Raw genomic sequence first — 115,343 nt, forward strand, 5'->3', positions numbered from 1 at the left:
GGCCGGAGGGGGTGGGTGGTGGGATTGTGGCTTTACGGTGTTGATGGTCAGGGATATAAGGGGTCCGCGCCATGAGGTGAAACCGGCCTTGGCGGAGCGAGGGAGGAGCGATTTGAGATGAATCTCAAGGGGCTGGAACGTTGGTGCGAGCGCGGGCTTTTGGGGCTCGCGCTGGCGCTGTTGGTGTGGGGTCCGCTCGCCACCGGTTGTGTTCGGCCGCAGGATTTCCTCGTGTTGCAGGGGTTGACGGTGGGGTTGCTGGGTTTGTGGGGGATCCGGTTGTGGGTGGAGCGGCGGCCGGAGTTGTTGTGGCCGCCGATTTGCTGGCCGGTGCTGTTGTTTCTGTTGTATGCGCTGGTGCGGTACTGGACGGCGGACATTGAGTCGGTGGCGCGTCAGGAATGGTTGCGGGTGCTGGTGTACGGGTCGGTGTTTTTTGTGGTGTTGAACAATCTGCACGGGCAGGAGGAGACCCGGTGGATTGCGTTCACGATGATCGGGCTGGGGATGCTGATTTCGTTTTACGCGTTGTACCAGTTTGTGACGGATTCGAACCGGGTGTGGGGTTTTGTGTCGCCGTACCGGCACCGGGGGATGGGGACGTACATCAACCCGAACCATCTGGCGGGTTATCTGGAGCTGGTGACGCCGCTGGCCTTCACCTACGCGATTACGAGCCGGTTGTCGCCGGTGGTGAAGGTGGTGCTGGGGTATGCCGGGTTGGTGATGTTGGCGGGGCTGGTGGTGACGATGTCGCGGGCGGGTTGGGTCTCGGCGGGGGTGGTGTTGTTGGTGATGTTTGTGGTGTTGGCGTTGCGGAGTGCGCATCGGTGGGTGGCGTTGGGGTTGTTGGCGGTGGCGATTGCGGCGGGTTGGTACTTTTTGCCGAAGAGCTTTGTGTTGAAGAAGCGTTGGGAGCTGGTGCAGCGGGATCTGGCGGAGGGGGAGGTCTCGGACGTGCGTCCGGCGTTGTGGCGTGCGGCGGTGGAGCTGTGGCGGGAGAATCCGTGGTGGGGGATCGGGCCGGGACATTTTGATTACCGGTTTCGGCAGGTGCGTCCGGCGTCGATCCAGAACCGGCCGGACCGGGTGCACAACGATTATCTGAACACGCTGGTGGACTGGGGCGTGGTGGGTGCGTTTCTGGTGGGGGGCATGTTGGTGTGTTTGATTGTGGGGGTGGTCCAGACCTGGCCGTATGTGCGGGGGACGCCGGGGGATTTGGGCGGGCGTTCGAGCAACAAGTTTGCCTTTGTGTTCGGGGCGTCGTTGGGGTTGGTTGCGCTGGCGATTCATTCGCTGGCGGACTTCAACCTGCACATTCCGGCCAATGCGTTGATTGCGGTGACGTGGGCGGCATTGTTGAGTTCACATTTGCGGTTTTCCACGGACCGGTACTGGTTCCGCGCCCGGTTGGGGGTGAAGGTGGGTTTGACGGTGGTGTTGGCGTTGGTGGCGGTGTATCTGGTGCGGGAGGGGTGGCGCAGCGCGCGGGAGCAACGGATTCTGGCACGGGCGGAGGCGTTGGCGGATTGTTCGCCGGAGCAGGTGGCGGAGCTGGAGAAGGCGTGGGCAGTGGAGCCGCGCAATCCGCTCACGGCCTACAGGCTGGGGGAGGCCCTGCGAATCCAGAGTTTCGAGGGGGCGCCGAATTATCGTGACCTGGCCGAGCAGGCGATGCGCTGGTACGAGATTGCGATGCGGCTGAACCCGTACGATCCCTACCCGCTGTTGCGGTACGGGATGTGCCTGGACTGGCTGGATCGGAGCGAGGAGGCCCAGCCGTATTATGATCGGGCGCTGGCGCTGGATCCGAACAACCATTATCTGGTGGCGCACATGGGTTGGCATTACGTGCAGATGGGCCAGTGGGCGGCGGCCCGGGCCTGGTTCGAGCGATCGCGCAAACTGCATTGGAAGGACAACATCATGGCGGACCGGTACCTGGCGATTGTGCGGCAGCGATTGTTGGACGAAGCGCAGGGGCCGGCGGGAGGTACGGCTCCCGGCGGATCACGATGAGGTCCGCGCGGGTTTGTTCCGGTGTGTCGGGAGTGGGCGCGGTTTGAAGGGAAGGGGGACGATCCAACGGCGATGATACGCACCCTGTACAACGTGTTGTTCACGGCGGGGTTCTGGCTGCTGGCGCCGTACTATTTTGTCCGGATGCGCCGGCGCGGAAACTGGAGGGCGGGGTTCCGACAGCGCTTCGGGCGGTACGACACCAAGTTCAAGCAATCCATCACCAACCGGCATGTGGTGTGGATTCATGCGGTGAGCGTGGGGGAGGTGAACCTTGCGACGCAGTTGATCCGTGCCCTGGAACCGCGCCTGCCCAACGTGAAGATCGTGGTTTCGACCACGACGACGACCGGGATGGGGGAACTGCAGCGCAAGACGCCATCCCACATCGGCAAGATCTACTATCCGATCGACCGGAAGCGGTACGTGGCGCGGGCGCTGGGGGCCATCAAGCCGGTGGCCGTGCTTTTGATGGAGGCCGAGGTGTGGCCGAACTTTTTGTGGCGGGCGCGCAACCTGGACATTCCCGTCTTCCTGGTGAATGCGCGGCTTTCGGAGCGATCGTACCGGTGGTACCGGCGGTTGGGGTGGTTTTTCCGGCCGTTGTTCGAGTCGTTTGCCGGTGTGGGGGCCCAGAACGAGGCGGACGCCGCACGGTTGCGGGAGTTGGGGTGTCGTCCGGAAGTGATCCGGGTGGTGGGGAGTTTGAAGTTTGACGCGGCCCAGTTGGAAGAACGGACAACCCTGGATGTGCCGGCATTGTTGCGGCAGGTGGGTGTGGAACCGGATCGGCGCATTCTGTTGGGCGGGAGCACCCATGCCGGAGAGGAGGCCGTCCTGGCGGAGATGTTTCAGCGGCTGCGCACGCGGCATCCGGATTTGTTCCTGGTGCTGGTGCCGCGGCATTTTGAGCGCGGCCGTGAGGTGGGCGAAACGCTGGCGCGATTGGGGGTTCGATTTGTGTACCGGAGCGAGATCACCAGCCGCACATCGCTGGCACCGGGGCAGGTGGACTGTTTGCTGGTGAACACGACGGGTGAACTGCGGCACTTTTATCCGCACGCCACGGTGGTGTTTGTGGGCAAGAGCCTCACGGCGGAGGGCGGACAAAATCCCTTGGAACCGGCTGCGGTGGGGCGGCCGGTGGTTTTCGGGCCGCACATGGAAAACTTTGCCGAAATTGCGGGCAAACTGGTGTCCGGGGGCGGTGCCTGGCAGGTCACGAGCGCGGCGGAGCTGGAGACGGCCGTGGACCGGTTGCTGGGGGATCCGCAGTTGCGTGAGCAAATGGGCCGGCGTGCGGTGGAGGTGGTTCGGGAAAACCTCGGCGCGGTGGAACGGACCGTGGAGATGGTGTTGGAGGTTCTGCAACGGCGGCGGCCCGAGGTGCTGATTGTCCGCGAGTGACGCGACGTTGGACCCAGGTCGGGGGCTGCCTGCCGGGGCCGTTGATGGGTGCCGGTTGTCTTCTGCGCTTCCGTGAATTCTCATTCTTGCGCTTTCCCGATTATCCACGGTGAGGTGCAGGGGCGGTCTCCGGGCGCGGAGTGGAGGCGGTGGGGTTTGATGTAATGCGAGAGGGTTTTTGAGGCTGCGATGGCGTCCTGACGGGGTTTACGGCGTTTGGGCGGGTGCGCGCCGGTTCGCGAGGGGGTTTTATTCCTGCGGGGGTCGGGTTTGGGTCGGGTTTTGGGGATTCGCGGGTCCGTTTCCAAGTGAAATTTTCGGTGTAGGCGGGTGTCTGGTACGGAAGCTGTTTTCGGCTGTGAATAACTTCTGAACAAGTGCCGTGGAAAATTCGTTGACGGCTGGTGGGGCGAAGTGTTTAAAAGAGGGGCGTAGTGGTTGAAAGTGGGGCAGCAGAAGCGTGTGAATAAGTTGTGAGTGAGAAGGCCACAGGCGGGCGGATTTACTACACCTCGCGGTACCGGCACGGGGTGGACGAGAAGCGCCGGGTGCAGATTCCGGCGAAGTGGCGGCCGGCCGAGGGCGAGGTGGAGTTTACGCTGATTGTGTGGCGGAAGGGGCCGTATGGGCCGTGTTTGCGGGCGTTGCCTCCGGAGCAGATGGAACGGTTGATGCAGGCGATTGATGCGATGCCGAACGAGGATCCGCGGAAGACGGTGTTGAAGCGGGTGATTGGGAGTCATGCGGAGCAGGTGACGGTGGATCGTGCGGGTCGGATTGTGTTGCCGGAGGCGATGGCGCGGGAGGCGGGGATTGAAAAGGAGGCGCTTTTTGTTGGGCTTTTGGATCGGTTTGAGATCTGGAGTCCGGAACGGTACGCGGCTGTGGAGGCTGCGGACAAGGTGCTCCTGGCAGATGCGATGAACCTGTTGGAGTGAGCGTATGCTGTTGGGGCGACTGTTGGTAGCGACGGGGGTGGTGAAGCGGATCCCCGAGAAGGGCGGGTATCGGGTTCGCGAGGATTTGCCGTGGCCTGCGTTTAGTGCGGGTGCGGTCCTGCGGGTGCGTTCGGGAGTTTCCGGGTCCGGGACGGCCGCGGTGGCGGTAGGGGCGCGGTCGGGTGCGGTCGCGTGCGGGGGTGGAGAACGGGCGTCCTCGGGGGTTGGGGGGTTGATTGGCGGCACGAGGGCGGAAGCGGCGCCGGGTGCTGAGAGGACGGGACGGGTGCGGTCCGGTAGGGGTGGCCGGTGGGACTGGCGGTTTTGGCGACGGTGGCGGGGTCGGGGTGCGGCTGCGGCGGTCCGTCAGATGGAGCTGCCATTGTCACGGGAGGAGGCGCTGTCGCAGGTGCGGGTGGTGCGGAACGTTTTTCTTGATGGTGAGGGCGAGGGAAGGGTGCGGCGGGGCGGTTGGTTGCGGCGGGTGCGGCGGGTGCTGGACGGATTGGCGTTGCGGTTGGCGGGCGGTGGGTGAGGCAGGAGGGTCGGAGATGAGGCTTTGGCGTGAACGTGTTGCATCAACCGGTTTTGGTGGCGGAGGTGCTGTCGTGGATGGCGGTGCGTCCCGGGGGCCGGTACATCGATGCGACGGTGGGGACGGGCGGTCATGCGGCGGCGATTTTGGAGGCGAGCGCTCCGGATGGGCGGTTGTTGGGGATGGACCGGGATCCGGAGGCGTTGGCGCTGGCGGAGGAACGGTTGCGCCCTTTTGCGGGTCGGTACGTATTGTGGCGCGGGAACTACGCGGATTTGCTGGAGCGCGTGGAGGAGGGAGTTTGGGACGGGGTGCTGTTGGATTTGGGGGTGAGTTCGTTGCAATTGGATCGGCCGGAGCGAGGTTTCAGTTTTCAGGCCGATGGTCCGTTGGACATGCGGATGGATCCGGGCCAGGGGTTGACGGCGGCGGACCTGGTGAACGGGGCCTCGGAGGAGGAGCTGGCGCGGTGGTTTGCGGAGCTGGGCGGGGAACCGCGGGCGCGGGCGATTGCGCGGGCGGTGGTGCGGGCGCGGCCGTTGCGGCGGACGGTGGAGCTGGCGGAATTGGTGAGTCGTGTGTATGGGGGGCGGCACGGGTCGCGGCATCCTGCCACTCGAGTGTTTCAGGCGTTGCGGATGGTGGTGAACGACGAGCTGGGGTCGTTGCGGCGGGGGCTGGCTGCGGCGTGGCGGGCGTTGCGGTCCGGGGGGCGGTTGGCGGTGATCACGTTTCATTCCGGGGAGGCGCGGGAGGTGAAGGCTTTTGGTCGGGAGAAGGTGCGGCCGTACGAGTGTCCGGGTGGTGTGGACGTGCCGGAGCTGCGGCGACCGCGGTCGCCGGAGGGTCGGTGGGTGACCTCGGGTGCGGTGCAGGTGGGCGAGGAGGAGCAGCGGCGCAATCCGCGGAGTCGGAGTGCGCAACTGCGAGTGTTGGAGAAGTTGTGACATGAGCGGTGGGAGTCGCAAATCCGGTGGGGAAGCGTGGCTGTGGCCGGCGCTGTGGGTGGTGGTGTTGTGTTTGGGTTTGGGGGGCCTGGGTCTGGGCTATGTGTGGTTGAAGAATCAGGTGGACGAGCTGGGTCGGCAGATCAAGCAGCGGGAGCAGCGGTTGGCGGAGTTGCGGCTTTTGAATGAGCGGTTGCGGCGGCAGCTGGCGACGTTGCAATCGCCACGGTTTTTGGAGCAGCGGGTTCGGGAGTTGCAATTGGGGTTGGTGCCGGCGCATCCGGCGCAGGTGTGGCGGTTACCGGAACCGCAAGGTTGGCCGGAGCCACAGACGGCGTCGGGTCGGACGCCGGCGACCGGCCCGGGCCCGGGCTGATGGATTTGGGCCGCCGCCCGTGACGCGGTCGGAGGAGGAACCGATCGCCGCGGGCGGACGGCCCTGAAATTGTGGTTTACGGGCATCCGAGGATTGGGCCCGTGGGAAGCGGCGGGAACGGCGGGACGGGATCCGGCGGGGCGGAGCCGGGTCCCGTCCGGGCCGGAAGGCACGAATGGAGTGGCGATGGGCGAGGGCGCGTTGGGCAGCTTGCAGATGCGGCGGACCCTGATCGTGATGGCGGGGTTTTTGCTGCTGTATGCCGGTTTGATGTACCGGCTGGTGGATCTGCAGGTGTTGCAGCATCCGGAGCTGGAGGTGGAGGCGCGGCGGAATCGGGAACGGGAGATTCTGCGCACGCCACGGCGTGGGGACATTGTGGATGGGCGCGGGACATTGCTGGCGACGAGCATTCCGGCGCGGACGGTTTGTGCGGATCCGATGTTGATTGGGGGGTACGCGCCGGTGGTGGCGCGGGCGTTGGCGCCGGTGTTGGGGGTGTCGGAACTGGAGTTGCAGAGGCGGTTGTTGCCCCGGGTGCGTCAGGATCCGGCGACGGGGCGCTGGTTGACGAACCGGTATGTGGTGCTGGCGCGGCAGGTGCCGTTGGAGCAGTGGGAGCGGATCGAGACGGCGATGCGGGATCTGGATCTGGGTGTGGACGTGACCCGGCTGGGGGTGCGGGAGCGTCGGATGATCCAGCAGGTGCGACGCTACGGTGTGTTCACCGATCCGTTTGAGGATCCGGTGCGCTGGTATCCGAACGGCCCGTTGGCGGCCCATGTGCTGGGGTATACGCGGGTTTGGGACCGGGAGGAGGATGGGCGCGGAGTTCGGGAGCGTCGGGGTGCGGATGGGATCGAGCTGACATTGGACGGGGAACTGGCCGGGGTTCGGGGCTGGCGGGTGACGGAGACGGACGGGCGACGGCGGGAGGTGGTACGGTTGCGGGATCAGGATGTGGCTCCCCGGGATGGTTGGAACGTGGTGCTGACGTTGGATGCGGTGGTGCAGGACATTCTGGAGAGGGCGTTGGCGGAGGCGATGGAGCGGCATCAGCCCAGGAACATCACCGGGTTGGTGTTGCGGCCCCGGACGGGGGCGATCCTGGCGTGGGCGGTGTTGCCGAATTTTGATCCGAACCGGTTGGATGCGGCGCCGCTGGAGGCGCGGAGGAACGTGATGATCACGGACATCATGGAGCCGGGATCGACGTTCAAGGTGGTTGTGGTGGGCGGGGCGTTGAATGACGAAGTGGTGACCTTGGAGGATGTGTTTGATTGCGAGCGGGGCCGGTTTTTTTACGCGGGCCGGATTTTGCATGACCCTCATCCGTATGACCGGCTGACGGTGCGGGAGATCGTGGCCAAGTCGTCCAACATAGGTGCGGCGAAGATCGGGATGCGGCTGGGCGAGGCGCGTTTGTATGAGTACATCCGGGCGTTTGGGTTTGGGTCGCTGACGGGTGTGCCGTTACCGGGAGAGGTGCCCGGGACCGTGCCGGCGGTGAAGAACTGGTACAAAATTTCGATTGCACAAATCCCGATGGGGCACGGGGTGGCGGTGACGCGGTTGCAGATGGCGATGGCGATGGCGGCGGTGGCGAACGGGGGTGTGTTGATGGCGCCGAAGCTGGTGGAACGGTTGGAGGACGGGCGTGGAGGTGTGGTGGCTGCGTATGCGCCGGTGGCGGTGCGACGGGTATTGCGGGAGGAGGCGGCCCGGGCGCTGGTCGAGGCTCTGAAGACGGTTCCCACCCGGGAGGGGACGGCCCGGGCGGCGGCGGTGCCGGGTTACACGGTGGCGGGCAAGACGGGCACGGCACAGAAGGCCGAGCCGGGTCGTGGTTATGTGCCGGGGAAATATGTGTCGTCGTTTATTGGTTTTCTGCCGGCGGATCGGCCGGAGGTGTTGATTGCGATCACGCTGGACGAGCCGCAGCGGGGGTATTACGGGGGGCAGGTGGCGGCTCCGGTGTTTCGGCAGGTGGCCGAGCGGGTGATGCAGTATCTGGGGGTACCGCCGGATCGGCCGGAGGAGGCCGGGTCGGCTCTGGCGGCGGCCGGGGCGAAGGGGACCGCCCCGGTCCGTTCGGATCGGGATCAGTCTCGCGATGTGAACTGAGGGTTGGCGTATGAGGGTGCGTCCATCGCATCGGTTGTACATGGTGGCAGCCGGCAAGGATCGGGCCGGAAAGGAAGAGCAGGGGCTCAGTCGGGATCGTGCCCGTCACGTCGGAGCGGGTGCGGCCGACGGGGCCGGGTCGAGGGAAAGCGCGAAGGCAGCGCTTGAGCGTGTGGAGTTGTGGCCGTTGGCGACGGCGTTGCGGGAGGCGGAGGTCCGATGACGCAGGCTGAACTGGCGGGGCGGGGCTTGAGGCTGGCGCCGAATTCGCGCTCGTGCGAGGGGTTGCGCATGGAAGCAGAGGCGGGCTGGACGCTGGGATTTGTACGGGATGCAGCCGGGGCACGGTTGTTGCGGGGTGATCCCGGGTTGCGGGTGGCCGGGGTGTGCACGGATTCGCGTCAGGTCCGGCAGGGGGATTTGTTCGTGGCGTTGCGGGGGCCGCGGTTTGACGGGCATGAGTTTGTTTCGGCGGCGGTGGACGGGGGTGCGGTGGCGGTCCTGGTGGAGGCGGGGCGTGGTGGGGAGGTGCCTGCGGGGTGTGCGGTACTGGAGGTGGAGGACACGCGGGCGGCTTTGGCGCGCTGGGCGGTGGTGCATCGGGCGGGGTTTGGCGGGCGTGTGATTGCGGTGGCGGGTTCGAATGGCAAGACGAGTACGAAGGAACTGTTGGGGTCGGTGTTGGGTCGGGGTGGGCCGGTGGTGGCGAGCGCGGCAAGTTTCAACAATGAGCTGGGTGTGCCGTTGACGCTGTTGCGACTGGGGGGGCGGCATTGGGCGGCTGTGGTGGAGGTGGGGACGAACCATCCCGGGGAGCTAGGTCGGTTGCTGTCGTGGGTGCAACCGGACTGCGGCGTATTGACCGGGGTGGGTCGGGAGCATTTGGAGTTTTTCGGGGATCTGGCGGGTGTGGCGGCGGAGGAGGGGACGCTGGCGGAGGTGCTTCCGGCGGGGGGTGTGTTGGTGTTGTCCGGTGACGATACGTGGGCCGGGGCGATTGCGGCGCGGACGAGGGCGCGCGTGGTTCGGGTGGGTTTTGAGGAGGGGAATGACTGGCGTGCGCGGGAGGTGCGGCTGGACTGGCGGGGCACGCGATTTTGGGTGGAGGGACCGGAGGATGGCTGGAGTGGGGCGTATGAGATCCGGTTGTTGGGTCGGCATCAGGTGAGGAATGCGTTGCTGGCGGTGGCACTGGCGCGGGAGCTGGGTTTGGGGGTGGAGCAGGTGCGTGCGGGGCTGGCCGGCTGCCGACCGGCGCCGCATCGGATGGAGAGTTTCGAGGCGGGCGGTGTGCGTGTGTTGGATGACGCGTACAATGCGAATCCGGACTCGATGCGGGCGGCGTTGGAGACGTTTTGTGCGCTGCCGTGTGCGGGGCGGCGGGTGGCGGTGTTGGGGGAGATGGCGGAGCTGGGGTCCGCGAGCGAGCGCGCGCATGCGGAGGCGGGTCGTTGGGCTGCGGAGCTGGGGGTACAACAGTTGCTTGCGGTGGGTCCGTGGGCCGGGGTGATGGCCGGGGCGGCGCGGGAGGCGGGGCTGACGCGGGTTCTGGTGTTTGGGGGGGTGGAGCCCGTGTGGGGTGCGCTGCGACAGTTGTTGCGACCGGGGGATGCGTTGTTGTTGAAGGCATCGCGTCGGGCGGGTTTGGAGCGGTTGGCGGAGTGGTGGCGGAGTGAGATGGGAGATGCGGCATGATTTATTATCTGGCCGAGTGGTTGAACGGGGCGGTGCAGGGCACGCCGTGGGCGGAGCCCCTTTCGTTTTTGCGGTTGTTCCGGTACATCACGGTGCGGAGCGGCGGGGCGGCGTTGACGGCGCTGGTGTTGAGCTGGTGGTTGGGTCCGCGGGTCATCCGGTGGCTGAAGGAACTGAAGTTTGGTCAGGAATATCGGGACCGGGCGGAGGAGGCTGGGGATTTGCAGGCGCGGGTGTTGAGCAAGCGGGGGACGCCCACGATGGGTGGGTTGTTGCTGGTGCCGGTGATGACGGTGAGCACGTTGTTGTGGGCGATGTGGATTCCGCTGGTTTGTCTGACGCTGTTGTGTGTGCTGGTGTTGTGCGGGCTCGGGTTTTACGACGACTTTGCGAAGATCTCCCGGCAGAGCAGTCAGGGCACCTCGGAGGGGGTGAAACTGCTGGTGCAGACGGTGGTGGGGTTGGGGGTGGGTTTGTATCTCTGGTGGAATCCGGCCACGAGCCGGTTGGTTACGGAGATCATGGTGCCCTTTTACAAGTATCCGGTGCTGACGGGTGCGGGGCTGGTGGGTGTGTTGTTGACGGTGCTGGTGGTGGTGGGGAGTTCGAATGCGGTGAATTTGACGGATGGTCTGGACGGGCTGGCCATTGGATGCACGGTGATCACGGCGTTTGTGTTTCTGGTGTTCACGTATCTGGCGGGCAACGTGCGGACGGCGTCGTATTTGCAGATTACCTACGTGCCGGGGGCGGGGGAGCTGACGGTATTTTGTGCGGCGATGATCGGGGCGGGGCTGGGTTTTTTGTGGTACAACTGTCATCCGGCGCAGGTGTTCATGGGGGACACGGGTTCGCTGGCGCTGGGAGGCGGTTTGGGTGTGGTGGCGGTGTTGGTGCATCAGCCGTTCGTGCTGGTGATTGCGGGTGGAGTGTTTGTGTTGGAGGCGTTGTCGGTGCTGCTGCAGCGGGGGTATTTCCGGTACACGCGGCGGCGGACGGGCACGGGCCGACGGTTGTTTTTGATGGCGCCGTTGCATCATCACTTCGAGAAGCGGGGCTGGTACGAGAGCCAGGTGGTGACGCGGTTTTACATTTTGGGTGTGTTGTTTGCGGTGCTGGCGCTGGCGACGTTGAAGATTCGATGAATCCGCGGGTTGACTTGTGCGGTGCGGCGGGTGTGCGGCCGGGGCTGCGGCCGAAGGGCGCGGCGTCATGGTGGCGGGTTGTCGCTTGCGCCGGTGAGGAGCGGGTGTTAGAAGCAGTCGCGGGAGACCGATGTGGCCCGTCCGTGGACGGGTTGGCGGTTTGGCGCCGGCGGGTCGTGCCGGGTTGGGTTGAGGCCGGCACGGCCGGGCGGCGTGTTCTTTGGGACGGGCGTTGCGGTTGCCGGGAGTGGATCCCGGACCGCGGGTGCTCGAACGTCCGGCTACGTGAGGCGGGCACTTTGCACGGGGACGGTACGGGGGAGCGTGTCCGTGCAAGAAGAGGTACGATCCACCCCTCGATGATTCAGGTTGGGAGAGTTTTGGAGTTATGAGTGCTGACAATCCACTTCTTCCGCAGGGTTCACTGTGGGAACAGAAACAGCAGAGCCGGTCGCGGGTGCGGACGGCGTTTTTCTGTGTCCTGGCGGTGCATGTGCTGGCGATTGGGACGGTGTTGATCGTGCAGGGGTGCAAGCGCGAGGAGCCGCCGCCTGCGACGTATCCGGAGTTGTCGCCGGTGCTTCCGAGTTTTGACACGAACCTGCCGCCGGTGGTTTCGACAGAGACCCCGCCGCCGGTGGTTCAGCCCTCCACCGTGCCGGCGTTGCCCACCGTGCCGCAGCCGACGGTGAGTGCGCCGGCTCCGACGCCGGTGACGCCCTCGCCGATGGTGAGTGCGCCGGCTCCTGCTGCGCCCGCAGCGGGTGGGACGGAGTACACGGTGGTGGCGGGGGACACGTTGTATGGGATTGCGAAGAAGCATGGGGTTTCATTGCGTGCGTTGTTGGATGCGAATCCGGGGGTCGACCCGCGGCGGCTGCGTGTGGGGCAGAAGCTCGTGGTACCGGGCGGGGGCGGGTCCGGCCCGGCGGCCGTGGCTGCGCCGGCCGCGGCCGGCGGGGGCGCGTCGGCGGGTGGCGAGCAGGTGTATGTGGTGCAGTCGGGGGACAACCTGACGAAGATTGCGCGTCGGTTCGGGACGACGGTGCAGGCGTTGCGGGAGGCGAATCAGTTGCGGACCGACCGGATTCGAGTGGGTGACAGGTTGCGGATTCCCGCCGGTGCGACCAGGGCGGAGGCACCGGCGCAGGCGGAACCGCCGCCGTTCATACCGCCGGGGTTGCCTCCCGGCCAGGGACAACCCGGGCAACCGCCTTGGGGCGGCGGCGGGTATTAACGGGATTGGAAACCGGCGGCGGCGGTGATGCGGCGGATCACCGCCGCCCGTGACGAGGGACCGGCGCATGCGCGTGGCGGCCTTGGTGGTGGTGTTTTGCGTTGCCCTGCTGTTGGTGGCGGGGCTGGTGATGCTGTACAGCTCCAGCATGAGCCAGGTGGGATCTTACTACCTGGTGCGGCAATTGTGCTGGTGCGGGGCGGGTTTGTTGTTGGGCGGGTTTTTGGCGGGCGTGGATTATTTGCGGTGGCGGCGGTGGGTGTGGGTGCTGTACGGGTTGGTGGTTTTGTTGCTGGTGTTGGTGTTGGTGCCGGGGGTGGGGTTGAAGATCAACGGGGCGCGGCGCTGGCTGGGGTTGGGTGATTTTCGGTTGCAACCGTCGGAGTTGGCCAAGCCGGTGCTGGTGTTGACGCTGGCGTGGTTTGGGGATCAACGGGCGCGATGTCTGGCGTCGCTGCGCGGGATTTGGAAGCCCGGGTTGTGTGTGGGGTTGGTGGTGGGCCTGGTGTTTTTGGAACCGGACGTGGGGACGGCGGTGATGCTGGCGGTGCTGGCCGGGGTGATGCTGGTGGTGGCGGGGGCACCGTTGCGGTGGGTGATTCCGGCGGGGTTGTGTGGTGCGGTGGCGGCGGGGTTGTACGTGTGGCAGGATCCGGTGCGGGCGCGGCGTTTGGTGGCATGGTGGGCGCTGGAGGAGACGAAATTGGACAGCGGTTTTCAACCCTACCAGGCGATGCTGGCGCTGGGTTCCGGTGGTTGGACCGGTTTGGGGCTGGGCAACGGGCGTCAGAAGCTGGGATTTGTACCGGAACATTACACGGATTTCATCTTTGCCATCATCGGCGAGGAACTGGGCCTGGTGGGGACGCTGGCGGTGGTGGTGCTGTTTATGGCGCTGGTGGGCGTGGGGTTGTGGATTGCGCTGCGGGCCCGTGAACCGTTTGGGATGTTGGTGGCGGCGGGGGTGACGACATGGATTGGTTTGCAGGCGGCGATCAACATGGCGGTGGTGACGAGCTTGCTGCCGAACAAGGGTCTTCCGTTGCCCTTCATCAGTTATGGCGGCTCGAGTCTTTTGGCGGCGTTGGCGGGTGTGGGTTTGTTGTTGAGCGTGGCGCGGCGGGCAGCGCCGCAGGCATCCGCAAGGACATGGCTGCGGCGCAGGCGCAATCCGTTCCTGGAGGAGAAAGAGCCGCTGCCGGAGGCTTTGTAACGGTCATGGCGAGGTGCGCTCAACTGGAAGTGATGGGGACGCGGGAAACGGCGCCGGGGACGAGCCCGGGCAGACTGCGTGTGCCGGCGGGCATGCGTGTGGGGATTGCTTGTGGTGGGACGGGCGGGCACTTGTTTCCCGGGATGGCGGTGGCCGAACTGCTGTTGGAGGCGGGGGCTTGCGTGACGTTGTTTGTGTCGCCGAAGGAGGTGGATCGGCGCGGCGTGCGGGGGTTGCCGGGTGTGGAGGTGGTGACGTTGCCCGTGGCGGCGTGGCAGGCGGGGTCGCGCGTGGCGTGTTTGCTGGGGATGATGGGATCATGGGTTCGGGTGCGGCGGCATTTGAGGGGGGTGGCGGGGTGGGTGGTGCTGGGGATGGGCGGGTTTAGTTCGGTGCCGGTGGTGGCGGCGGCGTGGTGGTTGGGGTGTCCGGTGGTGTTGCATGAGGCGAATGCGGTTCCGGGCCGGGCCAATCGTCGGCTGGCGCGATGGGCGGAGCGGGTGTTGGTGGGGTTTGAGGAGGCGGGTCGGGGCTGGCGGGGCGTGGAGGTGCGGGTGACGGGGACGCCCGTGCGCCGGGAGATTGCGGAATTGGCAGCGTGGGACGCGGGCCGCCGGTTGGAGCGGCGTCGGGAGGTGTTGAGCGAGTTGGGGCTGGATGGGGCGAGGCCGACGGTGCTGGTTGTGGGGGGCAGTCAGGGGGCGCGGGGTTTGAACGAGCGTGTGACGGCGTGTGCCGTGAACTGGCAGGGAACGGGGCGCGGGGTACCGCAGTGGATTCATTTGACAGGTGTGCAGGATGAGGAGCGGATTCGGGGAGTGTACCGGTCGGCGGGGGTCCCTGCGGTGGTGATGGCTTTTTCGGATCGCATGGTGGATTTGCTGGTGGCGGCGGATGCGGTGGTGGCGCGGTCGGGCGCATCGTTTTTGGCGGAGCTGGCGGCGGCGCGCGTGCCCGCGGTGTTGATTCCGTTTCCGGCGGCGGTGGACGATCATCAGTGGCACAATGCGCGGTTGTATGCGGATACGGGGGCGGCGCGGCTGTTGGGCCAGTCGGAGGCCGTACCGGATCGGTTGCGACGGGAGTTGGAGTTGTTGTTGTGGGACGAGCGGGTGCGGTCGGGGATGGTGGAGGCTTTGGGGCGCTGGCATCGGCCGGGAGCTGCAGCGGCCGTGGTGGAGGAACTGGTGGTAGTGGCCGGGCGGAATCGGGGTACGGTGCGGGAGCCCCGGGCGGGCGGAAAGGCGGGCCGGGGTTGAAGGGGGTGCGTGAATGATGAAGGAGCACGAGCCAGAGGTGATGACGGGATCCGGCAACAGCGGCGCGAGCGCCGCGATGGACGCGCTGGTGGAACGGCTGCGGGCCGTGTTGTCCGCGGGGGCGCGCCTGTTGCGGGACGAGCCGATGTCGAAACGCACGACATGGCGTGTGGGAGGGCCCGTGGACGTGTGGGTGGAACCGGCGGACGAGGAGGACCTGGCCCGCGTGGTGCGGGAGTGTCGGGAGGCGCGGGTGCCGGTGCTGGTGGTGGGTCGGGGCTCGAATTTGCTGGTGACTGACTCGGGGTTTCGCGGGGTGGTGGTGGCGTTGCACGGGGAGGGTTGGCAACGGGTGGAGGTGGATGGGACGCGGTTGCGGTGTGGTGCGGGTGCGCGGTTGAAGGTGGTGGCGGGGGTGGCGCGGGACGCGGGTTTGGGCGGGCTCGAGTTCCTGGAGGGGATTCCGGGCAGTGTGGGGGGTGCGTTGCGAATGAACGCCGGGGCGATGGGGCGTTGTGTGTTTGAGGTGGTGGAGAGAGTTCGGTTGATGGACGGTGACGGGTCGGTGAAGGAGGTGGAGGGGAGTCGGCTGCCGGTGCGGTACCGGTCTTGTGACGGGTTGGAGGGTCGGATTGCGCTGGGTGCGGTGTTGCGGGGCGAGCCGGCGTCGAGGGAGGAGATCCAGGCGCGGATGCAGGAGTACAGCCGGCGGCGGTGGGCGACGCAGCCGGCGGCGCCGAGCGCCGGGTGTGTGTTCAAGAATCCGGCCGGGGTTTCGGCGGGTCGGCTGTTGGATGAGCTGGGTTGCAAGGGATGGCGGGAGGGCGGGGCGCGGGTGAGCGAGGTGCATGCGAATTTCATTGTGACGGAGCCGGGGGCGACGGCGGCGGATGTGCTGCGGTTGATCCGGCGTTTGCAGGAGCATGTGAAGCGTGAGCGGGGGCTGACGTTGGAGCCCGAGGTGCGGATTGTTGGCGGGCAGGAGGGTGAGGAAGGATGTTGGATCGCAGGTTGACGATCACGGTGATGGCGGGAGGCCCTTCGGCGGAACGCGAGGTTTCGCTGCGGTCGGGTGCCGGTGTGGCTGCGGCGTTGCGGGCGCGGGGGCATCGGGTGTTTGAGCTGGACCCGGTGGACTCGGGCTGGCGGTTGCCGGAGGGGACGGATGTGGTGTTTCTGGCCCTGCACGGTGCGTATGGGGAGGATGGGACGGTGCAGGCGCAGTTGGAGGAGCTGGGGGTGCCGTACACGGGTTGTGGTCCGGAGGCGAGTCGGGTGGGGTTTGACAAGGTGCTGAGCAAGGAGCGGTTTGTGGCGGCGGGGGTACCGACGGCGCGGTATGTGGTGGTGGACCGGCCGGATGCGTCGTGGCCGGAGGGTTGGGAGCCGCCGGTGATTGTGAAGCCGGCACGGCAGGGGTCGAGCATCGGGTTGCAATGTGTACGTTCGGTGGAGGAATGGTCGGGGGCGTTGGCGGAGGCATGGCGGTATGACACGCGTTTGTTGGTGGAGGAGTGGGTGCAGGGGCGTGAATGCACGGTGGGTTTGCTGGGCGGACAAGTGTTGCCGATCAGCGAGGTGCGGGTGAGGTCGGGTTTGTATGATTACCGGACCAAATACACGCCCGGGGCGGCGGAGTATTTGTGTCCGGCGCCGTGGGATGAGGAGACGGCGGAACGGATTCGATGGGCGGCACGGAGGGCATTTGAGGCGATTGGCGGCCGTGATTACGGGCGGGTGGATTTGATTGTGCGACCGGACGGTACGCCGGTGGTGCTGGAGGTCAACACGTTGCCGGGGATGACGCCGACGAGTGCGTTACCGCGTGCGGCGCGTGCGGCGGGTTTGTCGTACGAGGATTTGTGCGAGTGCATGGTGGAGCTGGCGTGGCGGCGACGGGGTGAGGGTGTGCGGAGTGCAAGCCGAATGGGGGAGGGCATGCCATGATGTGGGGCTGGCGAAAAAGGTTTGTGAACCGGCGCCGCGGTCGGGAACGGCTGTTGGAGGTGCGGATGCGGGCCGAAGCCGCGCGTGCGGCGCGGGTGCGTTTGTGGGGGGGCGTGGTGGCCGGCGTGTTGGGTGTGGGGCTGGTGGGTTTTGCCCTGTGGCGCGGGGGTATTTGGTTGCAGGAACGGTTGTTGTACGAGAACCCGCGGTTTCAGATCCGGCGGGTGGAGGTGGTGTCGGATGGTGTGCTGAGTCATGAATCGTTGCGCCGGTGGGCGGGGGTGCGTTCGGGGATGAACCTTTTGGCGGTGGACCTGGCGCAGGTGAAGCGGAGTTTGGAGATGGTGCCGTACGTGGCGTGGGCGTCGGTGGAGCGGGTGTTACCGGATACGCTTCGGATTCAGGTTCGGGAGCGCCGTCCGGTGGCGGTGATTCAGGTTCCGCTGCCGTTGCCGGGGGGCGGGGTGGATTTTGTGGAGTACGGGTTGGACGAGACGGGGGTGGTGTTGCCGCCGTTGGATCCCCGGTTGACGGACGGGGGAGTGACCGGTTGGTTGAACGGGCTGCCGTTGCTGCGTGGTGCGGAGTACCAGGAGCTGCAGCCGGGTCGGCGGATGGAGAGCGGTCGTGCGCAGGCGGCGTTGCAATGGTTGCGTGCGTTTGCGCGTTCGCCGATGGCGGGTCTGGTGGAGGTGCGGGAGGTGTCGGTGGCGAACGGGGACGTGCTGGAGGTGACGACAGCGGAGGGGAGCCGGATTACGTTCGGGTTGAGCGGTTTTGAGCGTCAGTTGTTGCGGTGGCGCGAGATTTACGAGGCGGGTTTGCGGCAGGACCGGTGGATTGAGACGCTGGACCTTGCCGTGGGGAACAACATCCCGGTGCAGTGGCGCCCGATGGAAACCCAGGGAGAACCGGCCCGGGACGGCGGCCGGTCCGGAGGTGGAAGGAAACATGTTTGATACGACGAACATCGTGGTGGGATTGGAGGTTGGCACTTCCAAGGTTTGCGCGGTGGTGGGCGAGCTGGGGGAGGATGGGGATTTGAGCATTCTGGGGTTGGGCCAGAGCAGGTCCAGTGGGGTGCGCAAGGGGGAGATTGTGGACATGGAGCAGGCGGAGCTGGACATCCGCCGTGCGCTCCAGGAGGCCGAGCAGATGGCCAACGTGGAGGTGCGGAGCGTGTATCTGGCCGTGACCGGCGGGCACATCCGCGGGTTCAACAACTGTGGGATCCACCCGGTGCAGGATCCGGAGCAGGGGGTGACGGAGGAGGATGTGCTGGAGGTGATGCGGAATGCGCGGTCGGTCAACGTGCCGGCGCATGAGGAGGTGATTCACACGGTCCGCCAACATTTCCAGGTGGACGGTCACGGTGAGGTGCGGGAGCCGGTGGGGATGTTGGGGCGGCGGCTGGAGGTGTCGGTGCATGTGATTGCCGGCCAGATTGACCGGCTGAGGAATTCGATCCGGGCGGTGCGGTCGGTGCATGTGAACGTGGAGGAGATTGTATTCAGCGGGCTGGCCTCGGCACTGGCGGTGTTGAGTGCGGAGGAGAAACAGGAGGGTGCTTTGGTGATCGACATGGGAGGGGGTACGACCGATTACGTGGTGTTTGCGGGCGGGATTTTGCGGCATGCCGGTGTGTTGGCGGTGGGGGGTGACCATGTGACCAACGACCTGGCGTGTGCGTTGAAGGTGTCGCAGAGCCGGGCCGAGCAGCTCAAGGTGGATTACGGGGCGGCGTTTGTGGAGGATCGGATTCGCGGGCAGACCCTGGATTTGACGAACTACCTCGGGATGCCGCTGCGGACCATCAGCCTGGAGACGCTGCGGCGTGTGATGCACCTGCGGTTGGAGGAGACGTTTGAGCTGGTGCGCCAACAGGTGACGGCGGCCGGGTTGTATGATTCGTTGGGGGCGGGTGTGGTGTTGTGCGGGGGGTGTGCGCGGATTCCGCAGGTGACGGCGCTGGCGGAGCAGGTGTTTGACCTCCCGGTGAGCATCGGGCGCACCCAGGGGGTGAGCGGACTGAAGTCGGCTCTGGACCAGCCGGAGTTTGCCACGGGGATCGGGTTGTTGCGCTTTGCGCAGCAGCATCGGGTGCGGCCGGTGAGACGCAGCCTGATGCGCGGGTTGGCGGACCGGCTCAAGTTCTTCATCCATCGTGGTTAGATCTTTGGGGGAGGAGCCATGGAAAGGGATCTGGTGACGGGCGATGCGGGAGCTGGAGCCATGCCGGCGCAGGTGGACGTGGTGCGTTTGTGTGGTGTGGGGACGGCCGGGGGACGGCTGCTGACCGGCTGGAGCGAGCGCAACGGGTGCGGTCGGGCGGGCACCTGGGTATTGGCGCCGTGGGATGAGGTCGCCGGAGTCGGCTTGCCCGGGGTGGCGTGTTTGCAGGTGCGGGGTTCGTGGAAGGCCGGCCGGGGCGCCGCGGGGGATCCCGACCGGGCCCGGGCGGTGGCTGAGGAGGAGTTTGGTCGGTTGGTGGATGTGTGTCGGGGTGCGGAGTGGGTCTTGTTGGTGGCGGGTTTGGGCGGGGGAGCGGGTAGCGGGATTACACCGGTACTGGCGAGGGCGGCGCATGAGGCGGGTGCCCGGGCGCTGGGGGTGGTGGTGACGCCCTTTTCCTGGGAGGGAGCGGTGCGTCAACGACAGGCGCAGGCTGCCCTGGAGGAGTTGCGGGATGTATGTGACGGGCTGGTTTGTCTGCCGAATCAGAAGTTTCTGCCCTTGCTGCCACCTCGGACCCCGCTGATGGAGGTGTACCGGGAGGTCAACCGGGTGTTGGTCCTGGGGCTGGAGGCGTTTTGGGAGGCGCTGACCCAACGGGGTTTGATACCGGTGCCGCTGGAACATTTGTGTGCGCTGTTGCGGGGGCGGCATGCAGAGAGTGTGTGGGTGACCTCGGAAGCAGCGGGCGAAGAGCGCCTGGCGCAGGTAACGGCACAGCTGAGGGAGCATCCGGTTTTGGAGGGCGGTCATGCGATGTTGGCGGCGACGTCGGTGCTGGTTTATGTGACGGCGGGGCCGGATCTGGCCGCCTCGGAGGCGGAGGAGTTGATTCGATGGGTTCAGGAGAGGGCGCCGCGGGCGGAGGTTGTGGTCGGGGCCGGGCTTCGGGAGGAATGGTCGGGGCGGATCCGGGTCATGCTGCTTGTGACGCGTCGTGGGCAGGGTCGGTGCGAGACTGGCCGGTTCGGGCACTCGGGCTTGGCGGGATCGACCCGGGCGGGTCAGGAAGGGGATGGTAACGGTTCGGCCGACGGAGTGCCGGCGCCGGAGGCTGCGGCGCAGGGACCGGTGCAGGTCGGGGCCGGCGGCGGGGTGGGAGCAGGTGGGGCGAAGGGCTCGCCGCGCGGGGCGGCGCGGTATCAACAGGGAACGCTGCCGTTGGAGGTCCCGCGGGGCGGCCGGTTTGAAAAGACGCCGCCGAACATTTTTGGGGGCGAGGATTTGGACGTCCCGACGTACCTGAGACGCGGGATCACGCTGGAATAGGGACGGTGATACCCGTCCCGGGGTCGGGAGGGCTGCGGACCCGGCTGTTGGGCCGGGGTCGGGGCGGCGGCAGTGCTTGTGGGAAATCCGGGGTCAACCGCCCAGGAGCAGGCTTACCCAACGCACCAGAACACGCTCGAACTCGATGAAGCGCCCTTGCTGCAGCCAGACGAGCAGGAACTTGCCGATGCCGGTGGCCAGTGCGAGTACCAGGCTGCCGATGAGGTAGACTCCGAACGCCTGGGGGGGATCGGGCATCATGATCCGCGGCACACCGTGGTAAAGGACCGCCACGGTGAGGGCGATACCGATGGCATACGTGAACCAGGGACTGACCGCCGGCCACGCATCCAGGATCCGGACCGTCCAGTACGGGCCCAGACCGTAGGCCACGACCGTGAAGGCCTGGTGGTACGTGTGCTGGCCGTGGAAGGTCTCACCCAGGCTCTTGAACATCTTGGCCCCGAAAAAGAGCACGGCGACGTGCACCAGGATCTGGGCGACTTCCATCACCACCACCTCGGGCACGGTCATCAACTTGAGCCGGGGCGGCTCACCACGCCATTCACCCCAGTAGTGCATGCCCAGACCTTCGATGACCGAGGTCAGGAGCAGCAGCGGCATGACGTACAACCAAAACACACGGGCGATACTGCGTTGTTTGGTTGCAATTTCGTCCCAGCTCCTCTCCGGCTCCAAGACCAGCAACAAAGCTCGAATCATGACCGCCCAGAGATACTGGTGCAGGCAGGGTCTGACAATGCGGTTCTTCGGCGGTTGGCCCGTGTGCGGGGCTGCCGGGGATCGGGGGCAGCCCGAGACCGCGGCAGGGCGGTGGTCCCGGAGGTTCGGCTCACTCCGGGGCACGGAGGGAGGCGATCAGGTCGAGCTTCCGCACACGCTGCAGGACGACGACGGCGGAGCCCAGAGCGGCGAGGGCGACGACGGCCGCGGCGAAACTGAAGTTGTGCAGGGTCAGCACCGCCGGCAGGCGGACGGTTTCGGTGTTGATGGCTTCCACCAGCGCAGTGGCGAGCAGGCCGCCCAGAAGCAGTCCTCCGGGCACGGCCAGCAGGGTGAGGACGGCCAGTTCGATGAGCAGCACGGTGGCGACCTCGGTTTCGGTGAAACCGAGGACCCGCAACGTGGCCAATTCACGGGCGCGTTCGGCCAGGGTGATGCGGGCGTTGTTGTACACCACGCCGAAGGCGACCACCACGGCAAAGGCCAGGTACATGCGCTGGATGACGTTGATGCTGGTGGCGGTGGTTTGACGAAAGTTCTCGCGGAGGGAGTTCTTGATGCTGACCCAACCGACCTGGGGAATGTCCTTGAGGGCACGGAGGAACTCGCGGCGTGCGGCCGGGTCCACGGTGAAACTGGCGCCATTGACCACGTCTCCTTCACCCAGCAGCCGGTTCAGCGTACTGATTTCCATGTGGGCGGCCATGCCGGTGAGGTCTTCGGAGACCGCCAGCAGGGGCACGAGACAGACCGTACGGCGGCCCTCGAGGAATTCGATCTCGAGCAGGTCGCCCGGGCGGGCCCCGAGGACCTCGGCCAGTTTGGCCGAGGTGATCACGCCGCCGGGCAGGAGCGGGAGTTGGCGCCAGTTGCGGTCGATGATGCGGCTGTGGAGGGCGCCGGCCGGTGTGCCGGTGACGGCCAGTTGCCGGCTTCGGGGACCGAATCGGATTCGTGCCGGAACGGATCGGATGGGTTCCATGGCCAGCACGCCGGGCAACCGTCGCAACGCGTGGAGGGCGGTGGCGCCGCGCGGGTCCACAAGGCCCACGTTCAGGTCCTGACGTTGCACGGTGTCCCATTGGAAACCGAGCAGGAGATTGACGCTGTCGCGAAAACAGTTGGGGACGATGAGCAGTGCGGTGGCCAGGACCAGGCCGGCCACGGTGAAGAAGGCCTGAGCGGGGTGACGTTCCAGGTTTCGCAGTGCCATGCGTGTGGCGGGGGTGAGCCAGCGACCGATGCCGAGTCGTTCCGGCAGAGCGGGTCGGTATTGGGCGGGTGGTTCCGGGCGCATGGCTTCGGCGGGGGCCAGGCGCAGGACCCTGCGGATGGCGACGGCGACGCCGGCCCCCGCGGCCAGTGTCCCCACGCTTACAGCCACGCCCACAGCGGCGAGGTCCAGGTGGAATTGCAGCTCGGGAAAACGGAAGAACATGTGGTAGAGCCGCACCATGCGATGGCCGAGGAGGATGCCGAGGGGGGTGCCGAGGGTGGTGGCGAGGACGGCGATGACCGCGCCGAACTTCAGGTAGTGAAGCGCGATGCGGCCGTCGGAGAATCCGAAGGCCTTGAGAACCGCGAGTTGTTCGCGCTGGAGGGTCAGCAGGCGCATCAGCACGGCATGGGTCATGAAGGCGGCGACACCGAGGAAGAACGTGGGAAAGCCGATGGAGATGATGCGGAGGATGAAGATCTCGTCGGAGACCCGGACGTGGGAGGGGTGATCGGTGCGGGTGAAGGCGCCGCGGCCTCCGTAGGGTTGCAGGAACCGATCCAACGCGGCGCAGACGGCCGGGGCGGAGGCGCCGGGGGCGAGGGTCAAGGCCAGGGTGTTGAAGGCGCCCTCCATGTCACTGGCTGCTGCCAGTTCGCTTTCCCACATCCAGAAGGTGCCGTAGGTGCGGTTGTCCGGGAGTGACACGCCGGGGCGGGCCTCAAAAATGATTTCGGGTGAGAGGACGAGTCCGGCGATCCGGAAGACCTGGCGGCGGCCGTTGAGCAGCAGGGTGATGGGATCACCGGGGCGCAATCCATTGGCTTCGGCGAAGGCCTGGCTGACGAGCAGTTCATGGTGGCGACCCGGCTCGAGAAACCGGCCGCGGTGCAGGTGCAGCCGATTCAGCTCCAGCGGTGCGTGGTCCGGCAGGGACCGAACCAGGCCGCTGGCGGGTTCGTCGAGGTGCGGGAGATCCACCGTGACCTGGAGGGCGACTCCTGGCTGCACCGTTGCCACGCCGGGGAGGGAACGGATGCGATCCAGCAGGGCCCGCGGAGCGCGCTTGAGGGTGACGAACACGTCGGCGAAGCGATGGGTGCGGTAGTAATCCTGGCGGGTGCGTTCGAGGGAGTAGATGAGGCTGCGGGTCATGATCAACATGGCCAGGCCGCAGGCCATGACGAGGGCCACGGCCAGGGTTTGGCCTTTCATGCGGCGCAGATCCCGCAACAGTTTGACATCGAGAAGGGTCATGACAACCGATCCGGGTCAGGGTTGGCGGAGCGGCGGGATGGGAACGCCCGGTGGATGCTGTTTTTGTGCGGGGTCATGTCACCACTGGAGTTCGGCCGGTGGCACGCGGCGGGGGTTGCGGCGCTGGTGATGGATGCGGCCGTCCATGAGGTGGATGACGCGGTCTGCCATGTCCGCGATGACCGCGTTGTGGGTGATGACGACGGTCAATGTCCCGAGCTGGCGGTTGACACGTTCGATGGCTTCCAGCACGGCCACGCCGGTGCGGACATCGAGGGCGCCGGTGGGCTCGTCGCAGAGCAACACGGCCGGGCGCTTGACGATGGCCCGTGCGATGGCCACCCGTTGTTGTTCGCCCCCGGACAGTTGTGCGGGAAAGTGGTGGAGACGCGCGCCCAGTTGGACCATGCGCAGAGCTTCTCGCGGGTCCATGGGATCCGGTACCAGTTCCGTGATGAGGGCCACGTTTTCGAGGGCGGTGAGGCTGGGCATGAGGTTGTAGAACTGGAAGACAAAACCCACGGCCTCGCGCCGGTACCGGGTGCGTTCGGCGTCGGAAGCTGCCGCCAGGTCCAGGTCGCGGAACCTGACGGAGCCCCGGGTGGGGACGTCCAGACCGCCGAGCTGGTTGAGGAGTGTGGTCTTGCCGCTGCCGGAGGGCCCGAGCAGGACCACGAATTCGCCCGGGTAAAGGTCCAGGTCCACGCCGTCGAGGGCGCTGACAGCCGCGGGGCCGCTGCCATAGATTTTGGTCAGCCCCCGGACTTGGATAAGGGGTTTGGCGTTTTCCGGCGGATCGGGCCGGACTGTTTCCGATTTCACGGGCCGAAGTCTGGCAATGGGATCGTTCCGGGGCAACGGGCAAGCCGAACGGTTCGACGGGCCTTCGGGTGTCCCGGGCATCGGCTGGAGGTGGGATCGGTGCGGGCGTTTGACCGGAGATGCCGTGGGTGCGAGGGATCGGGACTGGGGGAAACAACAGCTCAATGGATGGCCACGGGGCGGATGCCGGTCGGCTGTGGCGGCGTGGCAGGGAAATGGGGGTTGGGTGGGGTTGATGGAGCCGGTGCTGCGGATTTGGGGATGGCTGTGGGGGCTCGCACGCCGGTGGTGAGTGGGGGAGCGGCCCGTTGGCGCCGGTACTCGGAGGGGCGCCACCCGATCCATCGGGTGAAGGCGTTGGAGAAGACGAACGGGTTGTGGTAACCGACCTGGCGGGCGACGGCTTCCACGGTCAGTTCGGTTGTGGCCAGCAGCTCGGCGGCGCGCCGCATGCGGAGGTAGGTGACCTGGTGCATGGGGCTGCGGCCCAGCTGGCGATGGCAGAGACGGCGCAGGTGTTCGCGGCTGTAACCCGCCTCCTGTGCCAGTTTTTCGAGTGTCCACGGCTCGGCCAGGCGCGATTCCACGCGTTCCCAAAGGACACGAAGCTGGTCCGGCTGATCGCAGGGCCGTGCGAAGCGCAGCACGTAGGTGTGGATGAGCTGGCTCCACGCCATCATCAGGCTCGGTTGGGCCGGCCCGCTGCATTCGTGGAGCAGTCCGAGGATGGCGGCGTGAAGGGGCCCGGGGTCGTAGGGTGCCATGACCGGCGAGGCTGCATTACCCAGGGGGCGCTGGTCGCGCGGCCACTGATAGCAGACCCAGCAGAATTCCCAATGGGTGCCGGGGATGGCTTCAAATGCGTTGAGGGTGTGTGCGGGCAGGAGACACGCCCGCCCGGCGTGACAGACCCGCCAGCGCCCGTCGATCAGCACGCGGCCCTTGCCGCCCGTGCAGGCGAGGAAGTAGGTCGTGGTCTGGCGGGTGCGCACGATTTTCATGGGTGCGGCGGTTTGTTGGATGCCGGTATGGATGATATTGAACGTGTTTAGGGCGGGACAAACCGGGAAAGCCTCGATCCATGGACGTAGCTCGACCGCTGCTGCCCGGACGCTAATCAAGTGCGTGTGCGGGCCGAGGATTGTGACGTCCGACCGCGGTAACGGTTGCGTGCCCATGACGACACCGTTGATAACTTATTGCATTTCGGAGAGGGAGCAAACCTTATCCATTGCGCGGGGCGCGTGCCGGCGGATAACGACTTCGTGGCTTGGGGTGGCCGGCCGTGCTTGCGTGGGGCCGGTAGGTTCGCGGCGCGTGGCCCCATGGGATCAGTGGTTGGGCACTGCTGGGACGGTGGGGTTTCAGAAGGCGGCACCCAGCTCAGCCGGGAGGAATTCGGGCTTTGAGTTGTTGGAGTCGTTGACGTTGGGCAGGGGTCAGGGGCCGGCTTTCCAATTCGGTGGAGGCCCGGCGTGCCGTTTCAAATTCACGCCGCTGGACCAGGTTTTCGAGATAGTCGAGCATGCGTTGGGCAGTGACGATGTCGGCTTCATTGGTGGCTTGCGCGGCAGTTTCGGTTTCGGTGGGCGGCGCGGGGGCGGCGGGCGGGGCGGAGGAGGGCTCGCGGGTACACGCGTAAAGAGCGATGGTGGCTGCTCCCAGGAGAAGGAATGAGTTCAGGGCTCCGGGGCCGCGGGGGGTGTGGGATCGATGTGGGTGTGGCGCAGGTTGCATTCGGGGATTACCACCAGAACACGGGGGAGCCTCCGCCGACGGTGCGTGGAGTCATGGTTTCCCATTTTCGCCACTGGACATGGCCGTCCATCATGCCGGTGTATCCGCCATGGGGAACGTTGCCGCGGAGGTGGGCGGATCGATGAGGTTTGAAGTAGCCGCCCTGAATGCGGGTCCAGTTGTAGGTGTGGCGGAGGTTGGGGCTCATCTGGCCCGGGGCAGAGATGGTGACGTCGGCCACCAGGACACGCTGGGCGGGACCTTCCGTGAGGGTTGTGTTAAAGCCGACCTGGATGGTGGCTGATCGGATCAGGTCGCGGTTCCAGTTGGTCGGGGCCAACGTGACGGTGTTTGGGAAGGTCATGCAATAGCCCAGCACGCGGTAGGTGCCGGCGTAGTTCCACAGATTCCAAAAGTCGGTGCTGTCGAAGTGCGGTTTGAGTCCCGGACAGTACCAGATCTGCCAGCTTCTACCGGCCTGTTCCATGGCGGTACCCACGGCGGTGGGCATGTCCCAGGCCCAGAAACCGACGTTGGCGTTGTCGGGCAACCGTTCGTTGTTTTCGCCGGCGTAGATGTAGAGGGCGGTGAGCATCTGCCTGATGTGATTGATGCAACTGGCGCGAACAGCGCGTTCTTTGGCCCTGCCCAGGGCGGGCAGGAGCATGGCCGCCAGGATGGCGATGATGGCAATGACGACCAGCAGTTCGATCAGGGTGAAGGCACGGGCGAAGAGGCGCCGCCTGTCATGTGGGATCTGTGATGCAGCGGAGCGGGGCATGAAGATTCGGGGGAGCTGTGTGGGGCGCGCCGGCGACCGGGTGATCCGCCCGGGGAGGCCGGGGGATTCCCTGTCGGCCGCCGGCGGCCGATTCCCGAGCAGGCAGGAAACCGACCTGAATTGGAATGTTTCCGAACCCTTGCACATGACGGATTCACTGACGCAATCGGAAATACTGCTGCGAACCGGTGAGAGGCACCGTGTACGGGCTGCTGGCACCGGGGACGTCGGTGTATGGACCGGTGACGGCTGGGGCCGACTGGAGGACGCCCCGGGCGTCGCTCCAGCTCAGGATGAGCTGGTTACCCTGGCGTGTGGCCGTCAGGACCAACGGGGCGGCCAGGGGAGCCACCGCGGTGGGACCATCGGGGCCGGCGGCGGTGTTGGCGGCGATTTGCGTGGGCGACAGTGCGCCGTGGTAGATGCGGAACTCATCGATTTGCGCCAGCGCGTAGGCATCGGCGGAGAAGAGGGACCGGCCGATGAAGTTCCACGCGTTGGTGATGGCGGACAGGTCGGCGGTGATGGCCTGGCGCACGACCTCGGCACCGTCGAGGTACAGGGCGAGGTAACGATCGCCTGCGGCGGGATCGGTTTGGAAGACGCAGACGATGTGGCGCAGGATGCCGTCGTTGAGGTCGCCCTGAGGTGCGCCGGTGCTGGAGGTGACCCCCACTTCGGCTCCGGGCGGGTTGATGGCGATACGGTAACTGGCTCCGCCCGTCCGCGGTGCGAAGAAGATGTAATCCACGCCGCCCGGCCTGGCGGCGGCACTGAAGGTGCCGAAGTCAAACAGCCGGGTCCAGTTGCCGGAGGGCAGGAACTGGGCCCAGGCTTCCACGGTGATGGACGCGTAACCGTCCAGGAGGAATCGCGGCAGCTCCAGATAGGTGTTACGTTCGCCGGTCAGATAGACCAGGCGATTTTCCACGATTTGAGTGTTACCGTGTGGGATGGCATGGGCAGCGCCCACGCTGTCTTGATAATCCCCGTTGAAGCTGTAGCGGTGCATGAGGGCGGTTTGTTTCGGTACCACCACGACCTGCCGGCTGACCGAGGCGCCGCCATAAGAGGCGGTGAGGGTGGCCACGCCGGGGGCCACGGCCACCACACGGCCGTCGGCCCAGGTCTCAAGCACGCCGGGGGCACTGGACTGCAGGGTGGCCATACCGGTGAGGTTGATGTTGGAGGCGTTGGCGGCGTCGCCATGGACGGTGGGGCGCCTGCGGGTGCCCTGGATCATGACAGCGGGTGCCTCCAGTCGCAATGAGCTGAATGGACCGGGGTCGAGCTGCGGCTGATCCGGCCCGGCGGCGAGGCTGGTCCGGATCTGGGCAGGGCTGAGGGCGCCCTTGTAGATGCGGAACTCGTCGAGTGCTCCAATGAACAACAAGGGCTCGGTGGTGGCAAGTGATTTGCCGATGTAGGCGGTGGGACTGGTGACATTCCAGAGGGGCGCGGCCGCCGCCACGGTTTGCACGAGTTCGCCGTCCAGGTAGAGGGACATTTGCTGGCGGGCTCCATCGTACACCGCCACCACGTGTTTGTGACCTGACAGCAGGGCGTTCCAGCCGACGGCAAGGGTGCGTCCGCCCACCAGGGTACCGCTGTTGATGGCCGGGCCGTTGATGGCGACCTGGGTTACAGGGGCGGCGGCGTCCGCGTCGCGGAGGGCCAGGCGGACGAAGTTGGCCGCGCTGCCGTTGGGCAGGGTTTCGCCAAAGCTGTAGAGGTAGAGCGGGCCGCCCAGGCCGGCGTAGTTGGATGCGTAGAACCAGGCTTCGATGGTGAGCGAGTGATAGTTGCTGATAATGCCGGGCGGCAGTTGGAGGGAGTTGGCACCGTCAAAGACGGCGGTGCCGTTGAAGATGATACCGCCTTCGGGGTTGACGGCGTTGGCGTTACCGACCGAGTCGCGGGCATCGCTGGTGAAGCTGTAGCGGTGGGTCAGGACCGGGGGTGCGGGCGGCACCACGGTCACGGTGAGGCTTGTGGTCCGACCACCGAAGGAGCCGGCGATTTCGGCCGAACCGACACCCACGGCGGTGACCACTCCGGCCGGCGTGACGGTGACCACGTTGGGGTCGCTGGAAGAGAAGGTGGCTCCGGCGGCGGTGACATTGACTCCGGTGATGTTGGCGAAATGGGCCTGCAGACCGACGCTTTGGACGGAGCCGATTTCCATCTGGGGCAGGGGCAGGAGCAGCTCGATGGACTGCAGGTCGCCCGGGGTTTGCACGATCTGATCGGGACCTGCGGCGGCGTGGATGGCCACCTGGAGGGCGGTGAGTGCGTTGGACCAGATGCGGAACTCGTCGACACGCCCGCCCCAGTACGGGTCGCCGCCGAATTGGGAGCGGCCGATCCAGTTGTTGGTGGTGGAGCCGACGGTGAACGGTGAGTTGGTGAACCCGGTGGCGGAGACGGCCACCGGCACACCGTTCACGTAAAGAACGCCGCGGCGGGTTTCAGCATCGGTGGTGACAACCAGGTGGGTTTTGCGTCCCACCTGGGGGCGGCCGCCCGCCGCGGTGGTCCACGTGAGTTGGTGAGTGCTTTCGCCGGCGCCAGCGTTGTAGGCGAAGCGGGTTTGGGTGGCGCTGACGCCGGGCACGGCCAGGAACATGTACCGAGTGGTGCCGCTTCCGAAGTCGAACACGCGCGCCCAGGTGGCGCTGCCGTCGTCGGTGATCCAAACCTCCCAGGTGATGGCGTTCAGGTTGGTGGTCAGGTCGGGCGGGAGCGCTACATGGGCGCCGCTGGGGTCGGAGGACGGCAGGGTTGGAGCGGGCGGCACCGGGTTCGGCAGGACCAGTTCGCCGTCGGCCACGTAGGCGCCGTTCATGAGGGTGCCGTGGGCGTTTCCGACCGAGTCGCTGGCGTCGGTGGCAAAGGAATACCGGTGCAGGAGGCTGGCCGGCGGTGGACCGACGGCGGTGATGGTTTTGCTGTTGGTGAAGGTCTGGTAGGTGGCGGTGATGGTGGCCACGGCGCCCTCCCGGGCACCGACGCCGCTGACCAGTCCGGCGGCAGTGACGGTGAACACGGTCGGGTCACTGGTTTGGAAGGTGGCCTGTGCGGTGACATTGGCTGTGGACCCGTCGTCGAAGTGAGCCATGACGGTGGCTTGGGCGAAGCCGTTGGTTTGGAGGCGGTCGGGCAGCAGGAGGCTGATGGACTGGAGGGAAGCCGGTGGTTTGGCGGATGCCGTGGGTGCGTTGGCCAGGGTGTAATTGATGGTGGAGCCGCTGCCCGTGTAGGAATAGACCGCCACGTGGTAGACATGGGCTCCGCTGAGGCCGGTGACGACCACGGAGTCACCGGACCCGGCGTACACAACATAGTTGCGGAAGCCGATTTCGGAGCCCGAGCCGAACCGTGCGTCGGCGGTGTATTCGGTCAGGTCGGACGGCTGGGCCATCAGGGGGCCCCCCTCGCGCATGAGGACGAGGGAACCGCTGCTGCCGTTGCCCGGGGTCCAGCGGATCCGGAGCGCGCCCGGACCGGCATCGGTGGTGACGGTGAGGTCGGTGGCTGGTGCGGCTTCGGTTCCGGCATGGATGTTGGGGCCGGTGAGTTTGAAGTTGGAAAAGGCGGCGGTGAGGGTGTTCGCGCTGAACGTGGCGTGGATGAGACCGACCTGAACGGGCAGGCCGTCCATGTCGGGCCGGTCCTGTTGGTCGCGCAGGATCCAGTCCTGGTCGGGCGTGGCCCGTTCGTAGGCGTAGAAGGTGTTGCCGACCCGCTGGAGTCGGAGCCAATAGTGGTTGTTGACTTCGAAGATGGGGCGTCGGACGGCGCCGCTGGTGTCCCCGTTCACTTCATTGCGGAAGTAGTTTGCGATGCCGAACTGGTCGAAGCGGGTCCAGGAGACGTAGTTTTCGGCGGGGCCACCGTCGTTGGGCAGCCGCGCCATGAGACCGGCGGTGTTGAAGGCGGTGGGATCAAACGGCGTGCCGATGAGCACCTCGGCATCGAAGTCACCATAGACCAGCTTGTAGAGGAAGACGCCGTCGGCGTCCTGGAACTCCCAATCGGTGGCGACCGATGTGACCACCAACCGGCCGGCGTCCACGTTGTTGGTCATGGCCACGGTGGAACCGGGTCCCGACGGGCCCGGGCTGGCGTTGGGGATTTGTCCCGCGCCGGTGTAAAGCCCTTCCCAGAAAGTGCCAATGAGGCCCTGGGCCAGATAGTCGTGGGGTGTGTTGAAGTTGTCGCTGAAGGTGCCGGCAAGACCCAGGGGAGCGACGACAAGTCCCAAGCCCAGTACCGCCCTGCTGAAGTGTCGGGTTGTTTTCATGGGAACCGGTTTTGGGTTACGGGTTTGATCCGGTGCGGCGGGTGTCCGGGTGCCCCGGCGGACCTGGCTCGATGCCGCCTGCTGTGGACACGCCAACCGCCAACCTGGAATACACATTCAAAATAGCCGGGCTGGCGGTACTGCCCATGTTGCGGATGCACCCGGACATACGCGAAATGCACCTCGGAGTTTGAGCGATGTGGCTGGTGACGTCCCTACGGGACCGGATTCAGTCAGGGGATCGTTCTTGCAGCCCGGAATCCGATCAGGCATTCGAACGTTGATGAGCAGGAAAACCGATGGGGGATCCATGGCGAGCGGATTCTCGTTTCGCCTTCAGGTGCCTCACACGCTGGTCCTGTTGTTCTGGATCATGGGGTTGGCCTGGGCGGCCACGTGGGTGCTGCCCCAAGGGCGTTTTGAGACGGTGGTGAACGAGCGCGGCCGGCCGATGGTGGTGCCGGGCACCTATCAACCGGTGGCCGAGCCGGTGCGGTTGATGCCCTGGGTATTGTTTACGGTGGTGCCGCGGGCGCTGGCGGATGCGCAGGCGATTATCTTTTTTCTGCTGATTGTGGGCGGAGCGTTGTCGGTGATCCGGGCGACGGGCGCGTTGGACGCCGCGATGCACCGAGTGTTGCGGTCGATGGGGAATCGGCCGCGTGCGTTTGTGGCGGGAGCCACGGTACTGTTTGCGGCCGTGTCGGCCACGCTGGGTTGTTCGACCGAATACATCCCATTGACCGGTTTGCTGGTGGGGCTGTGTGCCGGGATGCGGTTGGACGCTGTGACGGCCTGCGGGGTAATGGTGGGCGGGTATTGCATCGGGTATGGAGCCGCTTTGATGAACCCGTACACGGTGATCGTGGCTCAGGAGATTGCGGGACTGCCCCCGACTTCGGGCCTGGCGTATCGGCTGGCATGGTTCATCCCGTTCGTTGCGGTGGGGGTTGGGGAGGTCTGGCGTCACGTGCGGCAGGCGGGGGGACTGAATCCGGGCAGGTCCGAGGATTGTGTCCGGCCCGCGGACTTGGTCGGCGCGGCGGACGTGCCCGTGTTGACGGTGCGGCATGGGATGGTCCTGGGCATGGTGGGGTTGGTGCTGGTGGCGATGGTGTGGGGGATAACCGTGCGGGGATGGTATCTGGTGGAGTTGGGAGCGCTGTGGTTGGGGGTGGCGGCTGTGGGCGGGTTGGTGGGTGGGTTGGGAATGAACGGAACGGCTCAACGATTTGCGCAGGGGGCGGGTGATCTGGCTTCGGTGGCCTTGATGGTGGGATTTGCTCGTTCGATTGCGTTGCTGATGGAGGAGGGTCAGGTATTACACACGGTGGTGCACGGTTTCTCGCGGCCTCTGGAGGGCCTGCCGCCGGTGGTGGCTGCCGTGGGGATGCTGGGGGTGCAGACGGTGATCAACCTGTTCATCCCGTCGGGCAGCGGGCAGGCGTATGCCACGATGCCGATCATGGCCCCGCTGGCGGATGTGTTGGGTTTGGAACGGCAGGTTGCGGTGCTGGCCTATCAGTATGGCGACGGGTTCTCGAATCTTCTGATTCCGACCAACATCGTGCTGATGGCCATCCTGGGGATGGCGGGTGTGTCCTATGAGCGGTGGGTACGGTTTGCGGCGCCGCTGTTGCTGAAGCTGACCGGGTTGGCGGTGGTGGCGCTGGCGGTGGCGGTGTGGACAGGGTACCGATAGGGATTGCGCTGGAGCCCCTTGTGGGGGCCGGCCGGGCCGGGGATCTGGGCCGTGCCGGGCGACGGTGAGGATCACGAGGGGTGGGTGGGTGCTCAGGAGGCGTCCGGGGTGACGGCGGCCGGCGGGGCGGCGGGTTGGGGGCCGCCGAGGTGACGGAGGAAGAAGTCACGGATGCGGCGTTGACCGTAGGCGCCGCCCATGGAGTGGCCGGTGTTGGGCAGCAGAAGAAATTCGAAGTCCTTGTCGGCCCGGATCAGGGCGTCGACGAACCGGAGGGTGTTTTCGGGCGGGACGTTGGTGTCGAGTTCGCCCACCATGAGGAGGAGCTTGCCCTGGAGGCGGTGGGCATTTTCGATGTTGGAGGAGCGGGCGTACCAATTGTCGGGGCTGTTTTGCCAGATCTGGTCTGCCGGCATGTAACCCATCCACTGTTCGTTCCAAGAGGCCTTGTCGAGGCGGTTGTCATGGCAGCCGCAAGAGGCGACTGCTGCCTTGTAGAAGTCGCCGTGGAACAGGACGGCTGCGGCGGCGTTCTGGCCGCCGGCGGAGTGTCCGAACACGCCCACACGGTCGAGGTCCATCCAGGGATATTGTCGGGCGGCGGCCTGGATCCACAGGATGCGGTCGGGCAATCCGGCGTCCTTGAGGTTTTTGTAGCAGACGTCGTGGAAGGCCTTGGAGCGGTGGGCCGTGCCCATGCCATCGATTTGGACGACGACGAAGCCGGCCTCGGTCAACCAGGCGAAGCGGTCGGTGGGACTGAAGGCTTTGGGGACAAAGAAGCCCTGGGGCCCTGCGTAGATGCTTTCGAGGATGGGGTATTTGCGGTGGGGATCGAGGGGTCGGGGTGGGTGGATGACGCCGTAGATATCGGTTTGGCCGTCGCGTCCCTTGGCGACGAAGGGGATGGGGGCTGTCCAACCGGCTGCCGACAGCTCGGTAATATCGGCCTGTTCCAGCACGCGGACGAGCCGTCCATCGGAGGCGCGGCGGAGTTCGGTGACGGGCGGGTGATCGATGCGCGACCAGGTGTCGATCAGAAAGCGTCGGTCCGGGGAGAACTGGACCTGGTGGGTACCGTTGGCTTCTGTGAGGGCGACGAGGCCTGTGCCGTCGAAGTTGACGCGGTAGAAGTGGAGGTAGTAGGGGTCCTGATCCGGGTTTTTGCCGCCGGCGCTGAACCAGATTTGGCGGTTGTCTTCATCGATGAACTGGATGCCGCGGACGATCCAGGGACCCTGGGTAATTTGGTGCATGTTTGCAGTTTCCATGTCCACGAGGTAGAGGTGGCGCCAACCGTCGCGTTCGGAGACGTAGAGCAGTTCGTCGGTTTTTTCGAGCCAGGTGACGAGGTTGAGGTCGAGGGATTCGGTGTGGGCGGTCCAGATGAAGGTCTGGCTGCGTTCTTCGATGAGGTTGCGGACGCTGCCGGTTTGGGCGTCCACTTCGATGACGCGGAGGCGTTGGTGGCCGCGGTCGATCTGGAGCCAGCTGAAGCGTGTGCCGGCGCGGTTCCAGTAGACGCGGGGGCGCAGCCACTGGTGTTCGAAGGGGTCGACAGCCGGTTGGAGTCTCTGACCGGTGTCGATGTGGAAGAGGTGGGGTTCGTATTTGGGGAAGGGGTCGCCGGGCAGGGCGTAGGGTCGGCGTTCCAACCGGGCCCGGCCGCCCTCGGCCGGTGAAGAGCGGATGAGGTAGACCTCCCCGGTTTCGACGGGTTGCATGCGCCAGGCCAGCAACACGCGGCCGTCCGGCGACCAGGAGAGGTGAGTGTAGGTGTGGTTGGGGGATCCGTCGGAGGTGAGGGTCACCTGGGAGCCGTCGGGGCGTTGGAGATGGATGTTGTGGTTGCGGACGAAGGCGGTGAACCGGCCGTCGGGAGATTCGACGCGTTCACCGGCGGTCGGGCTGGAGCGGCCTGCGGGCGGGCGTGGGGCGCGGGTGGTGGTTCTACGGCGGCTGAGCGATTCACGGTCCAGAACGGCGGTGGCGGGTGTGTCCGTGGCTTCGAAGACGGCTAGGGGACGTTCCTCGGTGTCGGTGAGGAGCCAGACGTGGCCGCTGTAGGTGTGCTGGGTGCGTCGTGCGCCGGGTTCGAGGGTGCCGTAGGGTTGCCGGCGGCCGTCTTCGTCCAGCCAGAAGATCCGGACCGGTTGATCGAGCTGGTTGACGAAGACGATTTCGGTTTCCGGACCGGTCCTGCGGGAGGGTCGGGGACGCTGTTCGGGTGTGAGGTCGCCCGAGACGGGTGGCGGGGTCGGTTCCGGTGTGAGGGTGCCGTTGAGGCGGTCCAGCCGCCAGGCCCGGGTACGGCCGATGAGCAGGACGGATCGGCCGTCCTCGGAGAACTGCAGCTCCTCGATGGGTAGACGTTCGGGGTCGGTGTCGGGGCCCATTTGTCGTGCGACGGCCTGGTGATCAAACGCGGGTTCGCGCCGTCCCTGTTCGGCGTGGACGAGGATGAACTCGCGGCGGTTGCCGGGGAGGTCGTTGCGGTACCAGAACTGACGGTTTTGATCGAACCAGTGGGGCTGGAAGCGGGCGCGGTAGATCCTTGGGGTGCCTGCACGTTGGGGCGGGGAGGTGTTGGCGGCGGGGGGCGACCAGGGTTCGTAGCGCCAGTCGGGCCGACCTTCGAAGGCCATGGTTTCGTGGACGAGGCTGTACAGGTCGGGGTCGTACTGTTGGAGCTGCTCACGGGTTTTGGGGAGGGGGTCAGTGGAGTGGTTGCGTGCGCCGGCGGCATCGAAGTAGGCGAGCACGCCGGCGACCCAGTAGGCGGATGGGTTTCGGGCGGCCGGGGAGTTTTGCCAGCGACCTTGCGCCAGGGCTTGCCGGTGCAGTTGGGTCAGCCGCTGGTCGAAGGTTTCGTCGAGCCGCTTGACCCGCAGTTCGTATTGTTGGGAGGGACGGAAGTTGGTCAGGACGGGGCGGGTACCTGCCACGCGGTGGAGGGCCTCGGCGAAGATGGCCACGATTTGGTTGTCGGTCTGGCCGGGCTGGTGGGGGTTGGCCAGGACGTTTTCCTCGTGGACAACGAGGAGTTTTTGTTGCGGGTAGAAACCGGGACTGCGGTTGGAGGGGTCGGCGGTTGGAGTCTGCGGGTGGTTTCGGAACTCCGGCAAATCGGCCAGAGTTTCGGTGGGGGCAAGGATCACCAGTTTCAGGCCGTCCTGGATGAGGGCTTTGAGGATGTCGTGCCGGTAGGCGAACATGCGGCGGAGGGTGTGGTTGGCATGGAGGAGGGCCTCGTCGCGGGCGGAGCGGGCCAGGATGGGGAACTCGCGGGCCCAGGTGAACTCGGTGTACCACGGGTCGAGTTGTTTCCAAGGACCGATCCGGGGTGGAGTGGTGACTGCCGGCAGGGGCTGGAGCCAGCGATAGCGCCAGTCCTGGTGCGGCGGTAGGCGAAGGGTTTCGTGGACGAGCTGGTAGCCGATGGGGTCGTGGGCGCGAAGGGCCTCCCGGGTACCTATGGGGCCGTGGTTCCAGTTATTGGTGCGGTTGCAATCGAAGTAGCATTGGACGAGCTCGGCCCAGTACTCGGCGGGGTTTGTTTCCGCATAGGTCAGATGCCAGAGACGGCGCGAGCGGGCGTTTTCGTAGGCCGCTCGCAACCGGTCCGGCCACGCGGGGTCGAGGTGCCGGAGCGCGGCGTCGATGGTGTGGGCGAACTCGTGGACGGCGATGCTCTCGTCGTCGTAGCGGTCAATGGGCAGGCTGAGGAGGTTTTCCTCGCCGAAGCTGGTTGGATTACCTCCGGTGCCGCGAACGCGTTCGTTGATGAAGTCGGGGTCGGGATGGTGTCGGTACTCGGGCATGTCGGTATAGCGCTGGTGCTTGCCAATGATGATGAGGTACATTTGCTGGGTGACCATCGTGTGGAGGATGTCGGGGCGGCCGGCAAGCATGTGGGTGACGATTTCGTAGGTTCGTTGGAGGGCCAGGTCCGCGACGTCCGCGTGTGCCACCACGGGCAATCCATGGATGTCAAGGTACTTGCGGTAAAAGGTGCGGTAGAGGGCGAGTTCCTGCTGGAGCTCGTTTTGAGTTGGCCGGCCGGGGTTTGCCCGGCCTGTGGGATGGGTGTCGTCGGCTGTCCTGTGGCGGTGCGAGGGGTTGGCCAGGGCCAGCCGGTTTGAAATCATTTCGAAGAAGCGGTCAGGTGGTGCGGTTACGGGAGGTGCGTCGCACCGGGCGGGTGGTGGTTCGAAGGGATCGGGGCGCTGAACCTGCGCCATCAGGGGTGAGGGTCTGGATGGTGAGCCCAGGACCAGCAACAAGACGAGGGCGAGGAATTTGATGGCCCTGGTGTCCGGGGGCGTTGGTGGAGTGTGGGACCGGGTGGACGGGAGATCGGTATTTGTCGGGCACATGGTCTCTTAGCGGTCTTCGGGGATGAGATCGATTTGGGTGACGTCCTTGCTCAGGGAAATTTGGAATGCGCCGCGGACGACCGGCAGGGCTGTGGCCGGCTGATAGCGGCGGGTTGCGCCGGGCGCGGTGGTTTCGATGCGCAGGTGGGCAGCGGGTGTGAAGGGCTCGGCCGGAGCCAGGGCGATTCGGACGCGGCCATTGCCGGGATCGTACTCGACGGTGTCGAACCGTCCGGCGTCGAGGGTCAACCAAAGGGCCTCGGGGGCAAGGAAGAACCTTTGACGGAGGGAGTCTCGGGGACGGACACGCAGGACGGGCTCGGATGCGAGGATCTCCCCGCCGAAGGCGATCCATCCCCAGTCCGGGTGCCGGGCCACGTAGGTCCCGATGGTCATGACGTGGCCGAAGAAATTGAGGCCGTAATCGCCGGTGTAGGGGTCCCAGCGGAGGGAGTCCGGGAAGGAATGAAATGCGGCCGAGGCGAATCCTTCCGGATCCACATTGGACAAGGGGCCCAGGGCACCGCCGTAACCCACGCGAAGGAGGTAAAGGTCTGCGGGGTGTTCCCGGTAGGCGTGCAGGACCGGGATGGCGTTGAGACCCGAACCGTAGTGATGGAGTTGTCGCTCGATGCGGCGGATTTTGCCGGCGTAGAGAAAGTCCCAATAGCGCCGGGCCGAGCCGTTGTAGCCCCAGTGGGGGAGGGTGGGCATATAACCCAGGATGGCTTGCAAGGTTGTGCGGGCCTGTCGGTCAAAGCCGAAGTACTTGCACCACAGGTAGACCTCCTCCTGACCGGTTGAGTCCCATGCCATTTCGCTGCCGAAGGGATAGGGTTGTCGCGCCCAGCGTTCGGCGCGTTGGCGCATGCGTTGTTCCATGGCGTTGGCCTTGTCCGCCCAGCCCTCCCGTTGCAGGTCCCGCAACAGCTCGACAAACACGCTGCCCTGCATCAGGCCCCAGTTCACGTAGCCGACCCGGGCGCGGCCTTCGGGGGTCCGCGAAGTGAGAAACATGACCGTCTGCCATGCCTGGTCGAGGAACCATTCCCACGGATGCGACTGGACCAGCCCGGGATGGTATCGGGCCAGGCGGTAGAGGGTCCAGTAGGCGATGACGACGTGCGGGTAGTTGTATCCACGGCCCACGCTGCGGGCTTCCTGTTCGGACCAACTGGTCCAGGAGCGCCAGTCGAGGGCGGGATCGTAGGTGAAACCGGGGATGTCGTTGGTCGTGTAGTAGAAGAGGCTCTTGCGCACGCCGTACTGCAGATCGCCCTCGCTGTACTGGAGCCGGCCCCACAGCACTTCATTGACGAACCGTTCGAACTTTTGCACCTGATCCGGGTCCGGCTGGGCGAACAGTTTGCAAGCAGCGGCGATCCACGAACCTGCCCCGCCCTCGTCACTGAGACCTGCGATCCAGACGCGATTTTCCTGGGTGAGGATGCGGTCGGTTTCACGGTCGTAGGACATCACGGACGGGCTGCGGCCGAATGGATCGTTCGCGTCCTCGAACCACTGGCGCGTGAAGAGGAAACGGCCCAGGTCGGCCACCACGTCGGGCATGGGCTTGATGACGTAATAGTGGATCGTTTGGCGGAGGCCGTCGTCATAGGTCACGGTGAGTCGTGCCCGACCCCAGTGGCGACCTTTCAGCCGCCAGGCCTGCCACCCGGCCGAGGGAGGCTGGAATGGGATGACCTCGATGGCCCCAGGTGGATCTGCTTTGATTTCCCGCACTTTCTGGCCGTAGTGGAGGAACAGTTGCCCTTCGAGGTCCATGGGCAGGATGTAACCCGGCACACCCACGGCCACCGGTCGGCCGGCACGCATCAGTGCGGCGTCCAGGTCGCGGATGTCGCCGGCGGGGACGAATCGCAGGCCGTAAGAGCGCGTTTCGCCGGGCGCCAGCATTATGGACGTGGGCGGGTTCCACGGTTCGGCCGGGCTCCATTCCTGCTCGGTCCATGCGCGGCTGTGGACGGTCCATGCGAACGTGCCCTCGAAGGTTTGCATGGGTCGTGCCGGCTCGCGCAGGGGTTGCCAAGCTTCGAACGACGTTTGGCCCCAGGGAATCACCAGGAGGGCGGGCCCCTCCCCGTTCAGCCGGGTGACCTGGACATAGCCGGCGTCGCAGCCGGGGTAAGGGTCGAAAAACACGCAGGTTTCATGGGTTTCTTCGAGGGAACGCGCCCGACGGGTCACGAAATTGTGGATCAGGTTGTTGAACACCGCGGGGAGGGCCAAACCGCCGATTTCCACCGTTTCGTTGGCGCGATTGCGCAGATCGAAACGCAGCACCAGGTGACCCTGATCCACGGCCCACGTGCGGCGTATTGAAACCGGGAAATCGCTTGGCAACGAGGGATCCAGGTCGGCCACGGCGATGGCGCCGGGTGACGACTCCAGTGCATGCACTACGCGGGCGGCCCGGGCGGAGGACCACTCGGTCCAGTTGCTCTCGCCGGCCGGGCGCACTCGGAGGATGATGTCGCACCAGTGATGAAAGCCGGGCCGGGCCCGAAATTCGAGCTGGTCGGATGGGAGGAAATCGAACGTGCTGCCGCGGGGACGGAGCGAGATCAGAATCTGCCCGGCCTTCGTAAGCCGGAGTTCGAGGTCGGCGGTGTTCGTTTGAAGCCAGCCCTGTTGGAGGTCCAGGGCCATGGGTGGGCCTGCTGTGGAGTGGTCCGGCCGGGACGCGGAGATGTTGGCCGCGGGGTTGGCATGGGTGGCGGTGTTGTCGGGGGTCTGTGCGGTCAACCACGTGGCTGCGAGGCAACCGCCGAACCAGAGACTGGTAAGCCATTTTCCTTTCGGCGCCTCCGGCAGGGAGCTTCGGTTGGGTTCCGATTGTACTTGCATCGGTTTCATGGTCCGGGGTCGGGCTGGTATGTCCCGAGCGTGCCTCACAAGTTGAGCCACGCCCGGCCCCAAGGAAAGCCGTTCAGAGTCCTTCCGGCCATGTTTGAAATGCACCCCCGCCTATTCGGCATCACCCTGGCCTAATCGGGGACCAGTTCGGCCGAGCGCGGCTTTGCGGGAGAAGCGTTCCCGGTTTCGTGGAGGAGGGCCAGATTGGTGATCCGGCGCGATTTCGTGTTTCACACCGGCGCCTGATGATGAGCAGGCGCTGCTTGACCCCTGGCGGGTTGTGTCACTCCAATGGCGACATGGCAGGAGAGGAAGGTGGCGCCTTGTTGGCGTGGGAATTTGTGAGCCCGCCGCGGATTTTGTTTGGGGCGGGTGTACGTCGCGAGTTGCCGGCCGTGGCGCGGGCGTACGGGCGGCGACCCCTGGTGGTCACGGGCCGGAGCCACCAGCGTGTGAAGGACCTGTTGCAGGCGCTGGAGTCAGCCGGCCTCCAACCGGTGCGATTCGGCGTGTGCGGCGAACCCGAGGTGGCCACGGTACGACAGGCTGTGGGTCTGGCCCGCCAGGAAGGGTGCGATCTGGTGATTGGTGTGGGCGGCGGAAGCGCGCTGGACACTGCCAAGGCGGTGGCCGGTCTGGTGCCGCGGGCGGGCGAGGTGGAGGAGTTTTTGGAGGTGGTGGGGCAGGCACGGCCCTTGCCGGGTCCGGGTCTGCCATTTCTGGCGGTACCAACCACGGCCGGTACGGGCGCCGAGGTCACCCGCAATGCCGTGTTGGCCGTGCCGGAGCACCGGGTCAAGGTCAGCTTCCGCAGTCCGTATCTGGTGGCCCGCGCCGCGTTGGTGGATCCGGAGCTCACGATGGGCTGTCCGCCGGCCGTGACGGCCGCGGCCGGTCTGGATGCCCTGACCCAACTGTTGGAGGCGTGGGTTTCGCCGCGAGCCAACTTTTTCACGGACGCTTGTTGTGCCGAGGGATTGCCGCGGGTGGCGCGCAGCCTGCGACGCGCCTGGTCGGACGGGACGGACGCACAAGCGCGGGCGGACCTGTCGTGGTCGGCGCTGTTGAGCGGGTTGGCGCTGAGCAACGCGGGTCTCGGCGCGGTTCATGGTCTGGCCGGGCCCATTGGCGGTGCGGTCCCCGCGCCGCACGGTGCCGTATGCGGGATCCTGGTGGCGCCGGTGACGGAGGCGAACGTGCGAGCCCTGCGCCGCCGGGCCTCCGGGCATCCGGCCCTGGAGCGGTACGCCCGGGCGGCCTGCTGGTTAACCGGCCGATCGGATGCCGCGGCAGAGGACGGCGTGGCCTGGTTGTATGAGCTGGCGCAGTCGCTGCAGATGCCGCGACTGTCCCGGTACGGTTTCACAGCCGGGTTGATCCCCGAGGTGGTCGAGAAGGCCCTTCGCGCCAACAGCATGAAGACGAACCCGATCCCGCTCACCGCGGATGAGCTGAGCGCCGTGTTGGAAGCTGTGATCTGAGGGGGCGCGGGGACCTGAAGCCGGAATCCCAGGGTTGGCGCCACCGTTTAACGTCGGAACGGCATCAGACCCACATGCAGCAGGGCCCAGGCGGGCAGGGCAAACACGATCACGGCCCCCAGCCGTTCCCAGGTCCACGGCAGGTGCCCCGACTGGATGGGAAAAATTGCGATCATGAAGTAGTTGGCAAACCGGCTGTGGCCCAGGAATCGGGTGCCGCGGACGAAGCGCCGGCGCAGTCCACCCGTCAGCGCCAGTGCCCCCAGGCCGGCCACCAAGAGCGTCACACACAAATTGATCAGAGGCAGGTGATCCCACATGGCCATGGGCCAGCCGGAGCGCCCCCACCGCAGGTAAGGGTACAACCAATGCGCCGCCGACCAGAGGAAGCTGAAACCCGTCTGGATGGCGGTGCGGAAATCGGCGCGGGCGGGCGTGGTTTCGTTTAGCAGCAGGGCGAAGTACAAGGGCACGATTCCCCACACCAACTCGCCGTGTTGGAACGGCGTGACCAGCAATTCCACGAATGTCTGCCACAGGGCGATCATGCGGAAGCGGGCGAAACGGCATCCGACGGGGATGCGGTCCGGGCGGCCGGCAGAAGGACCCGCACACGCGTGCCGCCGCCCTTGGGGGCTTCGGCTCGGACCCTGCCCCGGTGCGCCTCCACGATGCGACCCACGATGGCCAACCCGAGGCCGGTGCCGCCGGCCCGGCCCGGCGGCAGCACGGACCGGAACGCCAACCGACGTTGTTCGGGCGTCATGCCCGGGCCCGTGTCCTGCACGATCACCTCCACGACCTCGCCGCGATCCCGCGTGATCAGGGTGAGGCGACCGCCTTCTTTCATGGCCTCGGTGGCGTTCAGCACGAGGTTGAGGAAGACCTGCTCGAGTTGACCCGCATCGCCATGCACCTGCGGTTGGCGCGGATCCGGCCGCCAGTGCAGTTCGATGTTGGACTGGCGAAGCTTGTGCCGCACCAGCCGGGCCAGTTCCTCCAGCAGCGGGTTGACGGACACCGGACCCAGCCGGGGTTCGCTGGGGCGCGCAAGGTCGAGGATCCGTTCCACGATGCGGTTGAGTTGTTCAATCTTGCGGCCCAGCACGGCGGCGTCTTCGGCACGCGGATCACCGGGCGGAAACTGCAGGTCCAGCGAATGATACAGCATCTGGATGACCGTCAGCGGATTGCGCACCTCGTGGGCCACCTCCGCTGCCAGCAGGCCGAGCGCGGCCAGTCGTTCGTTGCGGCGTAACTGTTCCTCCAGTTCGAGCACCCGTTCGTGCCACCGGGCCCTTTCCAGGGCCCGGGCCGAAAGCCCGGCAAAAGCCCGCAACACGGACACCTCGAGGTCGGAGAACACGTGCGGATGCCCCTTGTAGACGTTCAACACGCCCACGCTCCGGTTGCCGGACATCAGCGGCACACTCAGCAGGGCCACCAATCCCTCCTTCCGGGCCACGACGGTGTGGTGATAGCGGGCGGAGCTCCGCACATCGGTGATCTGCATGGGGCGGCGCCGTCGGACCACCTCGCCCACGAAACTTTCCGACACGCTCAGCCGCGCCTTGTTCCGGTAGGCGGGCCCGGCGCCCCATGCGGCCTTCAGGTCCAGCCATTCGCCCGTGGGGTCGAGCAGGAAGAGCGAACAGAGCCGCGCCTGCATCAGTTCGCCGGCCTCGCGGGTGATGGTGGAGAGGGCCTCGTCGAGGCTGAAAGCCTCGTGAACCTTCGGACTGACCTGCGCGAGGTGCTCGAACATGCGTGCCTGCAGCCGCAGGCGTTCCAGGTGCCACAGACGACGGATCAGCCGTTCCAGTTCCCCGCTGCACAGCCGCAACCAGTCCGTTTCGTCGGGTCCGAACGCCGCGGGTCGATCGGCCAACACCGCCAGGACACCGCGGACCGGGTCGGCCACTTCCAGCGGCACCGCCAACAGGGATCGGGCTCCGGGCCGGAGCGGCTCCGCGCGCGGATGCTTGTCCAGTTCTTGCACGCAGGCGGCCTGGCCGGTGCGGGTGACCCACCCCAGGATCCCTTCACTCACCCGCAGGGGTTGTTGGGAGATCGTGGCCGGCAGTCCGACGCATGCCTGCCATTCGAGGAAGCCGGTGGTGGGGTTCAGCAGCAGGACCAAGCCCGCCCGGGCCCGGACCGCTCGCAGAACCACCTTCAGTGCCGCCTCCAGAGCCGGTCCTGTGGCCGCGGCTTCCGCGGTGGCTGTCTGGAGGGCGTGCAACCATTCCAGGTGACGTCGTCGTCGGGCGACCTCCTCCGGACATGCCAGCTGCGGTGCATCGGGCGGGAGTTGTGGATGTCGAGAGGGTGACGCGCTCATCGGAACCGTTGGATCATGGCAATCCCCAGCCCCGCAAAGGCCAGATTCGGCGCCCATGCTGCCAGCCACGGGGACAGATGCCCGCCGGTGCCCAGCGCCAGCCCGACCTGTTGCAGCACGAAATACGTAAATGCCACAAAGATGCTGCCGGCCACTCCGTAGAAGACGTTCCGCCGACCGGGCATGACCCCGAAGGGCAGGGCGATCAACACAACCACCGTGCAGGTGGCCGCCAGGGAAAACCGGCCTTGCAGCTGGGTTTCCAACCACGCCCGTTCCTCGGGGGAAAGGTCGGGGTTGAGCCGGGCGTAATCCCGCAGGGTCCGCACCGGCAGGTCCAGCTTGCGCGAGGCCCGGCGTTCCAGCCGGCCGCGGACCACGTGGGCGCTGTACAATTGTTCCGGCGTTTCCGTGAAGTCCGGGCGGCTCATGGATGGAACGGCCTGCACCGGCACCAGGTACCGTTCCCCCTGCGGGTTGCTTTCGAATTCGCGCGCCTCCTGGAACCACCACACCCCGTTCGTATATACGGCCCGGCTGGCGAAGAGCCATCGGCGTCGACCTTCCGGGGTCAGATACTCCACCTGCGGACCGGTCAGCTCCCCTGCCAGCGGATCAAACGCGTCCGCATGCCATGCGCGGTGGTCGCGCCGGTTCATGAACCCAAAATTGGCGATGCGGACCCGTTTGTCGTCTCCGGGCTCGACCGGTCGGAGCACCGCCTCCGCCCTGCGGGTGCTTTCCGGTCCCCAGTGTTCATTCAGCGTCCACATCAGGCCGCTGCAACCCAGGCCCACCCCCAGGTAGGGCAGGGCGATGCGCCAGAGGCCCAGACCCGCCGCGCGCATGGCGGTGATCTCATGGTGGCGGGCCAGCCGATGCAACGCGTACAACAAAGCCAGTAACAGGGCCATCGGCAGGACCAGTCCCAGGAATTCCGGCACACGCCAGCCGTAATAGACGAGCACCCGGGTCCATGCCAGTTGGCGCCCCTGGAAATCAGCGATGCGCTCCAGCAGATCCGCGGTGATCCAGACCAGCAGGAAGCCGGTGAGGCAGGCCACCAGCGGGCCCGTCAACTCGCGCAACAGATAGCGATCCAGCAGACGCACGGGCGCCCAGCCTATGCACCGGTTCCCCGGGCGCGCAAGCCCCGCCCCCGGGGCCGCGGGCGGACGCTACCAACCCAGCACCCGCGCGAAGATCAGCGGCGCAATGACGGTGGCGTCCGATTCGATCACAAACCGGGGTGTGTCCGGACCGAGTTTGCCCCAGGTAATCTTCTCATTGGGCACCGCGCCGGAGTAGCTGCCGTAGCTGGTGGTGGAATCGCTGATCTGGCAGAAGTAGGCCCACAAGGGGACGTGCGTCCGTTTGAGATCCTGCCGGAGCAACGGCACGGCGCAGATGGCGAAGTCGCCCGGGATGCCGCCGCCGATCTGGAAAAAGCCGATCGGATGCCGGGCCGAGGTTTCCTCGTACCACCGCAGCAGCTCCAGCATGGCTTCCAGACCGTTGCGGATGATTTGCACGTCGTGGAGCGTGCCGTCGGCTACCCGGGCCACAAAGAGATTGCCCAGGGAGGAATCCTCCCATCCCGGTACGAACAGGGGCAGGTCCTTTTGCGCGGCTGCCAGCAGCCAACTGTGCCGGGGATCGGCCTGATACAGCGACTCCAGTTCACCGCTGCGGAGCAAATCGTATACGAACTCGTGCGGGAACCGCCGTTGTCCCGTCTTTTCCGCTGCCTGCCAGCGGGGCAGCAACCGGTCATGAACCAGCATCATGACCCGTTCCGGGATGCAAACGTCGGTGACCCGGTTCAGTCCCCGTCGCATCAGTTCCAGTTCGTCAGCCGGGGTGAGGTCGCGGTATTCCGGCAGCTGCACGTATTCGCGGTGGCCCACGAGGTTGAAGAGGTCCTCCTCCAGGTTTGCACCGGTGCAACAAATCGCATGGATCTTGTCGCGGCGGATCATCTCGGCCAGGGAGCGTCCAAGCTCGGCCGTGCTCATGGCGCCGGCCATGGCGAGAAACATCCGGCCGCCGCGCTCCAGCAACCGGATCCAGGCCTCACTGGCGCGTCGGACCACCGCGGCATTGAAATGCCGGAAGTGCTCCTCCACGAACGCACTGACCGGTCCCAAGGTTGTTGGTGTCATGGTAACGTTTTCAGCCATGTCCTGGTTCCCTTCCGAGCGTTGCCACGCGATTTGCGGCGTCCCGTGCTGCGGCGCGCCGCCGAGGATGCGCCGCAATTGTTGCAGATCAACCGCCCCTTGTGAATCAAAACCATTCAAAAAGCACACGCGGGCGAGCTGAATTCAGCGGATCGGCCCCGGCAACGTGATGTTGCTGCAGATGGCGCTCCACGAGGGCAGTTGCCCGCCCCGGGCATCAGAGCGGCCGTTCACGGAAAGTCTGCACTTTTGTCGCAGGCGGTGGATTTGAAAACGCGGCGGAGCGGAGCATCTCAGGTCAGCTGGTCCCATGGGGGTTCACGCGTTCGAGGCTGCGGCCATGAGACGTTGCGTTCACGGCCGGCCGGTTTTACGTCCGGCGCAGGCGAATGGGGAACACGATGTCTGGCTGGATGCCTGGACGCCGCCACGCACGACTCAACCGCAGCCGTCCCGGTGGGTGCAGCCCACAATGAGGGTCAAGGGTGCGCCGGGCGGGAAGAATTAGGGACGTGGTGTGAAGTGTGTGCGCGTGATTTGCGGTGGACCGGGGCCTGCATGAGTCAGCATCGTCCGGTTGGGACAGGCTTTGTTTGTGGCAATTCGGGAGCCCGGGCCTTTTCAGTCAAACGGTAACCTGGCAGCGGATCTCGAGCCGGTCTGGAAAGGGCGATTGAGCGGCTTCGGTGTGTTGTTGGGCGATTGCCGGTGCTGTGATTCGGGCGGCGTTCGGATGCGGTGGGCGCGGCAAATTGCCCGCTGGCTTGCGGGGATGGGAGCGTGGCCCGGGAGCTAGTCCGGGCCCGGGCCGGATGGCGCAGTGTCGGCCTGCGCCGATTCCCGGTCTTCGTCGGGCGATCCGGTGCGACGGGCACGGGAGCCGTGCCGGCAGATGCCGCGCCGGCTCTGTTCAATGAATTCGATCAGCCTGCGCGCCGGGGCGGAGCTGAAACGGATTCGTGCTTCGTCCAGCGCCTCGCGCAGGGGCCGACCCGACAGAAACAGCCAGCGATAGAGTTGCTTCAACTCCAGCCGTTCCGCGGCGGAGAATCCCGCACGACGCAGCCCGACCCAGTTCAGCCCGCACAACGTGTTGTCGCCCCAGGCCATGGTGAAGGGGGGCAGGTCCTGGCTGATGGCGGAGCCGCCCTGCATCATGGCCAGGGTCCCCACCCGGACGAACTGGTGCACCAGACAGTTGCCGGACAGAAAGGCGCGGTCCTCGACGATGACGTGCCCGCCCAGGAGTGCCCCGTTGGCAACGATGACGTGATTGCCGATGACGCAGTTGTGGGCCACGTGGCTGTGGGCCATGAAGAAGTTGTTTGAGCCGATGACGGTGTCCTCTTCGGGGCTGTTGCTGCGGTGGACCGTGACGTGCTCGCGGAACACGTTGTGGTCGCCGATCCGCACGCCCGTGGGGACGCCCTTGTACTTGAGGTCCTGCGGGGCGTCGCCGATCACGCAACCGGCATGGAACCGGTTATGCGCGCCCGCCCGGAGTCGGCCCCACAACACGACGTGCGGCCCGACCACGCAGCCCGGGCCGAGTTCCACGTCTCGACCGATGACCGCGAACGGGCCCACCTCCACCGTGGGGTCGAGTCGGGCTTCCGGATCCACGACTGCCGTGGGGTGAATCATGACGCTGCTCCCAACTGTGTTCCAACCTGCCCCTCCGGGCTGCTCATCGGGTTTGATGGGTCAACCCCCGGTGGCCGTGGAAGGGCGCGGCTCGTTTGATGTCGGTGGGATGTTGATCGTCCGGAGAGGTCCCGGGAAAGTCAAAAACCCCCGCCGAGCGGGGGTGCGACAGGCTGGCCGTGTTTGTTGGGTGCGCTGATCAGGCTGCGGCGGCCAGTTTGGCCTGCTTTTCCTGGAGGCCCTTTTTGGCCAGCTCAATGATTTGAGCGAAGGCCGGAGCGTCCTGGGCGGCCAGGTCGGCCAGGATTTTGCGGTCCAGCGCACATTGAGCGGCCTTCAAACCTTCGATGAAGCGGTTGTAGGTGAGGCCGGCGGCGCGGACGGCGGCGTTGATGCGGATTTGCCAGAGTCGCCGGAACTCGCGTTTGCGGGTGCGCCGATCGCGGTAGGCGTACTGGCGGCCGTGATCCACGGCGTCGGATGCGTACCGGTAGAGTTTGGAGCGGCGCAGGCGGTAGCCCTTGGCCGCCCGGATCATTCGTTTTCGGCGTTTGCGGGAAGCTGGTGCGTTGGTGACTCGCATGGTGTGTGTTCAGGTTGGAAAGTCCCGGGGATTCGCGTCAGCCGCGGTGGCTGAATGGCAGGTTGGCCAGGACGCGTTCGGCGTCGGCCTCGGTGACGAGCACCTGCTTGCGCAACGAACGGCGGCGTTTGGGGCTTTTGCCCTGCAACAGGTGCCGGCGTCCGGCGCGCGAGCGCAGGACCTTGCCCGTGGCGGTGATTTTGAATCGTTTCGCCACGGCCTTGCGTGTTTTGATGGCTCGGGGACGTCGCATACCAGACTGTCCTTTCGTTCAAACAGGGGCGCAATCTTAGGTGAAGACCCTGGGGTGCGCAAGGGGTTTTGCAGAAGGTTTCGGTGCTCGATCGGGTGGGGCGCGGGCTTGCTTCGGTCGGGTGGGTTTGGGAGTCTGGTGGCGCACGCCGGCTGGACGAGAGGGGCCGGCGGAACAGCAAGGATTGCGCCATGGGACACGTAAAGTTGCACATACCGGGCCCGGTGGAGGTGAGTGAACGGACTTTCCGGGCGTTTTGCCGGCCGATGATCGGACATCGGGGGCAGGGGTTCAAGGACCTGTACGCGCGGTTGCAGCCGAAGCTGCAGCAGCTGTTGTACACGAAGCGGCCGGTGTTTCTGTCCACCTCCAGTGCGTGGGGTGTGATGGAGGCGGCGATTCGTAATCTGGTTCGGCGCAGGGTGTTGAACTGCATGTGCGGCGCGTTTTCCGACAAGTGGCACGATGTGTCCAAACGTTGTGGCAAGGAGGCCGAACCGCTCCAGGTCCCGTGGGGTTCACCGATCCGGGCCGAGGCGGTGGACAAGAAGCTGGCCACGGGCCAGTTTGACGCGGTAACCATCATCCATAACGAGACCAGCACCGGCGTGATGAGCCCGCTGGAGGAGATTGCCGCCCTGAAGCGCAAGTACCCGGATGTGATGTTCATCGTGGACACCGTCAGTTCGATGTCGGCGGTGAAGTTGCCGTTTGACGAGCTGGGGATTGATGTGATGCTGGCGGGGACGCAGAAGGCTTTTGCGTTGCCGCCCGGCATGACGGTGTTTGTGTGTTCCGAGGCGGCGATGCAACGGGCGGCGACGATTCCGGATCGCGGCTATTACTTCGATTTTTTGGAGTTCCAGAAGAACGCCGAGCAGAACATGACGCCCAGCACACCCAGCATCCCGCACGTGTACGCGCTGGACGACAAGCTGGACGAGATCCTGGCCGAGGGATTGGAAGCGCGGTTCGAACGGCATCGTCGCACCAATCAGATGGTTCGGGACTGGGCGGCGCGTCACGGGTTCACACTCTTTCCGGAGCCGGGCTTTGAATCGCGCACGCTGACCTGCATCAACAACGGGGCCAAGCCCGGCGGACGGGTCATTGACGTCCCGCGATTCCAGCAACTGGTCAAGGAACGCGGCTTCCTCATCGACGGCGGCTACGGCAAGATCAAAGGCACGACCTTCCGCGTGTCCAACATGGGCAACGAAACGGAGGAGACGATGGCCGAGCTGTTGGCCGCCATGGACGATGCGCTGAAGGCCCTGTAGGACGCGGGGCCACCGGAAACGGTGTCGGGGGGCACCCCGGAGCGGACCGGTCGGCTTTCAGACAGCGTCGAGACAGCGGCGGACGGTCTGAAGGATCTCCAACGGGTTGGCCGGCTTTTCCAGCAGGGCCTGGCCGGGGCCGAGCTCCAGGTCCCGGCCGGCCAGCTCGGCACTGTAACCCGTGCAAAAGACCACCCGGAGCCGCGGGTCTTGCTGTCGGAGTTTTTGCGCCAGTTCACGGCCGCCCAGGCCGCCGGGCATGACGAGGTCGGTGAACAGCAGGTGCACCGGCTCGTGTCTGGCCTGCCAGAGCGCCAGGGCCTCGAGGCCGTCCCGCGCAACCAGCACGCGGTAACCCGCCGATTCCAGCACGGCCCGGGTCAGAGACCGAACCGGCTCATCGTCTTCAACCAGCAGGATCGTTTCGGAACCGCCCGGGGGTGGGGCGACTGCAGGTCCGGCCCCGGGTCGTATGGCTTTTTCCAGCAGGGGCAACCACACTTCGAACGTGCTGCCGCGGCCGACTTCGCTGATGACCGTCACCGTGCCTCCATGCTGTTTGGCAACACCGAACACGGTGGCCAGGCCCAAGCCGGTTCCCTTGCCGGGCTCCTTGGTGGTGAAAAAGGGTTCGAAAATCCGGCTTAAATGTTCCTCGGGGATGCCGACGCCGGTGTCGCGGACGCGCAGGACCGCGTATGTGCCCGGAGGCAGGTCCGGCGGAGTCGGGCCGGATCCGGAGGGCACGACCCTTCGGTCGGTGGCCAGGGTCAATTGACCGCCACGCGGCATCGCGTCCCTTGCGTTTACCACCAGGTTCATCAGCACCTGATCCAGCATGCCCGGATCGGCCCGGACGGGCAGCGGGTCGGGATCCAGCCGCAACTGGAGCTGAATGTCCTCGCCAATGATGCGCTGGATCATCTTGACGAGGGTCGCCACCACGTCGTTGAGGTCCAGTTCGCGCGTTTGCATGACCTGTTTGCGGCTGAACATCAGGAGTTGCCGGGTCAGGGCTGCCGCGCGTTCGGCCGCCAGGCGAATCTGGTCCAGGCCTTCGGTGACCTCGGTGGGCAACGTCTCTTCCGGCACGGACAGGCGAATCAGCTCGGTCTGCATCATGATCACCGACAGGATGTTGTTGAAGTCGTGGGCCACGCCTCCGGCCAGGCGACCGACGGCTTCCATTTTCTGGGCCTGCCGGAACTGTTCCTCCAGCTGGCGCATTTCGGTGACATCGCGGAGGTTTACCACCACGGCGCCGCCGGGCAGCAGATCGGGCGCGAATCGCCCCACGGCTTCGAACCGGTGCCAGTTACCCTGAAGGTCGCGGAGGCGGAAGCCGACGGTGATCGGAGGCAGGTCGGGCTGCTGGATTGCCCGGTCCAATCCTTCGAGCACGACCTGGACGTCCTCCGGGTGGACCAACGCCAGGGCGCACCGGCCGATGAGCTGGTCGGGGTCGTAACCCAGCACACGCCTGACCGACGGGCTCAGGTAGCGAACGATCGCCTGCCGGTCCACGACGGTGATCAGGTCGGTGATGTTCTCGATGAGCAGGCGGAACCGTTCTTCGCTCCGGCGGAGACGTTCTTCGGCTTCGCGGCGTTGCCGTTCGTTTCTATGGGTCTGGAGGGCCAGGCCGACATCGGCTGCCAGGTCGGCGAACAGCCGGGTGGTGTCCCCATCGAAATAGCCCGCCACATCGGCCATGGCCAGCAGGGCCCATCGGGCTTGCTCGTCGGCGTGGACGGGGAAACAGCCCACCGACCGAATGCCCGGCGGGAGGATGGGCTCTGGCGCAAACCCGGCACGGTCCGGATCCGCCAGGGAGGTGGTCCACGGCCGGCCCTGACGGATGGCATCCCGGAGCGCGGCCCATGAAGTCACCTGGTGGCATGCCTGTGTGACCGCCGCGGCATCGGTGTTGGCCGGGTGTGCTGCGGCCGCAACGGTGCACTCGTCGGTGGATGAATCCATCCGGAGGATGCAGGCACCCGGAAGACCGCCGACCTCGACGGCGATGCGGCATACACCGGCCAGGAGGGCATCGTCATCCTGCTCACGCACGATCAGTTGGCTGGCTGCGCTGCGCAGGGCGTGGGCGCGGGTCAGCCGGCGAATTCGTTCCTCGGCGGCCTTGCGCTGGGAAATGTCCAGGATGCTGCCGCGCACCACCACCCGTCCGTCGAACTCCATGCGCAGCAGTCGGACTTCGCAGGGGATTTCATGCCCTTGGGCATCGCGATGGGTCCATTCGAACACGGGGGTTTCGCCGGCCAGGGCGGCTGCGATGTAGCGGTGCGCCTTGATGGCCGAGGGCTCGCCGTCGGGTTGAAATTCCGGGCTCAGATCAATGAGGCCCCGTTGGAGGATCTCGCGGTCGGTGAACCGAAACAGCCGTTGGGCGGCGGTGTTGGCCAGCACGAACCGGCCGCTGGCCACATCCAACAGCACCACGGCTTCGGGGGCGTGCTCGATCAACCGGCGGAATTGTTCCTCGCGATGTCGGATTTGCTCTTCGAGCCGGACCCGGTCGGTGATGTCCAGCGAGGTTCCCACAACCCGGACGGGTTGGCCTTCTGCGTCGCGGATCACCTCGATCCGCACCTGGATGTGGCGCACGGGGCCGCGCTCGGGGTGGGTCCTGTACTCCACCATGAACGGCGCACGGGCCAGCCCCAGCCGTTGATGGATGGAGCGGATCCGGGGCTGGTCGGATGGATGGACCAGGCTCAGGAATTCCTCGAACGAAGGCGCCGGCTGGCTTTCCGGCCAACCGTGGAGTCGGGCCATTTCCACGGACCATTCACCGTGTCCGGTGCGCAGGTCGAGTTCCCAACTGCCGAGGCGGGCCCGTGCCTGGGCCTCGGCCAGCCGGCTCTCGCTTCGGCGCAGTTCGTCCAGTACCCGCTGATGTTCGATCACCAGCCCGGCCAGGTGCGCCCAGCGCTCCAGAGTTTCGATCTCCTCGTCGGTGGGTCCGCGCGGCTCCCGGTAGTACACGGCGAAAGTGCCCAGCACCTGCTGGCGCCGGTTGAGAATGGGAAACGACCAGCACGCCGCCAGCCCGAACCGGGCGGCCAGATCCTGCCATCCCTGCCAGAGCGGACTGGAGGCAATGTCCGAAACGATGACGCGTTCCCTGCGCCAGGCGGCCGTGCCGCAGGAACCGACGTTCGGTCCAATCCGCACCCCGTCAATGGCCCGCTGATAGGCCTCGGGCAGGGATGGCCCTGCCGCCGAGCGCAGGCAATCGCCTTCCAACAGCAGTACCGAACAGAGCGCACCCGGGTGAATTGATTCATAGGCCCGGCACAACCGTGTCAACCACTCCTCCACCGGTTCGCCGCGGGCATGCCATTCCAGGAGGTCGCGCTCGGCGTCACGATGCCGTTGCCAACGACGTTCATCGGTTTGGTCGCGGAACACCAGCACCACGCCGATGAGGTTGCCGGTTTCGTCGCGAACGGGGGCGCCGGCGTCGCTGATGGGGATTTCGCGGCCGTCGCGGCTGCGGAGGATGGTGTGATTGGCCAATCCGACGACGATGCCCTCCCGGAGCACGCGGGTTACCGGGGACTCGACCGGCTGGCCGGTTTCTTCGTTAACGATGGGGAAGACTTCCTGGATCGGGCGGCCGCGCGCCTCGGCCAGGGACCACCCCGTCAGACGCTCGGCAACCGGATTCAGATACTCCACGCACCCGGTGGCGTCGGTGGTGAGCACTGCATCGCCGATGCTTTGAAGGATCACCCTGGCGCGATCCGGGGATGGCCCCGGTGTTGGGATGCCGCCGTTGGTGACCGGCGCCGGTCGAAACCGCACTTGCAGGGTGCCGTCCGCGTCTCGGACAAGTTCCCACAGGACCGCCCATGGGGATCCATCAGCGCGCCGGCACCAACCATGACCGAATGGTGGGAGATCGCCGGCGGACCGTGCCGGCTCGATGGCGGGCGACGGGTTGGGGGTGTCCAAGAGTTCGGTCCAGGACCGGCCCAAAAGATCCCGTTTCTCCCAGCCTGTGACCTGTAGAAAGGCCGGATCGACGTCCTCAATCCGGCCCCGTGCATTGAGCCGGATTGTGCATCCCAGTGCCTGGTCGGACTGGCCGCCGGTGTTGGAGTGGGGCTCAGGTGGATTTCGGGGTGCGGACATATGGCAGGTGAGCTTGGGTGTGGGCGGGCGTGATTCGTGACGGCGTGAGGTCCGGTGAACCGCGGGAGTGGAGTGAAATCCTCGTCCTGGGTTGCCCGCTCGCTGCCGGATCGGACAACGATGCGTTCGCCGCCTGGGTTGAGGACCTACCGGGCATAGGCGCGGACTGCGGCAACAACCTCGCGCGTCCAAGGTAATCTGCCATCGGCGCGGTATCGGTCAAGTAATGCAATCCTTTAGGCCTTTTGTGACTTGAGACACGTGGTCGGTCGGTGCGTCGCCGTGCGGTGCTGTCCGTGCGGTGGCGTCAAATCGGTTCGCTTTGACGCCGGCCCCTGGTGTGGTGGACAGGCGCGGATCCGGGGCCGGGCCGGGCAACCTGATCCGGCGCAAGAACGAGAATTGCGGTGTCACCAGGAAATCCTCAAGGCGGTGTGAGGGCGAAGTCGGACCCGGTGGTTCGTTTCCATCAGCCTCTTGCCCGGCGTTGCAATCGTGCGGCTGGCGGATGCCGGGTTGGGCATTTAGCCACACGTTGGCAGTATGAGTGCCGGGGTCAGGGCGCGCCGCTGTTTTGTTCCTTTGCGGCCAACCGGTGGGATGCCGGGTTTTTGGGTTGTCCTGGCGGATCGAAATCCGGGCCTGCCTGGCCTTCAGCGGGGCCCCGAAGGGGACTTGTCAGCGGGATCCTCTTGTGCTAGAAAGAGCGGCGGATTGCGGGTGTGGTTCAATGGTAGAACGCGGGCTTCCCAAGCCTGAGACGAGGGTTCGATTCCCTTCACCCGCTCCAAATTTTTTTGTGGATCCGACCTGTTTCCGCCGGTTTTGGTCTCCTTGTCCTTCCAAGGCTTCCGACGCGTGGGACGGGACCGCAATGGCAGTCGAAGGTAGGTATTCGAGGGAGGTTCGCAGGGCTTACAGAGGTGCCAGGTTGGTCAGCAGCGGACCGGGGCCTGATGTGCGTTGTGCGGATGGGTCGCGGTGTGAGCCGCGAAAGCCGGTTCTGACCGGCCGGCCCGGCAACGGTTGAGCGGAGTGCCGTTTTTGGGTCAGTTTGACCTCTGGGGGCTCGAAAACGGTGGCAGTGGCAGGGGCCGCGCGGTGGCAGGTCCGTTGCGTTTGGGTGTTCGGCTGTTTGCCCGCGGCCTGCTCATGCCCGGGGCGGGCGGACTGGAAGAGGTAACCCCGGCCGGGCTGGTGCAATGCGGCCTGCCGCGAATTGAGCTTCAGCGGATGGGCGGGGTTCTCAGAACCCTGCCAGGTTGGTTCGAGCAGCTTCGGTGACGGCCCAGAGGTTGACGGGTATGAGGCTGCGACCGAACTTCAGGAACCGCACGCTACCGTCGATGAAGGCGAAGTTGGACCCTCCGGATCGGGTTCCGGCTCCTGCGCCGGAGTGCCGGCTTTGTTCGACCTCGTCCACGTCGTTGCCGTTGCCCTCGTAGAAGTCCATGTAATAGTGGGGCGATCGGGTCTCCTTTTCACCGAACAGGATGGTATCGGAGGGATGCCGGACCATGAGTTCCTTCATCCCTTGTGGGTATTGGGCTTGGACGTAGGCCTGCCACTGCTCTGCGGACAGCACGCTCTGGAAATAATCGTTGAAGGCGTTGATCAGGTAGCTGCGGGGGGCGCCGTCAGCGGGATAGAGGTTGGTGTTGACGGGCTGGGTGGCGGGATTGGGCCCGTCACTGGGACACACCAGGAGTCGCAACTCGCGGTAGTAGGGTTGGAGCCGGTGCGGCCAGCGGCCGTTGACCAACCGCGGCGGGAAGAAGCCTTCGTTGTCGTCCACGTACAGCCGTGTGGCCAGGGCGAGCTGGCGCAGGTTGTTGTTACAGGAGATGCGTCGTGCGGTCTCCTTGGCCCGGCCCAGGGCGGGGAGCAACATGCTGGCCAGGATGGCTATGATTGCGATGACGACCAGCAACTCGATCAGGGTGAATGCGGCGGCTGAGGTATTATGCCGGGGCGTCGCCCCCTGAATAGATGGGGCCGGACAGCGTCCATTTCTGTGGATCATGTCGGGCAAAAACATTTTTCTCCTCGTGGTCGTGGTGGCGCTGTTCGGTTTCAGTCTCTATCGGGTGATGGACTGGTTGCGGCCGCCGGATATTCAAATGGTACACACCATTCGGCCTAATCCTCGTTACGATCCCGCCCGGCCGGTTCGTCGGGGCGGCCCGGGGCGGTTGCCGTATCTGGTGACCTTTTCGCTGGATCGAACCGTGCGTTTGAAGGAGGTGCGGTTGGTGCCCACGGCCATGTTGGCCACCAACAAGTACGCTTCCGGGCTCTGGCACCTGGTGTCGGATTCGAATTCGATTCCGGTGCGCGCCATTGTGTACGGGCAGCCGATCCGGGGCATGCGACCTCATGTGCCCGGTGCATGGGCGGATCCGTTGGAGCCCGGCGCGGAGTACACGTTGCTGTTGCAAACCGATGCCGGTTCGGTTCGGTACGAGTTCCGCACACCGTCGAACCTGCCCGTGCGGCGGTGACGTCCCAGGGGAGGGGCCGGCTCGTGGGGGTGCGTTCGGGTCGGGTTGAAACCCCGTGGGTTTCCGGACCTGACGGGCTTGATGGGCTGCGGTGCCCCGGGTGGGATCTGGCCGGGGATCGGTCGTGTTCGAACTGCGGGGGGTACGGGAAAGGGCGACCGGGACGGAAGCCCGTGCCGGGCGTGCATTGGGCCCGTCCCCAATGGGGGGCGACAGGGGTGACGCTCAGCCCAGTTCCTCCACGGGCCCGACGGTGGCGACCATTTGGCGGAGGGTGGTCTTGAGGATTTTGCCGGTGGCGTTGCGGGGAAGGGTTTCCATGAACACGATGCGCCGGGGCAGCTTGTAGTCGGCCAGCCTTTCACGCAGGAATTGCAGGATCGGGCGCTCCGCGAGGGTGGCTCCCTCGGCCGGGGCAATGAACGCCAACGGTTGCTCACCCCGGCGCGGATCCGGCACACCGATGACGGCGGCTTCTTTAACGCCGGGGTATTGGTAGAGTACCTCCTCGATTTCGCGCGGGTACACGTTGATGCCGTTGACGAGGATCATGTCCTTTTTGCGATCGGTGATGTAGAAGTAACCCTCGCTGTCCTGGTAACCGACGTCGCCGGTCAACAACCAGCCATTGCGCAGGACCTGGGCGGTTTCGTCGGGGCGATTCCAGTAGCCGAGCATGACGTTGCCGCCGCGTACACAGATTTCCCCGACGGTGTGGTGCGGAAGCAGGTTGCCCGCGTCGTCCTGGATGGAGACCTCCACGTTCGGGATGGGTATGCCGATGGACCCCGGCTTGCGTTTGTGGATGGGATTTTTGGTCACCACGGGGCTGGCCTCGCTCAGGCCGTAGCCTTCCAGCAGGGGGATACCGAACCTCGCTTCGAAATCCTTCAGGATTTGCACCGGCAGGGGCGCCGCACCGCTGATGCAGAGTCGCATGGGCAGCGGTGGCTGCAGGGGTGCACTGATGATGGCGCGGTAGAAGGGTGGGATGGCAGGCAGGACGGTGGCTTGTCGTTGCAGGAGCTCGGCCAGGGCGTTGCGGGGCGGGTGCAGGGACCGAACCAGGACCATGCTGCCGCCGATGAGGAGCGGCAGCAGCATGCCTACGGTGATCATGTAGCTGTGGAACAGCGGCAGGAGCACGGCGATGCGGTCGGCCTGCACGGCCTGCAGGACCTGTCGGCAGCTCTCCACGTTGTGGAGGAGATTGCCGTGGGAGAGCATGGCCCCCTTGGGGCGGCCGGTGGTGCCGGAGGTGTAGATCAGCACTGCCAGTTCCCCGGTCGGCCTGTGGAATCCGGGCGGTTCCCACCCGGCCGGTGCGGGGGCGAGCCCGGCGAACTGCTCGGCGAGCCAAAGGCGGAGGTCCGGGTGCACCGCCTGAAGGGCCGGAGCGTGCCGGGCCAGTTCCTCCTCCGTGATGAGGAGCCGGACCCCGGCGTCGCCCAGGATGTAGTTGACCTCGTCGGGTTTGAGGAAGTTGTTGATGGGCACGGCGACAGCGCCCGTGGTGAGGGTGCCCAGGAAGGCGGGGATGAACTCGGGCCGGTTTTTGAGCCAGAGCCCCACGCGGTCGCCCGGTTGGACACCGAATTCCTGTGTGAGCGCCCGGGCAACTGCGCGGGTTTGTCGCAGCAGCGCGTGGTAGGGGATTTCTTCGGGCCCCCAAAACACCGCCGTTTGGTGGGCGTGGGTTTCGGCCGAGGTGGTGAAGGCGACCGGCAGGTTCATGCAAGTCGTGTAATGGATTGCTGGTGGCGGGGCAAGGCGATCTGCCGGGTTTGAATCCCCGGGCGGTGACGGCGAGCGTTCCAGGGAGGGACCGGGAAATGGGGCGTGTTGAGGCACGGTAGGTTTGGGGTGGGGCGAAAATCCGGCATGGGGCGGGGCGGTGGACCTGCGGGGTGTGCGCGGTGGAGTGGACGGTTCAGGGGGTGGACCTGGGTGGAGGTGGTTGGGAACCGGTCTGGGGGCCGGGCGCGTCCAGGTCGATCAGAATGTCGCGGGGTTCGGCCCCCTTGCTGGGCCCCACGATGCCGCGGCGTTCCAGTTCGTCCATGATCCGGGCGGCCCGGGTGTAGCCGAGTCGGAGACGCCGCTGAAGGAGCGAGACGCTGGCCTTTTGTTCGCTGCGGATGACCTCGATGCACTGCTGGATGAGTTCCTCGTCCTCGTTGAGTCCGTTGTTTTCGTCGAGGCTGGACGACGGGCGCGAGAGCTGTTCGTGGATTTCGAGGTCGTAGTTGGGTTTGCCCTGTTTGGCGATGAAATCCACGATGCGCTGGATTTCCTCGTCGGTGATGAGCGCGCCCTGGGCCCGGATGAGTTTGGCCGAGCCGGGCGGCAGCCAGAGCATGTCGCCCTTGCCGAGGAGTTTTTCGGCGCCCATGGCATCGAGGATGGTCCGCGAATCCACCCGGGAGGCGCATTGGAAGGCGATGCGGGCGGCGATGTTGGCCTTGATGACGCCGGTGATCACGTCCACGCTGGGGCGCTGGGTGGCCACGATGACGTGGATGCCGGCGGCTCGGGCCATCTGGGTGATGCGTGCAATGGCCATTTCCACATCGGCAGGGGCCACGAGCATCAGGTCCGCCAGCTCATCAATGATCACCACGATGTAACTGAGTTTTTCCGGGATGACGATGTCCTCCTCGCGCGGCACCACGATTTCCTCGTCCACCTCGACGGCAAAACCGTCGGCGGAGGGTTCGATCTTTTCCTTGCGGGCTTTCAGGGGCAGTTCGGGTTCGCGTTCGGGCAGGGGCTTGTTTCGGGGCCGGCTGTTGAAGGAGGTGATGTTACGGACGCCGACCCGGGCGAAGATCTGGTAGCGCTTCTCCATTTCGTTGACGACCCAGCGCAGGGCCAGGATGACCTTTTTGGGGTCCGTCACCACCGGCACCACGAGGTGAGGGAGACTGTTGTACTGCTGCAGCTCCACCACCTTGGGGTCAATCATGACGAACCGGAGCTGGTCGGGCGTGAACCGGTAGAGCAGCGACGCGATGATCGCATTGATGCACACCGACTTGCCGGAGCCGGTGCTGCCCGCGATGAGAAGGTGCGGCATCTCGGCCAGGTCGGCGATGATGGGCTGGCCGTAGACGTCCTTGCCCAGGGCCAACGGGATGCGAGCCCGGGTGTTGCGCCATTCCTCGGATTCGAGCAGGTCGCGAATGACGACCTTGGTTTTGACGCGATTGGGGACTTCGACTCCCACGGAGCTCTTGCCCGGTACGGGTGCCAGGATGTGGATGCGTTCGGCTTTCAGGGCCGCGGTGAGGTTGTTGGTCAGTGCCGTGATCCGTTCCAATTTGACCCCCGGGGCCGGATGCAGCTCGTACCGCGTGATGGTGGGGCCCTTGGTGATGTCGCCCAGTTCCACGGGAATGTCGAACTGGGCCAGCGTTTGTTGGATGAGCCGCGCGTTGGCCAGCAATTCTTCCCTGGATTCACCGGGCCGTGCGGGCACTTCAGGGGGATTGAGCAGGTCCAGCCCCGGTAGCTGATAGTTGCCGATGACCGGGGGCGCTGCGACGGCGATGGGTTTGGGCTTGCGCGGCTTGCCGCTCGTGGTGGCCGCTGCCGGGGCCGGTGTTGGTGCGGTTGGGGGTGCCGGTGTCACGGGCTTGGACGGGGCGGGTGGTTGGGTCTTCGCGACCTCATCCGAGCCGGCTGTGGTGACGGTCGCGGGGGCCGGGCGATCGGTGGGAGTGGTTGTTTCGTCCGCGTCCTCCGGTTGCTTGGCAACTGCGGGCTCGGGCTCGGGTTCCGGGGATTCCCCGGCGGTGGTGGGCACGGGGGCCGACCGCGTTGCGGGGGGCTCGGATTCCGTCTTGCGCTGCGGTACGCTCAGATCGCGGATCCTGGGTTCCGGGACCGGTTTCAGGTCGGCACCCACCCCGGCGCGGGCCAGCTCCTCCTGCAGGGCTTTCCTGCGTTTTTCGAGTTCCTCGGCCTTTTGCTCGAGGGGTGAGGGGGCAACGCCTCGCGATCGGAGTTCCCGAAGCCGAACCGGCAGGGCACGGAGCCAATCGAACAGTTGGAAGTTGGAGAGGTAGACCAGGCTGGCTGCGTAGAGGGTGGTGTAGGTAATCGTGGCTCCCACCGTGCCGAGCGTCCAAAAGAACCAGTCATAGCTGAAGGCGCCCAGGAAGCCTCCCACGCTGGGTGCGCCCAGCAAGGTCCTCCAGCTCCGCAGGATCGGCCAATCGTTGGCCATGTGGAGGAGGCCGGAACCGGAGAGAAACCACACCAACAGCCATGGCCAGCGGCGGAGCAGGTGGTCGAGTGCGCTCCACCAACAGGCAGCGCTCATGAGCAGCAGGGCCGGGGGCAGAAAGAAGGCCATTAGGCCAAAAAGGAAGAAAGAGGCGTTGGCCAGGTGCGCCCCGATCGGGCCGGCCAGATTGTGCACGGGTTGATTGGGCGGGTCGCGATGCAGCGGCAGGTCGTAACGATCAAACGACCATTGTGCCACCAACAAGAACAAACCCGCCGCAGCCAACACCACCCCCACCAATTCCCGGGGTACGCGGCTTTGATTGGGCTGCGCCATCCTCCGCGCCATGCCGCCACCGTAGCACCGTTGGGGAGAGGTGGGAAGAGAGATGTGCGGGATCGGACCGACCCGGTCTGATCCGCCGGATCCGTCCAAGCCTGATGGTGCCAAAACGTCACGTCACAGAGCGGGAAGTTGTGATTGCCCGGTCAGAAGTGTGCCAACATGACACTAATGGAGGGTCTAGTGGATTCGCATCATGTTGATGAACAGTAGCTTACATGTGAGTGGGCGTATTGGCATGGTTTTGGCTTGTGGTGAGGTGGTTTGAGAAAGGAGAGGTTGCCTATGAGCATGCAGGTCAGGCGTATGGAACGGCGGAATCCCACGTTTTGGGATCAGCTGGAGAGTTTGCAGGAAGAGGTGGATCGGCTTTTGGACGCGGCGTTTGCCGCTGCGGGTGCAAGTTCGACCTTGTGGGGCGAGCACGCGCCGGCGGTGGACCTGGTGGAGGAATCCGATCGGCTGGTTTTGCGGGTGGATTTACCCGGGATGCGTCGTGAGGACATTCAGGTCACACTGCACGACGGGTGTGTGACGGTGGCCGGGGAGAGGCGTGCTGACGAGCGTTATGCCCGGGCCCAGGTGCATCGGGCGGAGCGTGTGCTGGGCCGGTTCCAACGCACCATCTCGTTGCCCGTGCCGGTGGCTGCGGACCAGATCACGGCCCGGTACCGGGACGGCGTATTGGAGGTGGTGTTGCCGAAGGCGGAAGAGGCCCGGCCGAAACAGATCCAGGTGCAAACGGACTGAGAAAGGAGGGCAGCCATGGAGAAGGAGCAAGTTGTCCAAGCATCGCAGGAAATGAAACCGGCCGGTTCGCAAGAGGGCCGGGTGACCCGGATGCCTTCGCGCCGGCGTTGGTTGGTGCCGGCGGTGAACATTTACGAAACCCCCCAAGAGTTCGTGATTGAGGCGGAGATGCCCGGGGTGGCCCGCGATGGGCTGGAAGTGACGTTGGAAGGGAATCAGCTGACGATTCTGGGCCGGCGCAATCCCGACGCAGCCGAGGGTCGGTTCCTGTTGCGGGAGCGCGGTGCGGGTTTGGAGTACCGTCGGGTGTTTGAGCTGGATCCTTCGGTGGACGCGAATCGGGTGACGGCCCGGCTGGAGCAGGGTTTGCTGACGCTGGTCCTGCCGAAGGTGCAGGAGTTGCAACCGCGTCGGATACCGGTGACGGATTGAGCCGGGATTGGAGTTTGTCCGGCGGCGTCGGAGGGGGCGCCGCTCTTCTTTTACTTTTGGGCCGGCCAGGCCCAGGTGGTGACCTGGAACCGCATGGGCGTGTTAGTTCGGAGCACGTCCACCAGGACGGTCTGGCCCGGTCGGCGCGTAAGCATTTCCGCCTGCAGGGTGCCCGCATCCGGCACGGGTTTGCCGTCGAGGGCGTAGATGATGTCACCGGGGCGCAATCCGGATCGGGCGGCGGGTGCCCGGGGGTCAATGCCGGCCACCAACACGCCGGTCTGGCCCGGGGGAGCTGGTTGGATGTAGACGCCGAGGATGGAGCCCTGTTGGCGGGCGGCGGTGACCTGGGCGATCTGGGTCGGTGACAAACCGGGCGTGTTTTGGAGTGCCTGGAGCAGCCTGGCGTTGGCTTCGCGCAGGGATTCCAGTTCCTCCAGCTGTTTGCGAAGCTGGGTGACCTCATTGCGCAGGCGCAGCAGTTCCCGTGTGCCTTCGGAGGACAATCCGGCCGAGGCCAGTTCACGGTTGGAAGCCCGGAGTTGTTCGTTTTGGAGGCGCAGGGTTTCCAGTTCGACCTGGAGATCGCGGAGGGTAGCCAGTCGGTTTTGGGCCTCGTGCCATTGGCGCCGCTGCTGCCAATGGATGGCGGCCAGCGCGGCCAACGCCAGCGACAGAACCGCGCTCAGGCACCAGGGTACTGTGGTTCCGGTCTTCACGTTTCTCACCTCACCGACGGGGACGACGGGTCGTGTCCCGTTCCAGCATGGGCGTGGACGGGTGCGGGTGCAAGTCGTCCCCGGTCGCGCCCGCGCGGCGTGCAGTCCGGTGGGGCGGTTGCGGTGAGGGTTTGGGCAGCCGGGCGGGGCCGGCTGTTTCGGGGGTTGACAGGGCCGGTTGTTATTTCGATGATTGGCGAAACATGGAAACAATGGCTCGGGTGGTTGCGGTGGCCGGGGCGCTGTCCGATCGGCAGCGGTTGCGGATTCTGGCCGCTCTGGAGGGCCGCGAATGTTGCGTGTGTCAACTGGTGGCCCTGCTGGGGCTGGCCGTGTCGACCGTCTCGCGGCATCTCTCCGTTCTGGAACGGGCCGGTCTGATCCAATCGCGCAAGGAAGGGCGCTGGGTGTACTATCGGCGGGTGGCCCGGCCCGGGTCGGAGGTGGTGCGCGGGGCTCTGGGATGGGCGTTGAAAGCGGTGGCGGGCGATTCGTGCGTTCAGGCGGACCGGCGGGCCCTGGAGAGGATTCTGTCTCAGGACCCGCACGGGTTGTGTCGGCGACTGTGCCGGGGCGGGGTTCGCGGAAGCGGCGGAGCCCGGGTGCAGCGGCCGGTTCGGAGCCCGTGATCCCGGAGGGGCTTTCAAGGGGGCGCAGTGGATCCGGTACGGGGATTCCTGCGGCGCAAGGGCGGAAGGTGTGGCGATTTCAATGGCTTTGGCAGGGCAAACGAAAAACCGGGAAGAAGGAGGAGAGCAGGGCATGAGCACGACGATGACGAAACGGTTGAACGTGTTTGAGCGGTATTTGTCGTTGTGGGTGTTGTTGTGCATGGGGGTTGGGGTGGCGCTGGGCCGGCTCTGGCCCGGGGCGGTCCAGGCGTTGCAGCGGCTGGAGTTTGTGGAGGGCTCGCAGGTGAACGTGCCCATCGCGGTGCTGATCTGGCTGATGATTTATCCGATGATGTTGAAGGTGGATTTCACGGCGGTGGGCGGGATTGCGCGGCGTCCCAAGGGCCTGATGGTGACCCTGTTTGTGAACTGGCTGGTGAAACCGTTCAGCATGGCGTTTTTTGCCTGGTTGTTTTTGCAGCATGTCTTTTCTGCATGGGTGGATCCGGAAACGGCGCGCAACTACACGGCGGGTCTGATCATTCTGGCGGCGGCGCCCTGCACGGCCATGGTGTTTGTGTGGAGCTATCTCACGGACGGGGATCCCGTCTACACCCTGGTGCAGGTGGCGGTGAACGATTTGATCATGCTGTTCGCGTTTGCGCCCATTGTGATGTTTCTGTGCGGAGTGGCCCAGGTGATCGTTCCGCCGAAGGTGCTGGTGACGTCGGTGGTGGTGTTTATTGTGATTCCGTTGGCGGCGGGATATGCGACCCGGGCGTGGTTGTTGCGGCGACACGGTCGGGAGTGGTTCGAGCAGCAGTTCCTGCCGAGGTTTCATCCGGTGACCGTGGTGGCCCTGCTGGCCACGCTGGTGCTGATTTTTGCGTTTCAGGCGGGGAACCTGACGCAGCGGTGGTTTGCCGTGGTGCTGTTGGCAGTGCCGATCCTGGTGCAGGTGTATTTCAATTCCGGTCTGACGTATCTGTTGATGCGGTTGTTTCGGGTGCCGCATTCGGTGGCGGCGCCCGGAGCGCTCATCGGAGCCAGCAACTTTTTCGAGCTGGCGGTGGCCGTGGCCATTACGTTGTTCGGCCCCGAGTCGCCGGCGGCCCTGGCTTGTGTGGTGGGAGTGCTGGTGGAAGTGCCGGTGATGCTTTCGGTGTGCCGGTTCTGTAATGCCACGAGACCCTGGTATGAGCGCGGTCTGGCGAGCACGGGAGCTGCGGGTTCCTGAGGACGGCGCGGGGCCTGGAATCCTGGTCCGGCCGGGTGCCTGAGGGGTGGCTGCCGGCGGGACGATGGTGGCCGCGGCGGTTTGTGGTCTGGCCGGGGCTTTGCGCGCTGTGGAAGGGTGCGCCCACGGACCCGTGGCGCGGTGCGGGCTGAAGTGATGGGGTTTTTTAGCGCGGCTGGTGGAATCGGACCAGGTAGATCAGGGCGAGGAAGTCGTAGAGGGCATGGACGATCATCGGGGGTATCAAGGAGGTGCCTGCGAGACAGAACCCGCCGAGGTAGAGTCCCAGGATCAGGGTGAGCCCCATGTACGCGCGGTTTATGCAATGGGCCAGGGCAAAGAGGATGGATGCGAGGGTCCAGCCAGGGATGGGGCCGAGGTATTGGGCGGCCCACCCTTGGATGGCTCCGCGGAAGAGCAGTTCCTCGCCGACGCCGGCCAGCAGCGAGATGAAGGCAAGCTGCCAGGTTGTCCATGGCGTGAACAGGGGTCGGGCGAACTCCTCGAGAACCTTTCGAATGGAGAGGAGCGGTCCCCTGCGTGCCTGCAGGATTTGAACGAACAGGAGGTATGGGGGCAGGGTGGCTGCGAGGCCCAGGGCGAGCCCCTGCGGGTCGGTCCTCCACCAATCTGCGAACGGACGCGGGTGTGGGACCAGGGCCAGCCCGCCCAACAGACCAAGGGCGATTTCCAACCCGCAGCCCATCTGAAAGAAGCGTCGGCTGAGCTCGGCGTCCGGTTGCATGGGACTCACGGTATCAGAGGTTCGGTTTCGAGGCAGGTCTGACCGTCCCGTATCCGACACGCGCTTCGGGGCGGGGTGACGGTGGAGGGGGCGGGTTGTTGTTGGGGTCCGGATGTCGCATAAGATCGGCCGGCCGGAGCGGCGGGTTGGGTCGTGGCGGCCGGGGCGAGTGCGTCGGGTGTGACGACTCCCTCATGAGGCTCCGGTGTTCTTCGGCCTGGGCGGGACCCTTATGGCAAGCCATGTTCAGGCAGTGGATCTGGAGGTTGGGGGTCTTGGGAGGGGATGTGGCGCCGGGCATCGCCGGGCCGGGGGGAGGGGCTGCGGAGGGTCTGAATCCCTGCGTGAAGCGATGATGCGGTTCGGCTGATGTGGGGAGGTGACGGCGATGATGGCAGGCACGGAGGCAATGGGTGGCAGGGCTGTCCCTGTGGCGGTGGCATTTCGGGTCTTGCGAGGTTGTGAAGCGTGTAGGGGTGGCCGGGTCGCGCCCTGAGCATTTGCGTTCGGGGTGTTGTGGCTTGACGGGCTTGTGGCCGGCGATAGTTTGCGAGTCTTGAATTTGCGGATCAGCAAGTTGCAGGCATGAATGATGGGCGCAAGGTGGGTCGGGACCGACGACAGCGCAGGGGGTGGGGGCGACCGCATGAGAGGGGTCGGGGTTGGTACCTGGGTTGGGCGGTTCTGGCGGTGGCAACCGGTGCGGTGACCGCTTCCGGTCAGGAGGCTTTGCGCTCCTCGCTGACGGGGCAGATGGCGTTGGAAGCCAAGCGCCGGCGGATTGCGGCCGGGTGGGGCGATCTCCGGCTGGGGGCGTGGCGATTCGACCTGAACGCGACCCTGGCGCTGGAGTTGAACGACAATATCCGGTACGAGGAGGTGAACCCGCGGTCGGATCTGGTGGTTCGTCCCGGCTTTGCCGTGGCGGCGCTCTATCCGGTGACGGAAAAGAACGTGCTGACGCTGAACAGCGGCATCAGCTACAACGCGTTTCTGACGCATCCGGACCTGAACTACCTGCACGTTTCGCCGGATTCGAATCTTTCCTTCGACGTTTTTGTCGGGAACCTGTTGTTGAACTTCCACAATCGGTTTCATTACACGCAGGAGGTGGCGGATCAGCCGGATGTCCGGGGCAGTTTCAACTATGGTCGGTTGGACAATCAGTCGGGTCTGCTGGCGGTGTGGGATCTGAACAAGCTGGTGGTGGCGTTCAACTACGATCACCAGATCTACCAGTCCACCGATGACCGGTACCGGTTTACGGATCGCACGGCCGAACTCTTTGGGTTGCGCGTGGGCTGGCTGGTGACGCCGCTGACGCCGGTGGGACTGGAGTTTGGGGTGGGTTGGACGGATTTCAACAATGAGGACCCCGGCCTGCCGATTCGGCTGAATGACCTGTTTCATTACAGTGCCGGCCTGTTTTACGAAATGCCGGCGGGTCGGTTTATTCGGCTGCGGGCAGGTGCGGGGTACGTGGTTTATGATCCGACCACCGACGTGATGATCGGGGGCCGGGGTGGCGAGCCTGTGGATGGGGTTTATGCGGACCTGTCGGTGCAGCATCAGCTCACGCAGCACATTCGGTATGTGTTGTCGGCCGGGCAGCAGGTACGGTCGGGGTGGTATGCGGACGCCCTGCGCTCCTGGTACGGGAATTTGACCGTGAGTTGGAATATTTTGCGCGGATACTCGCTGGCCACCAGTGCCGGTTACGAGCGATCGGAGGAGGAGGGCGGATCGTGGTTTGTGGATCCGGAGGTTTATGATCGTTATTCGGTGGGGGTGGCGATTGGGAAGCGGCTGGGGCCGAACCTGGCGGCCAGTTTGGGGTACAGCCATATTGTCCGGGACTCGAACATCCATTGGCGCAGTTACACGCAGAATCGCCTTGTCCTGACGGGGACGTATACGTTTTAATGAAAGCTCTGATGAAAAAGGTGGGTGGGATCATCCTGGGTCTGGTTGCGGGTGTGGGTTTGTTGGTGGCGGCGGAGGGGGATGCATCGCCGCCGGGGGCACCGGCGTCGGGGAACGAAACGCCGGCGGTGACACGCGTGCCGGAGGGGAATGCTGCGAGTGCGGCCGGTGCGGCCGATTCGACCGGGGCGGTCCCTCCGGTGGTGCCGGTGGTTTTGGATGATCGGCACCCTTTGGCGCCGGGGGACAAGCTCAGTTTTCAGATTCTGGAGGACCGGGACCCGCCGAAGCAGTTGACGGTGACGGATTCCGGGGAGCTGGATGTTCCGTACGTGGGCCGGGTGTCGGTAGCGGGCAAAACGTGCAAGCAGGTGGCGGCGGAGCTGAAGAAGCTGCTGGAGCAGGATTACTATTATCGGGCGACGGTGGTGCTGGGGCTGGACCAGATCAGCAAGACGGCCGGGCGGGTGTACATTTGGGGTCAGGTGCGGAACCAGGGGGCGATTGAGATTCCCACGGGGGAGAATTTCACCGCCGGCAAGGCCATTTTGCGGGCGGGTGGTTTTTCGGACTTTGCGAACAAGAAAAAGGTGCGTTTGGTTCGAACGAAGCCGGATGGGACCCGGCAGACGTTCGAGCTGAACATGGAGAACATTTTGGAGAGGGGCAGAATCGAGGAGGACGTAACCCTGCAGCCGGACGATTTCATCATTGTTCCGGCTCGGCTGATCAACTGGTGAAAGGAGCATGAACGAGTATCCACAGCCGGCCCCGGAGAACCGGTCGGTTCGGAGTGCCCGGTTTTTCACGGTGTTGCAGCGCTGGCGCAGTTTGTTGCGCCGGCACTGGTGGGTGTTGCCCGGGTGTGCCCTGTTGGCGATGGCGGTGCACCTGATCGTTGTGTGGAATTCGCCCCCGGCGTATGCGAGCCGGGGCAAGATGATCGTGAACGTTCGGATCCAGGTGCAGACGGGGGCCAACTACATCGAGGAGCTGAGCAACTTTCTGGGCACCCAGGTGGCGCTGATGCAGAGCGACACGGTGTTGAACCGGGCGGCGGAGCGGGTGCATGCCGGCCGACCGGACCTTGTGCCGGTGCCGGTGAAGGTGACGGTGGGGGTGACGCCGAAGACGACCGTGTTCAATCTCCGCGCCGTGGGATCGGATCCGGCGTATGTGCAGGCGTACCTGGACGCCGTGATGGAGGAGTTCATCAATTTGAAGAAGGAGATGCGCACGCGCAGTTCGGATGTGACCCTGGCCGGGATCACCGAGGAGGTGGCGCGATTGGAGAAGGAGCTGAAGCAGTATGAGGACGAGCTGCTGCAGTTTCAGGCCACCAACAGCATCGTGTTCCTGCAGGAGCAGGGCAACGTGGCGGGCAATTATCTGGCGCAGTTGAACCAGCAACTGGCCATGTTGCAGAGCGAGTTGAACCTGTTGAACATGCTGGATCTGGAGCAGAACCTGGAACGGCAGCAGGCGGCCGGGGTGATCACCGGGGTGCGACCCGTCCCCCCGGGGCAACAGCGCAGTCCGGTGGACGTGCTGCGGGCCGATTCGGAATACCTCAAGGTCAAACAGGAGATCCAGGTGTTGAAGGCGGAGGAACAGCAATTGTCGGAGTACCTCCGGCCCAAGCATCCGAAGATGATTGCGCTGCGGGAGGAGATCCAGCGGAAGGAAAAGCTGCTGGACATCGTGCGCGAGCAGAGTGCCGAGCAGATCGAGAACCGGAAGAAGTCGCTGCAGTTGCAGATTGAGAACCTCCAGAAGGAGATCAAGCAATGGGAGGCGCGTGCGTTGGAGGCCAGCAGCAAGATGGCGCAGTACCAGAAGATTCGCGCGAACATCAACCGGGTTCAGAGCCTGTACGACCGGCTGTTGCAGACGATGCAGGCGGTGGGGGTGGACAAGGACATCATTCCGGAGTCGGTCACGATTCTCGAGCGTGCCTCGGTGGCGGAGCCGGATCGGCTGAGTCTGTCGGTCAGTCTGGCGTTGGCGGGTCTGGTGGGGTTGATGCTGGGGATGGGGCTGCTGTTGATTGTGGAGCGGTTTGACGACCGGATGAACACCTTTGTGGAGCTGCAGGATCATTTTGAGGAACCGGTGTTGGGACAGATCCCGCGGGAGCGGTCGGGTCGAAACGGCGATCTGCCGTTGTTGCGTCCGGACGATGATCGGCACGCGTTTGCGGAGGCCTACCGTAATGTGAGGTCGTCGTTGTTGTTCATGCCGGCCGGGAACGGGAGTGAGAAGCCCCGGCTTCTGCTGGTGACGAGTTCGATTCCGAACGATGGGAAGTCGATGACCACGGCCAATCTGGCCATCACGCTGGCGTTGGGCGGGGCGCGGGTGTTGCTGGTGGACGCCGACCTGCGCAAGGGTGTGCTTCACCGGCGGTTCGGGGTGGAGAACTCCTCCGGCTTCTCGGAGGTGCTGCAGCAGAAGACGGATTGGAGGGAGGTGGTCCGGCCGACCTCTGTTCCGAACCTTTGGGTGGTGCCGAGCGGGACGCCGACGCAGAACTCGAGCGAGTTGTTCCTGCAGCCGGTGACACGGCGGGTGCTGGAGGAGATGGCGGCTGCCTACGATTACGTGGTGCTGGACACGCCCCCGGTGATGGCTGCGGACGACGTAACCACGCTGGCGCCGCTGGCGCACGGGGTGATTTTCGTGGTTCGCGCGCAACACACCTCGGCGAGGGTGGCCCGGGCGGCGCTGGACCTTTTGTACCAGCGGAACGTGAAGGTGTTGGGGCTGGTGTTCAACGCGGTGAACCCGCGAACGGGCGAGTACTATTACTACTCGCGGTACAAGGACTACTACCACCGTTCCAGCCGCGCGAAGGCTTGAGATGGCAGGCGGCGGGACGCTGTCGGTGGCGCTGCCCGGATGGACGCCGGCGGTTGCGGCGGAGCGTCCGGCCTGGTTCTGCGTGCGGGCCCAGCCGAGGCGGGAACACGTGGCGGCGGGGCATTTGCGGCTGCTGCGCGAGGTGGAGGTGTTCTTCCCGCGGATTCGTTTCCGGCGTCCCACGGTGCGGGGGGGCGTGTGGGTGACGGAGGCGCTCTTTCCGGGGTATCTGTTTGCGCGGTTTGACTGGGGCCGGCACCTCCGGTGGGTTCAGGCCAGTCCGGGCGTGGTCTGTGTGGTGCATTTCGGGCAGCGGTGGCCGACGATTCCGGCCGCGGTGGTGGAGGAACTGCGCAGGCGCCTGGGCGAGGAGGAGGTGAAGATCCTCGGGGAACGGTTGCGGCCGGGTGACCGGGCACGAGTGATGGGCGGTGTACTTCAGGGACTGGAGGGGGTGGTGGATCGGGTGGTGCCGGCCCGGCGCAGGGTGCAGGTGTTGTTGGAGTTTTTGGGGCGGCAGGTGAGCGTGGAGATTCCCGAGGAACAGGTCAGTCCCTGTTCGGACCTTCGGTTGCGTTTGAATGTGGCCCTGTGAGGCGCCCGCGTGGTTTGCCCGGCTTGGGAGGCGGTGGGCGGGGATTTCTTTTTACGGGGACCGGCTTGCCGGCGTGGTTTGGAGGAAACGGATCAGTTCGTCCACGGCGGCCCGGATTTGCTCGGTGTCGGCCAGGGAATCGTTGTGGGAGCCGCGGAGTTCCCGGAGCCATTTCGGCGGGTGGGCCGCGGCGAAATTGGCCTCGGCGTGGTGGAATCGCACCAGTTCGTCCTGCCGGCTGTGCAGGATGAGCACCGGCACGTGGACGCGGGTCAGGTGGTCACGGGTGGCGTAACGGGTGCGGACGAGCGAACGGACGGGCAGCCATGGGTAGAGTTCGCTTCCGAGGTCGGGGATGCTGGTGAAGGCGCCCATGAGGATGAGGGCGGCCACGGGTTTTTGGGTTGCGAGGTGACTGGCGATGGCGCCGCCGAGGGATTCGCCCACGGCGAGGATGGCCTGCGGGGGATGGCCGCGCTGCACCAGCCATTGCCAGGCGGTTTGTGCGTCGATGTAGGTGCCGGCTTCGTCGGGTCGGCCTTCGCTGCGGCCGTAGCCGCGGTAATCGAAGAGCAACACGGCGATGCCGGTGTCGAGCAGGGCCGAGGCGAGCGGGAGCCGATGACTGATGTTGCCGCCGTTCCCGTGGCAGACTAGGGCGGCGAATTGGGCTCTGGGGGATTGGCCGGCGGCGGGGAAATACCATGCATGGAGGTGCAGGCCGTCCTCGGTGGTGAGGGTGAGATCTTCGAAGGGACGGCCCAGTTCCTCCGGGGATGCGTCGTGGGTCCGTGTGGGGGCGTAGATCTGGTGATGTTCAAACCATCGGAGCATGATCCAGAGCAGGGCGGTGTAGAGGATCAGACGGCCGGTGACCCGCGGCCGGGGGCGGCGGGTGGGGTTTTTGGGGGCCGCGCGCGGTGCGGGTGGGTCGGGACTGTCCATGGGTTGGGGGAGCCGACGTTGCCGGGGCGCGGGCGGGGTGGTGACGGGTTGTCATGCGGGCGCCAGTGCGGTTTGCCGGCAGGCGGCCAGGCGTTCCTCGAACTCGACAATTTCACGGATCTGGGTGAGGAACCATGGGTCGATGTGGGTGAGTTGATGGATTTCTTCGACGGTGAAGCCGGCGCGGAAGGCGTGGCGGATGAAGAAGATGCGTTCGGCGTTGGGGATGGAGAGCTTGCGGATGAGCAGGTCGCGCGGGAGCAGGTCGCGGTCGCCGTAGAGCTGGCCGTCGATGCGCCAGGGTTTGCCGTCGCCGCCCAAGCCGTACCGTCCGATTTCGAGTGAGCGGAGGCATTTCTGGAGGGCTTCCTTGAAGGTGCGCCCGATGGCCATGGCTTCGCCGACGCTTTTCATCTGGGTGGTGAGGGTGGGATCGGCATCGGGGAATTTTTCGAATGCGAAGCGTGGGACCTTGACCACGACGTAGTCGATGGTGGGTTCGAACGAGGCGGGGGTTTCGCGGGTGATGTCGTTGGGGATTTCGTCGAGGCGGTAACCGACGGCGAGTTTGGCGGCGATTTTGGCGATGGGGAATCCGGTTGCCTTGGAGGCGAGGGCGGAGCTGCGGCTGACGCGTGGGTTCATTTCGATGACCACCATCCGGCCGGTTTTGGGGTTGACGGCGAACTGGATGTTGGAGCCGCCGGTTTCGACGCCCACGGCGCGGATGACGGCGAAGCTGGCGTCGCGCATGAGCTGGTATTCCTTGTCGGTGAGGGTCTGGATGGGGGCGACGGTGATGGAGTCGCCGGTGTGGATGCCCATCGGGTCGAAGTTTTCGATGGAGCAGATGACCACGCAATTGTCGGCGTGGTCGCGCATGACCTCCATTTCGAACTCTTTCCAGCCGAGCAGGGATTCCTCGATGAGGATTTCGGACACGGGGGAGAGGTCGAGGCCGCGGCGGGCGATTTCCTCGAATTCGTCGCGGTTGTAGGCGATGCCGCCGCCGGTACCGCCGAGGGTGAAGGCGGGCCGGATGATGAGGGGGAACCGTCCGATGGAGGCGGCAACGGCGCGGGCTTCCTCGAGGCTGTGGGCGGTCCCGCTGACGGGGACGTCCAGGCCGATGCTGAGCATGAGGTCTTTGAAGACCTGGCGGTCTTCCCCGCGCTCGATGGCTTCGGGTTTGGCGCCGATGAGTTCGACGCCGTGGCGGCGGAGTGCGCCCGAACGATGGAGGGCCATGGCGGTGTTGAGGGCGGTCTGGCCGCCGAGGGTGGGCAACAGGACCAGCTTGTGGGGGACATCGGGTGGCGCACCTTCCAAGGGCACGCCCATGCGGCGCAGTTCTTCCAGCTCGCGGACAATGATCTTTTCGACGCATTCGGGCGTGATGGGTTCGATGTAGGTGCGGTCGGCGAACTCCGGGTCGGTCATGATGGTGGCGGGGTTGGAGTTCACCAGGATTACGCGGTAGCCCTCTTCCTTGAGGGCCTTGCAGGCCTGCGTACCGGAATAGTCGAACTCGCAGGCCTGACCGATGATGATCGGGCCCGCGCCGATGATGAGCACGGAATGGATGTCCTTGCGCTTCGGCATAGGCGAGGGAGAGTTAAACCGATGTCCGGGGGTTTGTCAGGGCCGGAATTGGGATCGGGTTGTCGCAGGGCGGGTCGGCGCTGTTGAGGGCCTTCCGTTGGGCGCCCCGGTCCTGGCGGCCGCTTGGGCGCCGGCCAAGGGTCGGGTGTGGAAACCGGAGCCGGACTTGCGGCGGGGCGGGACCGGCTTCAGGCTTGTGGAGTGAAGGGCTTTTTTTCAGTGGCGCCGGCGGCGGCGGGTGCAGCGGGGAGTTGCGATGGATGAGCGGCGCGGGCAGGGTATGGGAGCACGGGCTTGCGGGGTGGGACTTCCGCCGTTGGCGGGTGGGTTGAGATGCGGTTGAGACCATGAATCTGACTGGGCGAACAGGGGCGCGGCGGGTGAGCTTTGGGCCGTGGGGGTCGGTTGGGGCGTTTACGCTGGTGGAGTTGCTGGTGGTGATCGCGGTGGTGGCGGTACTGGCGGCGCTGTTGTTGCCGGCTTTGGGTAGGGGGAAACAGAGGGCGCAGGGGTACCAGTGCCTCAACAATCATCGGCAACTGGTGCTGGCATGGCGCATGTATGTGGATGACAACCGGGACGAGCTGCCGTTCGCCAGCGAGGATCCGCGTCGGCCGGAGACGGCGGCCTGGGCATGGGTGACGGGGTATCTGGATTTGAACCCGAACAACCCGACGAATTGGAATCCGGCCCTGTCGATCGAGCGCAGTCCGCTCTGGCCGTATTGCGGGGGTCAGCGGACGATTTGGAAATGTCCGGCTGATCAATCGTTTGTGGTGGTCAATGGGGAGCCCCGGCCGCGGGTGCGGAGCATGTCCATGAACGTGTATCTTGGGGGCTGGGGCGGGACGGACGGGGGTTGGGGCGCGCTGATTTCCGATTACCGGATCTACCGCAAGGGATCGGATCTGCACAATCCCGGTCCGGCCAGGCTGTTTGTGTTTCTGGACATGCGGGAGGACAGCATTGACATGGGGAATTTCGCGACGCGCATGGCCGGATGGCCGAACCGACCCGAGCTGTACGGTTTCTATGATCTGCCGGGTTTTTATCATCATCGGGCCTGCGGTTTTTCCTTTGCGGACGGGCATTCGGAGATGCGCCGGTGGCGGGATGATCGGACCATGCCGCCGTTGGTGCCGGGCGGGCTGGTGAACGACAGTTTTGCTTCGCCGCACAATCCTGATGTGGCCTGGTTGCAGGAGCGTTCGACGCGCCCGCTCTCCGACGTGCGGTAGGAGTGGATGGGTTCGGCGTGGGCCGCGGCGGCGCGTTTGAGGTGGGTGCGTGGGTGGAACCGGCGGTGTGGGGGCGTGGTGCCGGTGGGCGCGGAGTCCATGCAGGTTTGGGTTAACCCTGCCCGGGTCCGATTGTGAGGGCTTGTTTGATCCGCCAGAGGAGGTCTTGTGCGGTGAAGGGTTTGCGCAGGCAGGGGGTACGGTCCTGCGGTTCCAGTTCGGGCAGTACGTAACCGGTGGTGGGGATGATGGGGAGGGTTGGCCGCAGACGACGGATCCGCTCGATGAGATCGCGGCCGCTCATGCGGGGCATGACGAGGTCGACGAGCGCCACGTCCACGCGGTTTTCGTTGCGGCTCAACAGGGCGAGGGCTTCGGCGCCGCCGGGCGCGGTCAGGACGTCGTACCCGAACTGTTTGAGAACGGCTTCGACGGTTCGGCGGACGCGGTCGTCATCGTCCACCACCAGCACGGTTCCCTGGCCGCGCAGGATGGGGTCGGAGGGGGCTGCGGTGCGGGCTACGACGGGCCTGGCTGGCAGGTACAGGCGCACCGAGGTGCCGCGACCGGGCTCGCTGGCGATTACGATGCCGCCGCCGTGACCGGAGACCACGCCGTAGACCCAGGCAAGGCCCAGTCCGCGATGGCCCTGGGCACGTTTGGTGGTGAAGAACGGTTCGAAGATACGGGGCAGATGGTCCACCGGGATGCCGCAACCGGTGTCTGTGATTTCGACACAGACGTGGCATCCGGCGGCCAGCTCGACGTTGCGGTCGCGTGCGGGTTGATCCAGGACTAGGTTGCGGGTGCGGATGAGGACGCGGCCCTGGTGGGTGATGGCTTCGGCGGCGTTGTCAAGGAGGTGGACGATTGCCTGGAGCAGTTTGGCTTCCTGGAAGTGGACGGTGTAGAGGCGGCGTTCCGGTTCAAAGGTCCATTCGATGTCTGCCTGGACGGGTTTGGACCGGACGATGGCGAGGGCGCGTTGGATGAGATCGTTGAGGTTACCGCCGGGCGGGGTTTCCGGCTCGGGCGTGGTGTGGCTGAAGGAGCCCAATTCGTGGGCGAGTTCGGCGGCGTGGGCGACGGCTTGTTCGATTTCGAGCAGGGTGGGGCGGAGAGGGTCGTCGGGGGCCAACCGGCTCAGGAGGAGGGAGGTTCGGCCCAAGATGGGGGTGAGGGCGTTGTTGAAGTCGAGGGCGATGGTACGGGTGAGCTGGAGGACGGATTGGAGGCGCTGTTGGAGGGAGGAGGTGTCGGGTTCGGGGGGTGTGGGTGGGAGCTGGAGGAGGAAGAACCGCTGTTGATCGCGTGTCCAGCTGCAGATATGGGCGGTGGTTTCGAGGGTTTGCCCGCCACGGGCCCGGAGTCGAAGGGTCACGGTGGGGATGGGTGCGCGGGTCCACTGCAGAAGGAAGGTCTCGGGCGGGGCGGTGTTTTCCGGGTGCCAGAAGGTAGCGAGCCGGGCGGTTCCGCTGGAGACGCCCGGGCCCAGCCGTTGGACGGCGGCCGCGTTGGCGCGGAGGATTGTTCCAGCGGCGTCCAGCCAGAGGACGGGCCATCCGGCGTTTTCGAATGCGGCGAAAAATTCGTTTCGCATGCGACCGCTTGAGGTCCAGTTGATTTGGTGATCGGCGGGATGGGCCCGGGACTTTAGAATTGGAGAAAGGCCTCCGGCAGGAGATCGGCGATGGAGAACCGGCGCGGGTTGCCGGGCCGGCGGCTGTCGGCCACGTACAGATGCGCCCGGGGGGCGTACTCGGCCAGCAATTGCCGGCAGGCGCCGCAGGGTGCGGGGCCTTGGGGGATCCGGGCGACGACGGCCACGGCCACGATGGGTTCGCGGCATTCGGTGAGGGTTTTGAACAGGGCGACCCGTTCGGCGCAGCAGGTAAGGCCGAAGCTGGCGCTTTCGATGTTGGCCCCGGTGAAAATACGGCCGGAGCGTGTGAGCACGGCGGCACCGACGCGGAACCCGGACCATGGGGCACGGGCGAGTCGGCGGGCCCGGACGGCGGCGAGCACCAGCTTGTGGATCGTTGCCGGGTCGGGTTCGGCGCGGATGGTGGGGTTCATGGTGGGCCGTGTGAGTGCAAGTTTGTTGGATGGGGTTCAGTCCCGGCTGGCGTACCAGCGGATGAACTCGTCCAACCAGGCGGTGGCCTGCCGGGTGATGCGGCCGGCTTGTTCCAGGACCTCCTCGTGGGAGAGGGGTTTCCGGCTCCGGCCGGCTGCCAGGTTGGTGATGCAGGAAACGGCGGCGACGCGCAGGCCGCATTGCCGTGCGACGATGACCTCGGGGACGGTGCTCATGCCGACGGCGTCGGCGCCCAGGCGCGCGAAGGCCCGGACTTCGGCGGGGGTTTCGAAGCTGGGTCCGCTCACGGCCAGATACACCCCGCGATGCAGGCGGAGTTTTTGGTTGCGTGCGGCCCGGGCGAGTCCGCGGGAGAGATCGGGATCGTAGGCCCGGCCGAGGTCCACAAACCGGGTTAACCCCGGCCACTGGGGCCCACGCAGCGGATTGTCGGCCATGAAATTGATGTGATCGCGCAGGAGCATGAAATCGCCGGGTCGAAACCCGCGTCGGATCCCGCCGGCGGCGTTGGTGAGGATGAGATCGCGCACGCCCCAGGCGGCGAGGACGCGGATGGGGAAGGTGATCCGGGCCATGGACCAACCCTCGTAGAAGTGGGCGCGCCCTTGGAGGATGGCGAGCGGGACACCGTGTCGGGTGCCGACCAGGAGGCGACCGCCGTGTCCGGGGACGGTTGGGGTGGGAAAGCCCGGGATTTGGGCGAAGTCGATTGGGCACTGCGTTTCCAGGAGGTCTGCGACGCCGCCGAAGCCGGTGCCGAGCACGAGGGCGAGCCGGGGCGTGAAGCTGCACTGCATGCGCAGGAGGCGCAGGGCGGCCTGCAACTGGTCGGGCCCGGGGTCGGCCGGGCGGATGGATTTGCGGGTTGTGCCGGTCTTCATTGCGCGGTGGTGCGCGGCTTGCCGGATGCGTCGGTTGCCCCTAGTTTGCGGCGGTTGAGCGGCGACGTTTTATGGATTGGACAACCGAATCGTGGCAACGCTACGCACGGCATGTGATTTTGCCGGAGATCGGCCCGGCCGGCCAAAAGAAAATTCGTGAAGCCCGGGTGTTGTGTGTGGGTGCGGGTGGGCTGGGTTCGCCGGTGTTGTTGTATTTGGCGGCGGCGGGGGTGGGCCGGTTGGGCATCGTGGATCATGACCGGGTGGACATCACGAATCTCCAGCGGCAGGTGGTGCATACCACGGCGGATGCCGGCAGGCCGAAGACGCGTTCGGCGGCGGAGAAGCTGCGGGCGCTGAATCCGGATGTGGAGGTGGTGGAGTATCCGGAGCGACTGACGCGCGACAATGCGCTGGAGATTTTGCGGGATTACGACGTGGTGGTGGATGGCTCGGACAATTTCCCCACCCGATATCTGGTGAACGACGCGTGCGTGTTGTTGGGGAAGCCGAACGTGTACGGTTCCATTTACCGGTTTGAGGGGCAGGCGAGCCTGTTTGCGCCGCATTTGGGGGCGCCGTGTTACCGGTGTTTGTATCCGGAACCGCCGCCTCCGGGCACGGTGCCGTCGTGTGTGGAGGCGGGTGTGCTGGGGGTGTTACCGGGTGTCATTGGCTGCATTCAGGCGACGGAGGCGCTGAAGTTGATCGTGGGGGTGGGCACGACGTTGATGGGGCGTCTGTTGTTGTACGATGCGCTGGCCATGCGGTTTCGCGAGATCCGGGTGACGCGGGATCCGGGTTGTCCCATCTGCGGGGCGCATCCGACCCTTCGGGGGCTCGGCCATTACGAGGAGGTGTGCCCGACGGCCGCGCCGGCTGGTGCATGCGGCGAGGACGAGGTGACGGTGCGCGAATTGCAGGAGGCGGTGTTGCATCCGGAGCGGGGGATCGAGGTGGTGGACGTGCGGGAGGCGCACGAGTATGCGGTGGCCCATCTGCCGGGGGCGCGGTTGCTGCCGCTGAGCGAGCTGCCGCAGCGGTGGCGGGAACTGGATCCGCGGAAGCCGGCGTATTTGTATTGCAAGGCCGGGGGACGGTCTTTGCAGGCGGTGGCCTTTTTGAAGCAGGTGGGGTTTCGCTCGGTGCGGAGCGTGCGCGGCGGGTTGATGGCCTGGGTGCGCGAGATTGATCCCGGTTTTCCGTTGTTGTGAGGGTTGGGACGCCGGGGGGTGTCGGACCGGCCCAGTGGGTATTCAGGGTCGGGCGAGCGCCTGTTCGGTTTCACGGCGCCAGGCCTCGGCCAGCTCGTCCAGTGTGTGGCCGGTGCGGGTTTTCCAGAAGGAGTCGTCGTAGCGACCGAGTCGGAGGGCTGCGTTGAGGTGGCGGACCAGTTCGGGATCATGTCGGCGCGTGACCCAGTCCAGGAAATTGGCGCTGATGCGGTAACCGGCGTCGTGACGCAGGTTCGGGTTTTGCTGGCGGCGGAGCCAGGTCAGGTCGGCTCCATGGCTATGGGGTTCGTAGATGAACCAGCGAAGGTAATCGGCGATGCCCTCGACCAACCAGCCGGGTGGCGGCGGGGTGCCGCGGGGCCGGCGTCCGTATTGCTGAAGGACGTGGACCAGTTCGTGGACGATGGCACCGACGGCCTCGCCGTCACGTTCACGTTCGATCCAGCGGGAATTGGCCGTGATGCGGGTGCCGCTGGTGGCGGCGACCCCGCGGCCGGGCCGGAGTACCAGGTGAACGTGATCGGGAGGGTCAACCCCTTCGACGCTGAGCAATTCGGCCAGTTTCGGGTACCACTCGAGGATTACGGGTACCAGCCGTTCGCGGGTCCAGGGTTCGAGTTCGGGTGCCTGGCTGAGGTCGAGTGTGAAGGCAAACCGCCCGTCCGGGGTTTGGACGGTGAACGGTTCGGGCCCGGGGGTGCGGGTGGGCGGGGTGGGGACGAAATCGGGGTCGGCACTGACGACATCAATTTCGCTGAAGAAGGTGTTGCCGAAGGGGTCGTCGTGTTCGGTGGCGCGGATGTCGAAGAGGAGGTAGCGGAACGGGCCGAGCGGACCGGTGGTATTGGTAATGAGGACGCCGTGTTGGCCGCCGGGTTGACCCGGGGCGGGTCGGGTGTCCACCACGGCGATGGTGGTCCAGCCCGGCGGTGGGGGTGCGGGGCGGTTGTTTGGGGCGTTTGTGGGGAATTGGAATCCGGGTTCATCGCCGCGTGCGGCGTGGAGGGTATAGACCTGGGGAGCGCGCGAGCCGGGGTGCCGTGAGTACGTGCTGATGTAACTCAGGGGCGCCGGCCGACCGAAATCTAAGAGCAGGCGACCGCCGTCGGTGCCGGCTGCGAAGAAGAAGTTGGCGGCAGGGTCATCGGGGCCGGTGGGGAGTCGGCCGTCGTGGAGGGCCTCCAGCGGTGCGCTGTTGTCGTCGGGTTCGCCTCCGAGCAGGCGGAGGGCGGCCCGGGAGGCGGTGTCGGTGGCGGAGGGTGGAGGAATCTTTTGGAAAGTGAACGGGGGCCGGGCCGGATCCTCGGGCTGGCGCTCAAGGATGACCTGGACGGTGTTTGTGGCCGGCAGCCCGTGGAGGCTGAGGAGGAGAATCGCGGCGATGCTGATCCTGCCGTGTCGGGTGCGTGGGGAGGGTGCAAGGATGTGCGGTTTCATGGTGTGACGCGGATTCGGTAAAATTTTTGGGTTTCGTTTAGTGGCATGCGGTAGGGCGGCGGGGTGGGGATGTCCCGCCACGGGCCGGTGACGGTGTCGGCCTCCTGGAGGGTGCCTTCGGTCCAGTGGAGCTCCCAACCGGGTTGGGCGGGTCGGAGTTCCAGCGCGGGTCTGGGCCGAACGGTGACGAGGAACTGGATGGATGCACTGAGGGGCGGCTGACCGTTGTCGGTTACGAGCACTTCAAACTGCACTTGTGCCGGTGCGTGGTCGGGGGACCAGAACAGCCGTCCGGTTTGAGGGTGGATGGTGGCGCCTGCGGGGGCGGTGGGCCCGAGGGTGAAGGTGAGGGATTGTGCGGGGATGTCGTCGTCCGTGGCGGTTATGGTCCATTGGAGGGTTTGGCCCAGGTAAAGGGTCAGGTTGGGGACCGGTTGGATGCGGGGCGGGCTGTTGGGGGCTTGATTGGGCGCGGCGGGCGTGGGGGTGGCCAGGGTGCGGATGGAGGCGGCGCCGTCGGGGAAACGGCCCTGCGCGACGTCGGTGGCCTGGGGTCCGAAGGTGACGGTGTCCACGGGGGTGAGGTCGGGCGCGTAAAGTCCGATGGCCTCGCCGCTGCGGCTGAGGGCGAAGTTGACGTGCAATTCCGGTCGGTCGGGCCGGTTTTGTTCCGGTTCGTTGTCGGCCCAGACAAGGAGGAACCCGCGGGGCGGGACGATGTATTGACCGGTGTCGGGGATGCGGAACTGGTCGGGACGGTTGAGATTGTCGGTGAGGTAATAGCCGCCGAGGTCGGCGGGTTCATCGCCCGCGTTATAGAGTTCGAACCAGTCCTCGAAGCCGCCGTCGGCGGGGTCGGCCAGGGTACGGGCATTATCGGCGAGCCATTCGTTGATGAAGACCTGGACCCGGGGTGCGGCCGGGTTGTTGGGTGCGGCGGGGGTGGGGATGTGGAAGGGGCGGCGGTGGAAAGGTTGGCCGTCGGGCCAATCGCCCCAAGTACGGTTGGCGGGGAGGTTCGTGTAGGCGAGGTAATCCAGGATGCGGACGGTGTTGTTGACGCGCTGGGCGAGGAAGACGGTGCCGGCGCCCGGGGCGAGACGGAAGGGGGTGTGCCATTCGGTGGCGGTGGTTTGTTCGGGTTGACCGTCGCACCAGATGAGGATGAAACCGCCCGGTGGGAGCACGGCCTGCTCGGGGAAGGCCCAGAGTGTGAGGTTTTGGAGCTGATCGCTGAGGAAGCAGTCCCGGAGGGCCACGGCGTTGGTACCCGGGTTGTGAATTTCCAGCCAGGGCTCGCGCTGGCCCGAGGCATCGGCGGGGCCGGAGAGGTTTTCGGGTTGGAGTTCGTTGATCCAGATCGTGGGGTAGGGCGGCAGGTTGGTGGTGTCGGCGTTGGGCGCGCCCGGGGTGGCCTCGGCAGCGGCGGCGGGGTTGCGTTCGGCGACGAGTTGGAGGCCGAAAACGATGTCGGAGCTGTTGGCGTTTTGCTGGTGGACCTGCACGGCGAGGACGTTGGTGCCGGGTCGGAGCAGGTTCATCGGTACGGGAAAGGCATCGGGGCTGGTGGCGTCGCCGCCGGGCGGTTGAGCGGTGGCGTAGGTGTTGTGGAGGATCGGATTGGTGGAGGGCATGCGCAGGCGGTGGAACTCCTGGCCGTTGAGGTGGAACACGGCACCGTCGTCCACGTAGGCGCGGGCGGTGAGGGTGTAGCCGGCGAGGGAACCGGTGACGACGAAAGAGGTGCGGAAGTAGTAGGCGTGGCCGGCGGGCAATCCGGCCGGTGGCTGACGCGGGTCGTTCAGCGGGGTCCGCACCAGGGGGACGATGGCGGAATTGTTTTCGTAGGCGAGCAGTCCGGGGCCAACCGGCCAGTTGGCATCGGGATGGTCCGGCGCGGTCCATGCGATGCCGTCGAGGTTGGTCGTCTGTTGGTAGCGCCAGGGATGATCGTAGTCGAGGATGAGGATCGAGGCGGGTCCCGGTGGCGGGGTTTGGACAACCGACCAGCTGGAGAGACGGCTGTTGTCGGTTTCAGGGTCGAGGAGTTGGAGTGACTGACCGGGCTGCGGCTGCGGCCAGGGCGGCACGGACTCGTAGCGGACGCGGTCCACCACGATCCATTCGTCGGGGTTGTTGCCGGGGCGTAACAGGGAGAGGGTTTCACCCTGGTCCTGCAGATTGCCGGGGAAGACGTCGAACAGGAAGACCCCGGGTCCGAAGACGGTCATGAACGCGGATCGGTCGGCCGCCAGGACAAGGTAACCTTGTGGCGCGATGAAGGTGCCGCCGGGGAAGGTGTAGTCCAGTCCGTTGATGCGCCAGCCGGACAGGTCGAAGGCCTGGTTGGGGGAACGGTTGAACAGCTCCACGAAACTGGCGCCGGGCAGGCGGGGTCGGTAGAGGATTTCATTGAACACGACGTACCCTTCGGGCCGGGGATCGGGCGTGGGGGACACGAAGGTGAGGGTGCGGCTGAGGCCCGGGAGGGGGTTATTGGAACGGTCCAGGGCGGTGACGGTCCAGACGTTTGTACCCGGGTGGAGTGGGACCGTTGCGGTCCAGTTGGTGACGGTGGTCCAGAGGACCTGCCAGGGTTGGCCGTTGACGGCCAGGGTGACGGCTTCGACGGGGGCCGTGCCCTGCAGAACGCCCATTCCGTTGGTGATGAGGACCGTGGGAGCCAGTTCGAAGGGTGCGGTCACGGCGGCCAGTTGAGATTGGAGGAATGTGCGTCGGACGTTGAACCAGGTTTTGAGAGCGGAGGGGTCGGTGAGCGCCTGTCCGTCGCACCATCGGACGTTGTTGGCGCGGAGGACCTGGTACTTGGCGTCCATGACGGGAAACGCCTGGGCCGGGTCCAGGGGGCCGGAGAGTGCATCCCGGACAGCCCGCCAGTAGGCGCGTTGGAAGGGTGGGTGGGCGTACATGCGGGCCACGGTGGGGTCTTCGGAGGTGAACAAGGCCGCCTGGTCGGGGGCAAACCGCGAGGACAGCCGCGGCGAGACGAGCATCAGCCAGTCGAGGTCGAACGCGTACAGGACCCAGCGGCCGCCGCGCGGGAGGAAGGTGTACATGTTTTTGCCGATCTCGTGGCCCCAGGAATCGAAGTTTACGATGATGTGCTCGAAGGCGAACATGCGCATCCATTCCTCGAGGTCGACGAGTCCGGTGGTGGCGGAGGTGTAGGGTTCCGGGGCCGGTGCGTTCAGTGCGTCCACGAGGGCGAAGAGGTTGGTGTAATCGTGCACGCGCGGTGTGGCGCGGTACATCCACGTCCACCGGTAGCGTTCGCGTTTTTTTGCGCCGCCGGTGGTGGTGTAGTTTTGGAGTCGTGGCATGGGATCGGCGATCAGGCTGCCGGAATCGCTGAACTCGAAGGCCCGGTCGATTTTGAAGAACTGGCCGTCGGGTTGATCGGGGCTCCATGCCTCGACGAATCGTCGGCCGGGTTGGTGGACGGCTTCGAAGATGGCCTGGCGGTGTTCGTCGGTGACTCCGTTGACGTGGAGGCGGATGTGGTAGCGGTGGCTGTAGGGGAGGTTGAGGCGGTCGGCGATCCACCAGGCCATTTGTTCCTGGATGGCGGTGGTTTCGCCGCCGTGGCCCCCGGGCCAGTCCAGGACCAGGTCGGTGTCGCCCAGGAACCGGTCGTCCCGGGGGAGTTCGATGGTGTAACCGCACCGGCCGCTGATGGGGCTGGAGAAACCGGGCGCGATGTAGGGGCTGCCGGCGTTGAGGGCACCGGCATTGTAAATGACACGATGGTTGCCGACGACGAAGGTGACGTCCAGGGGCGTGTTGTCGAGTTTGGGGCGGCTGGTCCAGGTGTTGAGGGTGGTCCGGGTCATCCAGACGCGGTAGACGGGGAGAGTGCCGGCCGGTTGGGTTTCGCCGACGCGGATCAGGCATTCGCGAGCAGGGGCGTCGGCTGGGAATTTTGCGGTGACCGGGGTGCCGCGCCGGTTGGCTTCGATCCAAAAGGCCACGAGGGTGCTGGTGGGCTGGCCGGGCAGTGTGGCGGTGAACAGGCCGTCGCCGGCGCGCAGGTCGCCGTCCTGTCCGTCGTCATGCATGACGAGGGTCCGGAGGGTGGTGTCCGGATCGATTCGGTATTGCAGTCGGACCTCGGGCACGCCGTGAAGATCTTCCACGTGGGCGGTGATCCGGATGGGTTCGTTGGCGGCCGGGAGCACGGGCGAATGGCGGACCGGGCCGATGGCGATGGGCGGGGCGGGTTGGAGCCGGCTGTTGGGCAGGCCCGGGGTGCCGGGTTGGGGTGTGGGCCACATGTCACCGGCGCATTCGAGCCAGTTACCCCGCAGGCGCAGGAGGATCTGGGGATGTCCTTTGAGCCAACGGACGGCGGCCCGGATGGTGACGTTGGTGGTGCCGGGCGCCAGGGTTGAGGTGAGCGGGGTGCGGACGCGGTTGATCTGGTTGTCGCCGCGGTCGACGGCGCGGATGTGGTAGGATCGCGCGCTTTGATAGCCTTCGGAGGGTTCCCAACCGGAGGCCGCCATGGTGCCTTCGGCGGTCCAGCCGTTGGTGCCGTTTTCGAATGTGGAATTGGCGATGAGGTTGACGCCGGCCGGGGTCAGGACCTCGACGTTGTCCAAGAGACACTCGCCCGGTCCCATGAGCAGCACCTGCAATTGATCGGCGGTGGTGCTGCCCAGGTCAATGGTGCCGGTAGTGGAAATGAGGGTCCATGGGGCCTTGGTGGTTTCGTCGCTGTCGGCCCAATGGGCTGGATGACGTCCGTGGGTGTCCGGGTGGACGCGTTCGAGGGAACTGCCGCCTCCGTCGGCCCATGAAGGCCAACGGCCGCCGTCGCGCCAGGTCACCTCGTCCACCACGATGTGGATGAGGTTGGTGTTGACCTGGCCGAGCGCGTTGGTTTGTACGACCCGGTCCGGTCGGGTGAGGGCGATGCGTTCGCCGCCGTGGGCGAGGCGTCCGCTGAAGTTGCCGAGCAGGTTGGTGGCGTTGAGCCACGGGTACCGTTGCATGAGCCGGCCTGCGTTGCGGGCGACCACCAGGTAGCCGCGGGGCGGAATGACGGCTGATTCGGGGAAAGTGAACTGCACGCCGTCGTCGAGTCGCCATCCCGCCAGGGCAACGGGGTGATCCGTGCGATTATGGAGTTCGATGAACTGGTCGTCGTCATCCTCGCTTACCGGGTGGTAATGGATTTCGTTGAGGATGACCTCGCCGAGGCGCGGTTGGGTGTTGGGTGCACCGGGTGTGGGTTGTTGCAGTGGGTGAAACGCCTCGCGACCATCCGGCCAGCGTCCCGTACTGGTGCCGTTGGCCTGGCCGCCGAACCGGACGGCGTCGAGTACGCGCCGGTCGGGTGCGCGCAGGTAGATGGTTTCACCTGCGGCGTTCAGCGCGAAACCGAGGTTGAGCTCGGTGAATGCGATCAACCCGCCGGGCGGCAGGATCGTGCCGGTGGGAATGACGTAGCGGTCCGTGTCCGGTTCGTCGCTGAGAGTGCAGCCGCCGAGGTCCACCGATTCCGTGCCGGTATTGATCAATTCCACGAAGTCCAGCTGCGGCGGGTCGGTGTGGGCAAGAAACTCGTTGATGCGGAGGGCGCGCAACGGGTCCGTCAGGAACCCCTCCGGCAGGCCGGGGGAGCCGCCGGGCCATTGGCTGGCGCTCCAGGCTGCCGGGTCGTTTTCACCCAGGGATGGATGGGCCAGCACGAGGCTCGGCCCCGCACCGTTGGCGGCGACCGGCCAGGGCGGGTCATCCCGGTATTCGATGTTCAGGAAGACGGCGCCCGTGCGATGCCGGAGCCGCACCTGCCCCCGATCGTTGGGGAGCCGACCGCTCCAGGGACCGAGCGCGTTGGTGAGCCCGTAGGTGTTGCGGAGTGCGTCCGGAGACAACGCCACCACGACAAATCCGCCGCCCGGGAGGACCGTGCCGGGGGGAAAGGTGAACTGGACGCTCCCGTCGAGCCGGTAACCGCTGATGTCTTCCGGTTCCGCCCGGGCATTGAACAGTTCGATGAATTCCAAAGCCGGATTGGTGGGATGATACATGATCTCCGAGATCACCAGGGAGGTGAGTCGGGTGCACGGGCCGAGAGGTTCGAAGGGCAGATCCACCGGTCCTGCGGGGGTGGGCGTGTCGGAAAAGGCGGTAAAGTCCACGCGGGTCCACTGAGAGGTCGAGGCGCTGGCCACTGCCAGGCCGACCTGGACGGTTTCCGGCAGGTCCATCGAGGCGGTGCCCAGGGACATCCAATGAAGTCCGTCCGGACCGGCGAAGCCTTCGATCTGATTGCCGGTTCGGCGCAATCGCAGCCAGGTGGCGCCCGGGTTTGCCGGGAAATGTCCCGATCGGGTGACCTGGGCACCCGGTGCGTTGCGGACGAGGAAATAACATCCGTGGAGGGTGGGCGTGGCCATGACGCCGGCCGAGCGCGCACCGGGCGCGGAGTCCTCCCGCAGCATCAAACCGGCCCCGGTGGCCACATTCACAAAACCCAGGCTGTTCACCCGAACCCGGAGATCGAAATCGCCCGTCACCGGTTGGCAGAGAAAGCCGCCCTCGTCTCCTGCCTCGTCCCAACCGCGGCCGCGGGTTGTGATTTGCAGGCCGTTGGAGGCGGCTTCGACCATGCGCAGCAGACCCGCGCCGCCCAATTCCTTCACTTCGAATCCGGTGACGCTGAATCGGGCCACCGTGTCGGGCGGCAACGGGTTGGCCGCCGCGGCGCGGTCGGTGATCCCGGAAAGGATCAGCGTACAGGATTCGCCCACGGATAGCGGGGTCGCCGTGCTGAGCCGGACCTGGTCGCCCGAGCCGGAGAGTTCGACGGACGCAACCTCCACCGGTCCGTGGGTGCCGAGGACGGCGTAGTGGGTGGGATCGAGCGCGCCGGATGGTTCGACCGGCTCGGAGAACGTCGCCACCACTTGCGAACGGCCGCTGGCCCAGACGGTCAGCAGCACCGGCGGGTTGGTGTCGGGCACGACGTGCAGCACGGCCACGCTGCTGGTGACCGAGTGAACCTGCCCTGTTACGACGTTGAAGGCCCGGAGGAAAACGGTGGAACCGTCATCGGCCGGGCTCGTTGGCTCCAACGTGAACCACGTGTTGGTGGCGCCGGCAACCGGTTGCCCGTTGCGAAACCACTGGAGGGCCGGAAATGGCTGGCCGGTGACAAGGGCTTCGAACCGGGCCGGCCCGGGCTCGACCACGGTGAGCGAGGCCGGCGATTGGAGGATGCGGGCCGGTTGATCCGGCCAGGGCTCCCCGCTCACGGCGTAGATTCCGGTGGAGCCGGCCCCGGCAGCTTTTTGGAACGTGATGGCCATCAGAGGGGCGGGCGTACCGCCGAGCAGGGCTTCGAGGTCGAGCGTGGTTTGATAAAAGCGTGGGTTGGTGGGTGCGCCCTGGGTGGAGCCGGTGGTCAGGTTGATGCGTTCCACGCCCTGGAGGGCGTAGCCGCTGTTGTTGAACCAGTCCGGGGCCTGGTAGATGGCGTTGACGTTGCGCCCGTCTGCAAAATGGAGGGTCAGTGAGGGTGACCCACCGCCGCCGGCCGAGTGAGCCAGGACGGCGATGCGTCGGTAGACTGCGGGTTGCATCAGTGTGAGGGTGCCTTCGGTGAGGCCCGTGGCGCTGCTCAACACCAGCGCATTGGGTTTTTCGTACGGGGCGAAGGCAAACTCGGTTTCGTTGTCCAGCGCACTGGTCCAGCGGCCGTTGACGGGCAGGCCATAGTTTTTGCCGGGCAGGCCGGCCTGGTAAAACGCCAGGTTTTCGCCGGGGTTGAATTCAACCGCCCGGGCATGGTAGGGCGGACCGCTGGCGGTGTTTTCGACCACCAAGTCGAGGTTGAAGCCGGTCACTGCAATCGGTTGCATGGGCGCGGCTGCCGCGGTCCGGGCAAGAACAGTCGCCAGGAAACAGAACACGACCGTTGTCGAAAGGGTGCTCAGCCGTCCGGGAGAGGTTACGCGGACCGCTTTTAGACCGGGCCCGGATTGTCCGTGGTGCCTAACCATTTCGTCGCTGTGTCATTTCGTCCGCGGTAGAGGGGTTCGGGGCCCTCACGCGGTCGTTTGGGTGGAGGACCACCTGGCGTCCGGCAAGATTCCACGAAAAACATTTCCGGCCAAGCCCGGATTCCCGTGTTCGGGCTCGGGCGGCTTGGCACTGTTCACTCTGCGGGATTTCGGTGTGAGGTACTCTGTCGGTCCATGTGGGTCCGAGCCGCAGTCTTGTGTCTTCTCGGAGACCGGGTCGGGGCGAGGGAGGACCTTTGGCGGTCGATCGGTTTGCCGGGCCCGACCCGCCAACGCCGTGCGGGGATGGATGTTCGGGCGGCCGGTTGCCGGCGCTTGTGTCCGGTACGCAACCGGGGCGTTTACGACCCGGGACTCGCTCCGCAACCCGTTCACCTCGAAGCGGGGGCGGGGTGGTTTTGGTGGGAAATCGCACCTGGGGTGGAGGGGAGCGGCGGTAGGTGGAGTCGTGGCGGTTTTGAGCTAAAGTACTTTTGGAGTTCGGCCGATGAGCGAATCGGCCGGACATGGGGCGCGGGTGCGTGTTCCGACTCCGACCTTCGCAGAGACGCGGCGGCCGGAAAAAATTGAATGCGCAGCCGGTGCTCCGGTCCAAATCGGTGAGTATGGAAGCATTGGCGGTTGACCGATGGGACACCGGGGTGGGAGGGAACGGTGGTGTTCCGACCGGGCAACCGTCTCTTCGTCTGCAACCCAACCTGGAAGGAGTCCCCATGAAAAAGCATGCCGAACCCATGGCTGAAGTTGTGCGTGATGCCAAACCCCCGTTTCGCAAACTTCAGCACCAGCCCAAAAAGGCCCTGCGACATCGGTACGAACGCCGGAAAATCAAGTCGTATCTGAATCTGGCCAACTGGCTTTCGGAAGAGACAGCCTGAGCCGATGAGCGTGTAAGGACGGTGGGTGGACCGGGGCCACGCAAACTTGAGCGTGGCCCCGGCGTTTTTTGGGGCAAACTCTGGGGGACTCCAAAAGCCTGAGTCCGGGGGGCGGTCGGCGGCATGGATTGTTGGGGCGTGCTCTGACAGGGGCGCAGGGCCGGGTGGCTCACGCACGGCTCTTTTGAAGAGGCGCTTCGGCAAGAGCTCCGGGTTGGGTAACCTTGGAACCTGGGGCTGCCTGTTTGCAAGGTGTCTATAATCCGTCGCCAAATCGTTCGAAAACAGGCTTGTAACCGGACCTTGGGAGGCTCAATCTGGGGGTGTAAGCCCGCGTCAGGATCGGGCTCTACACCTGCAACAACGTGGCGACATGGTCCGTGGCAGACAGCAGGAACCAAGCCCTTGAGCGTATCCGATGACCCCTTCCTCAACATCCCCTGGTCAACCTCGCGACCGGAGGTCCGCGGATGTCGTTTCCTGCGTGGCGGGCTGGCTGCTGATGGTTTTGGGGCTGGGTTTGGGCGTGATCTCGGCCGTTCAGCGTGCCGGATTGGAGCGCACGTATCGGGATGCGGAACGGTTGGGGATGGAGGCCGATCTGATGCTGGTGAGGCTGGAGCAGGAGGGCCGACGTCTGTTGCAGGACATTGGAACCGGCGGCGTTCCGCCAGCCGATCCGGCTCCGTGGGTGCGGGATTGGAATAAGGCGTGGTCGCGCCTGGCCGAACAGCCGGGACTGCCGGCGTCCCTGGATAGGGCCTTCCGCACGGTCCAGTCGTTGAGCCGCGACTGGGCCGCTGCAATGGCCCGGGTGCGGGCAGGGAGTGCGGCCGGGGCAGCAGAGGCGGCGGGAGCGGTTGGTTCGTATGCCGCTTTTCACTCCGAGGCGGTTGGGCGGGCGCAGCAATGGCGGCTGGATTGGGCGGCGGGATGGCCGGGTGTCCGGGCACGCTGGGACCGCTGGCTGCGAAGGTGGGACACGGGTTTGTGGATCAGCCCGGGTTTGTGTGCGGCAGGCGGTGTCCTGCTGTGGCGGGCCGGACGGCTTCGGCTCCGGTTGCTTGCAGAAGCGTGGCAGGACCGACTGCGCCGGTGGGAATATGGCGACGTGACGTCTCCGTGGCCTGTGGACTCGCATGTCGTCTGGCGGTCCGTGGCGGCTTCGATGGCGCAGTGGTGCACCCGCTGGAATGATTGGGTCCGGTCCTCGCGCAACAGTAGGGCTTGTCTGGAGGAGCTCCAGCGGGCTTGGGAAGCCTGGCACAGCCGCGGTCGACTGCACCTCCAAGAGATCCGGCAGTTTTGCGCCCAGGCTGGTGCCTCGCTGCGCGCATTGGAAGCGCAATTTCGGGACAGGCGCCTCCGCGCTGGGGAACCGGCGCAGCCGGTTCCATTGGTTGAAGTTTTCCCGAATGGTGAACCGATGAATCCCTCCCCGGGAGGCGGAGCTGCGTCCACCGGCGGGGTGGGACCGGTCCGAACGCGGCTGGCACAAATGCCGCATGTCCTCGACGCGGTGCAGCGTGCGGTGATGACGGTGATCAAAGCGGCCGATCAGGCCCAGCTCCTGGCCGTCAACGCGGCCATCGAAGCGGAGAAGGCGGGCGAGTTTGGACTGGGCTTTGCCGTGGTGGCGGGCGAGATACGCCGGTTGGCCGACCAGACCGCGGTCGCTGCAGGGGAGATCGAACAGGCGGTGGAGCAACTGCGGCTCCAGGTGGATGCCGGCCTGGAAGGGCTGGAAGAGTTGTCCCGTTGCGTGCAAGCGCAACAACCTTCGGAAAACCGGGAGGGCCGGGCCGCCGGCCCGGAGGCCGTGGCCAGCGATTTGATGGGTGGGGATGTACCGGCCGTGCGAATCGAGCTGGACCGTTGCTGTGCGCTCTGGGAGCAGCTCTCCGCGGCCTGCCAGGAAACGGTGCGGTGGTGGGAGGAGGGCCAACGCCTCTCACAGCAACTGGCCGGGTGTTGTCGTGGGCTTCAAACGGAGCCGGTACCGGCCGGGCCGGAGCAAAAGGTCGAGTCTGAAGGACCACCCGAGCCGCGGCACGGGGGAAGCTGAGAGCATCGAGGACCGGGCGGGCCGGCGCCGGGGGATTGTTGAAATGGAACCCGGACGTTCCGGCCCAGTGGCCTGCCGGGACTTGGCCATGAAACTGGTGGAATTCGAGTGTGGTCGGCGACGATTCGGCGTGGAAGCGCGGGTGCTCACTGCCGTGGTGCCGGCCCGTAGCGTGGTCCCGGCCGGGCCTGATCACTTCCCATGGGTGGGCTGGGTCCGGTGGGACGGTCAGTTTTGGCCTGTGCTGGACCTGGCCGGGCTGTGGTGGGGGACGTCGTCTCCCCGGCCCGGGCACGCCCACGTGCTGATCCCGCGGAGCGATTTGCAGGCTTCCCGCAAAGGGTTGGCGGCCTGGCTGGTGGATCGGGTTACGGGGGTTGCCCGCTATCGGGCCGAAGATTTCGTAACGGGTCAGTTGGTGCTGGGTACCGGGACTGTACACTGCGCCACGCTGTTGGACGGCCATGGCGTGTTGTACTGGCTGTCCGAGTCCACGTGGTCGGAATCCGTCCGTCAGGGCGCTCTGACGGCTCCACCCCGACCCGCATTCCCGCCCGATCCGGCTGCGCCCCGGCCGTTACCGGACTTCCAAGAATCGCCCGATCCACTGGCAGGCGGTGGGAAACGTTTGCACCGGTCCACCGCAATGGCGACAACCACCGGCCGGGTGGCCCGACGTGCGGGCGATTGTTGGCGAAGGTGGGGGTCATGGGGGGATCGTTCCTGCCCGGAACTGTCGCGCGTTTGTGATTGTCGCGACTGCGACGTGTTTCACGGCGCTGCCATGGATGTGTTGGAGCGGCTTTGCCCAGACGGGACGGACGCGTTGCTCGTGGTACCGCCGGCCAGCCGGGCAGTGCCGCCCGCGCGTTGCATGGTTTTGCTCTGGGAGCTGGATGAAGAATGCTGGGCGATGGACGCCCGGTGCATCGTGGAGGTGACCGGACCTTTGCCGTTCCGTCGCGTGCCCGGGGGGAGGGAACGACCGATCTGTGGGGTGGTGCAGTGGCGCGGATTGGTGCTACCTTGCGTTTCGTTGCGCACGTTGTTGCGACGGCCCGAACCCGGTCCGGCTCCGGGCGGGCCCGTGGGGCCGCGGGTGGTGATCTGGGAGCTGCAGGGTCGGTTGACCGCGTGGCCGGTCGATCGCGTGTTGGGATTGGCCCGGGTTCCGGGTGAGGTGGGTAAGGGGCCGTCGGGACGGCTCGGCCCCCGTGCAAGCGGGTTGCCCGGCAGCTATTTCATGCATCAAGGCCGCTGGGTGGGGTGGTTGGACCCGGGGCAACTGCGCTGCATTTGGGATCGGTCATGAACAGGCACGACATTTCGCCGGCTGCACCGGATCCGGAAGGGGACACCGTGCTGCTGGAGTTGTTTCGGCGGGAAACGGAACCCCAGCTGGCCCGGGTGATTCAGCGTTTGTTGGAGCTGGAGCAGGCCCCGGCGAATCGGGAGGCCGTCCGGGACCTGATGCGGGTGCTTCATTCCCTGAAGGGGGCTGCGCGTGTGGTGGGGTTGTCGGCGATCGTTTCGCTGAGCCATGCGATGGAGGAGTGTCTCGCCCGGGTCATGGCCGGGCGATTGACTGTGACGCCCTCGTTGGTGGATGTGTTGATCCACGCGGCGGACCGGATCCAGGTGCTGGCTCGGGAGGCGACCTGCCTGCGACCGGATGGGGTCGGAACCGATTCGCTGGCCGGATGTCCGGTCTGGGCTGAACTGCAGAGACTTGCAGCTCCGGATGCTGCTGCCGGGCCGGCAGCGTCCACTCAGGCTCAGACGCCTCGCCCCGCGGCGGTGAAACCCGGAGACTCGGCTGGCCACACGGCCGAACCTTCCGTTCACGCTTCCGGTTCCGCCCTTTGCAGCGCGGCGGGACGTGCTGAACAGGCGCAATTGGACCGGTTGCTCCGGCTGGCGTCGCAGATTTTCGCCGACGCGCGCTGGTTGGGACCCTTCCTGGGACGGATGCGTGAACTGCGCCTGCGGCACCTTCGGGCGGGTGCGCTGTTGGACGGGCTCGACCACCAGCTGGCGTGGTCCTCGGGGGGCGCCGACGCGGCCGAACTGTTGCAGGGATTCAGGGAGGAATGGCGGACGTGCGGTCGGGAACTGGACAGTTGTGCGGAGCTGCTGGGGGCTTACGAACAACGCTGTGCCCAGTGGTCGCACCGGCTGTATTTGGCGGTGCTGGAAGCGCGGGTGCGTCCCTTTGCCGAGGCAACGCGGCGGTTGCCGAGGTTGGTTCGGGATCTGGCCCGGGCCGGCGGCAAGGAGGTGACCCTGGTGGTGAGCGGTGGTGAGGTCCGTGTGGACCGGGCCGTGTTGGAACGTGTGGAGGAGCTGTTGCTGCATCTGGTACGGAATGCCGTGGACCACGGATGCGAACCGCCGCAGGAACGGGTGCGGGCCGGCAAACCGTCGAGGGCCATCGTTCGCGTGGAAGCGGAACTGCGGCCTCATGAACTTTGCGTGCGTGTGGCGGACGACGGCCGCGGCGTGGACATGGCCGCGTTGCGTCGGCGGTTGATCGAATCGGGTCAACTGACGCCGGAACAGGCCGAATCGCTCCCTGCTGCGCGACTGCTGCATTTCCTCTTTCAACCCGGGCTGACGCTCAAACCGGCTGTGACGGCGGATTCCGGTCGCGGCATTGGTCTGGACGTGGTGCGCCAGACCATCCGGGAAATGCGGGGGGAGGTGGAGGTGAACACCACACCGGGCGGCGGCACCACCTTCGTCCTGCACCTGCCTCTCACACTGTCGGTCATCCGGGCCGTGGTGGTGGAAACGGCTGGTGAACTTTATGCGTTTCCCCTGCCGCAGGTGCGCCGCTTGATGCGGTTGCACCGGCTGGAACAGCTTTCGTCGGCGGGCTGCGCCTTGTTGCAGTTCAACGGCGAAACGGTGCCCGTGGTTTCCTTGGAGGAGGTGCTGGGTTTGGGTCGCGGCTGGGTGGGACCGCCGCCCTGGTGGTTGGTCGTGGCGGGCGAAGGGCCCGAGGCCTGTGCCTGGCAGGTGGACCATTGTCTGGGCGAGCAGGAGTTGACCTTGCAGGCGTTGGACCCGCTGCTGCAGGGTTTGCCCGGGGTTACTGGCGCAGCCGTGTTGGAGGACGGCCGGCCGGTCCTGGTGCTTTCGACCTCAGGTCTCAGGGATTTGTGGATGGGCCGCCAGGCATTGCGCGAGGCGATCGGACAAGCTCCGACGGCCGGGCCGGCAGCGACCCCCTTGGAGACGCCGGCGGACCGACGCGTCCTGGTGGTGGACGGATCGCCCGTGGAACGGGATCGAATTCGCAGCGCCCTCACAGCCCGGGGTTACGAAACAGACGAGGCCCGGGACGGCTGGGAAGCCTGGCGGGCGGTGCGGACCCGATCCTATGCGATGGTTCTGGCGACGACCGCGCTGCCCGGGATGGACGGCCTGGAACTGACCCGACGACTCCGGCGTGATCCCCGATGGTTCCGGATCCCGGTTCTGCTGATGAATCGTCGGATGGACCCCGGAACCAACGCCCTCTGCTACGAGGCCGGTGCGAATGCTTGTCTGGAGGGGGAGGCGCTTGAACCCGGGGCGATTGCCGCGGCTGTGGATCGGTTTCTGACGCCCGCCTGACCATGGGACCACTCCGACCGGCCGCCGCAGCTGGATCCATCTTGTCGCTCTGGCCAGGGGCACTTTTTCCTGCTATAGATTTTGCTCTGGCGTCCGATGGAGAATCTGGTAGATTCCCCCGCCCTTCCGGGAAGGAGTGCCCGGCGGGGACGGACACGACGTGCATAACAGCCGACGGTTCACTGTGTTGAAACCGTGACTGCAAAAAAGAAAAATACGAACAAGGCAGCCGCGCCGGCCAAGGTCCGGACAGCGGCCACGGCAGATGTGATTCTCGGAACTGCGCCGGCCGCCGGGGGCAGGACGCCTCCGGTGAAAATCAAGCCGGAGTGGGTCAAGTACTACAACCGCCTGCTGGAACTGCGCGAGCAGTTGTTGAAACAGCGGGATGGGCTGGCCAAGGAATCGGCCCAACAACTGCCCACCTACAGTCTCCACATGGCGGATACGGGGACCGACAATTTCGACCGGGACTTTGCCCTGAGTCTGCTCAGTTCCGACCAGGACGCCCTTTACGAGATCGAGGCTGCCCTCAAGCGCATCGAGAAAAACACCTACGGGATCTGTGAGTTGACGGGCAAACCGATCCCCAAGGCCCGTCTGGACGCGATTCCCTGGGCCCGATACACTGTGGAGGCTCAGGCGCAGCTGGAACGCAGCGGCCTGGCCAAGCAACGCCGGTTGGCTTCGCTGGGTTCCCTTGACCTTGTTGCGCCCACCGAGCCTGAAACCAACGAAGAAGAAGGCGAAGATAACAAACTGCGCGACCGGGAGTAGTCATCCATGCCGCGAGAGATCGTCATTCTGGAATGCACCGAGGCGGCCAAGGAAGGCAAACCGCCCTCGCGTTACATTACGACACGGAACAAAAAGACCAAGACGGAACGGTTGGAACTGCGCAAGTACAACAAGTTCCTCCGCCGTCACACGCTTCATCGCGAGATCAAGTGACCAGCTATGCCGCGGAAAACGCATCTGGAATCCGACCGTCGAGGTGAAGTGCCGCCGATGGTGGCACTGTTGGAGCGGCGTCAGGCCCGGCCCAAGGCCAAGGTGGACTTTCCCATCGAGGCGCTGGACTACAAAAACGTCAACCTGCTCAAGCAGTTTGTGACCGAGCAGGGGCGCATTTTGCCGCGCAAGTACACCGGTCTGCCGGCTCATTATCAGCGGCGCCTGGCCAGGGCCATCAAGCGGGCCCGTCAGATGCTGCTAATGCGCTGAGCGGTCGGCCGGCACAGCGACTGGTTTGCACACCCGCAGAGGGTGGGTGGATCGGTCCGACTTTGCACCTGCCACGCCGGTTCACCCACCGGTGTGGCGTTTCTTTGAGTTCATTTTTCCCTTCGGGCTACTGCACCGGCTGGATCCACAGGTGCTTTCGTCGCATTTCTTTGGCCCCACCGTGCCGGGCTCGGACGTCGTTGGCTTTATCCAGCCGGCGCGTTTGTATCCCTCCGCAAGTCTCTTGTGCGTCCAGGTGTCGGGCTGTAGCTGCGACCCCGGCGGAGGCATCTACGAGCCCTGGACGGCCCTGAAGGCAGTCAGGCCGATCCGCTCGGCGGGCTGAACAAAGGCTCGACGCCCGGGGGCATTCGTGGTCTGCTTCCCGAGCAAAGACGCGGGGCGTCCTTTGTGCCATGGAAACCTTCCGCACGGTGGCACCGTACGAGTCACGGGTTCGAGTGGAACCGGCGGATATTGATCCGCTGGGACATGTCAACAACGTGGTCTACCTTCGATGGGCGCAGGATGTGGCCGTGGCCCATTGGCAGGCGGAGGCGTCGCCCGAGGCACAGGAGCGCTTGATCTGGGTGGTACTCCGCCACGAAGTGGATTACAAACACCCGGCCCGTCTGGGAGACGAAATCCGCATCGTCACCCGTGTGGGTGCGGCGTCGCGGTTTCGGTTCGAGCGCTGGACGGAAATGTTTCGGGCCCGTGATGGGCGGCTCCTAGTACGTGTGCGGACCCTCTGGTGTCCGCTGGATCGGCGTACCGGCCGTCTTACCGAGGTGGGGCCCGAGGTGCGGGCACGATTCTCCACCGGGCCCGGGTCGGTCCGCCCCGTCCGCGCAGCGTTGTAGGGCTTGGACTGGTTGGCCGCCGCGGTGGGGGAGGTCCATGAGTGGAACGCTCACCCCTGGCCGTTGCTTAATGCACCCGGGTCACGCACCGGCCCCGGTAGGTTGGAGGAGCAGTTCCTTCGCCAGCAAGCGGCACCGCAACAGATCCAGTTTCCCACTGCCCAGGGTGGGGAAGGTTTCGACCCGATGGAAGTGTTCGGGACGCGGTTTCCAGAGGTTGGGCAGCAGCGGGGTGGCCCGCAGCCGTTCCAGGCAGACTTGCAGGGACTCAGAATCCAGCCGGTGAAGGACCACGAGTCGTTCCCCCCGGTTTTCATCCGGCACGGCGGTTACCACAAAGGTTCGTTCCGTTGCACCCACCAGCTCGTGCAACACTTCTTCCACCCGGACGTGCGGCACCATTTCGCCGCCGATTTTGCTGAACCGGGCCAGCCGGTCCGTGATGTGGATGAAACCTTCCTCGTCTACCCGGGCCATGTCGCCCGTGACATACCAACCGTCCCGCAGCGCCGACTGCGTCAGGTCGGGCCGCAGCCAGTAGCCGGGCATGATGTTGGGTCCACGGACGCACAACACTCCTTCCCGGCCGATGGGCAGGGGCTCGAGCGTCTCCGGGTCTCGCACCGCCACCGTCACCCCGGGCAACGGCCGGCCCACACTGCCCGGTTTGTGCCCCTGCTGATAAAGGCCGCGGCCAACAAGATCGGGAATGTTCACCGACACGATGGGACCGCACTCGGTGCAGCCGTACCCCTCGAGGGGTCGGATTCCGAACCGTTCCGCAAACGCTTCGGCCACGCGCATGGGCAGTTTTTCAGCACCGGTGATCACCAGCCGCAAACTCCGCACGTCCTCCGGTTCGAATCCGCGGATATAGAGTTGGAGGAACGTGGGCGTGCTCAACAGGATTGTCACCTTCCACCGTCGCAGCAACGGGGCCAGCGCCCGTGTATCCAGTGGATTCGGATGAAACACGACGCCCAGACCCAGCACGCCCGGCAGGGTCACGCCCACGGTGAAACCGAACGAGTGGAAGAAGGGCAATACGCCCAGCAACCGGTCCCGGGAATGAAAATCGATGATCCGCGCCGCCTGTTCGATGTTGGCCAGGATGTTGGCATGGGTGAGCACGGCGCCCTTGGGTTCGCCGGTGGATCCGGAGGAGAAGATGATGGTGGCCGGTCGATCCGGCTGGTGAGGGCCTGCCATCCTTGCGGAACGGTCCCGGAGGCTGCGTTCCAACCACGGAGTCGGCAACAGCCAGGCCCGCATCATGGCCCGGAGTTTTTCCCGGGGCCGAACCCGGGCCAGGAGATCCTCCAGCGTCAGCACGGGCACCGGGATCTCGATCCGGACTTTTTCCAGGAACCGCGCGGAGCTGATCGCCGACCGGACACCTGCCAGGCGGATGCAGTGGGCCAACGTGCCCGGGTCGAGAGTGTAGTTGAAGTAAACGGGTACCTTGCCGGCCAGGAGGGCGGCCCAGTGCACCAGCCCAGCCGGCACGCAGGGCGGCAATAACACGCCCACCCTTTCGTCGCCGGCCCAATGCGATCGCAACCGGTCGGCCACCAACACCGCTCCAACGAGCGCCCGGGCAAAGGTCACGCCGCCCAGCCGCTCGTCCGCCATTGCCAGACGGAAGGGATGTCGTCGGGCTGTCCTGACAAACCGGCGTTGCAGCGGGGGATAACCTTGCGCGTGGAGGGTCCAGAGCTCGGACAACAACACCTCCACAGCGTGCCGAACTTCCGCCGCCGGCGTGGCATCGGGCAGCGGCGTGCCAAACAGGACGGTCACAGGTTGGATCCAGCGACGGGGCCACCGGAACCCGTAACGGCGGTGGGGGAAACTGAAAGGGCCACCCCAGACCCCTTCCATGGCCGCCGGAATGATGGGAGCGCCCGTGCCCCGCACCACCCGCTCCAACCCGCGCCGAAAGCCCAGCAGATGCCCTGTGCGGGTCATCTGACCTTCCGGAAAAAGGCAGACCACCTGGCCGGCGCACAACGCCTGTCGCGCCGCTTCCAGGGACCTTGCCAGGGCATGCGGACCGTCCCGGGATGCCACGGGTATGACCTCCAGCGCCCGTGCAAACCTCCGCAGCCACCGGTTCTCGGCAAAGCGTCGGTCCATCAGGAACCGGATCGGCCGATCCACCGCGGCCATCAACAGCAGCCAATCCACCAGCGACTGGTGGTTGCACACCAACAGAGCCCCGCCGGTCTTGGGCACGTGGTGTCCGCCCAGCACCCGCAGGGGATGCAACGTCCGTAACAGGACCCAGCGCGCAAAGTGGATCATCACCTCCGGCCGCATCCAAATCCATGTGGCCACGGCAACGAGGGTGAGCAGCGCCCCGGTCACGAAAATCCCACGGGAGTCCAGGCCCAAGCCGCGCGTCAGCAGATAATAAACCGGCCCGCTCGCGGCCACGATCCCAACCCAGGAAAGAAACGCCGAGACCGCCAGGACACCGCCGCGTCGGCCGGGATCCGGCCGGGCCTGTAACAGTGCGTTCAAGGGCACGTGATACAGACCGCCACAAAAGCCCAACAACGCCACCCATATCAAAGCGTCGGTGAACCGGACCATTCCCAACCCCAACACCAGAGCCGCAGTGACCATGCCCAATGCGCCCAACGGGACCAGACCGGGTTCGATCCGGCCTCCGGACAAGAAACCGGCGGCCAGGCTTCCCAAACCAATTCCCACCGCCATGCCGGCCTGGAGCAGGCTGGTGTTCAGTTCACCGCCACCGAGCACGTCCCGGCAGTAAAAAATCAGCGCCGGCTGCCACAGCGCGGCCAGGAACCATAGAAAGCTCACCATCAGGACCGAAGCGGTGAGGACCGGGTCGGTCCGCACCAGACGCCATTGCTGCCAGAAATCGGCCAGCGGATTCCATTGAAACCGGCGTTGCGGATTGGCCGGGGGCACACGCGGGAGGGCGAGGCTGGTCAGCGTGCCCAGGAGGGCGAGACCGACGAGGATGAATCCGGACAGAACCTGCCGGCGGCCCCACAGTTCCATCAAACCGCCCGCGGCCATCGTTCCCAAGATGATGGCCAGGAAGGTCCCGAGGCCGAGCAGACCGTTCCCCCAGGACAACCGTGACTCCGGCAACAGCTCCGGCATCAGACCGTACTTGGTGGGACCGAACAACGCACTTTGCGTGCTCATCAAAAACACCGCCGCCAACATCGCGGGAATGGAGACATGGGCCAGGGCCACCGTGGCCAGCCCCATGATCGCCACCTCCGCCAGCTTCACTCCGATGCAGACAGTGCGTTTGCTGAACCGGTCCGCCAACCACCCACCGGTCATGGAAAACAACAGGAACGGTACGGCGAAAAGGGCGTTCACCAGGGGAACCAACGCATGCTCGCGCTCCGGCGGCAGACCCAGTCGCAGAGCCAGGTATAAAACCAGGAACTTGTGCAGGTTGTCGCTGAACGCGCCTTGGAACTGCGTGATCCAAAGGGCCCAGAAACCGCACCGACTCCGGGCCCCGGCGCTGAGTGCGAGGTTGGGGGGCGCGTCAGGCATGGCGTTCATCGGCGTTTCTCAGGGGCCATGTCTTGCATGACCGGTGCGCCATGGCGATGTGGCGCCGGGGCTGCATCCCGAAGTTGCGGGCGGCGACCCGCGCAGGTTGCATGAAATGGCCGGCGCAAGGTCGCGTTCGCGCTTCCGGAGGTGTGGGCGCGATGCGCTTTCCTCCGCGTCGAAACCGGGTTGCATACGAACCTTGGCGGGCCGTACGGACACTTCGTCCGACACGCCGCCGCGGTATCCGCATGGGCCGGGGGCATGAGACCATTGCAACGTCAAGTTTAGCCGGTCCCGGTTCCGGCTGCCAACATTCGTCGGGGCATTGGGGCGGGGTTCCTGACCCTGGGGTCGGGGCGCCGAAAATTCTGATACCGCCGCCCTTGGGGGGCGGTCGTTTGAGCCGCAAGCGCCTCAACGGGACCGAACCCGGATGAGGACCTTGCCCAGGGCACGTCGTTCGCGCAGCCGGGCCAGCCCTTCCAACGCCCGCTCCAGCGGATGCACCGAGTCGATCACCGGTCGGAGTTTCCCCGCCGCGGCCCAGTCGAGCGTCCGAAGCAGGGAAGCGCGGTTGCGACCGTAACTACCGATGAGCCGATGCTGTTTCACGAAAAACGGCCAGAGGGGCAGTGTGGGTTGGCGCCCGAGGGTGGCGCCGCAGGTGACCACGGTGCCGTTGCGGGCCAGACATTGAAACACCTGTTCCAGGACCGGGCCACCGAGATGTTCCACCACCACGTCGACACCGCGCCGGCCCGTGTGGGCACGCACCTGACGGGGCCAGTCCGGATCGGCCGGGTCCACCGCCAGCTCGGCCCCCAACCGCAGGCCCAGGTCCCGCTTCTCCGGAGTGGAGCCGGTGGTGAGGACCCGGGCGCCCAGGGCGCGGGCGATCTGGATGGCGGCCGACCCAACCCCGCTTGCCGCGGCCATGACCAGAACCCATTGACCCGGCTGCACCGTCACGCGATGCGTGAGCATGTGCATGGCGGTGCTGGCAGCCAGGGTCAACGCCGCGGCGTCTTCGCAGGCAAGATTCTCCGGCAGCGGAACCACCGCACGCGCCGGTACGCAGACCATCTCCGCCAGTCCCCCGTCGCAGTCCACGCCCAGCAATCGGCCGTGCAGGCAGATGGACTCCTCGCCCGCCCGACAGAATTCGCACCGGCCACAGAAAAGATTGGACTGCACCGCCACGCGTTGGCCCGGCTGCAGATCCCGCACCTCGCGACCCGTGCGCAACAGGATCCCGGCCACCTCGGCACCCGGCACGCGGGGCAGGGTCACTTCCACCGGCAACCCGCCCTGTTCCAGCCACAAATCCAGGTGATTGAGCCCGCAGGCGTGAACCTGCACGACCACCTCGTCCGGGCCGGGTTGGGGCTCGGGCAGCTCGTTCCAACGCCATTCACCAGGCCGACCATGGGCGCACAACTGCCACGCTTTCATGGTGAGCCCGAGGTTGGAGGTGGACCTGTTCCGGGTCAACGTCGCTTGGCCCGCGGGCAAGGGGGACCACTCGGGCGCGGCGGGATCGGCCCGGCTGGAACGGGCCGTGTTTTGATGGATGCTACGTTTCAGGAGCGCGGCCGTTGGTGTCCATTGGGACGGCGAATGGCGCATGGGTTGCAGAGTTTGCCGGGGCCGTTGATCAGAGACAGACCGGCGGTTCTGCGGGGAGGCTGCGCCTTCAGTACGCTTTCAGGTGCTCGCGTCAGCGCGTTGCAACGGGCCCGGTTGGCGCCGGCTGTGGGGGTTCGGTTCGGCCGCCGCGATGGTGGAGATGTGGGTGCCGGGCTGGGGTGTGAGATTGAAATGCGTCGTCGGGTCACCGGTGTTTGCCGGACGTTGTTTGTGATGTTTGTTCGGAAATTCGCTTGACGTCCCGGGTGGTTGTGCTAGGAGGGGAGTGTCTGTTCGATGGCCGAACAGAAGTTGGTGTCAGGTTGGACAGATTGTCAGCGAGCCAAAGAGTAAGCGCAGTTTGACATTCCGCAGGTCTGCCGGTGCAGTCCTCCCATCTCCGTTCCGGTTCGTCGGGCAGACGTTGTTCGGTTACCATGAATCCCACCAGACTGTTCGTTGGAAACCTCTCCTACCGCACGCTGGAGAACGACCTTCACGACTACTTCTCCCAGGTGGGGGTGGTCACGTCGGTGAACATCATGTTCGACCGCGTCACGGGGAAATCGCGCGGATTCGCCTTTGTTGAGTTTGCCACTCCTGAGGAGGCGGCCCGCGCGGTGGAGCAGTTGCACAACAAGGAGTTCCAGGGGCGCACGCTGACGGTGAACATCGCGCGACCCCGGGAGGAACGGGCCCCGCGCCCGGGCGGTCCCCGGGGTGACCGCGGGGAACGTTTCGAGCGGTCGGAACGGGGTGAACGCGGGGACCGGGGCGGGCGCGGCTGGCGCTGATCGTTTCGGTTGGATCTCCTTGCAGGGCCGGAGTGCGCGTCTCCGGCCTTTTTGTTTGCACAGACCGCCCGCGCTTTGCGTCGGTGTCGGGTCCCGGTAGGCAACCCCGCGATCCACCGCCGGCGCCGAAGAAAACTTGCAACGGTTCGGCCCCGATGGCACGCATGGCGCTGATGAAACCATCCAGCGAGCCGTGCCGGGGCGTACACTTCCTGCGTTGGCGCCGGTTGTTGTACGGGTTGTCCTTGTGGATTGGTTACTGCGGGCTGGTTCAGTCCGCCCCGGCGGGGCCGGGGCCGAATCCGCCCCGACCGTATGGACCCGTTCCCACAGAACGCCAGCTTCGCTGGCACGAGATGGAGTTCTATGGCTTCCTCCACTTCACGGTCAACACCTTCACGGACAAGGAATGGGGCTATGGCGACGAGGATCCGGCCGTGTTTCGACCCACGGACTTTGATGCGGACCAGATCGTTCGCGTGGCGCGCGAGGCCGGCATGCGCGGGCTGATCCTGACCGCCAAACATCACGACGGATTCTGTTTGTGGCCATCGGCGTACACGGAGCACTCGGTCAAACGGTCGCCCTGGCGCGAGGGGCGGGGCGACGTGGTGCGTGAGATCAGCGAGGCCTGTCGACGGCACGGACTCCGCTTTGGCGTTTATCTGTCGCCCTGGGACCGTAACCATCCCGAGTACGGTCGGGCGGCATATGTGGAGTATTACCGGAACCAGTTGCGGGAGTTATTGACCGGTTATGGCGAGTTGTTTGCGGTGTGGTTTGACGGGGCCAACGGGGGCGATGGCTATTACGGCGGGGCGCGTGAAACCCGGCGGATCGACAACCGCACCTATTACGGTTGGCCGGAGACCTGGGCGCTGGTCCGGCAATTGCAGCCGATGGCCTGCATGTTCAGCGATGCCGGACCGGACTTCCGTTGGATTGGCAATGAACGAGGCATTGCTGGCGATCCCTGCTGGGCCACCCTGGATTTGACCAAGCCCGGGCGGTACCCCGGCGGCAGCAGCGAAGGGCTGGAACATGGTGAACGGCCGGGCACCGCCTGGGTGCCGGCGGAATGTGACGTCAGCATCCGTCCCGGTTGGTTCTATCACCCGGCCGAGGACGATCGGGTGAAGTCGCCGGAGGAACTTGTGGCCATTTACTATGCGAGCGTGGGCCGCGGTTGTTGTCTGAATCTCAACATCCCGCCGGACCGCCGCGGCCGCATTCACGAAAACGACATTCGATCGTTGCAGGGTTTTCGCCGGTTCCTCGATGCCACCTTTTCCACCAACCTGGCGGGCCGGGCCAGGGTGTCCGCTTCGGCGGTACGGGCACCGGAGACGGCCTACGCGGCAACTCACCTGTTGGACGGACGGCGCGACACCTACTGGTGCACGCCCGACGATGTCCTGACTCCCTGGGTGGAGTTTCAATTTCCGTATCCGGTCCGGTTCAATGTAGTGGAATTGCGCGAGTACCTGCCGCTCGGGCAGCGCGTTGAAGCCGTGAGCCTGGACCTGTGGGCGGGGGGGCAATGGACCGAATTCGCGCGGGCAACAAGCCTTGGGAACCGCCGGCTCATCCGGCTGCCACAGGCGGTGGAGACCGAAAAGGTCCGACTCCGCGTGACCCGGGCTGCGGCCTGTCCGGCCCTGAGCGAATTTGGCCTGTACCTCGAACCGGGCCGGTGAACGCGCCCTGAAGTGGCTGCCGGCGGGGCGTCCTCCGCCCGATCGTGCGGAGGTTTTCCGGCATGGACGGGGCAGGGCGCTGCGGCGGCGGGTCGCGGGCAAGGCCCGAATCCGAAGTTGAAAGCCCGCAAAGGCTGCTGACCGGCCCTGGCGGTGTGCTGTTGAAACGGGTGGTCCGTGGGGGCGGCCGGGCCGGGCATGTGAACCGGAACACCGCTTGCCGTGGCTGCGCGAGACCGGACCGGCGCAGCCCGCTGTCGGGACGCCACGCGTTTTTGGGGCCGACCCTGAACGGTTGAAGAACCCGGGGCCTACGGCTTCGGTGGGGTTTGATAAGGCGGACTTCCCGTGCCGGTGCCATTTGGGATTACGCGTGCGTGGGCCGTACCGCCAAAGGCGGTTTCAGGTCCAACCCGGTTTGCGAGGTTTGGGACGGGGTAGGTGGTTTGGGATCGGATGAATCCGGGCGCAGCGCGGTTCTGCGGGTGCGTAGTGGAAGTTGGCGAGGTTCTTGCTTTGCAAGGGTCCCGAACGGTCGGAGCAGGCTCCGGTCGGCCGAATGGGCCGGTTTGGTTGAAGGGGCCGGACTGCGTGGGTCCGACCGTGTGCAGGCGAACGGGACCATGGGTATCTGGTCGGATCGGCTGCGCCAGTGGGCGCGTTACGGGGATCTGTGGTTGGTGGTGGCCCTGTTTGGGACCATCCTGCTCCTGATCCTGCCGGTGGCGCCCGCGGTGTTGGACCTGCTGCTTTCCATCAGCATTGGCCTGTCTCTGTTGACCTTGCTGGTGATTCTTTACCTGCGCCAGCCGGCAGATTTTACCGGGTTCCCCACGCTGCTGCTGTTCATAACGCTGTATCGGCTGGCGCTGAACGTGGCTTCGACCCGCCTGATTCTGCTGGACGGGTACGCCGGGCACATCATCGACGCCTTTGGCAACTTCGTTGTCCGCGGCAACTACGTGGTCGGGTTGGTGGTGTTCTTCATTCTGGTGCTGATCAACTTCGTGGTGATCACGAAGGGGGCCGGTCGGATCGCCGAGGTGGCGGCCCGGTTCACGCTCGATGCGTTGCCCGGCAAGCAGATGTCCATTGACGCGGAACTGAACGCGGGTCTGATCAACGAGGCCGAGGCCCGGCGCCGGCGCCGGCAGGTGGAGGAGGAGGCGGATTTCTACGGGGCCATGGACGGTGCGAGCAAGTTCGTCCGGGGCGACGCCATTGCCGCGGTCTTGATCACGCTCATCAACATTCTGGGCGGGTTTGCCATTGGCATTCTGCAGAAGGGGATGACGATGGCCGAGGCCCTGCAGCGGTACACGATTCTTTCCATTGGCGACGGATTGGTGTCGCAGGTGCCGGCGCTGATCACCTCGACGGCAGCGGGTGTGTTGATTACGCGCGCCACGGCCCGGAACAGTTTGGGACACGAACTGGGGCGTCAGCTTCTGTTTTATCCGCGGGCGCTGACCATCCTGGCGGTGATGCTGGGGTTCATGGCGTTGGTGCCCGGTTTGCCGATGTTGCCGTTTTTGGTGCTGGCCCTGGTGACCGGGGGGTTGGCCCGGGTGGTGCATCGGTATGGGTTGGTGAGGCCCGCGGCGGAGGAGGCTGCCGAAACGCAGGCCGAGGCCAGGCCCGACCGGCCTGCCGGAGGGGCGGCGACCGCGGCCGAGGCTCGTGCTCAGGACAACCTGGAAGAGCTGCTGACGCTGGACCCGTTGCAGATCGAGCTCGGGTACGGTCTGGTGCCGTTGGCGGATCCGCGCAAGGGCGGTGACCTGCTGGAACGGATCACCGGTGTCCGGCGCACGTTTGCCGCCGAGATGGGGATTGTAATCCCGCCGATCCGGCTCCGCGACAACCTGCAGCTTTCCAACAACGAATACCGGTTCCTCCTGCATGGCAACCCGATCGCCCAGGGGCAGTTGATGCCGGGTTACTGGCTGGCCATGAACGCCTCGAACAGCAAGGTGACCCTCAAGGGGATTCCGACCATGGAACCGGTGTTTCAACTGCCGGCCACGTGGATTCCGGAATCGGAGCGGAAGACCGCCGAGGCTGCGGGCTACACCGTGGTGGATGCCGCCTCGGTGCTGGTCACGCATCTTTCGGAGACCTTGCGCCGGCATTGTCACGAATTGCTGGGCCGGCAGGAGGTGCAACAGCTGTTGGATCACCTCAAACGAACCCATCCGGCGCTGGTGAACGAACTGGTGCCGGCCCAACTGACCCTGGGCCAGGTCCAACGTGTGCTTCAGAATCTCCTGGCCGAGGGCATTTCCATCCGCAACCTCGCCGGCATCCTCGAAAAGGTGAGCGATTACGCCGCCGTGACCAAGAACCCGGACGAACTGTCCGAGTACGCCCGGCGGGCGCTGGGACCGCAACTGGTTCGGCCTTTTCAGACCGAGGGTGGTGCATTGCGGGCCATCACACTGGATCCGCGCCTGGAGCAGCAACTGGCGCAGGGCGTGCGGCAGACGCCCACGGAGGTGGCGTTGGTGGTCGAACCCGGCCTGGCCCGACACGTGATGGAGCGGCTCTCCAAGTGCGTGCAACAGATGCTGGCGGCGGGGCATCCGCCCGTGGTGTTGTGCGCTCCGCAATTGCGTCTGGCGTTTCGCCGGTTCTTTGAACACGCGTTTGGCGAACTGGCGGTGCTTTCCTACGCCGAGATCCCGCCCCGGGTTCAGATCCAACCCGCGGCTGTGATCCCCGCACCCGAATGAGATGGTGGGCTTTCCAGAAACGTCTGCAAGACGCGGTGCCGCTTCCGGACCGCGGAGGCGCCCCATCAATCTTCGGGCGCGCGCGGTCGGGCTGGCCTCGCTGGAGCCGGACCAGAACAGAAACAGTGCCCTGGCTGGTTGTCGCGTTCCGAACGGCGCTGCCGGGGCCGCCATCGATACGGCAGGGACCGAGCGACTCGGGATCAGGCCGGGCAGGGCCATAGTGAGACCATCCGGACGTGAATGGGGCCATGAAGCTGGTGACCTTTACAGCCTCGACTGCTGCGGAAGCGTTGGCGCGGGTTCACGATGAGCTGGGGCCGGACGCCGTGGTGGTGAACGTACGGCGTGTGCCGGTGCAGGGTCTGGCACGGCTGTGGCAGCGGCAGGGGCCGATCGAGGTCGTGGCTTTCGCGCCGGACAGCCGGGATCGCCACCGTCAGGCGTTGGAACAGGCCGCCGATGCCTACGTACCGTACGGCGACGCACCGGACTCGAGCGCGGCAGTTTCGGGGCCGCACACCCGGCGTTGGCGGAGTCTCGCCTGGCTGGAGTCCATGGGACTTTGGCCCGAGTACGTGAACCGGTTGGAAGCGGCGGTGACTGCCTGTTACGGTTCAGACCCCCCGGGGTTGCCGGCGGAGGAATGGCAGGTGGTGCGAAACGTGCTGGCGGGCTTTTGGCGGCCGGCGTCGACCCCGGCCCCATCCAGGGCCGGGGTTCACGTGTTCATTGGCCCACCCGGGTCGGGCAAAACCACCGTACTGTGCAAGTGGTTGACCCAGTGTGTGCTGGCTGAGGAACAGCCCGCGCAGGTCTGGCGCCTGGACGGGCACACGGCCAATACAGCCGAATTCCTGTCCCTGCACTGCGAAATGTTGGGCGTGCCGGTGGAGCGGTTTCCCAAGAATGAGCCGGGGGAGTCGGATCTGGTATTTGTCGATCTGCCAGGGGTGGATCCGCATGACCCGGCCGCGCTCACGGCCTTGCGCCGGCAACTCAGGGAGTTGCCACGGGCGAGGATCCACCTGGTCCTGAATGCGGCCTATGAGACGACCCTGCTCTTCGATCAATGGGCCACCTTCTCCACCTGCGGGGCGGCGGATCTGATTTTCACGCACCTGGACGAGGAACGGCGTCGGGTGAAACTCTGGAACTTTGTGTTGGGGACGGGTTGTACCATCAGCTTCCTCAGTGCCGGGCAAAAAATACCGGGTGAATTCCGTCCGGCGGCGTCCGAGCTTTTGTTCCCCCGGCCGGCAAACGCCTGCATGTAACGGTTCATCCCGGTTTTTTGGATCCTTATGGGACGCAATGGGACAAATGGCAAACCTCCTGCTGTGCGACAACCGGGTGCCATGAAAGCGCTGACGATCCTGGGTGCCATGATCGGCCTGTTGACCGGGCTGGGGTTCGCGTTGGCGGCCCGGAGCGGCTGGCCGGAGGCTTTTTGGCGGGGGATCGCGGCGGCGGTTGTGGGTGGCCTGCTGTTGCGCTGGTGGGGGACGCTCTGGATTCGGAGCTGGTACCAGGTGCTGCGGGCCCGGGAGGAAGCTGAAAAGAAATCCGAGGCGCAATCCAAGGCGGTATGAACCGAGCCACGTGCGATGCTTGTGCCGCGAACGAGCCTGCGGCGGTGCCTCGGCCCAGTCCGCAGGAATTGTGGAAGCGGTATCACGCCCACGGGGATGCCCAGGCGGAGGACGCTTTGGTTCAGCAATACCTGCCCCTGGTGATTCACGTTTTGGGTCGGCTGGCCATGACCCTGCCCGAGCACGTGGACCTGGAGGACCTCAAGAGCGCGGGGCTGGTGGGGCTGTTGCAGGCGGTGCGGAACTACAACCCGGCTTGCGGCACCTCGTTTGAAACCTACGCCCGCACGCGGATCCGGGGGGCCATGCTGGATGAACTGCGCCGCATGGATTGGGTGCCGCGCACAATCCACGAAAAGGCACGTAGGATTCAGGAGACCCTCAGCCGGCTGGAACAGGAGCTCGGTCGACCTCCCTCGGAGGGTCAGGTGGCTGCGGCCCTGGGGCTCTCGTCCGAGCAATACTCGAAACTCCTGGATGAGGTGCGGCCGGCGGCGTTTGTGTGCCTGGACGCGGCCGGCGGTGAGGATGAGTCGGGCGTGCTTTACGATGTGGTGGCGGATCCCCGGAGTGAGACTCCCGACGAACTGGCCGCCCGGGAGGAGCTCAAGCAGATCATCCTGCAGCGGCTGCGGGAGATGCCCGAGATCCAGCGCAAGGTGCTGGCCATGTATTACGTGGAAGACATGCGTCTACGGGAGATCGCCGAGGCCTTCGGCCTGACCGAGTCCCGCATTTGCCAGATTCATGCCCAGGCCATTCTGTCGTTGCGTGCCTATCTGCAGCGATATGAAGCCGGCCTGGTTCAACCTTTTCGCCTGCCCCAACGGACATGATCATTCTCATAGGCTCCATCGTGGTGCTGGTGTGTGTCTTCGGGGGCTTTGTCATTGGCGGAGGCCACCTGGGGGCGCTGTGGCACATCAATGAGTTGATCATCATCGGCGGGGGCGCCCTGGGCGGTCTCATTGTCATGTCGCCGAAAAAGGTGCTGGTGGACATGGTGAAGGGTTTCCTGGTGTGTCTGAAGGGTCGGCCGTACGATCGGGCGGCCTATGAGGAGCTGCTGAAGGTGCTGTACGAGCTGTTTTTGCTGGGCCGGCGCAACGGCATGATCGCGCTGGAGGAGCACGTCCTCGAACCCCAGAACAGTTCCATCCTCAAGAAGTATCCGAAATTTTTCGCCAACAAGCATGCCGTCGAGTTCCTGTGCAACAGCCTGCGCCCCATCATCGACGGCAAGATCAAGCCGGACCAGCTGCGCCTGCTGCTGGACGCCGAACTGAGCCGGCTGGAGCTGGAGCATCATGCGCCGGTTACCGTGCTGAGCAAAACCGGCGATGCCCTGCCGGGGTTCGGCATCGTGGCGGCGGTGCTGGGCATTGTGATCACCATGGCGTCCATTTCGGGGCCGATCGAGAAGATTGGCGAACACGTGGCGGCGGCGCTGGTGGGTACCTTCCTGGGCATCCTCATGTCCTACGGTTTTGTCAACCCGCTGGCCATGAACATGGAATTCAACGGGGAGGCGGAACTGGACTATCTCCGATGCATCGCCGCCTGTGTGACGGGTTTTGCCAGTGGCATGGCGCCCATTACCGCCGTGGAACTGGGGCGACGTGGCCTCAGCACCGATCTGCGTCCCAGCGCGGAGGAACTGGAAGCCATGCTGAAGTCCATCAAGGTGGGCGGCAAATAAGGCGGAACGATGGCAGGCAAAAAAGGGCATCACGGCGGGGCATGGAAGGTGGCCTATGCGGACTTCACCACCGCAATGATGGCGTTGTTTCTCTGTCTCTGGCTCACTGCCCAAGACACAAAAATCAAGGAGGCGGTGGAACGTGCGTTCCGCAACCCGTTCTCGGCCGTGACCAAGGAATCCGTCGGTATCATACCCAACAAGGAGACCACCGCCACGTACAAGGCCGAAGGAGAGTTCCAGTCCATCTCCGCCGTGGAGATTGAGACCATGCGGCGCATCAGCGAGGAACTGGCCCGGATCCTCCAGCAGGAGGACGCGCTGGAGAACACGGTCCGGTTGGAGCTGACCCGGGAGGGTCTGCGCATCAACGTGTTTGATCGGTCGCAAAAGCCGGTGTTCGAGCCGGGCACGGATCGGTTTACTCCCTACGGGGAGTGGGTGTTCAGCACGCTGGCCTGGGAGATCGCCCGTTACACCACGTTCAAAATCGAGCTGGAAGGACATACCGCCCGCGCCGATCCGCAGGCGCGGGAAACCCTCCGGCAATGGGAGCTGTCGACCGAACGCGCCAACGCTGCGCGGCGGCAGTTGGTGCACCACGGTGTGGCCCCAACGCAGGTCTGCAAGGTGTCGGGTTACGCGGACACCATGCCGATGCCCGATCTGCCGCCGGACAGCGACGCCAACCGCCGCGTCACCATCCTGCTCAAGCTCAAGGAAACCGGCGAGAGCCTGGCCGCTGCCGCCGGTACCTCTTCGTCTCATGCCGCACGTGTCCACTGAAGGTTTTGTGCCGCTCTATCGAACCGAGCCGGACCGCCCCGAGGGCCAACCGGTACGGGTTCGCCTGGCGGATCCCGACCGGCCCGTCCAATCCCTGCGCGAGTGGCTGGGTGCACCGGAGGCCGCTCCGGCAACTTCGAAATTTTCGCCCGAGCCCTGCGCGGTGCCTTTTGGCCCGGTGCGAACCCATCAGCCGCAGACAGCGCCGGACCCGGCGGTGCCCCAAGACCCCGACAAGGCCGGGTCCTGCCCGCCGCCCATCATCACCGTCACACGAGACGGGGATCGTGTGGTGGCGCTCCACATCCGCTGTCGCTGCGGGGAGATTATGGATCTGGTCTGCGAATACGATCCTGCCGGTTCTGCGAATGCAAATGCACGGGAAACAGCGGCCCATACCGGGCAGAGCCGGCCGGACGCGGTCTGAGGCACTGGAGTGGCGCGGAGCCACGGCCGCCCGTGCCGTTTTCAACTGCGTGGGAAGCGCCGGTACGGGATGCAGATTAGGATCTTGAGGTCCGACCGTAATCCAGGGTCAACGTGTCGGCAGCTCCGGTGTCTCGGTCCCAAGGACGGTTCGTGGGGTGGGGACTTCACGACTTGCGCGGGGCGCTGGTGGCGTTGGTTCCGGTTCAAGCACGGCAGGCCGGCGCATTTCCCATACCAACATCAAGCTACAACCCATGACCGCGCCCAACACACTGGCGGAAAAATCCCAAAAACTGCAAGTCCGACCAAACCACGGCTGGGTCTGTTCGTCCAATGCGGAGACAAGCGCCGCAGCCAAGAGCACACCCACCACCGCCCGGCCCCGTTGGACAATCCAGCCGCGCGTGGCACCCAGCGCAAGACAGGCCCAGACCCCGTAAGCCACCGCGTGCTTGAACTTGTCGTCGCCGAACCGGGCAATCCAGGCCGGAACCCTCGGGTTGGGGATATGGGTCAGATAGAGCAACAACGCGGTGAACAGAAACGTGCCCAACAAACACAGGCGCGCCTCCCGGTCACCGCGAAGGAACCGAAACCCCCGGGGATTCATGCGGCCTCCACACCTCCCGGACCCCTGCTGTCACTGCGCTGTTTTGGCATCTTCGGCATCGTGGGGGCCAACATGCAGTCCGTGGCCCCTGCTGTCAACCGCAGGGCCGGATCCACGGCCCTGGGGTACTGAACCGAGGGGCCCCCTGGCCCGCACCCGCGCGAACCCCCGGGAGAGGCGAGACCGGATCCTCGCCCACGTGTACCCGCGGTTTCAGCTCCTCGCAGAGTCTTCGTTCCGCTTCCGCTGCATCCTTCACACCCCAAATGGCCAACACGAGAACCCGCTGTCCGCGCCGGCCCGGTCCCGTCCAGATACTGCTCAGCCGGCTCCACGGGCCCGCCGTTTCGCGGGCGAAGCTCTGCTCGACCACCCCTTCCTCCCAGCGGGTGTACCAGACATGCACCGGGCCGACGTCGCCGCCAAACCGATACAGCCGGTACGGAATCCGCAGGCCCGCCGTTTCCAGCCAGCGCACTTCGGAGACCCATTCCAGGGGAAAACCCGCGGCCGGCATGCAAACCACCGGACTGTGGCTCTTGGCCAGGTAGGCAGCCGCCCTGCCGGGCCGCCATCGAAACCAGGACATCTGGCAGACGGTCCCGTCGGCACGGCGCCACCTGACCTGACGGCCTTCATCATACTGCAACAGCTCACGCGCCGCCCGACCCACCTCAATCTCGGCAAGTTCCCGCTCCTGACGCGGCCACACCAATTGCCAGTCCGGACCCCGGGTACGGTTGGACTCCACCCATGCGTACCATCCGGCCACGCCGGCCTCCACGGCTGCCACCCAGATCAGCCCGATCCAGCCCACGGCGCGCCACCGGCGGAGCATCGCCTCGAGCTGGTGGACCGGCGGGTTCTCCAAAGGTGTAACGGACAGGGCCGACGCACGATCCCCATCCGGGGTTGATGGTGGATCGGCGGCGTCATGGCGGCGCGGACGACGCGCAAGGGCCCATGATAGAAGCCAGACTCCGGCGCAGGTCAGGGCCAGTACGGTGGCCCCCGCCGGATCGTGCCAACTCTGGATGGCCGCCTCGCCCTCACGCGCAGCCACCCAGGTCAGCAGAAACGTGCGAGCAAGGTTGCCCGTCAGAGCAAGGGCGAAGCCCGCCCCCAGAACCCCGAGGCGTCGTCGCCATGGCAGGTCGTACATTTCGCCGAAAAACAGCGCCAGCATCAACGTGCCCTGCAGCGAGCGGATGCCGCTGCAGGCCTCGTCCACACCCACCTGCCCCGTTGCCAGTTCGATGACGTTTCCGTGTGGCAGGGCCGGAATCCCCGCCAGGGCGAGCAGTTCCACAGCCAGCCGGGTGTTGAACCGGGTTAGCCCCTGGATCAACGGTTCGCTCCACGTGTACGGCCACGGCACCGCCACACCAATGAACGCCACGGGGAACATGAAGATGTGCCATGGCGGGACCCTGCCCGGGGCGGGTGACCGTACGACCTTGTACACCTCAAGGGCCCAAGCCAGGACCCAAAGGGTCAAACCCGCCACCGCCACCGCCATTGCCCAGTGGGCCAGGGACCACCACGGATTGGCTTCCTGGATCCATCGGGCTCCCGTGTAGAGCAAGGCCAAGCCGCAGCCTGCCACGATGCCCCACCGCGAAACCCCGGGGCGCCCCGCCTCCACCGCGTTTGACACCTCTCGGGGTGGGCCTGTTGGACAGGTCACGTTACCTTCCCCGGGCGGGATGGCATTGCTCCGAAGGGAGCGGGCCGCACGCCATCGGTCCCAGCGCAGCCAGGCCAGGTAGACACACAAGACCGGCACGACCCATCCGTAGGCGTACCGGGGATCCAGGGACCAAACCAGCCGGAGCGCATCCACCAGTCGGTACCAGAGCCACAGCAGGCTCAGAACCGCCGGCAGTCCCCAGAACCATGCGGCCAGGTGCGCCGTGGAGGCACGGTTGTTCATCGGCTCTACTTCAGTCTTTCCAAGAACCGGCAGGATGCGGATTCGGTTGATACGCTTCCAGTCCGTTTTGCCCTCCTCGACGGTTGGTTATGCATCACGGGGTTTTGTAACCTTGGATCGGCCGTGGACTTGCGTTCCGGCAACGTCACCCCTGCCGGAGCAGCCGGTTCAAGGGTTTCTGCGTCCGAGCCGGAAGAACCCTGCCGGGGCGGTGCCGGAGGTGATGACGGGAGGCCGGCCCAAAAGACCGTTGGACTGCCCGGGAAAACGGCCGGGTGGAGGAAACTCGGGTGCAGCTGCTGTTGCGGGCCGAATGGGCCGGCAGTGTCGGCGCCGGTTGGATGATGGTGCCAGGGGTCGCTGACCACCGGGGAGGTATCGCGCCCGCACGGGGTTGGATGCGTCCCCGGGTCTTCGGGGATGCTCCGCCGGCCCCGCAATGGTGCGACCGTGGGATTGGTTCATCCAAGGCATTCGAGACTCTTGACGTGGGGCACGAGGTGTTCCCAAATGATCATGTCACCCTGGAAATGGAGGAACGGCCATGAACACGATCAATTGCGCACATTTCATCGGGTTCGTTGGTACGATGGTTTGGCGGGGGATTTTGTTTGGTTTGGTGGTGGGCTGGTTGTTGGCGCCGGCAGCCCGGGCACAGATAAGTGACTGTTTCATGGCTCCGGCGGGACTGACGGCGTGGTGGCCGCTGGATGATGCGACCAACCAGGTCACGGTTCT

83 protein-coding genes and 1 tRNA gene (1 of these 84 running past the window's edge) are annotated in these 115,343 nt (G+C 65.6%); 51 read left to right on the forward strand and 33 right to left on the reverse strand.

Features of this window, described 5'->3' with window-relative positions; genetic code table 11:
- The first annotated feature begins 117 nt into the window (after positions 1 to 117).
- The 18 genes from G4L39_RS04725 (at position 118) to G4L39_RS04810 (ending at position 20,346) form a co-directional block, all read left to right on the forward strand.
- Positions 118 to 2,022 carry an O-antigen ligase family protein gene (locus G4L39_RS04725; protein ID WP_165106306.1) on the forward strand — a complete coding sequence of 635 codons (1,905 nt, stop codon included), beginning with the start codon at positions 118 to 120 and terminating at the stop codon, positions 2,020 to 2,022.
- Between the two features lie 72 nt (positions 2,023 to 2,094).
- Complete coding sequence (locus G4L39_RS04730) at positions 2,095 to 3,429, forward strand: 3-deoxy-D-manno-octulosonic acid transferase (protein WP_165106308.1); 1,335 nt, start codon at positions 2,095 to 2,097, stop codon at positions 3,427 to 3,429.
- Between the two features lie 473 nt (positions 3,430 to 3,902).
- The gene (locus G4L39_RS15730; protein WP_165106310.1) at positions 3,903 to 4,367 is read left to right on the forward strand and encodes a hypothetical protein; all 465 of its coding nucleotides are present in this window, start codon (positions 3,903 to 3,905) and stop codon (positions 4,365 to 4,367) included.
- 4 nt (positions 4,368 to 4,371) lie between these two features.
- Complete coding sequence (locus tag G4L39_RS04740; protein WP_165106311.1) at positions 4,372 to 4,902, forward strand: hypothetical protein; 531 nt, start codon at positions 4,372 to 4,374, stop codon at positions 4,900 to 4,902.
- 29 nt (positions 4,903 to 4,931) lie between these two features.
- The gene (gene rsmH / locus G4L39_RS04745; protein ID WP_425485735.1) at positions 4,932 to 5,849 is read left to right on the forward strand and encodes a 16S rRNA (cytosine(1402)-N(4))-methyltransferase RsmH; all 918 of its coding nucleotides are present in this window, start codon (positions 4,932 to 4,934) and stop codon (positions 5,847 to 5,849) included.
- Between the two features lies 1 nt (position 5,850).
- Positions 5,851 to 6,225 (forward strand): hypothetical protein, encoded by a 375-nt coding sequence (locus tag G4L39_RS04750; protein WP_165106313.1) that lies wholly within the window; start codon positions 5,851 to 5,853, stop codon positions 6,223 to 6,225.
- 186 nt (positions 6,226 to 6,411) lie between these two features.
- Complete coding sequence (locus G4L39_RS04755) at positions 6,412 to 8,349, forward strand: peptidoglycan D,D-transpeptidase FtsI family protein (RefSeq protein ID WP_165106315.1); 1,938 nt, start codon at positions 6,412 to 6,414, stop codon at positions 8,347 to 8,349.
- A gap of 10 nt (positions 8,350 to 8,359) precedes the next feature.
- On the forward strand, positions 8,360 to 8,572 hold the full coding sequence (locus tag G4L39_RS04760; protein ID WP_165106316.1) for a hypothetical protein: 213 nt from the start codon (positions 8,360 to 8,362) through the stop codon (positions 8,570 to 8,572).
- On the forward strand, positions 8,569 to 10,044 hold the full coding sequence (locus tag G4L39_RS04765; RefSeq protein WP_165106318.1) for a UDP-N-acetylmuramoyl-tripeptide--D-alanyl-D-alanine ligase: 1,476 nt from the start codon (positions 8,569 to 8,571) through the stop codon (positions 10,042 to 10,044). Before G4L39_RS04760 ends, G4L39_RS04765 begins: the two co-directional genes overlap by 4 nt.
- Entirely contained in the window at positions 10,041 to 11,189 is a 1,149-nt protein-coding gene (gene mraY, locus G4L39_RS04770; protein WP_165106320.1) for a phospho-N-acetylmuramoyl-pentapeptide-transferase, read from the forward strand. Before G4L39_RS04765 ends, mraY begins: the two co-directional genes overlap by 4 nt.
- 388 nt (positions 11,190 to 11,577) lie before the next feature.
- Positions 11,578 to 12,426, forward strand: coding sequence for a LysM peptidoglycan-binding domain-containing protein (locus G4L39_RS04775; RefSeq protein ID WP_165106321.1), 849 nt, complete (start codon positions 11,578 to 11,580; stop codon positions 12,424 to 12,426).
- 67 nt (positions 12,427 to 12,493) lie between these two features.
- On the forward strand, positions 12,494 to 13,639 hold the full coding sequence (gene ftsW, locus G4L39_RS04780; protein WP_165106323.1) for a putative lipid II flippase FtsW: 1,146 nt from the start codon (positions 12,494 to 12,496) through the stop codon (positions 13,637 to 13,639).
- A 5-nt stretch (positions 13,640 to 13,644) separates the two neighbouring features.
- Positions 13,645 to 14,898, forward strand: coding sequence for a UDP-N-acetylglucosamine--N-acetylmuramyl-(pentapeptide) pyrophosphoryl-undecaprenol N-acetylglucosamine transferase (locus G4L39_RS04785; RefSeq protein ID WP_165106324.1), 1,254 nt, complete (start codon positions 13,645 to 13,647; stop codon positions 14,896 to 14,898).
- A 16-nt stretch (positions 14,899 to 14,914) separates the two neighbouring features.
- Positions 14,915 to 15,913, forward strand: a complete 999-nt coding sequence (murB, locus tag G4L39_RS04790) for a UDP-N-acetylmuramate dehydrogenase (RefSeq protein WP_165106326.1) — start codon at positions 14,915 to 14,917, stop codon at positions 15,911 to 15,913.
- Entirely contained in the window at positions 15,895 to 16,845 is a 951-nt protein-coding gene (locus tag G4L39_RS04795; RefSeq protein ID WP_205880788.1) for a D-alanine--D-alanine ligase family protein, read from the forward strand. Before murB ends, G4L39_RS04795 begins: the two co-directional genes overlap by 19 nt.
- 23 nt (positions 16,846 to 16,868) lie before the next feature.
- Positions 16,869 to 17,804 (forward strand): cell division protein FtsQ/DivIB, encoded by a 936-nt coding sequence (locus G4L39_RS04800; protein ID WP_205880789.1) that lies wholly within the window; start codon positions 16,869 to 16,871, stop codon positions 17,802 to 17,804.
- Entirely contained in the window at positions 17,797 to 19,017 is a 1,221-nt protein-coding gene (gene ftsA, locus G4L39_RS04805; protein WP_165106331.1) for a cell division protein FtsA, read from the forward strand. Before G4L39_RS04800 ends, ftsA begins: the two co-directional genes overlap by 8 nt.
- Positions 19,018 to 19,035: 18 nt before the next feature.
- Positions 19,036 to 20,346, forward strand: coding sequence for an FtsZ/tubulin family protein (locus tag G4L39_RS04810; RefSeq protein WP_165106333.1), 1,311 nt, complete (start codon positions 19,036 to 19,038; stop codon positions 20,344 to 20,346).
- Positions 20,347 to 20,439: 93 nt separating this feature from the next.
- Here the strand turns inward: G4L39_RS04810 and G4L39_RS04815 are convergent, their stop codons facing one another.
- The 7 genes from G4L39_RS04815 to G4L39_RS04845 form a co-directional block, all read right to left on the reverse strand.
- On the reverse strand, positions 20,440 to 21,069 hold the full coding sequence (locus G4L39_RS04815; protein ID WP_165106334.1) for a Yip1 family protein: 630 nt from the start codon (positions 21,067 to 21,069) through the stop codon (positions 20,440 to 20,442).
- A 130-nt stretch (positions 21,070 to 21,199) separates the two neighbouring features.
- A complete protein-coding gene (locus tag G4L39_RS04820; protein WP_165106336.1) occupies positions 21,200 to 23,563 on the reverse strand; it encodes an FtsX-like permease family protein in 2,364 nt (787 codons plus the stop codon).
- 78 nt (positions 23,564 to 23,641) lie between these two features.
- The gene (locus G4L39_RS04825) at positions 23,642 to 24,385 is read right to left on the reverse strand and encodes an ABC transporter ATP-binding protein (RefSeq protein ID WP_343203300.1); all 744 of its coding nucleotides are present in this window, start codon (positions 24,383 to 24,385) and stop codon (positions 23,642 to 23,644) included.
- Positions 24,386 to 24,546: 161 nt separating this feature from the next.
- On the reverse strand, positions 24,547 to 25,563 hold the full coding sequence (locus G4L39_RS04830) for a helix-turn-helix transcriptional regulator (RefSeq protein WP_205880790.1): 1,017 nt from the start codon (positions 25,561 to 25,563) through the stop codon (positions 24,547 to 24,549).
- Positions 25,564 to 25,768: 205 nt separating this feature from the next.
- Positions 25,769 to 25,912, reverse strand: a complete 144-nt coding sequence (locus G4L39_RS14605) for a hypothetical protein (protein WP_205880791.1) — start codon at positions 25,910 to 25,912, stop codon at positions 25,769 to 25,771.
- A gap of 217 nt (positions 25,913 to 26,129) precedes the next feature.
- On the reverse strand, positions 26,130 to 26,903 hold the full coding sequence (locus G4L39_RS04840) for a prepilin-type N-terminal cleavage/methylation domain-containing protein (RefSeq protein WP_165106341.1): 774 nt from the start codon (positions 26,901 to 26,903) through the stop codon (positions 26,130 to 26,132).
- Between the two features lie 154 nt (positions 26,904 to 27,057).
- Entirely contained in the window at positions 27,058 to 31,206 is a 4,149-nt protein-coding gene (locus G4L39_RS04845) for a LamG-like jellyroll fold domain-containing protein (RefSeq protein ID WP_165106343.1), read from the reverse strand.
- A gap of 283 nt (positions 31,207 to 31,489) precedes the next feature.
- Here G4L39_RS04845 and G4L39_RS04850 point away from each other — a divergent pair, with 283 nt between their 5' ends.
- Positions 31,490 to 32,908 (forward strand): YfcC family protein, encoded by a 1,419-nt coding sequence (locus G4L39_RS04850; RefSeq protein ID WP_205880792.1) that lies wholly within the window; start codon positions 31,490 to 31,492, stop codon positions 32,906 to 32,908.
- Positions 32,909 to 33,000: 92 nt separating this feature from the next.
- On the opposite strand, the gene G4L39_RS04855 is transcribed toward G4L39_RS04850, so the two are convergent.
- A complete protein-coding gene (locus G4L39_RS04855; protein ID WP_165106344.1) occupies positions 33,001 to 37,284 on the reverse strand; it encodes a prolyl oligopeptidase family serine peptidase in 4,284 nt (1,427 codons plus the stop codon).
- Between the two features lie 6 nt (positions 37,285 to 37,290).
- Positions 37,291 to 40,152, reverse strand: coding sequence for a DUF5695 domain-containing protein (locus tag G4L39_RS04860; RefSeq protein WP_165106346.1), 2,862 nt, complete (start codon positions 40,150 to 40,152; stop codon positions 37,291 to 37,293).
- A gap of 308 nt (positions 40,153 to 40,460) precedes the next feature.
- Between G4L39_RS04860 and G4L39_RS04865 the strand changes: the two genes are divergently transcribed.
- Positions 40,461 to 41,642 (forward strand): iron-containing alcohol dehydrogenase, encoded by a 1,182-nt coding sequence (locus tag G4L39_RS04865; RefSeq protein ID WP_165106348.1) that lies wholly within the window; start codon positions 40,461 to 40,463, stop codon positions 41,640 to 41,642.
- Between the two features lie 47 nt (positions 41,643 to 41,689).
- Here the strand turns inward: G4L39_RS04865 and G4L39_RS04870 are convergent, their stop codons facing one another.
- From G4L39_RS04870 to rpmI, 7 genes are all read right to left on the reverse strand, one after another.
- Positions 41,690 to 42,190, reverse strand: coding sequence for a hypothetical protein (locus G4L39_RS04870; RefSeq protein ID WP_165106349.1), 501 nt, complete (start codon positions 42,188 to 42,190; stop codon positions 41,690 to 41,692).
- Positions 42,187 to 43,983 carry a GAF domain-containing protein gene (locus tag G4L39_RS04875; protein ID WP_165106351.1) on the reverse strand — a complete coding sequence of 599 codons (1,797 nt, stop codon included), beginning with the start codon at positions 43,981 to 43,983 and terminating at the stop codon, positions 42,187 to 42,189. The genes G4L39_RS04870 and G4L39_RS04875 overlap by 4 nt, the downstream gene beginning before the upstream one ends.
- Positions 43,980 to 45,095: an LptF/LptG family permease gene (locus tag G4L39_RS04880; protein WP_165106353.1), complete on the reverse strand. Its 1,116-nt coding sequence runs from the start codon at positions 45,093 to 45,095 to the stop codon at positions 43,980 to 43,982. The genes G4L39_RS04875 and G4L39_RS04880 overlap by 4 nt, the downstream gene beginning before the upstream one ends.
- Before the next feature lie 66 nt (positions 45,096 to 45,161).
- Entirely contained in the window at positions 45,162 to 46,145 is a 984-nt protein-coding gene (locus G4L39_RS04885) for a deoxyhypusine synthase family protein (RefSeq protein ID WP_165106354.1), read from the reverse strand.
- An 810-nt stretch (positions 46,146 to 46,955) separates the two neighbouring features.
- Positions 46,956 to 47,807, reverse strand: a complete 852-nt coding sequence (gene lpxA / locus G4L39_RS04890; protein ID WP_165106356.1) for an acyl-ACP--UDP-N-acetylglucosamine O-acyltransferase — start codon at positions 47,805 to 47,807, stop codon at positions 46,956 to 46,958.
- A 199-nt stretch (positions 47,808 to 48,006) separates the two neighbouring features.
- Positions 48,007 to 48,390 carry a 50S ribosomal protein L20 gene (gene rplT, locus G4L39_RS04895; RefSeq protein WP_165106358.1) on the reverse strand — a complete coding sequence of 128 codons (384 nt, stop codon included), beginning with the start codon at positions 48,388 to 48,390 and terminating at the stop codon, positions 48,007 to 48,009.
- Between the two features lie 37 nt (positions 48,391 to 48,427).
- Complete coding sequence (gene rpmI, locus G4L39_RS04900; protein WP_165106359.1) at positions 48,428 to 48,643, reverse strand: 50S ribosomal protein L35; 216 nt, start codon at positions 48,641 to 48,643, stop codon at positions 48,428 to 48,430.
- 191 nt (positions 48,644 to 48,834) lie between these two features.
- Between rpmI and G4L39_RS04905 the strand changes: the two genes are divergently transcribed.
- Positions 48,835 to 49,923, forward strand: a complete 1,089-nt coding sequence (locus G4L39_RS04905) for a pyridoxal-phosphate-dependent aminotransferase family protein (RefSeq protein ID WP_165106361.1) — start codon at positions 48,835 to 48,837, stop codon at positions 49,921 to 49,923.
- A gap of 57 nt (positions 49,924 to 49,980) precedes the next feature.
- Here G4L39_RS04905 and G4L39_RS04910 read toward each other — a convergent pair whose 3' ends face one another.
- Complete coding sequence (locus G4L39_RS04910; RefSeq protein WP_165106362.1) at positions 49,981 to 54,081, reverse strand: PAS domain S-box protein; 4,101 nt, start codon at positions 54,079 to 54,081, stop codon at positions 49,981 to 49,983.
- A gap of 716 nt (positions 54,082 to 54,797) precedes the next feature.
- Here G4L39_RS04910 and G4L39_RS04915 point away from each other — a divergent pair.
- A tRNA-Gly gene (locus G4L39_RS04915) sits at positions 54,798 to 54,871 on the forward strand.
- Between the two features lie 456 nt (positions 54,872 to 55,327).
- On the opposite strand, the gene G4L39_RS04920 is transcribed toward G4L39_RS04915, so the two are convergent.
- Positions 55,328 to 56,104, reverse strand: a complete 777-nt coding sequence (locus tag G4L39_RS04920; RefSeq protein ID WP_165106364.1) for a DUF1559 family PulG-like putative transporter — start codon at positions 56,102 to 56,104, stop codon at positions 55,328 to 55,330.
- On the opposite strand from G4L39_RS04920, the gene G4L39_RS04925 reads away from it, so the two are divergent.
- Positions 56,103 to 56,582 (forward strand): hypothetical protein, encoded by a 480-nt coding sequence (locus G4L39_RS04925; protein ID WP_165106366.1) that lies wholly within the window; start codon positions 56,103 to 56,105, stop codon positions 56,580 to 56,582. The genes G4L39_RS04920 and G4L39_RS04925 overlap by 2 nt on opposite strands.
- Before the next feature lie 225 nt (positions 56,583 to 56,807).
- Here the strand turns inward: G4L39_RS04925 and G4L39_RS04930 are convergent, their stop codons facing one another.
- The gene (locus G4L39_RS04930) at positions 56,808 to 58,316 is read right to left on the reverse strand and encodes a long-chain-fatty-acid--CoA ligase (RefSeq protein WP_165106367.1); all 1,509 of its coding nucleotides are present in this window, start codon (positions 58,314 to 58,316) and stop codon (positions 56,808 to 56,810) included.
- A gap of 196 nt (positions 58,317 to 58,512) precedes the next feature.
- Positions 58,513 to 61,158 carry a DNA translocase FtsK gene (locus G4L39_RS04935; protein WP_165106368.1) on the reverse strand — a complete coding sequence of 882 codons (2,646 nt, stop codon included), beginning with the start codon at positions 61,156 to 61,158 and terminating at the stop codon, positions 58,513 to 58,515.
- 279 nt (positions 61,159 to 61,437) lie between these two features.
- On the opposite strand from G4L39_RS04935, the gene G4L39_RS04940 reads away from it, so the two are divergent.
- On the forward strand, positions 61,438 to 61,902 hold the full coding sequence (locus tag G4L39_RS04940; RefSeq protein ID WP_165106370.1) for an Hsp20/alpha crystallin family protein: 465 nt from the start codon (positions 61,438 to 61,440) through the stop codon (positions 61,900 to 61,902).
- A gap of 15 nt (positions 61,903 to 61,917) precedes the next feature.
- Positions 61,918 to 62,334: an Hsp20/alpha crystallin family protein gene (locus G4L39_RS04945; RefSeq protein ID WP_165106371.1), complete on the forward strand. Its 417-nt coding sequence runs from the start codon at positions 61,918 to 61,920 to the stop codon at positions 62,332 to 62,334.
- Positions 62,335 to 62,384: 50 nt separating this feature from the next.
- On the opposite strand, the gene G4L39_RS15735 is transcribed toward G4L39_RS04945, so the two are convergent.
- Complete coding sequence (locus tag G4L39_RS15735) at positions 62,385 to 63,053, reverse strand: PDZ domain-containing protein (RefSeq protein ID WP_165106373.1); 669 nt, start codon at positions 63,051 to 63,053, stop codon at positions 62,385 to 62,387.
- Between the two features lie 203 nt (positions 63,054 to 63,256).
- On the opposite strand from G4L39_RS15735, the gene G4L39_RS04955 reads away from it, so the two are divergent.
- Both G4L39_RS04955 and arsB read left to right on the forward strand, forming a co-directional pair.
- Entirely contained in the window at positions 63,257 to 63,682 is a 426-nt protein-coding gene (locus tag G4L39_RS04955) for an ArsR/SmtB family transcription factor (protein WP_205880793.1), read from the forward strand.
- A gap of 133 nt (positions 63,683 to 63,815) precedes the next feature.
- The gene (gene arsB, locus G4L39_RS04960; RefSeq protein WP_165106374.1) at positions 63,816 to 64,901 is read left to right on the forward strand and encodes an ACR3 family arsenite efflux transporter; all 1,086 of its coding nucleotides are present in this window, start codon (positions 63,816 to 63,818) and stop codon (positions 64,899 to 64,901) included.
- 166 nt (positions 64,902 to 65,067) lie between these two features.
- On the opposite strand, the gene G4L39_RS04965 is transcribed toward arsB, so the two are convergent.
- Entirely contained in the window at positions 65,068 to 65,646 is a 579-nt protein-coding gene (locus G4L39_RS04965) for a CPBP family intramembrane glutamic endopeptidase (RefSeq protein WP_165106375.1), read from the reverse strand.
- Between the two features lie 585 nt (positions 65,647 to 66,231).
- Here G4L39_RS04965 and G4L39_RS04970 point away from each other — a divergent pair.
- Genes G4L39_RS04970 through nusG form a run of 4 tightly spaced genes read left to right on the forward strand, consistent with a single transcriptional unit; the run spans position 66,232 to position 71,023 of the window.
- Positions 66,232 to 67,569 carry a porin family protein gene (locus tag G4L39_RS04970; RefSeq protein ID WP_165106377.1) on the forward strand — a complete coding sequence of 446 codons (1,338 nt, stop codon included), beginning with the start codon at positions 66,232 to 66,234 and terminating at the stop codon, positions 67,567 to 67,569.
- An 11-nt stretch (positions 67,570 to 67,580) separates the two neighbouring features.
- Positions 67,581 to 68,309 (forward strand): polysaccharide biosynthesis/export family protein, encoded by a 729-nt coding sequence (locus tag G4L39_RS04975; RefSeq protein ID WP_165106378.1) that lies wholly within the window; start codon positions 67,581 to 67,583, stop codon positions 68,307 to 68,309.
- 7 nt (positions 68,310 to 68,316) lie between these two features.
- A complete protein-coding gene (locus G4L39_RS04980; protein WP_165106379.1) occupies positions 68,317 to 70,428 on the forward strand; it encodes a GumC family protein in 2,112 nt (703 codons plus the stop codon).
- A gap of 1 nt (position 70,429) precedes the next feature.
- Complete coding sequence (gene nusG / locus G4L39_RS04985) at positions 70,430 to 71,023, forward strand: transcription termination/antitermination protein NusG (protein WP_165106381.1); 594 nt, start codon at positions 70,430 to 70,432, stop codon at positions 71,021 to 71,023.
- A gap of 51 nt (positions 71,024 to 71,074) precedes the next feature.
- On the opposite strand, the gene G4L39_RS04990 is transcribed toward nusG, so the two are convergent.
- Both G4L39_RS04990 and carB read right to left on the reverse strand, forming a co-directional pair.
- Positions 71,075 to 71,968 (reverse strand): alpha/beta hydrolase, encoded by an 894-nt coding sequence (locus tag G4L39_RS04990; protein WP_165106383.1) that lies wholly within the window; start codon positions 71,966 to 71,968, stop codon positions 71,075 to 71,077.
- A gap of 51 nt (positions 71,969 to 72,019) precedes the next feature.
- Complete coding sequence (carB, locus tag G4L39_RS04995; RefSeq protein WP_165106388.1) at positions 72,020 to 73,570, reverse strand: carbamoyl-phosphate synthase large subunit; 1,551 nt, start codon at positions 73,568 to 73,570, stop codon at positions 72,020 to 72,022.
- Positions 73,571 to 73,917: 347 nt separating this feature from the next.
- On the opposite strand from carB, the gene G4L39_RS05000 reads away from it, so the two are divergent.
- On the forward strand, positions 73,918 to 74,808 hold the full coding sequence (locus tag G4L39_RS05000) for a prepilin-type N-terminal cleavage/methylation domain-containing protein (RefSeq protein ID WP_165106389.1): 891 nt from the start codon (positions 73,918 to 73,920) through the stop codon (positions 74,806 to 74,808).
- Positions 74,809 to 74,920: 112 nt separating this feature from the next.
- Here G4L39_RS05000 and G4L39_RS05005 read toward each other — a convergent pair whose 3' ends face one another.
- The 3 genes from G4L39_RS05005 to G4L39_RS05015 are packed head-to-tail and all read right to left on the reverse strand — an operon-like array spanning position 74,921 to position 77,787.
- Complete coding sequence (locus tag G4L39_RS05005; RefSeq protein WP_165106390.1) at positions 74,921 to 76,408, reverse strand: ATP-binding protein; 1,488 nt, start codon at positions 76,406 to 76,408, stop codon at positions 74,921 to 74,923.
- A gap of 53 nt (positions 76,409 to 76,461) precedes the next feature.
- A complete protein-coding gene (locus tag G4L39_RS05010) occupies positions 76,462 to 76,884 on the reverse strand; it encodes a cytidine deaminase (protein ID WP_165106391.1) in 423 nt (140 codons plus the stop codon).
- Positions 76,885 to 76,920: 36 nt separating this feature from the next.
- Positions 76,921 to 77,787 carry a purine-nucleoside phosphorylase gene (locus G4L39_RS05015; RefSeq protein ID WP_165106392.1) on the reverse strand — a complete coding sequence of 289 codons (867 nt, stop codon included), beginning with the start codon at positions 77,785 to 77,787 and terminating at the stop codon, positions 76,921 to 76,923.
- A gap of 71 nt (positions 77,788 to 77,858) precedes the next feature.
- Between G4L39_RS05015 and moeB the strand changes: the two genes are divergently transcribed.
- The gene (gene moeB / locus G4L39_RS05020) at positions 77,859 to 79,001 is read left to right on the forward strand and encodes a molybdopterin-synthase adenylyltransferase MoeB (RefSeq protein WP_165106393.1); all 1,143 of its coding nucleotides are present in this window, start codon (positions 77,859 to 77,861) and stop codon (positions 78,999 to 79,001) included.
- 42 nt (positions 79,002 to 79,043) lie between these two features.
- Here the strand turns inward: moeB and G4L39_RS05025 are convergent, their stop codons facing one another.
- A complete protein-coding gene (locus G4L39_RS05025; protein ID WP_165106394.1) occupies positions 79,044 to 80,459 on the reverse strand; it encodes a basic secretory protein-like protein in 1,416 nt (471 codons plus the stop codon).
- Entirely contained in the window at positions 80,456 to 88,345 is a 7,890-nt protein-coding gene (locus G4L39_RS05030; RefSeq protein WP_165106395.1) for a lamin tail domain-containing protein, read from the reverse strand. Before G4L39_RS05030 ends, G4L39_RS05025 begins: the two co-directional genes overlap by 4 nt.
- Before the next feature lie 875 nt (positions 88,346 to 89,220).
- Here G4L39_RS05030 and G4L39_RS05035 point away from each other — a divergent pair.
- The 8 genes from G4L39_RS05035 to G4L39_RS05070 all read left to right on the forward strand — a co-directional run bounded on the left by G4L39_RS05035 (position 89,221) and on the right by G4L39_RS05070 (position 97,155).
- Positions 89,221 to 89,385, forward strand: coding sequence for a hypothetical protein (locus tag G4L39_RS05035; protein ID WP_165106397.1), 165 nt, complete (start codon positions 89,221 to 89,223; stop codon positions 89,383 to 89,385).
- Positions 89,386 to 89,869: 484 nt separating this feature from the next.
- Positions 89,870 to 91,450: a methyl-accepting chemotaxis protein gene (locus G4L39_RS15530; protein WP_343203301.1), complete on the forward strand. Its 1,581-nt coding sequence runs from the start codon at positions 89,870 to 89,872 to the stop codon at positions 91,448 to 91,450.
- Between the two features lie 88 nt (positions 91,451 to 91,538).
- The gene (locus G4L39_RS05045; RefSeq protein WP_165106400.1) at positions 91,539 to 92,762 is read left to right on the forward strand and encodes a chemotaxis protein CheW; all 1,224 of its coding nucleotides are present in this window, start codon (positions 91,539 to 91,541) and stop codon (positions 92,760 to 92,762) included.
- Entirely contained in the window at positions 92,759 to 95,068 is a 2,310-nt protein-coding gene (locus tag G4L39_RS05050; RefSeq protein WP_165106401.1) for an ATP-binding protein, read from the forward strand. Before G4L39_RS05045 ends, G4L39_RS05050 begins: the two co-directional genes overlap by 4 nt.
- Before the next feature lie 312 nt (positions 95,069 to 95,380).
- Complete coding sequence (locus G4L39_RS05055; protein WP_343203302.1) at positions 95,381 to 95,845, forward strand: TraR/DksA family transcriptional regulator; 465 nt, start codon at positions 95,381 to 95,383, stop codon at positions 95,843 to 95,845.
- A 6-nt stretch (positions 95,846 to 95,851) separates the two neighbouring features.
- The gene (gene rpmG / locus G4L39_RS05060; RefSeq protein ID WP_165106404.1) at positions 95,852 to 96,019 is read left to right on the forward strand and encodes a 50S ribosomal protein L33; all 168 of its coding nucleotides are present in this window, start codon (positions 95,852 to 95,854) and stop codon (positions 96,017 to 96,019) included.
- A 6-nt stretch (positions 96,020 to 96,025) separates the two neighbouring features.
- A complete protein-coding gene (gene rpsR / locus G4L39_RS14960; protein WP_165106405.1) occupies positions 96,026 to 96,292 on the forward strand; it encodes a 30S ribosomal protein S18 in 267 nt (88 codons plus the stop codon).
- Positions 96,293 to 96,708: 416 nt separating this feature from the next.
- Positions 96,709 to 97,155: an acyl-CoA thioesterase gene (locus G4L39_RS05070; RefSeq protein ID WP_165106407.1), complete on the forward strand. Its 447-nt coding sequence runs from the start codon at positions 96,709 to 96,711 to the stop codon at positions 97,153 to 97,155.
- A gap of 81 nt (positions 97,156 to 97,236) precedes the next feature.
- On the opposite strand, the gene G4L39_RS05075 is transcribed toward G4L39_RS05070, so the two are convergent.
- The gene (locus tag G4L39_RS05075; protein WP_205880794.1) at positions 97,237 to 100,713 is read right to left on the reverse strand and encodes an MFS transporter; all 3,477 of its coding nucleotides are present in this window, start codon (positions 100,711 to 100,713) and stop codon (positions 97,237 to 97,239) included.
- 408 nt (positions 100,714 to 101,121) lie between these two features.
- Positions 101,122 to 102,159 (reverse strand): zinc-binding dehydrogenase, encoded by a 1,038-nt coding sequence (locus G4L39_RS05080; protein WP_165106411.1) that lies wholly within the window; start codon positions 102,157 to 102,159, stop codon positions 101,122 to 101,124.
- Positions 102,160 to 102,770: 611 nt separating this feature from the next.
- Here G4L39_RS05080 and G4L39_RS05085 point away from each other — a divergent pair.
- The 9 genes from G4L39_RS05085 to G4L39_RS05125 all read left to right on the forward strand — a co-directional run bounded on the left by G4L39_RS05085 (position 102,771) and on the right by G4L39_RS05125 (position 112,060).
- Positions 102,771 to 103,127 (forward strand): RNA recognition motif domain-containing protein, encoded by a 357-nt coding sequence (locus G4L39_RS05085; RefSeq protein WP_165106412.1) that lies wholly within the window; start codon positions 102,771 to 102,773, stop codon positions 103,125 to 103,127.
- 173 nt (positions 103,128 to 103,300) lie between these two features.
- Positions 103,301 to 104,824, forward strand: coding sequence for an alpha-L-fucosidase (locus G4L39_RS05090; protein WP_165106414.1), 1,524 nt, complete (start codon positions 103,301 to 103,303; stop codon positions 104,822 to 104,824).
- A 623-nt stretch (positions 104,825 to 105,447) separates the two neighbouring features.
- The gene (flhA, locus tag G4L39_RS05095; protein WP_165106416.1) at positions 105,448 to 107,556 is read left to right on the forward strand and encodes a flagellar biosynthesis protein FlhA; all 2,109 of its coding nucleotides are present in this window, start codon (positions 105,448 to 105,450) and stop codon (positions 107,554 to 107,556) included.
- Between the two features lie 251 nt (positions 107,557 to 107,807).
- On the forward strand, positions 107,808 to 108,833 hold the full coding sequence (locus G4L39_RS05100; protein ID WP_165106417.1) for a flagellar biosynthesis protein FlhF: 1,026 nt from the start codon (positions 107,808 to 107,810) through the stop codon (positions 108,831 to 108,833).
- An 81-nt stretch (positions 108,834 to 108,914) separates the two neighbouring features.
- Positions 108,915 to 109,148 (forward strand): hypothetical protein, encoded by a 234-nt coding sequence (locus G4L39_RS05105; RefSeq protein WP_165106419.1) that lies wholly within the window; start codon positions 108,915 to 108,917, stop codon positions 109,146 to 109,148.
- Positions 109,149 to 109,192: 44 nt separating this feature from the next.
- The gene (locus tag G4L39_RS05110) at positions 109,193 to 109,984 is read left to right on the forward strand and encodes a FliA/WhiG family RNA polymerase sigma factor (protein WP_165106420.1); all 792 of its coding nucleotides are present in this window, start codon (positions 109,193 to 109,195) and stop codon (positions 109,982 to 109,984) included.
- Positions 109,981 to 110,847: a flagellar motor stator protein MotA gene (motA, locus tag G4L39_RS05115; RefSeq protein WP_165106422.1), complete on the forward strand. Its 867-nt coding sequence runs from the start codon at positions 109,981 to 109,983 to the stop codon at positions 110,845 to 110,847. Before G4L39_RS05110 ends, motA begins: the two co-directional genes overlap by 4 nt.
- Before the next feature lie 9 nt (positions 110,848 to 110,856).
- Positions 110,857 to 111,633 carry a flagellar motor protein MotB gene (locus G4L39_RS05120; RefSeq protein WP_165106423.1) on the forward strand — a complete coding sequence of 259 codons (777 nt, stop codon included), beginning with the start codon at positions 110,857 to 110,859 and terminating at the stop codon, positions 111,631 to 111,633.
- A 7-nt stretch (positions 111,634 to 111,640) separates the two neighbouring features.
- Positions 111,641 to 112,060 carry a hypothetical protein gene (locus tag G4L39_RS05125; protein WP_205880795.1) on the forward strand — a complete coding sequence of 140 codons (420 nt, stop codon included), beginning with the start codon at positions 111,641 to 111,643 and terminating at the stop codon, positions 112,058 to 112,060.
- A gap of 108 nt (positions 112,061 to 112,168) precedes the next feature.
- Here the strand turns inward: G4L39_RS05125 and G4L39_RS05130 are convergent, their stop codons facing one another.
- Together G4L39_RS05130 and G4L39_RS05135 are read right to left on the reverse strand one after the other, a co-directional pair.
- The gene (locus G4L39_RS05130; protein WP_165106426.1) at positions 112,169 to 112,672 is read right to left on the reverse strand and encodes a VanZ family protein; all 504 of its coding nucleotides are present in this window, start codon (positions 112,670 to 112,672) and stop codon (positions 112,169 to 112,171) included.
- A 94-nt stretch (positions 112,673 to 112,766) separates the two neighbouring features.
- Positions 112,767 to 114,605: an exosortase/archaeosortase family protein gene (locus G4L39_RS05135; RefSeq protein ID WP_165106428.1), complete on the reverse strand. Its 1,839-nt coding sequence runs from the start codon at positions 114,603 to 114,605 to the stop codon at positions 112,767 to 112,769.
- Between the two features lie 544 nt (positions 114,606 to 115,149).
- Here G4L39_RS05135 and G4L39_RS05140 point away from each other — a divergent pair.
- Positions 115,150 to 115,343, forward strand: the 5' portion of a protein-coding gene (locus G4L39_RS05140) for a hypothetical protein (protein WP_165106430.1). It continues 250 nt past the right edge of the window; only the first 194 of its 444 coding nucleotides appear in the window; its start codon is at positions 115,150 to 115,152; the stop codon falls past the right edge of the window.

The sequence above is a fragment of the Limisphaera ngatamarikiensis genome (assembly GCF_011044775.1).
GTDB classification, from domain to species: Bacteria; Verrucomicrobiota; Verrucomicrobiia; order Limisphaerales; family Limisphaeraceae; genus Limisphaera; species Limisphaera ngatamarikiensis.

What these genes read in the sequence shown, in the direction of transcription:
- mraY (WP_165106320.1), top strand. Translation starts at nt 10,041, where the DNA reads ATGATTTATTATCTGGCCGAGTGGTTGAACGGGGCGGTGCAGGGCACG.
- carB (WP_165106388.1), bottom strand. Translation starts at nt 73,570, where the DNA reads ATGCCGAAGCGCAAGGACATCCATTCCGTGCTCATCATCGGCGCGGGC.
- G4L39_RS04740 (WP_165106311.1), top strand. Translation starts at nt 4,372, where the DNA reads ATGCTGTTGGGGCGACTGTTGGTAGCGACGGGGGTGGTGAAGCGGATC.
- G4L39_RS04755 (WP_165106315.1), top strand. Translation starts at nt 6,412, where the DNA reads ATGGGCGAGGGCGCGTTGGGCAGCTTGCAGATGCGGCGGACCCTGATC.
- G4L39_RS04945 (WP_165106371.1), top strand. Translation starts at nt 61,918, where the DNA reads ATGGAGAAGGAGCAAGTTGTCCAAGCATCGCAGGAAATGAAACCGGCC.
- G4L39_RS05005 (WP_165106390.1), bottom strand. Translation starts at nt 76,408, where the DNA reads ATGCGAAACGAATTTTTCGCCGCATTCGAAAACGCCGGATGGCCCGTC.
- G4L39_RS04965 (WP_165106375.1), bottom strand. Translation starts at nt 65,646, where the DNA reads ATGCAACCGGACGCCGAGCTCAGCCGACGCTTCTTTCAGATGGGCTGC.
- ftsA (WP_165106331.1), top strand. Translation starts at nt 17,797, where the DNA reads ATGTTTGATACGACGAACATCGTGGTGGGATTGGAGGTTGGCACTTCC.
- motA (WP_165106422.1), top strand. Translation starts at nt 109,981, where the DNA reads ATGATCATTCTCATAGGCTCCATCGTGGTGCTGGTGTGTGTCTTCGGG.
- rpsR (WP_165106405.1), top strand. Translation starts at nt 96,026, where the DNA reads ATGCCGCGGAAAACGCATCTGGAATCCGACCGTCGAGGTGAAGTGCCG.
- rplT (WP_165106358.1), bottom strand. Translation starts at nt 48,390, where the DNA reads ATGCGAGTCACCAACGCACCAGCTTCCCGCAAACGCCGAAAACGAATG.
- ftsW (WP_165106323.1), top strand. Translation starts at nt 12,494, where the DNA reads ATGCGCGTGGCGGCCTTGGTGGTGGTGTTTTGCGTTGCCCTGCTGTTG.
- rpmI (WP_165106359.1), bottom strand. Translation starts at nt 48,643, where the DNA reads ATGCGACGTCCCCGAGCCATCAAAACACGCAAGGCCGTGGCGAAACGA.
- G4L39_RS05000 (WP_165106389.1), top strand. Translation starts at nt 73,918, where the DNA reads ATGAATCTGACTGGGCGAACAGGGGCGCGGCGGGTGAGCTTTGGGCCG.
- G4L39_RS04760 (WP_165106316.1), top strand. Translation starts at nt 8,360, where the DNA reads ATGAGGGTGCGTCCATCGCATCGGTTGTACATGGTGGCAGCCGGCAAG.
- G4L39_RS05045 (WP_165106400.1), top strand. Translation starts at nt 91,539, where the DNA reads ATGAAACTGGTGGAATTCGAGTGTGGTCGGCGACGATTCGGCGTGGAA.
- G4L39_RS04930 (WP_165106367.1), bottom strand. Translation starts at nt 58,316, where the DNA reads ATGAACCTGCCGGTCGCCTTCACCACCTCGGCCGAAACCCACGCCCAC.
- G4L39_RS04870 (WP_165106349.1), bottom strand. Translation starts at nt 42,190, where the DNA reads ATGATCGCCCTGTGGCAGACATTCGTGGAATTGCTGGTCACGCCGTTC.
- G4L39_RS04820 (WP_165106336.1), bottom strand. Translation starts at nt 23,563, where the DNA reads ATGACCCTTCTCGATGTCAAACTGTTGCGGGATCTGCGCCGCATGAAA.
- G4L39_RS04725 (WP_165106306.1), top strand. Translation starts at nt 118, where the DNA reads ATGAATCTCAAGGGGCTGGAACGTTGGTGCGAGCGCGGGCTTTTGGGG.
- G4L39_RS04920 (WP_165106364.1), bottom strand. Translation starts at nt 56,104, where the DNA reads ATGATCCACAGAAATGGACGCTGTCCGGCCCCATCTATTCAGGGGGCG.
- G4L39_RS05035 (WP_165106397.1), top strand. Translation starts at nt 89,221, where the DNA reads ATGAAAAAGCATGCCGAACCCATGGCTGAAGTTGTGCGTGATGCCAAA.
- G4L39_RS04865 (WP_165106348.1), top strand. Translation starts at nt 40,461, where the DNA reads ATGGCAGGAGAGGAAGGTGGCGCCTTGTTGGCGTGGGAATTTGTGAGC.
- G4L39_RS05135 (WP_165106428.1), bottom strand. Translation starts at nt 114,605, where the DNA reads ATGAACAACCGTGCCTCCACGGCGCACCTGGCCGCATGGTTCTGGGGA.
- G4L39_RS04980 (WP_165106379.1), top strand. Translation starts at nt 68,317, where the DNA reads ATGAACGAGTATCCACAGCCGGCCCCGGAGAACCGGTCGGTTCGGAGT.
- G4L39_RS05085 (WP_165106412.1), top strand. Translation starts at nt 102,771, where the DNA reads ATGAATCCCACCAGACTGTTCGTTGGAAACCTCTCCTACCGCACGCTG.
- moeB (WP_165106393.1), top strand. Translation starts at nt 77,859, where the DNA reads ATGGATTGGACAACCGAATCGTGGCAACGCTACGCACGGCATGTGATT.
- G4L39_RS04795 (WP_205880788.1), top strand. Translation starts at nt 15,895, where the DNA reads ATGTTGGATCGCAGGTTGACGATCACGGTGATGGCGGGAGGCCCTTCG.
- G4L39_RS04810 (WP_165106333.1), top strand. Translation starts at nt 19,036, where the DNA reads ATGGAAAGGGATCTGGTGACGGGCGATGCGGGAGCTGGAGCCATGCCG.
- G4L39_RS04850 (WP_205880792.1), top strand. Translation starts at nt 31,490, where the DNA reads ATGAGCAGGAAAACCGATGGGGGATCCATGGCGAGCGGATTCTCGTTT.
- G4L39_RS05050 (WP_165106401.1), top strand. Translation starts at nt 92,759, where the DNA reads ATGAACAGGCACGACATTTCGCCGGCTGCACCGGATCCGGAAGGGGAC.
- G4L39_RS14605 (WP_205880791.1), bottom strand. Translation starts at nt 25,912, where the DNA reads ATGCTCGACTATCTCGAAAACCTGGTCCAGCGGCGTGAATTTGAAACG.
- G4L39_RS04990 (WP_165106383.1), bottom strand. Translation starts at nt 71,968, where the DNA reads ATGGACAGTCCCGACCCACCCGCACCGCGCGCGGCCCCCAAAAACCCC.
- G4L39_RS05080 (WP_165106411.1), bottom strand. Translation starts at nt 102,159, where the DNA reads ATGAAAGCGTGGCAGTTGTGCGCCCATGGTCGGCCTGGTGAATGGCGT.
- G4L39_RS05075 (WP_205880794.1), bottom strand. Translation starts at nt 100,713, where the DNA reads ATGAACGCCATGCCTGACGCGCCCCCCAACCTCGCACTCAGCGCCGGG.
- G4L39_RS04765 (WP_165106318.1), top strand. Translation starts at nt 8,569, where the DNA reads ATGACGCAGGCTGAACTGGCGGGGCGGGGCTTGAGGCTGGCGCCGAAT.
- G4L39_RS04840 (WP_165106341.1), bottom strand. Translation starts at nt 26,903, where the DNA reads ATGCCCCGCTCCGCTGCATCACAGATCCCACATGACAGGCGGCGCCTC.
- G4L39_RS05100 (WP_165106417.1), top strand. Translation starts at nt 107,808, where the DNA reads ATGAAGCTGGTGACCTTTACAGCCTCGACTGCTGCGGAAGCGTTGGCG.
- G4L39_RS05015 (WP_165106392.1), bottom strand. Translation starts at nt 77,787, where the DNA reads ATGAAGACCGGCACAACCCGCAAATCCATCCGCCCGGCCGACCCCGGG.
- G4L39_RS04830 (WP_205880790.1), bottom strand. Translation starts at nt 25,563, where the DNA reads ATGGGCACGCAACCGTTACCGCGGTCGGACGTCACAATCCTCGGCCCG.
- G4L39_RS04935 (WP_165106368.1), bottom strand. Translation starts at nt 61,158, where the DNA reads ATGGCGCGGAGGATGGCGCAGCCCAATCAAAGCCGCGTACCCCGGGAA.
- G4L39_RS05105 (WP_165106419.1), top strand. Translation starts at nt 108,915, where the DNA reads ATGAAAGCGCTGACGATCCTGGGTGCCATGATCGGCCTGTTGACCGGG.
- flhA (WP_165106416.1), top strand. Translation starts at nt 105,448, where the DNA reads ATGGGTATCTGGTCGGATCGGCTGCGCCAGTGGGCGCGTTACGGGGAT.
- nusG (WP_165106381.1), top strand. Translation starts at nt 70,430, where the DNA reads ATGGCAGGCGGCGGGACGCTGTCGGTGGCGCTGCCCGGATGGACGCCG.
- G4L39_RS05090 (WP_165106414.1), top strand. Translation starts at nt 103,301, where the DNA reads ATGAAACCATCCAGCGAGCCGTGCCGGGGCGTACACTTCCTGCGTTGG.
- G4L39_RS04875 (WP_165106351.1), bottom strand. Translation starts at nt 43,983, where the DNA reads ATGAGCGCGTCACCCTCTCGACATCCACAACTCCCGCCCGATGCACCG.
- murB (WP_165106326.1), top strand. Translation starts at nt 14,915, where the DNA reads ATGAAGGAGCACGAGCCAGAGGTGATGACGGGATCCGGCAACAGCGGC.
- G4L39_RS04940 (WP_165106370.1), top strand. Translation starts at nt 61,438, where the DNA reads ATGAGCATGCAGGTCAGGCGTATGGAACGGCGGAATCCCACGTTTTGG.
- G4L39_RS04970 (WP_165106377.1), top strand. Translation starts at nt 66,232, where the DNA reads ATGAATGATGGGCGCAAGGTGGGTCGGGACCGACGACAGCGCAGGGGG.
- rpmG (WP_165106404.1), top strand. Translation starts at nt 95,852, where the DNA reads ATGCCGCGAGAGATCGTCATTCTGGAATGCACCGAGGCGGCCAAGGAA.
- G4L39_RS04750 (WP_165106313.1), top strand. Translation starts at nt 5,851, where the DNA reads ATGAGCGGTGGGAGTCGCAAATCCGGTGGGGAAGCGTGGCTGTGGCCG.
- G4L39_RS04955 (WP_205880793.1), top strand. Translation starts at nt 63,257, where the DNA reads ATGGAAACAATGGCTCGGGTGGTTGCGGTGGCCGGGGCGCTGTCCGAT.
- G4L39_RS04975 (WP_165106378.1), top strand. Translation starts at nt 67,581, where the DNA reads ATGAAAAAGGTGGGTGGGATCATCCTGGGTCTGGTTGCGGGTGTGGGT.
- G4L39_RS05120 (WP_165106423.1), top strand. Translation starts at nt 110,857, where the DNA reads ATGGCAGGCAAAAAAGGGCATCACGGCGGGGCATGGAAGGTGGCCTAT.
- G4L39_RS04910 (WP_165106362.1), bottom strand. Translation starts at nt 54,081, where the DNA reads ATGTCCGCACCCCGAAATCCACCTGAGCCCCACTCCAACACCGGCGGC.
- G4L39_RS04925 (WP_165106366.1), top strand. Translation starts at nt 56,103, where the DNA reads ATGTCGGGCAAAAACATTTTTCTCCTCGTGGTCGTGGTGGCGCTGTTC.
- G4L39_RS04855 (WP_165106344.1), bottom strand. Translation starts at nt 37,284, where the DNA reads ATGTGCCCGACAAATACCGATCTCCCGTCCACCCGGTCCCACACTCCA.
- G4L39_RS04730 (WP_165106308.1), top strand. Translation starts at nt 2,095, where the DNA reads ATGATACGCACCCTGTACAACGTGTTGTTCACGGCGGGGTTCTGGCTG.
- G4L39_RS05030 (WP_165106395.1), bottom strand. Translation starts at nt 88,345, where the DNA reads ATGCAACCGATTGCAGTGACCGGCTTCAACCTCGACTTGGTGGTCGAA.
- arsB (WP_165106374.1), top strand. Translation starts at nt 63,816, where the DNA reads ATGAGCACGACGATGACGAAACGGTTGAACGTGTTTGAGCGGTATTTG.
- G4L39_RS04845 (WP_165106343.1), bottom strand. Translation starts at nt 31,206, where the DNA reads ATGAAAACAACCCGACACTTCAGCAGGGCGGTACTGGGCTTGGGACTT.
- G4L39_RS04885 (WP_165106354.1), bottom strand. Translation starts at nt 46,145, where the DNA reads ATGACACCAACAACCTTGGGACCGGTCAGTGCGTTCGTGGAGGAGCAC.
- G4L39_RS05070 (WP_165106407.1), top strand. Translation starts at nt 96,709, where the DNA reads ATGGAAACCTTCCGCACGGTGGCACCGTACGAGTCACGGGTTCGAGTG.
- G4L39_RS04860 (WP_165106346.1), bottom strand. Translation starts at nt 40,152, where the DNA reads ATGCAAGTACAATCGGAACCCAACCGAAGCTCCCTGCCGGAGGCGCCG.
- G4L39_RS05010 (WP_165106391.1), bottom strand. Translation starts at nt 76,884, where the DNA reads ATGAACCCCACCATCCGCGCCGAACCCGACCCGGCAACGATCCACAAG.
- G4L39_RS05025 (WP_165106394.1), bottom strand. Translation starts at nt 80,459, where the DNA reads ATGAAACCGCACATCCTTGCACCCTCCCCACGCACCCGACACGGCAGG.
- lpxA (WP_165106356.1), bottom strand. Translation starts at nt 47,807, where the DNA reads ATGATTCACCCCACGGCAGTCGTGGATCCGGAAGCCCGACTCGACCCC.
- G4L39_RS04905 (WP_165106361.1), top strand. Translation starts at nt 48,835, where the DNA reads ATGGGACACGTAAAGTTGCACATACCGGGCCCGGTGGAGGTGAGTGAA.
- G4L39_RS04785 (WP_165106324.1), top strand. Translation starts at nt 13,645, where the DNA reads ATGGCGAGGTGCGCTCAACTGGAAGTGATGGGGACGCGGGAAACGGCG.
- G4L39_RS04775 (WP_165106321.1), top strand. Translation starts at nt 11,578, where the DNA reads ATGAGTGCTGACAATCCACTTCTTCCGCAGGGTTCACTGTGGGAACAG.
- G4L39_RS04815 (WP_165106334.1), bottom strand. Translation starts at nt 21,069, where the DNA reads ATGATTCGAGCTTTGTTGCTGGTCTTGGAGCCGGAGAGGAGCTGGGAC.
- G4L39_RS05130 (WP_165106426.1), bottom strand. Translation starts at nt 112,672, where the DNA reads ATGAATCCCCGGGGGTTTCGGTTCCTTCGCGGTGACCGGGAGGCGCGC.